Consider the following 114355-nt stretch of genomic DNA (forward strand, 5'->3'; position numbering starts at 1 on the left):
GACGTCCAGCAGGTCGGTCGCCGGATCGCGGACGAGCACCCCACCGAGGTTCGCGATCTCGCGCTCCGTGCCAGCCACCACCTCGGGATGCAGGCGACGCAGGAACTTGTTGACCTCGAGGAACTGGTAGTCGCGGTCAGGCTTGAAGCCAACAGCTTGGTAGGCCCTGATGAGGCTGCCGAAACGATGGATGTACGCCGCCGCGGACGGCATGCCTTCCGTCTCGTCGATGACCAGGCCAGACAGGAAGCCGCGGCGCTCGTACAGCCCGCGTAACTTCTCGATCAGTTCCGCATCGCTGAAACGGCGGGCTCGTGCCCGGATGATTCCTTGCGCCGTGTAGAAGGCCTCCTGCGAAACAACCGCCTCGAAGGCGCTGTCCTTGCGGATCCACATGTCGGGCCCGTTGATGACGCGCAGTTTCTTGAGCTTGAAGGAGATGCGGTTGTAGACGTTATTGCCGATGTACTTCTCGTTGGTCAGGATCTCGCGCACCGTGGCACGGGTCCAGTTGCGCCCTAAGTCAGTAAGCACTCCCTGATCGTTGAGGCGCCTAGCGATCTCGACCTCGTGCTGCCCCTCGTCGGTGAACCAACGGTAGATGTCTCGCACGATGCGGATCTCCCGATCCGGCCCGGGTGTGAGGATCACGCGGTCGGTCTGCAGGCTCTTGTGCTCGCCACGCGAGAGCTCGCTCTTCACGTTGCCGGCCTGGTCGACCAGCACGCGACGCAGGCCGAAGCCCGCCGGCCCCCCTTGCCGGAACCCCATCTCGATGAGCCGGCACTGGCCGGCAAACACCTTGGCCGACAACTCGCGGCTGTACTCGCCGGCCATGGCGCGCTTGACGCCTTTCACAATGGTCGACACCGGCGAACCGTCGTTCTCGAACTGCTCGGCGCAGTAGCAGACCTGGATGCCAGCGCGCCTGCAGACGTACTCGTAGTACGCGCTCTCATCGGCGTCCTGGAAGCGCCCCCAACGGCTGACGTCGTAGACGAGGATGACGTTGAAGTCCGCGTTGCCGGACTCAACGTCCCGAAGCAGGGCCTGCAGCGCTTCACGGCCATCGATTCTCAGACCGCTCTTTCCCTCGTCGGCATAGGTGCGGATGATCCGGATGCCGCGCCGCTCGGCGTATTCGCGGATCTTGTCCGCTTGGTTCTGGGTCGAGTACTGCTGGTGCTCCGTCGACATGCGGACGTACTCGGCAGCGCGGAAAGCGCTGGCTTGTTCTTCGCCGGGTTGTAGGTCTTCTGGCTGCATGTCCTTCTCCGCTCCTTGAGCGATGGGGAGGCACGCCACTCCGAACCATGAGAGACAGATCTGGCGTCCCGCCGAACGCTCACCGGGATCTCGAAGCCGTGCTACGAGACATTAGTCAGCGATCACGTTGTCATCCACGAGTCCTCTCTTTGCACGCGTCCTTCTTTGCAATCTCGCGGGCGCGTCAACACCATCTCGACCCGCCAGGCTGTGGGTTGGCCGCTTCTTTCATAGGAGAGAACGTCGACCCAGCAGCGACCGTTAGCCTGGTCCACCCCGAAAAATGACGCGTCACTTGTTGCAGGTCTTGTTTGTGACGCCCTGAGCGGGGCCGTCGGCTGCTTCCGCTCGCGGTAGGTTTGCCAGTAGCCTGGGTTTCGGGCGTGCCAGGCTCGCTGGGCCGCCGCCTGGTTCGCCCGGTAGTCCGGGTCCGCATCGAGCTTGTTTCGGTTCCAACGTCTGCGCCGCTCGCGCTGGCATTCGGGCGCCGAGCAGAAGGTCTGATGGGGCGATTGCGGACGAACCGTGAACTCTCGGCCGCAGGATGCACATGCCAACTGAGCCATGTTCATTCCTATCGAGATCGCAGGCCTGATAGCTGTTGCTCTTGGCCGCTTGGGGGGCGCCTGGGAAGGCTGAACTCCCTGGTCTGGTCCTGAACTTTGCGCTTCACGTCAGACCGGCTCAAGCGCGCCTTCACCGGTCCAACCTTGTCAAAGACCGTGCTCAAAGAAGCGCCCACGACACGTGTGCAAGAACTGTGGCGCACTCGAAGGTCAGTCGCACTAAGTCGTGCTGCGCCTGGTTGAAGACTGTGACGCGGGACCCGCCAAGTGCTTGATCCACCGTGCGCGCCAGAGCAACTACTTTGGCGCCCTACGGCTGACTGCGGTAGCAGCCAGCACTTCACTTCGCCGCGAGCTATCAGTCTTCTAGAAGGGCTGGAGACTTTTGCGGCGGGCAAAGGGAGGAAAACATGGGAACACGGCGCAAGCAAGGCGCAGCCGAAGACATCATGGAGCTTGTGGCCAAGCTGCCTTGGTGGGCCGGTGTCGGCCTTGCCGTCGGCTCCTACCTGATCCTTCACCCAATCGCTGAGCGCCCGGCCCCTGTAGCAACACAGTTGGATCAGCTGGGTTCGATGGCCGCTCAGGTGATCTGGCGAACGATGGCGTTTTACGGGCAGTACCTGCTGCCGGTCTTTTGCCTTGTTGGTGCTGTTGTATCGGCCCTGAAGCGTCGCAGCCGCAAACAGTTGATCGAGCACAGCACGGCGAATCCAGCTGGAGATGCGTTCAACAGCATGAGCTGGCAGCAGTTTGAGCAGTTGGTAGGTGAGGGCTTTCGCCGGCTTGGCTACCAGATTAAGGAGACTGGGCGAGCAGGGCCAGATGGTGGGGTTGATCTTGAGTTGCGCCGCGGCGGCGAGTTGCACCTCGTGCAGTGCAAGCAATGGCGCGCGCAGCGTGTTGGCGTCGATGTCGTGCGCGAGTTGTACGGCGTCATGGCTGCTCAGGGGGCCGCAGGAGGATTCGTTGTCACATCGGGTCGGTTCACCGCAGAGGCTGAGAACTTCGCGGTGGGCCGCAACGTCCAGCTCATCGACGGTGAGCAGTTGAAGAGTTTGCTGGAGCCCAACGCACATCACAGGCAGCCCGTGTCGGCCACAACGCAAGGGGATGACACCGGTGTGAAGTGCCCTTTGTGCGACAACAAGATGGTCTTGCGTGTCGCCAAGCGCGGGTCTCAATCAGGCAACCGCTTCTGGGGTTGTTCTGACTTCCCCTCTTGCCGTGGCACGAGGGACGTTTCGTTGCAGGGTAAGTAGTCATGCCGCCGCGACTCTCTGAATTGACGAGCGTCGCAGCCGTTCAGGCCGCACTCGATGAATACGAGCAACTCGGGAAAGAGGCATTCCTGCGGAAGTACGGCTTTCGCGAGGCTGCCAGCTACCTCGTCAGGAATCCGCGAACACAAGGATTGGCGGATTCCAAGGCGATAGCGGGCGCAGCTTTGGGCTACCAGTACCCGGAACGTGGTGGTCTCGGCCCGAAGGACTTCTCTGGTGGCGCTGCCACCGTGCGGCCAGTGCTGGAGCGGCTGGGCTTCGAGGTCGTCCACGAAGGGACCCCTTCAAGTGCGGCGAGCACCCATTGGTCGTCGGAGGAGGTCGCAGCCATCGTGGCGGACTACCTGGCTATGCTGCTGGCGGAGTTGAGCGGTCAAGCTGTCAACAAGAGTGCCCATCGCCGCGCGTTGCTCCGTAGATTGAACGGCCGTAGTGAAGCGGCCATTGAGTTCAAGCACGGCAACATCAGTGCGGCAATGCTCGAGCTCGGATTACCGTACATCCAGGGCTACCAGCCCAGGGCCAACTTTCAGCGCGACGTCTTGCTGCGAGAGATCGAGCTGCAGGTGGTTGGTCATCAGCGCTTGGACGCTGTCGTCATGGATGCTGCTCGCCGCGAAGTCGTCGAGCTTGAGCGAGACGACTTCAAGGCAGTCAAGGAGCCACCGCCAGAGGCCAATCTTGAATTGCGGGAGCCTCTGCCTTGGCGGCCGCGGCGGGCCTTTCGGCGCGACTATCTTGAGCAGGAAGCCGCGAACCGCTCACTCGGGCGTGCCGGCGAGGATTTCGTTGTGCGCTTCGAGCGCTGGCGCTTGCTGCAGCTTGGACTCGGGCAACTGGCGGAGCGCGTCGAGCACGTCGCCAAGACACGGGGTGATGGACTCGGCTATGACGTGCTGTCGTTCGAAGCCGATGGGATCGAGCGGTTCATCGAAGTGAAGACCACATCGTTCGGCAAACGAACCCCGTTCTTCGTGTCGTCAAACGAGGTGGAGTTTGCAAGGGCGACGCCAGATCGCTTCACGCTTTACCGAGTCTTCGATTTCAGAGCCGAACCGCATCTGTTCGAGCTACCAGGCAGGATCGAGTCGCATTGCTTGCTCGATCCCCACACTTTCAGGGCCAGCTTCGTCTGATGTTGACGCGTGCCAGCCACGCTATCGGCTTGTTGGTATCGCGTACCGCATCAAACGCCTTACCTGGTCAAGCAGTGGCTGAATTGATCTCTCAGCCCGGCCCCAACGGCGCCGCATCCAAATCCAGATCCACCCGCTGCCTCACCAGCTCAAACCCGCTGGCCAGCTCCCGCACGTCGTAGAGCTTGCCGCGCGCGTTCTTGAACGGGCGGTGCACCACGAGCATCCAGCGGTCGTCCAGTGTGCGGAACAGCATGCCGTGGCCGCTGCCCTTGGCCAGCCACACGGGGCCGTGTTCCCAGGGGCCGAACAGCTCGCCCGAGGGGGAGCGCGACACGGTCTGGAAGTAGCCGTCGTCGCCCCAGCTGGACCACAGCATGTGCAGGCTGCCGTCGGCCGTGCGGTAGAGCTGAGGGCCGTCGGTGACGATGATGCCCTGGCCCTGCTGCGGCTTGGCGGCGGGCGAGGCGTTGCCGCGGAAGAGCTCGCGCGGCGGGCCCACGGCGCGCAGTTCGTCGTCCAGCGGCACGGCGGCGAAGGCGCCCACGCGCAGCTGCAGCCATTCGTGGGCGTAGACCATCCAGGGCTTGCCGGCGCGGTCCAGGTGGAGCGTGCCGTCCAGCGTCATCAGCTCCTTTGACACCACGGGCTCGCCGCCGCGCACCAGCGTGAAGGGGCCGCCCAGCGTGTCGGCCACGGCCAGCACGGTGCTGCGGCGGTAGGTCTTCTGGCCGGGCACCGGGCTGGGCTCGGCCAGCGGAAGGCGCTCGTTGTGCACGGTGACGAACAAGTACCACTTGCCGCGCCAGCGGTGCACCTCGGGCGCCCAGCAGCCCTCATTGGCCCAGGTGTCGGCGGGCAGCTGGAACACCAGCTCGGGCTTGCTCCAGTGCTTGAGGTCGCGGCTGCGGTAGGCCATCACGCCAAGGGCCGCTTGGCCGGTGAAGTCGCCGTGGTTCTTCGTGAACAGCCAGTAGGTCTGGCTGGCGGTGTCAGTGACGATGAAGGGGTCGTGCAGGTCCATGCCGGGCAGCGTTAGCGTGCCGGCAGGTTGGGCCCAGGCGGGCAGTGCGCCGGCCAGCGCCGCGCTCGTCAGCAGGTGGCGGCGTTTCATCGCGGAGTGTCCTTGTTCAGCAGGCCGCGCTGGCGCAGCCAGTCTTCGGCGCGGCGGGGCCAGGCGGAGGCGTTGCCCAGGCCGTCGCGCATGCCGATGCCGTGGCCGCCCTGCTCGAAGACGTAGAGCTCGGCCGGCACGCCAGCGCGTGTGAGGGCCTGGTAGTGCAGCAGGCTGTTGTCCACCGGCACGGTCTTGTCGAACTGGGTGTGCAGCAGCAGCGTGGGTGGCGTGGCGGGTGTGACCTGCTGGTCCACGGACAGCAGCGTCAGCAGCGCCGGCTCGGGCTGCTCGCCGAGCAGCGCCTTGCGCGAGCCGGGGTGGGCAGCGGGCGGCATCAGCGTGATGACGGGGTAGACGAGCACGGCGAAGTCGGGCCGCGCGCTGACGGCATCGAGCGCGGCGCCGGTGCGGCCGTCGGCGTGGTCGAACAGCGTGCTGGCGCTGGCCGCAAGGTGGCCGCCGGCCGAGCTGCCCATGACGCCGATGCGGTCGGGCCGCACGCCGAACTCGGCCGCGCGCGAGCGCACCAGGCGCAGCGCGCGCAGCACGTCCTGCAGCGGCGCGGGGTGGCCCCAGTCCTGCAGCCGGCTTTTGAGGATGAAGGTGGTGATGCCCAGCGTGCTGAGCCAGGCGGCGTACTGCAGGCCCTCGCGCTGGAAGGACAGCACGCTGTAGCCGCCGCCCGGGCACAGGATGACGGCGGTGCCGTTGGGGCGGTCCACGGCAGGCGGCACGACGGTCAGCGTGGGCAGCGAGACATGGGCGATGCGGCCCTGCTCGTCGGTGCGCTCAGGGGCGGCCTCGCCGCGTGCGGCGGGCGCGTCGGCGCGGCGGGCGGGCGGCACGCCCTCGGGCCAAAGGGGCAGCACGGTGGGCAGCACGGTGGGCACCAGGGGAGCAGCGAGGGTCAGCATGGGCAGCAGGGCGGTCGACAGCAGCAGGCGGCGCTTCATGCCGGCGCAGTGTGCCAGCGGGCTGCCGGGCGACGCCCGCGCCGCCAGCAACGCTCAGCGGGATGACGAATGCGCGGCCGGCGGTGTGGGCGGCAGCCAGCTGCCCAGCTGCTGCATGGCGGCCGGCGTGCGCGCCAGGCTGCGGTGGTTGGTGCCAGCGAGCTGGTGCAGGGTGACGGTCGAGCCGGCGCGGCGCAGCGCATCGACGAGGTGGTGCGAATGCGCGTGCGGCACCTGGCGGTCGGTCTCGGCCAGCAGCACGAGCACCTCACAGCGCAGCGCCCGTGCGGCGGCTAGGCTGTCCAGCGGCGAGCGCAGCCAGGGCGTCAGCGGGGCGATGAGCGGGTTGCGGCGCAGCACGGCGTGCAGGCTCTTCAGCGGCGTGATGAGGGCGATGCGGGCCACCGGCGTGCCGGCGGCGGCCCGTCGCGCGGCCAGCTGCATGGCCACGCCCGTGCCCAGGCTGCGGCCGGCCAGGTGCAGCGCGCCGGGCGGCAGCGCGAGCCGCGCCAGGCCCCAGTCCGCAGCGGCTTGCGCGTCGGCCACGCAGGCGGCCTCGCCCGGCCAGCCGTTGCTGGCGCCGAGGCCGCGGTAGTTGAAGGCGAGCAGCGCGCAGTCGTCGGGCAGCCAGCCGGCGAGGTCGGGCGTCCAGGCCACATGCTCGTTGCGCCCGCCAAACCACAGCAGCAGGCGGCGTGCTGGGGCGTCGGCCGGCACGGTCAGCCAGCCCTGCAGCTGCACGCCGCCGGGCCGCGCCAGCCACACGGCTTCGCTGCGGCGCCGCGCGGCGGCCGGGCCGGGGGCGGCGCGGCGGATGCGCCAGGTGCGGCCGAACAGCAGCCGCCCTTGCAGCGCCACAACGGCGGCCGCCAGCGCGGGCACGCCGATCAGCGGCCAGGCCCAGGGGGAGAGGTGCAGCAGCGACAGCATGGCGGGGTATGAACCCGGCCAGCGTAGGCCGCTTGCATGACAGCCCGATGGGGTGGGCCCGCGGCCGGGCCGCCCGCCTTACAGCTGCCGCTCGAAGAAGCGCACGACGCGGGCGCGCGACTGGTAGGCCTGCGCCGCATCGGGCGTGAACTTCACTGCCGGCGGCACGCCGGTGCTGAAGAAGCTGCCCTGGATGGCGAACGGGTCGTTGACGGTCATGGGCACCATCAGGCGATCCCAGCCATGCGTGGCGTCGGGGTAGGCCACCACGCGCACGAGGCTGGTGCTGCCGTTGCTGGCGTTCGCGGCAGCGGCGAGGTCCTGGCAGGGCTTGGCGCTGTTGTCGTAGTCGTCCTTGGTGCCGACCTGGATCAGCACCGGCGCGCCGGTCAGGGCCAGCCACTGCACGCCGTACTGGGCCGGCGTGCTGCGCACGGCGGCCAGCAGCGGCGCGTTGTTCCAGGCGTAGCACACGGGGTAGTGCGCCACATGGGCCTTGAAGGTCCGGCCGCCGCCGAACTGGCCGGCATACAGCCGCTCGGCCGTGCCCATGCTGACCAGCCCGCCCCACGAGAAGCCCAGCACGCCAACGCGCGCGCCGTCGATGCCCGGCTGCTGGGCCAGGAACTGCAGCGCCGAGAAGGCGTCGGGGTAGGTCAGGATGGGCGCGGTGGGCCGCTGGCCGGGCGCGGTGTAGCCGCGCGCCTGCCACATGTCGATCTGCAGCGTGGCGATGCCGGCATCGTTCAGCGCGGCCTCGTAGAAGTCGCCACGCGCGTCGATGCCGGCCGAGCCGTGCAGGATGACGACGGCCGGCAGCTTGCGCTGACTGTGCCAGCCGCGCTGGCGCGGCACGCTGAGCTTGCCCTGCACCGTCAGCGGCGTGCCGGGCGCGGTGAGGTTGGGCGACGAGAACTGCACGAACGACACCGCCGGCCCGGCCGCGGCGCTGCCGTGTTCATGCTCGCCGTGCGCCTGCGCAGGCCCTGCCGTCCAGCTTGTGAGTGCTGCCAGCGCGGTCAGCGCCGCGCCCTTCCATCCTTGCCATGCCATGCTGTCCTCCGTTCAAGACCAAGTGCGGTCGTGCAACGTAACAGCGCTGCTTGCAGGGCGCTGCCTGGGACTTGCCTGTCGCGGTTTCAGGGGAGGGTGTGCGGTGTGGGCATGAAAAAGCCCGGCACGGTGGCCGGGCTTCATGGTTTGGTGGCAGGGGCAGTTGCCCCGCGCGCTCAGCGGTTGCGGTTGCGCAGACGCATCACGACGAACAGCAGGCCGGCGGCGAACAGCGCGTAGGTCTCGGGCTCCGGCACGGGGGTCAGCACTTCGGCGCCGATCAGCGTCTCGGTGGTGCTGGTGACCTTGGAGAGCTCGACCTCGTAGCGGTCGTAGTAATCCGTGCCCAGCCACACCGTCAGGCCGCTCAGGTCGACGCCGTTGCCGGCCAGCACGGCCACCTCGAAGAAGGTCGACGAGCCCGCGGCCAGGCCCAGCGACTGCAGCGCATTGCTGGTGAACACGTTGCCACCTGCCGGCGCAGCGCTGCTGTAGGTGGTCAGTGCCGTCCAGGCGCCGGTGCCGCCCTCGCGGTAGAAGAACGACGGCAGGGCCGGTGCTGCCGAGCCGAACGGCGTGGTTTCCGGCGTGTAGCTGCCCGATGCCGAGATATCGAGCACGGCGCCCAGCTTCTGGGCCGCAGTCAGCGTGCCGCTGAAGGTCACGATTTCATTGCCGCTGCTGTTGCCGGTAAACGTCTGGCTCCAGCTGAAGCTGTCGTAGTAGGCGTTGATCTGCGTCGTGGTCGTCGTGGCCTCGGTGACCGAGTACACATAGGCTAGGCCGGCCGTGGTGGCCGTCGGGGCGGTCTGCACGCGCTTGACGGTGCTGGTGTTCTCCACCGTCGACGAATAGGCGCCCAGGCCGGTGAGGTTGCGCGTCGAGGGCGACAGGGCGGCCTCATCCGCAGGCGTCACGTTGGTGTACGACACCGTGCCGGGCGTCAGCACCACGGCGGGCGATGCGATGGCAATGGCGGCAGCCGGCGACGCGCTCAGCCACGCAGCCGTGGCCAGCAGGGCCGAGAAGACAGGCTTGAAGCTCATGGAAATCCCCTGAAGATTGGTTTGCATTGGTATGCCGCGAGGTTAAAGCGGGAGTCGTGCCAACTTGTTCACGCCGCCCCCTCTGAATACGGGGGAACCCTTGGTTGTTAGGGGGGCTTGCCGTGAAGCCAGCCTTCGTCGCCGTAGTGGCCGGCACCCGCGCTTGCGCCGCGCTGGTGCGGCCGGCACTGCGGTGGCACCGGCCAGCCCCGCCACAGTGCGGGCGAAAAAAAGCCCGTGGCGAGCGCCACGGGCCGGGTCTTGTGCGGGCCGGTTCAGGTCAGAACGGGATGTCGTCGTCCATGTCGTCGAAGCCGGTCGACGCCTTGGGCGCCGGGGCCGGGGCGCGCTGGGGCGCGGGGCGCGGGGCCGGGCGGGCAGCCGGGCGGCCGCCGCCGAAGTCGTCGCCGCCGGCATCGCCACCGCGGCTGTAGCCACCGCCGCCACCGGCGCCACGGCTGTAGCCGCCGCCACCTTCGTCGCCGCCGCCGCCGCTGTCACGGCCGCCCAGCAGCTGCATCTCGGTGGCAATGATCTCGGTGGTGTAGGTGTCGCGGCCTTCCTTGTCCTGCCACTTGCGGGTCTTCAGGCGGCCCTCGACGTACAGCGGGCGACCCTTCTTGACGTACTCGCCGACGATCTCGGCCAGGCGGTCGTTGAAGACGACGCGGTGCCACTCGGTTTCTTCCTGGCGCTCGCCGGTCTCGCGGTTCTTCCAGTTGCGCGTGGTGGCCAGGCTCAGCGTGACCCAGGCGGCGCCGCTGGGGTTGTAGCGGACCTCGGGGTCCTTGCCGACGTTGCCGATGAGGATGACTTTGTTGACGCTGGCCATGACGCTCGCCTGAATTTCGATGGGGAAGGGGGCGAATTATGCCGGTCGGGGTGCGGCGCACCGTCAGCAACACCCCGCAGACCGCATCCCGCACCCGGCGGCCCGCACTTCGTCTCCGCAGCCGCCGGCCGCGTGCCGGGGCTCCCTAAGATGAAGGCATGGACTCCCTCGGCCCCCGCCCTGCCCCGCCCCGCCCCAACCGGCGGCTGTGGCTGGCCTATGCCGGCTGCTGCGCGCTGGCCTGGTGCTTGTTCGTGCTGGCCGGCAGCGAGTTCGACCGTGGGCTGGACCCGTTCTGGCTGGCCGTCTACCAGGCCACCACCATGCTGTGGGCGCCCATGCTGCTGGGCGTGGCCGTGTGGCCGGTGGCGCGCCGGCTGCATGCCAGCGACGCGACCGGCTCGGCGAACGCGATGGCCCACATCCTGGCGGCCCTGGCCTTCGCGGTGCTGTGGCAGGCCGGCGAGTACGTGGTGAATGTGCTGCTTTTCGGCGGCGACCATGCCGGCGCCGTGCTGATGGCCGGGTTGCTGTGGCGCTCGGTGTGGGGGCTGGTGGTGTATGCGGCCATCGCCACCGCGTTCACGGCGGTGCTGCAGGCGCGGGCGGCGCGGGCGGCGGCGGTGGCGGCGGCGCAGGCCGAAAGCGCGCTGGCCAAGGCCGAGCTGTCGGCCATCAGCGGCAAGCTGAACCCGCATTTCCTGTTCAACACGCTGAACACGCTGATCGCGCTGACGCGCAAGGACGCCGCGCAGGCCGAGGCGGCGCTGCTGCAGTTCGCGTCCATGCTGCGCTATGTGCTGGACACCAAGCGCGGCGCCGAGGACCGCGTCATGCTGACCGACGAGGTGGACTTCCTGCGCGACTACCTCGCGCTGGAGGCGCTGCGCCTGGGCCAGCGCCTGCGCGTGGACTGGCAGCTGGAGGAGCGCGTGATGGCCGACGAGCTGCCGCCGCTGACGCTGCAGCCGCTGGTGGAGAACGCCATCCTGCACGCCGTGGCGCCGCGCCGCGCGGGCGGCACCGTCACCATCACCGCGCGCCGCAACGCGCTCAACCAGGGCCTGGAGCTGGCCGTGGCTGACGACGGCCCGGGTTGCGCGCCCGAGGCGCTGACGCCCCAGCCCGGCCAGCGCCGCGGTGTGGGCCTGGCGGCGCTGCAGAAGCGCTTCTCCCTGGACTACGGCGGCCAGGCCCGGCTGCGCATCCACACGGCTCCCGGCGCGGGCTTTCGCGTCGATCTTTTCATCCCACAACCATGAGCACCACCGTCCTGATCGCCGAAGACGAACCGCTGGCCGCCGAGGCGCTGGCCGACTGGGTGCGTGTCACGCCGGGCCTGCAGCTGGTGGCCGTCTGCGAGGACGGCGAGGAGGCGCTGGAGAAGATCCGCGCGCTGCGGCCCGCGCTGGTGCTGACCGACATCCAGATGCCCGGCCTGAACGGGCTGCAGGTGGTGCAGGCGCTGCAGGGCGACGCCAGCCAGCCGCGCATCATCTTCACCACCGCCTATGACCAGCATGCGCTGACCGCCTTCGAGCTGCACGCGGTGGACTACCTGCTCAAGCCCTTCTCGCGCGAGCGCTTCGACGAGGCCGTGGCCCATGCGCTGCGCGACGCGGCGCCGTTGACGCCCGAGGTGGCGCAGGCGCTGACGGCCCCGCCGGAGGCGCCGCTGACCCGCCTGCTGGTGCGCGACCAGGGCAAGATCTTCCCGCTGCAGGTGGCCGACATCGAGTGCCTGCGCTCCGACAACAAGTACACCGCCATCAGCAGCCGCGGCCGCAGCTTCCTCGTGCGCCTGCCGATTGCGGACTTCGAGACCCGGCTGGATGCAACCCGCTTCCTGCGCGTGCAGCGCGGCTGCATCGTCAACCTGGACTTCGTCGACAGCCTCACGCCTGACGAGAACTCGCAGCTCGTCGTGCAGCTGCGCGACGGCACGCGTATCACGGCCAACCGCGAGGTGTCCAAGATGCTGCGGGAGCAGTCGCTGTGAAGGCGCTGCTGCCCGCCCTGCTGCTGGCGGCCGGCGCCGCCCAGGCGCAGCCCCCAGCGCCGCCGTCCACCCAGCCCGCCCTGCCCGCGCCGGCCGCCCCGGCGGCGCTGCCTGCTACCCCGGCCCCACCGCTGCCGCCGGGGCCCGGCCGCGTCTACACGCCGGGCGAGTTCGACCGGCTGGATCTGGGCGGCGCGGCGCGCGTGGTGCTGGTGCTGGGCGAGCGTGACCAGGTCTTCGTGGCCGGCGATGACGAGGTGCAGAAGGGCGTGGACCTGCGCCTGCGCGGCCGGCGGCTGGAAATCCAGCCGGCCGGGGGCTGGAAGTTCTGGCATGCGGACAAGCCCTTCGTGCAGGTGGAGATGCGCCAGCTCAGCCAGCTGTCGGTCTCGGGCGCCAGCGACCTGCACGCGCCCGGGCTGCTGAAGCTGGACCAGCTCAAGCTCAGCATCAGCGGCGCCGGCAGCGTGCGGCTGGACCAGCTGCAGGTGCGCCAGCTGAGCTTCGGCATCAGCGGCGCCGGTGACGGCCAGCTCGGCGGGCGCGTGGACGAGCTGTCGCTGCAGATCTCGGGCAAGGGCAAGGTGGTGGCCGACCGGCTGCAGGCGCACAAGGCGCGGGTCAGCGTCAGCGGCATCGGCAACGTGCTGCTGTGGGTCACGGACGAGCTGTCCGCCAACATCTCCGGCGTGGGCTCGGTCGACTATTTCGGCAGCCCCGCGGTGCAGCGCTCGGTGTCCGGCATGGGCAGCATTTCGAGCAAGGGCGACAAGCGCTGAGCCTGCACCGGCAGCTATCCGGAACCCGCCCGCAGCCATATGAAATCGCGATAACACCGCGCCCGAGCGGCCTGCAGAATGGCGCCGCCCTGCGGGGCTGGGTGGTGGCGCGTGCCACCGGTGATGCGGCCTTGTGGGGTGGATGCGATGACGTGGATGAAGCGCCTGGGTGGGCTGCTCGTGGTGGCCGGCCTGGGGCTGGCGGGCTGTGCCGGCACAGCCCACGAGCGTGAGGGCGAGCGGCGCGCCGTGGTCGCCGCGATCGACAAGGCCAACACCCACTGGATGGCGCTCAAGCCCGCGCAGGAGAACGCCTTCTGGGACGTGGCGGCGTATCACACCGGCAACGTCGAGGCCTACCGCGTCACCGGCGACCGGCGCTATCTGGCCTACACCCAGGCCTGGGCCGAGCACAACCAGTGGGAGGGCGCCAAGGGCACCGACAAGGCACGCTGGAAGTACAGCTACGGCGAGACCGACGACTACGTGCTGTTCGGTGACTGGCAGACCTGCTTCCAGGTCTATGCAGACCTCTATCAGCTGGACCGCGACCCGAAGAAGATCGCCCGCGCCCGCGAGGTGATGGAGTACCAGATGGGCACGCCACAGCAGGACTACCTGTGGTGGGTGGACGGGCTGTACATGGTGATGCCGGTGATGACCAAGCTGCACCGCATCACCGGCAATCCGCAGTACCTGGACAAGCTGCACCAGTACTACCGCCATGCCAACGCCCTCATGTTCGATGCGGCCGAGGGCCTGTACTTCCGCGATGTGCGCTACGTGTACCCCAAGCACAAGAGCGTCAACGGCAAGAAGGACTTCTGGGCGCGCGGCAACGGCTGGGCGTTCGCGGCGCTGGCGCGCGTGCTGGCCGAGCTGCCGGCCGAGCACCGCCACCGCGCCGAGTACGAGGCGCAGTTCCGCCGCATGGCCGCCGCGCTGCTGCCGCTGCAGCAGGCTGACGGCACCTGGGCGCGCAGCCTGCTGGACCCGGCCCATGCGCCCGGCCCCGAGACCAGCGGCACCGCCTTCTTCACCTACGGCCTGCTGTGGGGCATCAACCAGGGCCTGCTGCCGCGTGACACCTACCTGCCGGCCGCGCAGCGCGGCTGGCGCTTTCTGAGCACCGTGGCCCTGCAGCCCGACGGCCGCCTCGGCTATGTGCAGCCCATCGGCGACCGCGCCATCCCGGGCCAGGTCGTCAACCAGCAGTCCACCGCGCACTTCGGCGTCGGCGCCTTCCTGCTGGCCGGCGCCGAGATGGTGCGCCTGCTCGACCGCTGAGGCCCGCCATGCAACGACGCCACCTCCTGCAGGCTGCCGCGCTGCTGCCCGGCCTGAGCCTCACCACGGGCCCGGCCGCCGCCAGCGCCGCGCCCGGCGCCGAGCGCGCCTTCCAGCTCGACCTGCTGCGGCAGATGGCCGAGCCCGTGCTGGGCCTGATGTCGCGCGGCGAGCTCCAGCAGAAGTTCCCGCTGGAGGTCAGCCCCAGCTGGGACGGCCGGCCCAAGGCCGTGGCCTACCTGGAGTGCTTCGGGCGGCTGATGGCCGGCATCGCGCCCTGGCTGGCGCTGCCGGTGGACGACAGCGCCGAGGGCCGGCTGCGCCAGCGGCTGCGTGAGCAGGCGCTGCAGAGCTATGCCCACGCGGTGGACCCCGCCAGCCCTGACTACCTGATGTGGCGCGGCCAGAGCCAGGCGCTGGTGGACTCGGCCTACTTCACCAACGCGCTGCTGCGCGCACCGCAGGCGCTGTGGGCGCCGCTGGACGCCGCCACCAAGGCGCGCATCGTCGCCGAGATCCAGGGCCTGCGCCGCTTCGAGGTGCCCAACATCAACTGGCTGCTGTTCGCGGCCATGAATGAAGCCTGGCTGCTGTCCATCGGTGAGCAGCACGACCCGATGCGGCTGAACGGCGCCATCCGCAAGCTCAACGAGTGGTACGCCGGGGACGGCTGGATCAAGGACGGCCAGAACTTCCACTTCGACTACTACGGCGCCTTCGTCATGCACCCCATGCTGGTGGAGGTGCTGGAGGTGCTGGTGGCCCGCAAGGCGCCGTTCTGGGGCGCGAAGCCGGCCGAGCTGCTGGCCCAGGCGCTCAAGCGCGCCCAGCGCTTTTGCGAACACCTGGAGCGCCTCATCGGCCCGCAGGGCAGCTACCCGCCCATCGGCCGCTCGCTGACCTACCGCACCGCCGCCTTCCAGCCGCTGGCGCTGCTGGCCTGGCGCAAGCAGCTGCCGGCCTCGCTGCCCGAGGGCCAGGTGCGCGCCGCGCTGCATGCGGCCCATGTCGCCATCTGGGGCGGGCCCAGCAACTTCACGCCCGACGGCTTCCTGAACATCGGCTTCCGCGGCCTGCAGCCCGAGCTGGGCGACCGCTACTCCAACAACGGCAGCATGTACATCGCCAGCGTCGGCCTGCTGGCCCTGGGCCTGCCTGCCAGCGACAGCTTCTGGACCACCCCGGCCCAGGACTGGACGCAGAAGAAAGCCTTCGCGAGCGCCCGCTTCCCGAAGGACTACGCGGTGGACTACTGATGCCCCCCACCTCCCGCCGCGGCGCGCTGGCCGCGGGCCTGGCGCTGGCCGTGGCCGGCAGCTCCGGCATGGCCAGCGCGGCCGAGCCCACCCCGCGTCTGCAGCTCACCGTGCACCACACGCTGGCCGCCGCGCGGCCTGCCGAGACCATCGCCGTGCCGTGGCGCGAGGTGGCGCGCCAGCTGCCCGGCGCGCGCCTGCACCAGCTCGCCGTGCGCGACGCAACCGGCCGGCTGCTGCCCTACCAGGTCACCAACGTCGACCCGCAGGCCAAGGACCCCCGCGGCGAGGGCACCGCCTACGGCGAGCTGCTGTTTCAGCATGACTTTGCGGCCGGCGAGCAGCAGGCACGCTTCACCATCGAGAAGGCCGAGGCCGTCGTGCCGCCCTTCCCGGCGCGGGCGTTCGCGCGGCCCGTGCCCGAGCGGCTGGACGACTTCGCCTGGGAGAACGACCGCATTGCCCACCGCACCTACGGCCCGGCGCTTGCCGCCCCGGCGCCGCCGGGCAGCGGCAAGGAGGTGCTGGTCAGCAGCGGCATCGACGTGTGGTTCAAGCGCCCGAGCTACCTGGTCATCGACCGCTGGTACACCAAGGGCCACGACCACTACCACCAGGAGCAGGGCGAGGGCCTGGACATGTACGGCGTGGGCCGCTCGCGCGGGCTGGGCGGCTCGGGGCTCTGGAACGGCCAGCGGCTCTTCACCAGCGGCAACTACGCGCGCTGGCGCATCCTCGCCAACGGCCCCATCCGCGTCGCCTTTGAGCTGGCCTACGACACCTGGGACGCCGACGGCCGGCCCGTCAGCGAGCTCAAACGCTTCACGCTGGACGCCGGCCAGCTGTTCACGGCCGTCGAGAGTCGCTTCACCGCCGCCGGCCCGCAGCCGCTGCGCGTCGCGCTGGGCCTCAACAAGGCCCCCGCCTACACGTCGCAGGGCCCCGTGATCAGCACGCACCGCGGTGCCGACACGCTGGTGCAGTGGGTGCGCCAGCGCAGCGCGGGCGATTTCGGCACCGCCCTCATCCTGCCCGGCGCCGACGGCCATGCGGACGACGCGCTCAACGAACTCATCCTCGCCACCGTGGCCCCTGGCCAGCCGCTGCGCTACCACCTCGGTGCGGCGGTCAGCTGGTCCGGCGAGTTCACCAGCACCGAGGCCTGGCAGGCCCACGTGGCGGCGTGGCGCGAGCGCGTCGCGGCGCCCGTGCAGGTGCGCATCACCCCGCCGGCCGGCGGCGTGGCGCCGTGAAGCGCCGCGCGCTGCTGCCGCTGATGGCCGCCGCCGGGCTGGCCGGCTGCGCGCTGGGGCCGGCGCCGCGCGAGGTGCGCCTGGTGGACGTGGGCCCGGGCTGGGCGCGCAACTCAGTGAACGCCGTCGTGTTCCGCAAGAACGCGCTGGTCAGCGATGGTGACTGGCAATACATCGCCTACTACGACGACGAGGCCCGCGTCGTGCTCGGCAAGCGCCGTCTGGACAGCACGCACTGGACGCTGCAAACCACGCCCTACCGCGGCAATGCGCGCGACGCGCACAACAGCATCAGCCTCATGGTGGACGGCGCCGGCTACCTGCATCTGGCCTGGGACCACCACAACAACCCGCTGCGCTACGCCCGCAGCCTGCAGCCCGGCAGCCTCACGCTGAGCGGGCCGCTGCCCATGATCGGCCAGCAGGAACGCTCGGTCACCTACCCCGAGTTCCACCGCCAGCCCGACGGCGGGCTGCTGTTTTTCTATCGTGACGGCGGCTCCGGCCGGGGCAACCTCGTCATCAACCGCTACGACCCCGCCACCCAGGCCTGGACGCGCCTGCACGCCAACCTGATCAGCGGCGAAGGCCGGCGCAACGCCTACTGGCAGTCCACGCTCGACGCGCACGGCACGCTGCACCTGTCCTGGGTGTGGCGCGAATCGCCCGATGTGGCCAGCAACCATGACCTCGCCTACGCCCGCTCCCGCGACGGCGGCGTGAGCTGGGAGACATCCGAGGGCCGCCCGTACACGCTGCCCATCACCGCGGCCAGCGCCGAGATCGCCGCGCCCATCCCGCAGCGCCGCGAGCTCATCAACCAGACCGGCATGGCGGCCGATGCCGACGGCAACCCCTACATCGCGAGCTACTGGCGGCCCGAGGGCAGCGCCGTGCCGCAGTACCAGGTCGTCTACCGCCGCGACGGCCAGTGGCGCCGCCTGCTGCTGGACTGGCGGCGCACGCCGTTCTCGCTCAGCGGCGCCGGCACCAAGGCCATCCCCATCGCGCGGCCGCAGCTCATGCTGCGCCAGCGCGGCGGACGGCCCGAGGCGCTGCTGGTGTTTCGCGACGAGGAGCGCGGCAGCAAGGTCTCGGTGGCCCACATCACCGACTTCGATGCCCGCCGCTGGACGCTGCACGACCTCACGCCAGGCAGCGTGGGCGCCTGGGAGCCCAGCTTCGACACCGAACTCTGGCGCCGCCGCGGTGAACTGCACCTCTTTGTGCAGGCCGTGCAGCAGGTGGACGGCGAAGGCCAGGCCCAGGTGCCGGCCAGCCCGGTGCGGGTGCTGGAGTGGCGGCCCTGATGCGCTGACCGCAGCGGGTGGTGGCCCCTTGTGGCTTTGAGGCTTTGTGTTCAGCGGCTGCCCGCCATGGGCTGAACGCGGCGCAATGGTGCGGCTGTCACCTGATTGGGTGACAGGAAATCAATGGGCTGACCAAGCTACGGCGCTCGCCAGAATCGCGCCGCCGCAAAAAGAGCATCAGCGGCATGCAAGGGAGTTGTCGTGAAGTTGTCGATGACCAGCCCAAAACGGCTGGTCCTTGGTTTGGGCGGCTTGCTGCTGATCGCAGCAAGCTGGGCCCAGGACCGCAAGGATGTGCTCGACGCCATTGAGCGTGAGCGACTGCAGCAGATCCGTGACGCGCAGCTGCGCGTGACGCCACAACTCGCGGGTGCGAGAGGTGGTGTCTGGCTGGACCCTGTCGAAGGCGAGGCGCCGTGTTTCCACGTTCAGCGCGTGCATTTCAGGGGCGCGCCGCCCGGGTTCGCCGATGAACACCAGGATTTGCGGAGCTATGCCGGCGCTTGTCTCGGTGCGCTCAGCATCGAGCGTCTTCGTCAGAACCTCCAGGCGCGGCTGGTGGATCTGGGCTATGTGACCAGTCACATCACCGTGCCGCCACAGAACCTTGCCGATGGCGTCCTGCAACTGGACGTGGAACTCGGGCGCGTGGGTCGCATCGAGCGCAGGGGTGGGGCCAGGGCGATCGGTCGCAATGCATTGGCGCTGCGGACAGGCAATGTTCTGAACCTGCGCGACATCGAGCAGTCTCTGGAGAACACCTCGCGCCTGCCAAGCCAAGCTGCGCAGGTTCAAATCGAAGCCGCCGACGTGTCTGGCGAAAGCGTACTGGTACTGGCTGCCACGGAGCGCCGCTCATGGCGCATGACCGTGGGGGCCGACAACGCTGGCGCCAGCGACTACGGCAGCCTTCAAGGCTCAGCGCAGCTGGTGTTGGATGGGCCGCTGGGCCTGTCTGATCAGTTGGTGGCTTATGTGGCTGGCGCTCCAAAGCGGGGTGCTCCTTTTCAGCGCAGCGGCATGCTCAGCTACAGCCTGCCTTTTGGCTATCACTTGCTGTCCGTGACGGGCACGCGCAGCGAACACAACCGTCTCATCCAAGGCTTGTCGACCGTCTTCAGCGAGAACGGGCATGACGCGTCCTGGCAGCTACGCTGGCAGTGGACGCCCTGGCGCAGTGCCAGTGGCCGCGTGGCCGTCTGGCTCGGAGCCAGCGATCGGAGGAGCCGCAACCACATCGACGACGTTGAGCTGGTGCTTCAGCGGCGCAACGTCCGAACGACCGACTGGGGATTCAGCGGTTGGTGGCGGCGTGAGGCGGGCGAATTCCAGCTGGACTACGAGCAAGCCGTCAGCACCCGGCGCACCCTAGGCGCCGACGTGGTTCTGGATCCGCCGCCGCTCGCCCGCACCGCGCGCGCGCAACTGGGCTGGCAACGCCCATTCGGCGATTGGCGTTATGACGCCCGTCTTGCCTGGAGCGGCGTCCACGATGCTGCCAGCGGCGCCGATCTGCACGTGCTGGGCTCACGCTGGACCGTGCGCGGCTTCGACGCGCGCAGCCTCCTCAGCGGCAAGGAGCAAATCAGTTTGAAGCAGGACCTGCGAGGCCCAGGCGTCGAATTGCCTGCAGGCGTTGCCTGGCAGCCCTATGCAGGGCTAGACGTTGGCCGCATTGCTGGCGCCTTCTCCGGCGGGCGCACGCTGGCCGGCGCAACGGTCGGCGTGCGGGTCCAGTTTGGCGGCTTGTTTGGCGATCTTGCTGCTGCAGCGCCATTGCACAAACCCCAAGGATTCGACGCGGCCTCGGCCGTGGTGTACGCCAGTCTCAACTACAGCTACTGATCAGGGAACGACACGATGAGAAGCCACCAAAGAACCAGCTCCCGAACCCGCATCGCGCAAGCCATCCTTCTGCTGGGAGGGCTGCATGCCATTGCACCCGATGCGCTGCTGGCGGCGCAGGCGCAGACCACGGCAGATGCCAACGCGCCCGCTGGCCGCAAGCCCAAGATCGACACGGCTGGCAACGGTGCAACGGTTGTCCACGTCGCCCCGGCCAATAGCTCAGGCGTGTCGCACAACCTGTTCACACAGTTCAACGTGAGCGCGGCAGGCCTGGTGCTCAACAACTCTTCGGCAGCGCCCGGCAGTTTTGCGCCCGCACCGCCCCCGCCTGCACCGGCTCCCGCGCCTGCCCCAGCGCCCGCCCCCGCCCCGGCGCCGCGCCCGCGGGACCCCAAGCCCTGTTCGCGATGCATGATCCAGAGCCTGCCAGCGAGCGTTGCTGCCATTGATCTGCCTGCAACGGGTCAGGCGGTGGTGAGCGCCGCACCCGCGCCCAACGCAGAGTCCAGCACGTCAGTCGGCTACTCACAGCTGGCCGGCGCCATCGGCGGCAACGTGCTGTTTGCCGGCAACCCGGCCGCACAGGCGCGCCTGATCGTCAACGAGGTCACCGGCACGTCGGCCAGCATCTTGGCCGGCGGCATCGAGGTGTTCGGCATGCCGGCCGATGTCGTCATCGCCAACGCCAACGGCATCACCTGCAATGGCTGCGGCTTCATCAACACCAACCGCGCCAGCCTGGTCAGCGGCCGGCCGCTGGTGGGCTCCACGCTGGACGGCTTCTCGGTCAGCGGCGGCACGGTCGCCATCGGCGCCGCGGGTCTGAACGGCAGCAGTCTCACGTCGCTGGATCTCATCGGTGGCGCGGTGCGGGTGGACGGCTCGGTCACCCTGCCGGCCAGCAACAGCGCCATTTATGCCGTGGCAGGCGCCAACCAGGTCAGCTACAGCACGCTCGCGGCCACGCCGCAAGGCCGCAGCGACGCCCAGCCGGCCGTGTCCATTGACATCGGCGCCGCCGCCGGCATGTTTGCGAACCAGATCTACCTGCTGGCCAACGAGGCCGGCCCGGGCGTCAACATTCGCGGCCGGCTAGAGGCAGGCGCTGGCGGCCTGACGCTGGATGCCGCCGGCAACCTGAGCTTTACCGGCGCGCTCAAGACCACGGGTGCTGGTGCCACCGTGTTGAGCGCCCAGGGCGTGAGCGCGGCGGGCGCCTCCGTCGACAGCACGGGCCTGGCGTTGGTGCAGTCCGGTGCTGCCGTCAACTGGACGGGTGGCACCGTCAATGGCAGCGACGTGATGCTGGCCTCCGCAGGTGCTATGGGTACCAATGCCCTGGCGCTGCAGGCCACAGGCGACATCCGCCTGAACAGCGGCGGCGAGCTGACCTACAAGGCTGGCAGCCTCAAAGCCGGTGGTGCCGTGGCCGTGACTGCAGCGGGTGACCTGACCCTGTCACCCACCTCCAGCACCAGCCGCGTCTACGAAGGCAGCACCACGCGCGACCTCACCCGCTACACCCGCACCACGGTCGACGCGGGCGGCTCGGTGGCCCTGCAGTCCACTGGCGGTATCGTCACGCTGGACGGTGCCCAGATGCAGGCCGGTGACAGCATCGCCATACAGGGCAACGGCGTGGCGCTGCTGGCCCGCAAGGACCTGACCAAGGAGACCACGGTCAACGGCAACACCACGCTGATGCCCACCACCGAGAACCTGGTGCAGGCCCGCCTTGTGGCTGGCGGTGACATCGCGCTGTTGGCGAGCGGCACCGGAGCGGAGCAGGGCAAGCTCTTCATCACCGGCGCGAAGATCGAGTCCAACAACGGCCACGTCTCTTTGCTGGCCGCCAAGGACCTGGACGTCGCCCACGACATCACCACTGACACCACCTACGAGCGCTTCTACGAGGTCAAGCGCAAGTGGTTCAACAAACGCGTCACCGACATCACCAAGACCAGCCTGGAGGAAACGGCCAACCCCAGCGACATCAGCGGCCGTTCGGTGTCCTTGGGTGCTGGCGGCAACCTCAACATCGTCGGCAGCCTCGTCATGGCCGATGGCGCCGTCGGCCTGCACGCCGACCAGGACCTCAACCTGCTGGCCACGCAGGAAGCCAGCTATGCCTACGAGTCGCGCACAGTCAAGAAGAGCGGCATCTTCGGCAACGGTGGTCTGTCCATCACCATCGGCTCCAAGAGCCGCACCGACATCACCAGTACCCAGGAAACCCGCCAGGCCAGCACCAGCGTGGGCAGCCTGGCCGGCGACGTGCTGGCCACGGCCGGCGGCAGCTACCTGCAACTGTCCAGTGACATCACCGCCCCCATGGGCGACATCCACATCGCCGCGCAGAACGTCACGCTGCAAAGCAACAACAACACCCGCAGCGTGCTCAACATCGTGCGGGAGCGGCAGAGCGGCATCACCTTGTCCGCGAGCAACCCGCTGGTCAGCGCCGTGCAAAGCGTGGGTGAGATGGCCAAGATCGCCAAGCGCACGGAGAACGGCCGCTATCAGGCGATGGCCCTGCTCACCAGCGGGCTGACGGTCTACAACAACTACACCAACTTCGAGAGCCTACTCAAGGCCGACAGCCTCTCGGGTGCTGCGACGACCGGCGGCTGGACCTTCAGCGCAAGCCTGGGCAGCAGCAGGAGCGACTACGAAAGTCTCATCGGGTCCAGCACCCCCATCGAGTCCGGCGTCAACGCCGGGCGCAACGCCAGCCTGACGGCGACCGGCACAGGAGACAACGGCGACATCAACCTCATCGGTAGCCGTGTCACCGCCAGCGAGGGCCTCACGCTGCGCGCCAACCGCGACATCACCCTGGCCGCAGCGATCGGCCGCGACACCGAGCGAACCAAACGCACCAGCAGCTCTGCAGCGATCGGCCTGGCCTTCACTGTCGGCGGCCAAAGCAACGGCTTGCACCTGACGCTGGCCGCCAGCCGCTCAAACGCCTGGAGCAACGGCTGGGGTACCACCTTCTACAACAGCGAGCTGACGGCCGGCAAGCTGCTCAGCGTGGATGCCGGGCGGGACTGGAGCCTGACCGGCGCCAAAGCCACCGGCGAGACCGTTGTGGCGCGCGTGGGCAGCGCGGGCGCCGGCAAGCTCAGCATCACCAGCCCGCTGGACGAAACCTTCTACCAAGCCAAGGAACAAAGCTTTGGCTTCAACGCAAGCATCCCCATCCCGCCGTCGGGCTCGGGAGGCAGCTTCAGCCTGAACGCCAGCCAGTTGAAGCTGCTGGCCGAAGGCGAGTCCATCAAGCAGCAAAGCGCCATCGTGGCCGGTACCGGAGGCTTCGATGTGCGGGTCAACGGCCACACCCACCTCGAAGGCGGCGCCGTAGCGAGCAAGGCTGCCAGCAACTACTTCGTCGGACCTGCAAAACGCCCACAACCCGCATGAACACTGGTGATGCGGGGTGAATGCCGATGGTCAGAACTCCCAGAATCAAATTCAATGGTCATTGATTTCTGGGAGTTCTGGAGGAATGGCGATGGCGACCGACGACTTCTTCCGCGCACGGCTGGATGGCATGGTGGATCCCCGCCACCCGCTCGCGGTTCTCGGTCGGCGCATGCCCTGGTCTCAGATTGAAGCGTCACTTGCTCCGCTGTTCGCCCGCAAGGCCCGCATGGGCAAGTCCCGCGAGGACGCCGATATGTTTGGCCCCACGCTGGTGGTAGCCGCCGGCGGCGTGAGCCGTGCGGGCCGGCCGCGTCTGCCGATCCGGCTGATGGTCTCGCTGCTGTACCTGAAGCACGCGTTCAACGAGAGCGACGAATCCGTGGTCGAGCGCTGGTCGGAGAACGTCGTGTGGCAGCTCTTCAGCGGCATGGAGTACTACCAGAGCAAGCTGCCCTGCGACGCCACACAGATCGGGCGTTTCCGTCGCGTGCTGGGCGAAGCCGGCGTGGAGCAATTGCTCAAGACCACCATCGAAGCGGCGGTCGCAATGAAGGCGGTCAAGCCCGTCGAGTTGGAGCGCGTGACGGTCGACACCACCGTGCAGGAGAAGGCCATTGCCCACCCGACAGATAGCCGGTTGCTGGAGGTTGCGCGGGCCAAGATCGTGCGCCTGGCCAAGCGAGCAGGCCTGAAGCTCAAGATGACGCACGAGCGCGAGGGCCAGAGCTTGCGGCGTCGTGCCGGTGGCTACGCCCATGCCAAGCAGTTCAAGCGACTGCGCCAGGTGGTGCGCCGCCAGCGCACGATCCTGGGCGTGCTGCTGCGCGAGGTGCAGCGCAAGATGACGACGCTGGCGCAGGCCGCACAGGATCAGCTCAAGCCCTGGCTGGAGCGTGCTGAGCGGATCCGCAGCCAGCGGACTCACGACAAGAACAAGCTCTACGCCCTGCACGCGCCCGAGGTCGAGTGCATCTCGAAAGGGAAAGCGCGCCGGCCCTACGAGTTCGGTGTGAAGGTCAGCCTGGCTGTCGCACACAAGAGCGGGCTCATCGTGGGCGCTCGCAGCTTCCCCGGCAACCCCTTCGATGGTCACACACTGGCGCAGCAGCTCGAGCAGACCAGCACCTTGCTGCAGGATCTCGGCGTCAAGCCCATGACCGCCGTCGTCGACGTGGGTTACCGCGGTGTCGACGCTGACATCGCTCCGGTGGAGTTGATCCATCGGGGCAAGTACAAGTCCTTGAATGCGCAGCAAAGGCGCTGGCTCACGCGCCGGCAGGCCATCGAGCCCACCATCGGTCACACCAAGCACGACCACCGGATGGACAAGTGCTGGCTCAAGGGCAGCGAGGGCGACGCGCTGCACGCGGTGCTGTGCGCTGCCGGCTTCAATATCCGCTGGTTGCTGCGGGCGCTGCGGCGTCAGCTGCAGGCTGGCGGCCTGAAGCACGTTTACTTGGCCTTGATCGCCGTATGGACGACCTCTCTGGCAGCGGCGATGGCGGGGCTCAGCAGCGTCTTGGGTGCCAATGCCGACCTATCGCGTCAGCCGCCGCTCCACGCGTCATGACCGCGCGCTGCTCGCCGGGGCCGTCCCGTCAGCGAGTTGCGTGGAAATGGATTTTGCAGGTCTGACTAAAGATTAAGAAGTGGTGAGGTTTACATGACTAGGCTGGGTGTCCATAAGCGCTGGAACAAAAAGTTTCTGTTGAAGGAGGTGGAATGTCGCGTCCCGGAACAGATCGACTGGACGCCGGATCGGCTTGCTGAATCTTTGGCAGGGCATGCTCGCAATGAAAACAAGATCGCCGCTTACGCTGCCGGGGATCCCGATTTTGAGCTGGGTGATGCGGTGTTCCCGCTTCAGTGGCATGCACAACTCCTCATGCGCCGAGTTGAGTTCGATATCTACAAGCGCGAGAGTGCTGACCGCATTGAATTTGCGCTTGCTGCGTGGCACAACGTAGTTCGGCATTTGATGCTATTTGGTCGCGGTGCAGCTTTACTCGGCACAGCTCCGTGCTGGGGCTCCTCCATCCGCGACCTAGCCGAATCCCTCGCCATGGCCTACGCACTAGGTTGGAACGCGGCGGCTGACAAGATCGCCCAGTGCGCTGTCCTAGTGATGCCCCAGGGCGCTCTGTGGTCAGCCGGTGACCTCGATCCCCGCAACGAAGCGCGCCGCGAGCCCTTTGCCCGCTTCACGCTCGCTCTGTACGCCGACTTTGCTGGCATCACGCTGCCAGAGCTGCCGCCCCATCCGTACGAATCGCCGGCCTATGACGCTTTGTTTGCCTGCTGGCGTGACCCCGACCCAGAGGTGCTCATCGAGCCGCTGCTTGCCACCTGCGACTGGCATACCCACGAATGCATGTACAGCCGTTCGGATCGCCCGAGTAAGGATGTGGATTTCATCAACGACACCTTGATGGGCTGGCCCGTCGAGGTGCACATGGTCTACCGGCTGCGGGAGCGGCTGGGCTTGCGGCTTCCCGCTGAGCTGGATCATCCGTTGATGAAGTCGCCCCTGGGGGCGTATTTGCCGCCGCAACCCGTGCCGCAGGACGAGCGTCTGAACAAGGTCATCCGGCGGGCGTGCGCCGAAGTGCCGGGGCTGGCCGACGTGTTGGCAGGCGTCATCTGATGTGAGCCTGACCGTCGCCAAAGCTACCGGCGAGACCGCGTTGTGGCGCGCGTGGGCAGCGCGGGCGCCATGGCCGGCTCCAGCGTTGGCCATGCACGCATCGACACCAACGAGACCTTCGCGACGAAGAGCAGCATCGCAGGCGGCGTGACGCTCACCCGGCCGGACCTGCAAGCCAGCTATGTCGCGGCCCTCAAGGCTGCACAGCGCGAACCGCTGCAGTCGCAACGCGACGAGAAGAGCGAGCAACTGCAGCAACTGTTGTGGAACGAGCCGCCGCCTTGCGACGGGTGCCACTACGCCTACAAAGCGCCTACGCTGCCAGGAGCTGAGGCCGTGAGCTTGGGCGCGGCAAGCCAGGGCAAGGCAGAAGGGGTGTCGGTGGCGGGCACGGCGCAGGCCGTCAGCGCGGTCAGCGCGGTCAGCTCCCGTGCGGTGCTGGGCAGCGCATCGACAGTGCTTGGCTATGGCAGCAACAGCCAGTGGAGTGACTGGAACGCGGCAGTGCAGGCGCTGCAAGCCGAGATTGCACAGCTGGACACGCGCATCGCGGCCATCGACGCCAAGGTCTACCAGGACCGCAGCAGCCTGAGCACCAGCCCCAGCGGCCTGCACCAGCCGCTGCTGCACACCTTCGACAAGACCAAGGCCACGCAGGAGCTGCGGGACGGGGTGGCGGTGACGGCGGCGTTTGGGAAGGCGGCGTTCCAGGCAGCTGGCACGTTTGCTGGCAAGCAGGCGGAGGCGGCGCAAACGGCTTGTGGCGGCCCGGGCCAGCCCTGCCCGGAGGCAGACAAATGGCGCGATGGAGGCAGCTACAAGGCGCTGCTGCATGCAGTGGTGGGGGGCGTCTCCAACGGCAGTGCCGGCGCGGTGGGGGCGCTCACCGCCGAGCTGGCGACGCCCTACATCCGCAAGGAACTCATCGCGGCCGGAGTGGCCGCGGAGACGGCAGCCTATGACGTGCTGATGTCGGGGGCCAAGTCCCTCATCGGGGCGGGTGTGGGAGGTGCAACCGGCGCGGCCTCCGCGTTCAACGCCGATGCCAACAACCGCCAACTCCACCCCGATGAGGTGGCCTACGCCAAGCGCAAAGTGTCTGCGTGGGCAAGCCGCCGGGGGATCTCTCTCGCGCAGGCCGAGCAGGAGCTGGCGCGCGGGGCTCTCTATGGCAACGACCTTAAGTGGCAGGTGGCTTACTCCAGCTACTCGGCTGAGCAGGTGGATGCCTATGCTCAGGCCGCCGAGTTCTTGCGTGTAGAGGCTCAGCGTGACGGCTTCCACTTCCAAAACCTGGAGGGAAAGCTGCAGGCGGGCTTCACGTCCACCCCAACCCAGTTTGAGAACACGCGCTATCTGATGCAGGTCGCGTTCGCAGACGCCGGGACTCGCAAGTTCTACAGCGACAACGCCGCGCTCGCGCTCGGCGACCTGGGCGCCAAGGGCCTGGTGCGCTTCTCCGCCGCTGGCGGCCTTGGCGTTGCGAAGGGCTTGCCGCAAGGCGTGGAGGAGGCGCTGCGAACTTACGCGTCGCTGATGGACGCCGCCACCTACCAGCGGTTTGCCAGCGCCGTGATGGCTGTGGCGGCCAATCCGAAAGCCACCTTCGAGCAGGTGTTGGCAACGGCCAAATCGCAAGGCCAGGAAGCCGTTTTCGGCACCTACCTGAGCTGGATGCAGAAGGATAGCGCTGCACTCGGCGAGTCGGCAGGCAAGGTCCTGGGGCAGTTCCTGGTGGACAGCGTCGCCATGGCTTCTGGGGTGGCGCTCTACAAGAACGGCGCCTACATTGCTGACGGCCTCACGACGGTGCAAGCGGCTCTGGCGCGGCGCATCAGCCTTGAAGTGGACCGGATCGCCGAGAATGCGCTGCTCAAGTCAGGCGGCGTCTTCAGACCCGACGGCACCCCGTGGCTGGACTTGAAGACGCTCAGCAATGATCAGAAGCGCATTGCCGGCGAGTTCTGGGGGGAAAGCATGGTGCGCGTTGCAGTGCCAGACGGCACGAAGCTGGGGCGCACGCAATCCATGGGCTCGACGGGTATCGACGATCTCTACAGGGTCAATCGACCTGGCGTTGACTTTGTTGTGATCGAGTACAAGTTCGACAACCAAGGCATGGCGCAAACGCTCGATGGCCGGCAGATGAGTGATTCGTGGCTGCTTGGGAGTGTGACGCGGACCGATCGAATCCTGGAAGCTGTCAGTGGCAATTCGGCGCTCGCCGATCAGGTCAAGGATGCGATGGCCCAGGGCCGCGTCGAGAAATGGAAGATCAACGTGAAGCCCGACGGCAGCACCGAAATCAGGGTTCTTGATGGGAAGGGTTACGTGAAGCCGATTACCCAAAACGGATCCAAGATCCTTTGTGGGAGGCCGGATGACAAGTGCTGACGCCTTGATTCGTGCCCCCCTTGGGAATCCTCAGTACTGGCGTCATTGGCATCAGTACCGCTTGGGAGCCATCGAAAAGGGGTGGCAGATCATCGCCCAATCCGGCGCAAATCCAAGCTACGAGCCCCAGTACTTGGCAGTGCAGGCACAGCGGCACTGGGAACTGATGGTCTTCCTCTACTCCGCTGGCGCCCCCATTCGAGACCTCGCGCCGTGGTTCGACGGCCTATTGCATGCCTGGGAACAATCTCAGGCGCTGGAGCCCAGCGTTTATTCACCGGAAGTGGTCCACAGCCGTCGCACTTGGTCCATCAACTTCGATCTCTACGGCGAATGCATGTGGTTGATCGGCCTGGCCCTGGCTTTGGAGATTCCCGACGCGCAGTGGCAGCGCCTGCTGGCGTTGATTGGCAATGAAGGCGAGGACGCCGTGCTCGATACCCTCATTGCCAGCCGTCAGATCGGGCGGCGCATTGGCGCCAAGCTGCTCTACCCCAAGCCCTACGCGCGCCTGCATGCTGCCATGACCGCGCCACCCCAGGCCCGGCCAGCGCTGCTCAAGGACTTCGTCGAGCACTGGTACGTCGAGTTGGACCGCAAGGCCACCAAGGGGCGGCCAGCGATCTACAACCGCCTGTACTGGTACAAGCTCGGTGACGAGAACTTCGAGGGCGGCGCGTACTTTGGGCGCTGGTGCATCGAAGCTGCGGCTGCGGCCAAGGCCTTCGGCATTGACGATGCGCTGTGCTGTGGCCTGGAACACTACCCGGGTGACCTGCTGCGGCCGGATGGGCCCAGCATCCATCCGCAGCGGCACTTTGCGGCATCTGCGCCGCCGCCGTGGTGGAAGCGGTGGTTGTCGTCCCGGTGAGCGACGTGGGTCTGCTTTCACGATCGTCATTCGCGGGTTCACTCCGATCGGTCCTTCACGAACAATGCAACGCCTTCTCGAATTGCTGATCATCATTGGCAACTCGACGATGCAGTCACCGGCAGTGCGAGGTACGGGCCGGGTGACCTGCCGTTGTGGAGCAGCCCAGTGCTGAACTGCGGAAGTCGATGAACCAATGCCGCCCTGGTGCGCTGCTTCGGCTTGCCGGCAGCAAGAGCCCTGATCGCAGGACAGTTCCTGCCACACACACCAGCGGCCAATTCCCTTCAATTTCACTTCAACCTTCAGCACTGATGCGCCTCGACTTACGCCTCCCCCTGTCCATCGTTGCGGCCGCGCTCATGGCCGCCTGTGCCGCACCGCCCTACCGTGGCGTCGGCGGCATGACGGCCTATGACATCAAGCCCGAGGTCTACGCCTACCACTACGAACATGGCTTCACCGGCGTGGATGCCATGGGCTGGGACCCGAACCTGCAGTTCGCCTGGTCACGGCTGGGCGCCGCCAAGACCTGTGGTGTGCCTTTCGATGAGCAGGCCATGCTGGCGCAGCTGATCTCGCGCTTTGGCCACGACCGGCTGGCGCACGGCATGAACGGCGTGGACTTCCATCACCTGCAAAGCCAGCGGGTGCCCGGGTTTTGCAGCGATGCGCGCCTGGCGGAGCTGCGCGCTGTGGTGCCTGCGATGGCTGCCGGACGGTTCGAGCAGCGGTCCGCCGCGCCGGCTCGGTCACCTGCCTCATCCAAACCGGTCTGACCTGTGTGGCGGACTGGCCATGCTTTCTTCCATGCCCCGAGCGCCTTGAAGTGGCGGTTCGCGGCGCATGTCCTTTCAAGCTTTGTTCCCAACTTCATGCACGCCAACTTTTGGTCTCAAACCGCGCCAGCCGCACCATCAAGCTGGCTTGCAGGCCATCGCATCTCGCGTCTGCTGAGCGTGCTGGCTGCGTCCTTCGCCATCAGCGCCTGTGGCGGCGGGGGTTCCGACACGCAGGTGACCGCGGTGAACGGGCAGATCGTGTCGCAAACGCCGTGTAGCGCCGCCGCGAACCTGACGTTGTCGGCCGTGTATGACATCGCTGGCGTGAGCCATGGCGCCGGCACGGTCATCACCCTGCCTGCCGGGCAGTCAGTCACCGCAAGCCCCAGGCTCGTCGGGCTGCCCGAGAGCTGCGCAAACTCGGTGCGCTGGACTTTCAGCGCGCTCAGCAGCGCGCAGGCTGGGCTGAATGCCAGCACCGATTCCGGCGTGGTCACTGGCACGCCGCGCAACGGCGAAGTGCTTGAGGTGAACGTGAACTGGTTGGTCGTGGGCGCGCCGCAGACGGGGGGCGGCACGTTCCGGTTCGTGGGCCGGAGCTGAGGCGCAGCCTGTAGCTTGGGTGACCACCGTGGACCCCAACATATCCCGAGGGCAAGCGCGTTGGGGTTCGCATGGCTCACCGCGCTGATCAAGGTGTTCAGCGTCTAGCCCTGGCGCGCGGCGCAATGCCCGGCGCCGCATCGGGTGTGCGCAGCAGCGCGCGGAAGGGCTCGAACAGCCAGGAGCGCATGCCCAGCACCAGCGTGTAGGCCGTCTTGTCGGCGGTCGGGCGGGCCTGGTCGGCCACGTGCTGGTGCACGAAGTCCTGCGCCAGACGCTGCAGGCGGTCGTGGAAGTCAGCGGCGCGGGCATGGGCGATCTGGCCGTGCACCAGGGCCAGCTGCTCGCCGGGGCCGTCGAAGCCGCCTGCGAAGTAGTCGGGCACGGCGTGGCGGCGGAAGAAGGCCATCACCGGGCCGTCGGGCCGCCAACGGAAGGTCTGGTCCACCTTCAGCCGGTAGCGGTTGTGGGCGCGCAGCTCGATGAAGCCCAGGCGGTCCAGCGCCGTCAGGGCCGCCACCAGCTGCGCATCGCTGAGGGCGTAGGTCTCCAGCATCTGCGCTGCCGTCCAGCGCGCCTGCACGCAGATGGCCACCAGCAGCAGGTGCGGGTCGGCCACCACGGCGGCCTCCTGTTCGGCGCTCAGCGCCTGGCGGGCCGGCGCCGCCAGCGCCACCTCACGAGCCAGGGCGGCGAAGTCCAGCTGCAGCACGGCCAGCACCTGGTCGATGCGGGCCAGCGTCAGCTCGCCGCGCGAGAAGATGCGCTTGACGCTGCTCTCGGCCAGGTTCAGGTGGACGGCCAGCTGCGCGTAGGTGATGCCGGCGCGGCGCAGCTCGGCCTTCAGCGCGGCGGTCAGGGCCTGGGTGGCGTTCATGGCCGCAAGTATCAATGGGCGATACCGGTGGGTTTGCCGGTCGTCACCAGCGAGGCAGCGCTGGCAGCGTTGCGGCCCGCGCCCCACCATCCGCACCCGTTGCCACTGCCCCTTCCATCGCCATGCGCTGTTCGATCCTCGCCCGTCGCCACCTCAGCTCTCGTCGTGCGTTGCGCGCCCCATTGCTGGCGCTGTGCGTTGCTGGCGTGGCCGCGGCTGCGACCGAGCCCGCCCGAGCGCAGGCAGCCGGTGACCATGCCGCGCTGTTCTCTCGCGTCGAGGCGGCTGCCGGCCGTGGCGACCACCCCGCGCTGAAGTACCACCTCGGCATGCTGTTGAACAACGGCGTCGGCACCGCGCGTGATCTGCCGCGCGCCTACGCCCTGTTCAGCGAGGCCGCCGCGGCCGGCGAGGTGCTGGCGGCCTACAAGGTGGGCTGCTACCTGGCAGGTCAGTTCCCTGGCGTGGTGCCGCTGGACGAGGCGCAGGCGCTGGCGTTCAAGCAGCGTGCCGCCGACGCCGGCTACGACCTCGCCCAGCACGATGTGGGGTTGATGCTGCTGAAGCGCGGCGACCGCACCGGCGCCGAGCGCTGGCTGGGCCTGGCCTCGCACCAGGGCCACGTGCCGTCGACCGCGCTGCTGGCCTGGTTGGCGGAGAAGGACGGCCAGGATCCCGTCCAGGCGCTGGGCCTCGCCCTGGTGGTGCAGGCCGGCATGAGGCAGGCGCCCGTGGGGCTGCCTGACCGGATCGCTGCCTTGAAGGCCGGGATGGATGAGGCCGGCCATCAGCGTGCCGCGGCGTTGGCGGCCGGCTGGGTGACGGGCCCGACCGCGCTGACCCAGCAGGCCCGCGCCGGCATGCGCGCCGTGGCGCCGTTGCTGGCGGCCGCCCCACCGGCCACGCAGCAGCCGTGAGCGGCTGAGCGTCGGCAGCCGCGCCGGCTCTGGCCCAATACGGGCATGGACACCCCTCTGCAGGCGCTGGAGCAGCGCATCACCGACCTCGAGATCAAGGCCAGCTTCGCCGAGGACACCGTCGAGCAGCTCAACGCCGTCGTCGTGCGCCAGCAGGCGCAGATCGACCGGCTGGTGCGCGAGCTTGTCGAGCTGCGCGACCGCGCGTCGGCGGCCGAACCGGGCGGCGTGCGCTCGCTGCGCGACGAGCTGCCGCCGCACTACTGATGTCTTTGCGGGACAGACCGCCCGAGCGCAGCGAGTAGCGCTGTCCCTGCCGGACGCGATCCAGGGCCGTGGCTGCCGGGTGCGACTTTGTGCACAGCACGCGGGCGCGGCGCTGTGCCGCAGCCCGGTTTGGCGGCCTACGCTTGAGCCGCGTGTCGGTCATCTCAAGCGGCGGCCACAGCCCCGTCCGGCACTCCACAGGGAGCCAAGTCTTGCGTGGAGTCGTGCGCCATGGACGTCCTGATGGAAGTTGCCGCCAGCCCCGATGGGGTGCGGCCAGAACCCGCCCCATTGCTTCAACGTGATGATCTGCAGTGGCAGCAACGCCGCTCGGGGTCGGAGTTGATGCGGGTGCGCGGGGCCTACCGCAACCCCTACGCGCGCGACCGTGCCCGCGTCATGCACAGCCAGAGTTACCGCCAGCTGCAAGGCAAGGCGCTGCTGGGCGGGGTGGACGACGGTGAGGTCTTTCGCACGCGCGCAACGCTGGCGCAGGAGGCGGCCCAGTTGGCGCGTGGCCTGCTTCGGTCGTTGCAGCACCTGCATTCGGCCAGCGCGCCGTGGACACGGCTATTGCCCGAGCCCAATCTGATCGAGGCGATCGCCTTCGGTCGGCAGATGGGCTGCCCGGCGTTCGGCGAGGCGGGCGAGGTGGCGTTGAACCACTGGCTGCAGGCAGACGGCGGTTTCTCGGCCACGGCCCAGACGCTGCGGCTGCTGGCGCGCCAGGAGCCGTATGCCGACCAGTTCGGGCTGGATCCGTCGCGCCGCGTGCTGCTTGGCTGCCTGTCACACCCCGCGCCGCGGCGGCTGGTGTTCAGCGCCAGCGGCGCGGCCGGGCGCCCGGACCGCCGCCGGCCGCCCGGCTGCTACTACGACGCCGACCAGGACGTTGTCGACTGGGCGCTGCTGCCCGCCAGCAGCAGCGACAGCCATGCCTTCATGCTGCCCTCGGCGTTGCCGCGCGACGGCCAGCATGGTGTGGCGGGCTGGGGCGGTTTTGATGCCAGCCTGATCGGCGTGGCCGAGGCCATTGCGGTGGGCGTGCATGTGCTGGAGGACGGCATCCGGCTGGGCCTGGTGACGGCCGAGCGTTGGCTGCGGCTCAAGCCTGATCCGGGCTGGGCGGCCGCGGTGGAGCTGGGCGCCCCGTCGCAGCTGGCGCAGGCGCTGTTCGGCAGCTCGGAGTCGGCGCGGCGGCGGGCCGTGGGCACCTTGATCAACGCCTTCATCGTGTCCGTCGAGGTTGATGAGCGGGACGATCTGGAGGAAGCGCTGCTGCGTTACCGCGTGTGCCTGCTGACCGAGGCCGAAGCCTTTCTCGCACAGCTCAGCCACCTGGTTCACGAGGTGGTGCTGGGCGCTCCGGGCGTGATGGCCTACCAGCGCCGGGGCGGCCGCTGCCTGCAGGCGGTGGCCGAGGCCTTCTGGGACGACCCGTCGCGCCTGTTGCCCGAGGCGCAGCGCCGGGTCCACGACATGGCGGGCAGCACCGGAGAGCAGCGCCGGCTGTTGGCAGACTGGCTGGCCAGCGCCTGCGACGCGCGCGTGTTGCGCTGGCACGCGCAACTGGTGGGCTGAGCCGGGGCGCGCTTGTGCCGCGGGCAGGAGCGCGCGCCCGCTCTGATGCAGCGAGCAGCGTGGGCGCCGGGCGACGGCCCGCGCGGTGCGGCGACAATCGCGGGCTTCCGCCATGCAGTCGCCCGCCCACGCCTCCCTCGCCCCTGACACGCCGCAAGCGGTGCTGTCCCAGGTTTTCGGCTACACCGCCTTCCGCGGCCAGCAGGCCGAGATCGTCGAGCAGGTGGCCGCGGGCGGCGACGCGCTGGTGCTCATGCCCACCGGCGGCGGCAAGAGCCTGTGCTACCAGGTGCCGGCCATCCTGCGCCACACGCGCGGCCAGGGCGTGGCCATCGTCGTCAGCCCGCTGATCGCGCTGATGCACGACCAGGTCGGCGCGCTGGAGGAGGCTGGCGTGCACGCCGCCTTCCTGAACAGCAGCCTCACCGGCGAGGAGGCCAGCCGCATCGAGCGCGAGATGATGAGCGGGCGCCTGACGCTGCTGTACGCCGCGCCCGAGCGGCTCACCACGCCGCGCTTCCTGGCGCAGCTGGAGAGCCTGCGCGAGCGCGGCCTGCTGAGCATGTTCGCCATCGACGAGGCGCACTGCGTCAGCCAGTGGGGGCATGACTTCCGTTCGGAGTACCTGCAGCTGAGCCTGCTGCACGAGCGCTTCCCCGAGGTGCCGCGCATTGCGCTGACGGCGACGGCCGACGACCTGACGCGGGCTGACATCATCGAGCGGCTGCAGCTGCAGGACGCGCGCGTCTTCATCAGCAGCTTCGACCGGCCCAACATCCGCTACCTCATCGTCGAGAAGAATGGCTCGCCGCGCGAGCAGCTGCTGCGCTTCATCAGCGACGAGCACGAGGGCGAGGCCGGTGTCGTCTACTGCCAGAGCCGCAAGAAGGTGGAAGAAACCGCCGAGTGGCTGCAGAGCGAGGGCATCAACGCGCTGCCGTACCACGCGGGCCTGGACGCCGACCTGCGCCGCCGCCACCAGGACCGCTTCCTGCGCGAGGACGGCCTGGTCATCGTGGCCACCATCGCCTTCGGCATGGGCATCGACAAGCCCGACGTGCGCTTCGTCGCCCACCTGGACCTGCCCAAGAACATCGAGGCCTACTACCAGGAGACCGGCCGCGCCGGCCGCGACGGCGCACCCGCCGAGGCCTGGATGACCTACGGCCTGGCCGACGTCGTCAACCAGCGCCGCATGATCGACGAGAGCCCGGCGGACGAGGTCTTCAAGCAGGGCCAGCGCGGCAAGCTCGATGCGCTGCTGGCGCTGTGCGAGGCGACGGACTGCCGGCGCGTGCGGCTGCTGAACTACTTCGGCGAGATGAGCAGCGCGTGCGGCAATTGCGACAACTGCCTGAACCCGCCCGCCACGTGGGACGCCACCGAGGCGGCCCGCAAGCTGTTGTCCTGCATCTACCGCTTCCACCAGCGCGGCCAGAGCTTCGGCGCTGGCCACTTGATCGATGTGCTGCGCGGCAAGGCGACGGACAAGACCCGCCAGCACGGCCATGACCAGCTGTCCACCTGGGGCTGTGGCGCCGACCTGTCCGAGCAGCAGTGGCGCGCCGTGCTGCGCCAGCTGATCGCACTGGGCCATGTGGCGGCCGAGGGCGAGTTCAACACGCTGGCGCTGCAGGACAGTGCGCGCGGTGTGCTCAAGGGCGAGGTGGAGATCCGGCTGCGCGAGGCCGAGGAGAAGAAGCCGCGCGGCAAGGGGGCCAAGTCTGGCCGGGTGGCGAAGCCGAAGGCCGACCCGGCGCTGGGGCTGGACGCCGAGGCCGCCGAGCGCTTCGAGGCGCTGAAGGCCTGGCGTTCCGAGGTGGCGCGAGAACACGGCCTGCCGGCCTATGTGATCTTCCAGAACACCACGCTGGCCGAGATGGCGAGGCAGATGCCGGGCGACCTGGCCGAGCTGGGCGAGATCAGCGGCGTGGGCGCCAAGAAGCTGGACGCCTACGGCCGCGAGATCCTGCGCGTGCTGGGCCGTTAGCCGCCGCGCCGCCGGCCTGTCCGGCCGCCGCGCAGTTCGTCCGATCCGGGCTGCAGCCCGTCGGCCGCCGGGCGACCCGCCAGCGATGGCTCCGAAGAATGCCGCGCGTCGCAACGGCATCACGGAGCTTCGCCATGGACACCTTCACCTCCGCCGGCCGGCCCAGCCGCCCGGTCGCGGCCGCCGCCGGCCTCTGGTACCTCGTCGCCGCCACGGGGCTGGCCATCTTTGCGCTGTACATCGGCGTCAGCTACGGGCGCGCTGCGCTGGGCGGGCCGCCGGGCGAGTCGCGCTGGGTGGCGGGCGACGGACTGGGCAACGCGATGCTGAGCCTGCACCTGGTCTTCGCGCTGTTGATGACCGGCATCGGCGTGCTGCAGCTGATCCCGCCGCTGCGCCGGCGCATGCCGGCCGTGCACCGCACGCTGGGCCGCGTGTTCCTCGCGGGCGCCCTGCTGGGCACGGTCAGCGGCTTCTACCTGATCTGGGTGCGCGGCACCGTGGGCGGCGTGACCATGCAGCTGGCCACCAGCCTGAACGGCGTGTTCATCGTCACCTTCGCGGCGCTGGCCTGGCGGCATGCGCGGGCGCGGCAGTTCGAGGCGCACCGGCGCTGGGCGCTGCGGCTGTTCATCGCGGCCAACGGCGTGTGGTTCTTCCGCGTCGGCTTCATGCTGTGGATGCTGATCTGGCAGGCACCCGTGGGCTTCGATCCCAAGACCTTCACCGGGCCCTTCGTGACGGCGATGAACTTCGCGCAGTTCCTGCTGCCGCTGGCGGTGCTGGAGCTCTACCTGCGCGCGCGCGGCCGGGGGCTGGTGCTGGCGCTCGCGCTGGTGCTGCTGAGCGTGGCCACGGCCGTTGGCATCTTCGGCGCGACGCTGGGCATGTGGTTGCCGCGGCTGGTCTAGCCGCGGCGCTCAGTTCAGTGCGCTGCCGGCGCTGGCCAGCTGGGCGCCGTCGGCCGTCGGGTCGCGGCGGCCGGTGACCACCACGCGCGGCAGCTGCTTCACCTCGGCCACCTGGGTGCCGGCGCGCCGGCCTTCGACAACCACGCGCTCCAGCTGCACCACCGGCACGTCGTCGGCCGGCACCGTCAGCGTCATCCACGCGGCGCCGGTCAGCGCCACGAGGGCGACGAGGGCGGCGGCGCTGGCCGCCTGCAGGCGGGTGGCGACGCGGTGGCTGGTGGTGCTGATGCGGTTCATGGTGCTCTCCCGGTTTGGTGAGCGTGACTGTGCCCGCCTAGGGTTTGCCCGTCCTAGGGTTTGCGATAGGCCGCCGGTTTCCGCGGATGAACTGCGGCTGGCGGCGACGAGGCTCGTCGTCACGCTTGTGGGCGACGCGTGGCCGGCCTGTCACGGCTAACACGGATACTGCGCGCGCTCATCCAAGGGAGACAGAACATGGCACGCGGCAACGACGTCCAACTGGGCGGCATCACCGACCTCAACCTGCTGGCCGACATCAAGCGCGGCTTCGTCGACGCACTGGAAGTCGTCACCTACGTGGACCGGCTGCGCAAGGTGTTGCGCACGCTCAACGGCCTGCGCCTGGGCTCGCGCGAGAGCAGCGCGCCGGCCTCGCCCTACACCGACATCGTCGCGCGCTGGCGCATCGTCCATTCCTTCCGCTGGAGCATCGTGGAGGGCAAGGACGGCGCGCCAGACCGGCTGCTGCTGTGCGTGAACTTCGACGGCGGCTGGGAGCCCTACATGCGGGTCATCTGGGACCAGCTCGGCTCCACGCTGGACCTGATGCTGTGCCACACCGAGGGCTACACGCTGTCGCGCGACTGCAGCTTCGAGACCTATGCGCGCTGGGTGCGCGAGCACGAGGTGTCGGCGGACTTCCTGTTCATCGAGTCGGGCCGCACCGTCAGCGACGCCGAGTACCTGGCCAAGCTGGAGGCTGCCCAGCGCGGCCGCGCCAGCGAGCTGGAGTTCAACCGCCTGCGCGCGCCGGCCTCCGGCGAGGTGCAGCCGCTGCCCACCGCCGACAAGGACCGCTTCGCGATGGCCGCGCGCGGCCTGGTGCCGCTGGCGGGGCTGTTCACGCTGCAGCGCTTCTTCGGCGCGCATGCGCCGGACCGCGCCTGTCTGCTGCGCGCCACGCACGACATCCTGTTCGAACTGCGCGAGCTGAACACCGCCCAGCAGTTCCCCAACGACGGCGGCAAGACGCCCGGCGGCGCGCTGCGCCAGCGGCACTACGAGATGCTGCAGTGGTTCGAGCAGCCGCTGCCCGAGCCGCAGGGCCAGGCGCGCGCGCTGTCGCTGAACCCCGGCGACCTGCAGGCCTGCATCCTGACCAAGCCGCCCGGCAACCGTGGCGGCCTGGTGCTGCTGCGCGTGGCCAACGCGGCGCAGGCCGTGGCCTGGCTGAGCACGGCGCCGGTCAACCGCGACAACGACAGCACCAGCCCCGACGGTGTGTGGCGCCAGGTGGCGCTGACGCTGGCCGGCCTGAAGGCGCTGGGCGTGCCCGCCGCGCGGCTGGAGCGTTTCCCGCAGGCCTTCAAGGAGGGCATGGCCGCGCGCGCCGGCCTGCTGGGCGACGTGCGCCACAACCACCCCACGCACTGGGCGCTGGCCCGCCATGTCAACGGCGTGGACCGCGTGGACCCGGCGAATGCGCACGTGCTGGTGCAGCTGCGCTTCCCGGCCGCCGAATCCGGCGACGCCTTCACGCCGGCCGACGAGCAGCGCCTGCGCGCGCTGGCGGACGCGCTGACCGTGGGCACCGGCCTGGCGCTGGTGGCGCTGGAGCCCATGCGCAGCAACGCGGCCGACAAGGAGCACTTCGGCTTCAAGGACGGCATCAGCCAGCCCCAGCTCGCCGGCGCCGGCACGCCCGGCACCGCCTGGGACGACACCGTCAAGACCGGCGAGATCCTGCAGGGCTTCCCCACCGAGCGCGACAAGGGCTACGCCGTGCCCGAGCAGCCCGACGCGCTGCTGGACCGCGGCAGCTTCCTCGTCGTGCGCAAGCTGCGCCAGTACACCGGCCGTTTCGCCAAGCGCACCTACGAGCAGGCGAAGAAGATCGGGCTGGACCACGACCTCGTGCTCGCCAAGCTGATGGGCCGCTGGCAGGACGGCCGCGCGCTGGCCGCGCCCGCCGTGACCGGCAACGACTTCAACTACGCCAAGGACGCGCAGGGCGCCGCCTGCCCCTTCCACGCCCACATCCGCCGCGCCAACCCGCGCGACCTGGCCGGCACCGCGTTCGCCAAGAGCCGCATGCCGCGCATCCTGCGCCGCGGCATGAGCTACGGCGCGCCGGTGCACGCCGATGCGCCGGACGACGCGGACCGCGGCCTGGTCTTCATGGCCTACAACGCCCACCTGGCCGAGCAGTTCGAGGTGGTGCAGCGCTGGATCGCCGGCGGCAACGCCAGCGGCGGCTACTCGGGCCAGCCCGATCCGCTGCTGGGCGTCGTGGACGGCAGCGCCGGCCCGCGCTTGTTCCCGTTCGAGCATGCCGGCAAGCCCTACGAGGTGGACCTGGGCCCCGAGCCCTTCGTCACGCTGCAGTGGGGCGCCTACTTCTTCGTGCCGTCCATCGCCGCACTGAAGGGCCTGCCGGGCCTGGTGGAGCTGGCCCTGCCGCTGCCGGCGCCCGTGCCGGTGCCCGAGCGCGTGCCCGACCTGCAGGACAAGGCCGCCATGCAGCTGTGGCTGGAAGACACCAACACCCGCGACCAGGCCTGGGCCTGGGTGCGCGCCCAGCCCGGCGGCGTGGTGGACACCGCCTACGGCGTGCTGGTGGGCGCGGCCGAGCGCGTCTGCGAAGTGTTGCGCAACCAGCCCGACCGCTACTCCAACAGCGGCTACGGCGAGCGCATGCACGACTCCATCGGCGTGGGCTTCCTGGGCCTGGACGACGACACCGGCCACCGCGAGCAGGCGCCGGCCGTCAATGCCGCCATCGAGGCCTACAGCGAGGCGCAGTGTTACGCCACGGCCTACAAGATCGCCAAGCTGGGCCTGGAGAAGCTGAAGGCCGAGGCTCGCGCGCTGCTGGACGCCTTCCCCGCCAGCCAGAAACCCAAGGACCTGCCCGCCGACACGCCGCTGGACTTCGAGCGCCTGAGCGAAGGCGTGCTGGCCGCGCTGTGCACCGCCTGGTTCGGCCAGCCCGACGGCAAGCGCATCTGGGGCACGGAGTTCCACGCCGAAGCCTATGCCGGCGCGCCGGGCGTCGGTGCCGTGGCGCCGCGCTGCCCGCGCGACCTGTTCAAGGTGTCGCGCCACGTGTTCGGCCCCTACCCGACCGACGCCGTGAAGGCCGAGGGCCGTGCGGCAGGCCAGCGCTTCCTGGCGGCCACCCAGGCCTGGCTGGACGAGCCCGGCACGCAGCTGCCACCGCTGGCTGCCAAGATCGTCGCCGCCGCCCAGGCCGTGCCCGGCGCCACGCCCGACCTGCCGGCGCGCACGCTGGCCGGCATCATGCTGGGCTTCCCGCCCACCACGCATGCCAACCTGCTGACCGTGCTGGCCGGCTGGGTGCAGACCCGCAAGCTGTGGGAGCTGCAGCCGCTGTGGACCGAGGTGAAGCCCGACGCGGCCACCGGCATGCGGCCGTATGCCGAGGCCGTCGCGCGGCTGCGGCCCACGATGGTCGCGACGCTGAACCAGCGGCCCACGCCGTTCCAGATCTGGCGCAAGGCGCGTGTGGCGCACAGGCTCGGGCAGGTGGATGTCCAGCCGGGCCGCGTGTTGGTGGTGGGCCTGGGCTCCGCCACGCAGCAGGACCCGCTGCGCCACCACGTCGCCTTTGGCGGCGACCGCGCCGACCCCAAGGGCGCGCCGCCGCACGCCTGCTCGGGCTACGGCATGGGCATGGGCGTGATGCTGGGCGTCATCGCGGCGGTGCTGGACGCAGGGGTGATGCGCTTCACGGGGGCGCCGACGGTGGTGGCGTTGGCGGTGTGACCCACGTCGGGCAGGTCGAGACCTGCCCGACGACCGAGGCCCGCAGCGTCAGCAGCTGATCTTCGCGAAGTTCGTCCCCGCGCCCGCTGCTGCCGGCAGCTTCTGCTTCACGCAGGACGCCGGCTGCAGCGTGTAGCTGTACGGGATGCCCAGCGGGAAGTTGGCGGTCGTCGTCCAGTCGGTCGCGTCGCGCGATGGCGACGAGCCGCTGGCGACCCAGGTGATGCCGTAGGTCGCGAAGTCGGCCGGCGAGCGCACGTTGTTGTCGCGCAGCTGCCAGTAGCCGATGGCCGAGCTGTCGCGCGAGGTGACCGGGTTCTGCGCGTTCTCGAACCAGTTGCCCTCGATCAGCGAATAGCCACCCATGCGGATGTTGGCGCCCGAGGTCTTCACGCCGCTATAGAGGTTGTTGTAGAGGTGGGTGTAGCCGCCGCGCTGCAGCGGCAGGCGGGCGCTGACGTTCTGGTAGTGGTTGTGGTGGAAGGTGATGAAGCGGTCGCTGGCGTCGCTGTCGCTGCTGCCGATCAGGCCGACCTTCTGGTGGTCGTGGATGTGGTTGTACGAGTAGGTGATGTGGTGCGCGCCGGCCTTGCTGTCGATGAGGCCGTCGAACTCCAGGTCGCCCGCGCCGCTGCAGTCCTTCAGGCTGCTGAACAGCGTGTTGTGGTCGATCCAGATGTAGCCCGGATAGCCGCCGCCCTGGCCTTCGATGCCGATGGCGTCGATGGAGCCGGGCAGCAGGCCGATGGTCATGTTGCGGATGATGACGTTCTGCGCATTGCCCTTGATGGCCAGGCCGAAGTTGGCGCCCGAGCCGTTGGCGCCCTCGATGGTGACGTTGCTCTTGTTCTTGACCTCGACGATGGCGCCGGCCGGCTTCTGCCATTGCGTGCAGCTGTCGGTGATGGATGCGAAGTCGAAGGTGCCGGTGTAGCGCAGCACCAGGCCGGAGCTGCCGTCGTAGGCGTTGATGGCCGCCTGCATCGCGGCGGCCGTGCTGACGGTGACGGGCGCCTTGCTGCCGCCGCCGGTCACGGTGCCGCCATAGCCGCCGCTGTGGCCGGCCGGCGCGGGCGCGGGCGTCGGCGCCGGGGTCGGTGCGGGCGTGGGCGCTGGGGTGGGTGCCGGCGTCGGTGCCGGGCCGGCCACCGGGCCGAGAGCGCATTTCTCCTTCAGGCCGGGGTTGGGGTCGCTGCCGAAGGTGGCCGTCGTGCAGGCGATGTTGCCGCTGAGGTTCTTGATGACCCACTTGTCCTTGACGCCGAAGGACACGGCGCGCGTGGCGGTGCCGACCTTGCAGGTGCCGCCTTCATCGGCGCACTTGGAGTAGCCCGAGGGCCAGTCGGCGGCGTGCGCGGCGGTGGCGGCCAGCAGCAGGCTCAGGGCAGTGCCGGCCGTGCGCACGGTGGGCAGCGGCGGCGGGGTCAGGGGCTTGGGCGAATGGGGCATGGAAGTCTCCGTGGTGGTGGGTGGGCCGCACGCCGGAGCCAGACCCGGTTCACGCGCGCAGCCACGCCCGCGTCGGCCGGCGCGCAGCAGCGCACGGCCAGGGCGAACGTTGTTTGTGGGCAGGGGGAGCCAGCGCAGACGTCAGGTCGCCGCCGGTCGATCTGCGCGCACCGCGCAGCGACGTCAGGTCGGCGCGGCGTCTTCACCGCGCATCGTGGCGGCGATCATGAAACGATGTTTCGATTTGGGCGATGCGGGCTTGCACGTAGCCTGCAGCGGGGGCGCTGCAGGTGTAAGCGACGTGACCGGATGCTGCGGCGCCGGCGGGCCCGTTCAGGGCTGCGGCAGCCGCTGCGCGCGCTGCAGGAAGCCGGTCATGCCCATGCGCTCGAACTCGGCGAGCGCCAACGCCAGCGCAGCCGGCCAGCCGCTGTCCAGCCGCAGCTCGGCCTCCAGCAGTGCGGTGACGGCCGATTCGTGGTCGGAGTTGCGCTGCTCACCGGCGCCCCGCGCCAGCGCCAGGTAGCGCCGTGCCTGCATGGTGTCGCCGGCCTGGGCGGCCAGCCGGGCGGCGGCGCGGTAGGCCATGGCGCCGCCGATCCAGTCGTGCTGGCGGCCGCGCTTGAGGGCCCGTGCGATGTGGTGGCGCGCGGCAACGTTGTCGGCCTGGGTGGACAGGATGTCGGCCAGCCAGCCGTGCTGGAAGCTGCTGTACAGGCCACCGCCGCGCGGTGCCAGCCAGGCCGTGGCGTCGAGGATGTGCTGACGGGCCAGCGGGTCACCAGCCTCCATCCAGGCGCCATAGGCCCCCGCGGCGTGGCCCATCGCGCAGGTGAACATGCTGCGCACCTGGGCGCCGACGCGGTGCGCCACGGCCGCGGCCTGGCGGGCGTCGGCCCAGCGGCCCTGCCACAGCAGCACCGCGGCGCGCCAGCCCTGGATGCTGGCTTCTACCGCGTGGCCGCTGCCGTCGAAGGGCTCCAGCGCCTCGGCGAACACCTCATGGGCGTCGCTGAAGCGGCCCTGGTCGCCCAGCACATAGGCGCGGCAGCACAGCGAGAACGACAGGCCGATGCGGTTGACGGCGTTCTTGCTGGCGCGCGGGCGCTGGCGCTGGATGGCCAGGTCCAGCATGGGCATGGCCTGGGCGTAGTCGGCCGCGGCGGCCTGCAGCTGGCCCACGGTGCCGGGCAGCTGGGCCAGCAGCGCGTGGTCGCCACACTGCTGGGCCTGCTCGACGGCGGCGCGCGCGTGGCGCAGGCTGTCGCGCGTCTCGCCGAGCGCGTAGCCCACATAGGCCAGCCAGTACTCGGTGCGGGCGATGACGCCGGCGTCGCCATCGGCCTGGGCCAGCTGGGCGGCATGGCGCAGCACGCGTAGGTCGTCCTGCGAGGCGTCGAACACGCAGGCCATGCCCAGCCGCTGCGCGACGCTGATCCAGCGGCGGCGGCGGCCACGCCCGGCGTCGTCGCCGTCGGGCAGGAACTCCAGCGCCGCCAGCGCGGCGCGGAACTGCTTCTTGGCGCGGTCCAGCGCCGACGCGGCCAGGGCCTGGTCGCCCGCGGCCTCGGCATGCAGGCCGGCGGCCGGCCAGTCGTTGGCGGCGGCGGCGTGGTAGGCGAGCTGCTCGTGCAGCTCGGCGCCGCCGCGGGCAGTCAACTCGGTGCTGATGCGCCGGTGCAGCGCCTGGCGCTCGTGCAGGCCGGTGGCCTCGTAGACGACATCGCGCGTGATGCCGTGCTTGAAGCGCAGCAGGCCGGGGCTCTGGTCCGGGAAGATGAAGTCCTGCGCGGCCAGCGCGCGCACGTCAGGGTGCTGCTCGCCGCAGCCGCTGAGGGCTTCGAGCAGCCACACCGGGATGACCGTGCCGATGACGGCGGCGAGGCGCACCAGGCGCGCCTGCTCGGGTGGCAGCCGGCCCATGCGCGACTCCACCAGCGCCGCCAGCCACGCGGCGCTGCTCTGCCCCGCCACCAGGCTGGCGCCCGCGTCGGCCGCGGCGTGGCACAGCTCTTCGATGAACAGCGGGTTGCCGCCGGCGTGGCGGCGCACCTCGGCGGCGATGAAGGGGTCGCCCTGGGGCAGCAGCTGCTGCACGGCGTGGGCGGACTCGCAGTCCGTCAGCGGCGGCAGCGTGATGAGCTGCTGGGCATGGTCGTCATGCGCGCCCAGGCCGCTGCCGCCAGGCTGCGGGCGGCTGGCGGTGAGCAGCAGCAGCGGCAGGCCCTGGCGCTCGGCGGTGGTGCGCAGCCGGTGCAGCAGGCGCAGTGAGGCGTCGTCGGCCCATTGCAGGTCGTCGATGAACACCAGCTGAGGCATGCGCCGGGCCAGCGCGAGCAGCAGGTGCAGCAGCGCATCGGCGCGTTGCGGCGCGGCGCTGGCCTGGGCTTCGGCCAGTTCGGGCGGCGCGTCGGGCATGCCGTCCATCGCGCGCAGCATCTGCAGGAAGGGCTGCAGCGGCTCGGCGCTGAGGTAGCTCTCGCAGTAGCCGCGGTGAATGTGGAAAGGCTGTTCGGCCTGGTCGACGACGTGGCGCAGGAACTCCTCGATGAGCCGGGTCTTGCCCACGCCGGCGCCGGCGCGCAGGCCCAGCCAGCGGGTCTGGCCGGACAGCGCGGCGGCTAGCCCGGCCGACAGCGCGGCCAGTTCGTCGCCGCGGCCCACGAAGGGCGCCAGCCCGCGCCGCATGCTGGCCTCGTAGCGGCGGCTCACATCGGCGCGGCCCAGCACGCGGTAGGCCGCCAGCGGCGTGGCGCGGCCGCGCAGCTGCAGCGAGAAGCGCGGCCCGGTCACGAAGAACTGCGCCTGCAGGCCCAGGCTCTCCTCGCTGGCGATGATCTCGTCGCGCTTGGCGGCTTCGCTCAGGCGGGCGGCGATGTTGGGCGCATTGCCCAGCAGCTCGAAGCGGCCGCGCATCTGGTCACCCTCGCCCACGAGCACGATGCCGGCGTGGATGCCGCTGTGCAGCGTCAGGCCGGGAAAGTCGGCGGGCAGCGGGCCGGGCGGGCGCAGGCCGCGCACGGCGGCGTGCAGCTCCAGCGCGGCCTCGGTCGCGCGGCGGCCGTCGTCCTCGCGCACCTCGGGGTGGCCGAACACGGCCAGCATGCCGTCGCCCTGGATGCGCGCGATGACGCCGCCGTGGTGCGGCACGATGCGCTCGTACAGGTCGCGCAGGGCCGCCAGCATGGCGGCGTAATGCTCGGCCTCCATCCACTCGGCCATCGCGGTGGAGCCGCTGAGGTCGACGAACAGCAGCGTCAGCAGGCGGCGCTGGCCTGCGGCCTGGGGGCCGGTGGCGGTGGAGGCAGGGGGCAGAGTCACAACGCCCGGGATGCTAGCGGCTGCCGCCCCCGCTTTCGCCGAGATCGGGCGCGAGTGGGGGCCGGGCTCTAGACATGACCGGCGCGCCGCTCAGGCGTGCAGCGGGTGCAGGTCGGGCTCGGCCACGGTGCGGGCCACGGTGGCCGGCAGGTCTTCCTCGCGCAGGCCCAGGTAGATGGGCTCGCCGTTGCGGCGGTGGATGTTGATCTTGGCGTTGTAGACGCGGTGGATCAGGCCATGTTTGTCGGCGATCTGGTACTCGCTGATGCCCCACAGCCCGGTGCTGTCACGCCGGCCGGTCAGGTAGCAGGCGATCTCGTCGACCTCGGAGCCGGCCAGCCGCAGGCCGTTGAGGCTGCGCAGCGGCGCGCGGGTGCGCTCGACGAAGTCCAGGCTGTCGATGCGCACGTCTTCGCCGGTGGTGGCGTCGTGCATCAGCGTGTTGAACTTGCCCACCAGGATCTGGCCGGGCTGGGCGTTGTCGATCATGCGCGCCAGCTCGATGGTCACCTGGCCCACCAAGTAGCTGAACGAGGTCGGGTTCAGGCCCTCGGATTGGTAGAACTCGTAGTGCGAGCCGACGTGGAAGCAGGCGCGCAGCCGCGGCACGGACTCGGGCCGCGTCGCGCGCTCCTGGGCCAGCGCGTTGTCGGCCAGGATGAACTGCATCAGCTGGTACAGCTCGACGTTGGCCTCCACGCCGCGCATGCGGTTCCAGATGTAGAAGCCGTCGCCCGTGGTGGTGCGGGCGAAGTTGATGTTGATCTCGCGGTCCAGCAGCTTGGCGTAGGCGGCGTTGACGGAGCAGGACAGGCTGTTGAGCTGCACCACCTGCTGCAGCGGCGTGAGCAGCGAGAAGCCGACGGCGTCGAACAGGATGACGGCGCGGTCTTCCACCAGGCGCACGCCGTAGCGCGCGGCGATGGCAGCGATCAGCGGCAGGCCCAGGCCGTCCTCGGGCGCGAACGGCAGCTCGATCAGGCGGGGCTGCACGTCCAGCGCGCTGGCGACGCGGTCAAACTCGGCGGCCTCGAGGTGTTCCTGATTGGACAGCAGCTTGTCCAGCAGCCGGGCGCGGCGCGTCAGCTCGGCGGGCGGCAGGCTGCCGTCGCCCAGCGCGAACTCGGTCAGCAGCGGGTGCGGCGCGACGATGACGCGCAGCCCGCGGGCCTCGGGCGTCCAGCCGAACAGCAGGTTGTCGCCGAGGTTCCACAGCGCGTAGAGCGCCTGGTCCAGCAGGATGATGTTGTCGCGAAGCTGGGTCTCGCCCAGGCCCGCCGGCGCGGGGTAGGCCATGAAGCCGTCCAGCCACGAACGGCGTTTGCGCAACTCTTCTTTCACAAGCGGGCTCCGATGACGAAGCCCGGATTGTCTTTCAGAGCTGTGACTTTTTACGCAAATTGACAAGCCGACTCGGCGGCGCAGCCCCGGCCACGGGCCTGCTGCGCCGGCGACTCGGCTCGTGGTGACGACATGCGACGGGTGCGCATGCAGCTCAGGCGCGGCGGGCCGTGACGGTCACGCGCGGCAGCTGGGCCACCTCGCGCTGCGCGTAGCCGGTCACGACGACGCGAGGCAGCTGCACCACGGTCTTGACGGCGGTGCCGGTGACGACGACGCGCGGCAGCTGGTGCACGGTCTGCGGGGCGGCGCTGGCGGCCAGGGCGGTGAAGGCAAAGGCGGCGATGGCAGCGGCCTGGATCAGAACGGTGGTCTTCATGGTGGTTTCTCCTGGTGTTCGCACGGCGGAATCGCGGTGTCGATGGCAGGCAGTGTGCGCAGCCGCGCCGGGCGCCGCGAGGCGCTTGCGATGAACCGCAGGCGGGGCATGGTGAGCTGCGGCAAGCCGGGATGAAGCGCCGCGCCTATCATGGCCGGTTCGCTTGCAGGCGCCGCCATGTCCCATCCGCAGTCCCCCGAATCCCGTTTCATCCGCGTGCGCGGCGCGCGCACGCACAACCTGAAGAACATCGACGTCGACCTGCCGCGGCACTCGCTGGTGGTCATCACCGGCCTGTCGGGCTCGGGCAAGTCGTCGCTGGCCTTCGACACGCTGTACGCCGAGGGCCAGCGGCGCTACGTGGAGAGCCTGTCCAGCTACGCGCGGCAGTTCCTGCAGCTGATGGACAAGCCCGATGTGGACGTCATCGAGGGCCTGTCGCCGGCCATCTCCATCGAGCAAAAAGCCACCAGCCACAACCCGCGCTCGACCGTGGGCACCGTCACCGAGATCCACGACTACCTGCGCCTGCTCTACGCCCGCGCCGGCACGCCCTTCTGCCCCGACCACGACCTGCCGCTGGAGGCGCAGAGCGTGAGCCAGATGGTGGACGCGGTGCTGGCCATGCCCGACGAGAGCAAGCTGATGCTGCTGGCGCCCGTGGTGCGCGACCGCAAGGGCGAGTTCGTCGAGCTGTTCCAGGACCTGCAGGCCCAGGGCTATGTGCGCTTTCGCGTGGATGGTGCCACCGTCGAGGTGCCTGACATTCCGGCGCTGAAGAAGGCGGAGAAGCACGACATCGACGTCGTCATCGACCGCATCAAGCTGCGCCATGACAGCGCCGACAGCCTGCGCCAGCGCCTGGCCGAGAGCTTCGAGGCCGCGCTGCGCCTGGCCGACGGCCGCGCGCTGGTGATGAACATGGACAACAGCGAGACCACGCTGTTCTCCAGCAAGTTCGCCTGCCCGGTGTGCTCGTACTCGCTGCCTGAGCTGGAGCCGCGCCTGTTCTCCTTCAATTCGCCGGTGGGCGCCTGCCCCAGCTGCGAGGGCCTGGGCCAGGTCACGGTGTTCGACGAGGACCGCGTGGTGGCCTTTCCCACGCTCAGCCTCGCCAGCGGCGCGGTGAAGGGCTGGGACCGCCGCAACCCCTACACCTTCTCCATGTTGGAGGCGGTGGCCGCGCACTACAGCTTCGACGTGGAAGCGCCGTGGGACAGCTTGCCCGCTGACGTCCAGCAGGTGCTGCTGCATGGCTCGGGCGAGACCGAGATCGCCTTCACCTACCAGGCCGAGACGGCCAGCGGCAAGAAGCGCTCGGTCAAGCGCAGTCATGCCTTTGAAGGCATCCTGCCGACGCTGTCGCGCCGCTACAAGGAGACCGACTCGACGGCCGTGCGCGAGGACCTGGCGCGCTACATGGCCGCCAAACCCTGCCCGCACTGCGAGGGCTCGCGCCTGCGCCGCGAGGCGCGCAACGTCGTGCTGCAGCCCGCCGACGCGCCCGCCGGCACGCGCGGCCGGCCCATCTACGAGGTGGAGCATTCGACGCTGCGTGAGTGCCTGCACTACTTCGAGGGCCTGAAGCTCAAGGGCAACAAGGCCGACATCGGCGACAAGGTGATTCGCGAGATCGCGTCGCGCCTGCGCTTCTTGAACGATGTGGGCCTGAACTACCTGAGCCTGGACCGCAGCGCCGACACGCTCTCCGGCGGCGAGGCGCAGCGCATCCGGCTGGCCAGCCAGATCGGTTCGGGCCTGACCGGCGTGATGTACGTGCTGGACGAACCCAGCATCGGCCTGCACCAGCGCGACAACGATCGGCTCATCGCCACGCTGCGCCGGCTGCGCGACCTGGGCAACTCGGTGCTGGTGGTGGAACACGACGAAGACGCGATCCGCGCCGCCGACTGGGTGCTGGACCTCGGCCCCGGCGCCGGCGTGCACGGCGGCCGCGTGATGGCCCAGGGCACGCCCGATGAGGTGGCCGCCAACCCGAACTCACCCACCGGCCGGTATCTCAGCGGCGCTGCGCGCATCGAGGTGCCGGCCACGCGCCACACCGCGCCCGAGGGGCAGACCCTGCGCATCGTCAACGCCCGGGGCAACAACCTCAAGGGTGTGACGGTGGACATCCCGGTCGGCGTGCTGACCTGCGTGACCGGCGTGTCCGGCTCGGGCAAGAGCACGCTGGTGAACGACACGCTGTACGCCGCCGTCGCCAAGAAGCTGTACCAAAGCCACGCCGACCCCGAGGCGCACGACGAGATTGAGGGCCTGGACGCGTTCGACAAGGTCATCAACGTCGACCAGTCGCCCATCGGGCGCACGCCGCGCTCCAACCCGGCCACGTACACGGGCCTGTTCACGCCCATCCGCGAGCTGTTCGCCGAGATGCCCACCGCCCGCGAGCGCGGCTACGGGCCGGGCCGCTTCAGCTTCAACGTGGCCGGCGGCCGCTGCGAGGCCTGCCAGGGTGACGGCGTGCTGAAGGTGGAGATGCACTTCCTGCCCGACGTCTACGTGCCCTGCGACGTGTGCCAGGGCCGGCGCTACAACCGCGAAACGCTGGAGGTGCTCTACAAGGGCAAGAACATCACCGACGTGCTGAACATGACGGTGGAAGACGCCTTCCAGCTCTTCAACGCCGTGCCCACGCTGGCGCGCAAGCTGCAGACCCTGCTGGACGTGGGCCTGGGCTACGTGAAGCTGGGCCAGAGCGCGACCACGCTGTCCGGCGGCGAGGCGCAGCGGGTGAAGCTGGCGCTGGAACTCTCCAAGCGCGACACCGGCCGCACGCTTTACATCCTGGACGAGCCCACCACCGGCCTGCACTTCGCCGACATTGCACTGCTCTTGAAGGTGCTGCACCAGCTGCGCGACGCCGGCAACACCATCGTCGTCATCGAGCACAACCTGGACGTCATCAAGACGGCCGACTGGCTCATCGACATGGGCCCGGAAGGCGGTGCGGGCGGCGGCACGCTGCTGGTGGCCGGCACGCCGGAAGACGTGGCGGCCTGCGAGGCCAGCCACACGGGGCGCTACCTGGCGCCGCTGCTGAAGCGGTGATCAGGCGCGGGGCGCAGCCCCGCGGCGGGCGCGCCAGCCCAGCAGCAGCAGGCCGAGTGCGGCCATGCCCCAGGTGCTGGGCTCCGGCACGGCCGGCGTGATGGGCGGCACTTCGGCGACGCGGATGGTGCCCGGCGGCAGCGTCGGCGTGCCCAGGTCCACCAACGATGGCAGGCCACCGCCCGCGGTGCGCGCGCCACCGCCAGCCGGGCCGCCGCCACCGATCAGGCTGCCGCCGCCGCTGTTGGCGCCGCTGCTGCTGGCCAGCGCCGGCACGCCCGATTGCTGGGCGAAGCTGTCCGGCGCGGCCGCCGCCATCGGGCCGGCACCCGGGGCCTCGAACTCCAGCGGCGTGTTGTTGTTGTCGGCTTCGCGCGTGGCCGAGGCCACGTTGCCAGCGCCCGACGGCGCCACGGCGGCCGGTTTCTCCAGGCGCTTGATGCGGCTGACGTTGCGGCAGACCGTGGGCACCAGGATGCACTGGCCGTCCTCGCAGTACACCAGGCCGCGTTCCTGGGTCTTGGCCGTCCACTTGGTGCGCGTCACCGTCTTGCAGACAGCGCCCGGCCCGAAGTGCATCTCGCTGATCTCGGGCGCGTATTCGGTGCGGCCCTGGCCCTTGATGGCGTCGCGCTCGATAACGGCAATGTCGTCATAGCTGCGCGCCTTCATGCGCGCCTTGAGCTTCTCGCGGGTGGCGGCCGGGATGTCCTGGTAGCGGTCCACGGCCGCCACCACGTCGCCCATGAAGGGGTTGGCGCCCGGGCGGTCCCAGTTGCACTGGGGCAGCGTGGTGCCGGCAGAGACGGCAAGAGCAAGCGTGGCAATCAAGGACATCAAGGGGCCCGAACAAGGAATTGACGCCCAGGGTCGGGCGCATGTCCTAAATGTTAGGGATAAGCAGGGTTTTTCCGCGTGGCAGACCCTCGAAGAGGGGGTGTGGCCGCGGTGCGAAATGTCACGCAAACCAGGGAAACGAGGCGCGCCGGCCGGCGGCGGCATTGCTGCTATCGTGCCGACCGCAGTAGCTACCCCCGTTCCGCCATGTCCGACCGCGCCTCGCCGCTGGTGCTTTATGTCGAAGACGACCGCATCCATCTGATCCTGATGGAAGAGGTCTTCCGGCTGATGCCGGAACTGGCGCTGCGCTGTGCGGACAGTGGCGAGGACGCGCTGGCGGCGCTGGCGCAATGCCGGCCCGATGTGCTGCTGGTGGACATGAACCTCAGCGACATGACGGGCATCGAGCTGCGCACCCGTGTGGCCGCTGATGCGGCGCTGTCGGCGGCACTGGCCGGCGCCCGCTGGGTGGCGTTGTCGGCTGACGATCCGCCGGACACCGTGCGCGCGGCCCGCGAGGCCGGCTTTGACGCCTACTGGCTCAAGCCTATCGACGTGTTGCAGCTGCAGGCCGGGTTGCGGGAATTGCTGGCCTCCCGGCCCGCCCAGCCGCGCTGAGCGCGACGGCTGCCACCAAAGAAAAAGCCCGGCAGTGCCGGGCTTTGCTCAAGGTGCCGCTCGCGCGGCGCCGCATCACTTCAGGTGGCTGTTGATCAGCTTGGTCATCTCGAACATGTCGGCCTTGGCCTTACCGAAGATTTCCTTCAGCTTGGCGTCGGCGTTGATGACGCGCTTCTGCAGTTCGTCCTGCAGCTTGTTCTTCTTGATGTATTCCCAGACCTTCTTGGTCACGTCGGTGCGCGGCAGCGGGGCTGCGCCGACGATGGCTGCCAGCGCAGCGCTGGGGGTCAGGGCCTTCATGAAGGCGGCGTTGGGCGTGCGCTTCTTGGCGGGCGCTGCGGCCTTCTTGGCCGGAGCTGCCTTCTTCGCGGGAGCGGCGGCCTTCTTGGCCGGGGCCGCTGCCTTCTTCGCGGGCGCAGCCGCCGTCTTCGCCGGGGCGGCCTTCTTCGCCGGTGCTGCCGCCTTCTTTGCGGGCGCGGCCTTCTTCGCAGTTGCCATGTCGATTCACTCCATCAAAAGTTGTTGATGTGCCGGGTCCGGGTGAAGGCCGCGTAAGCCTTCAATACTCTCTAGCACCCTGCGGCGGCGATGGTACTGCGCTCCATAGGGGAAGAGAAGGATTTCTCCCAGGAGAAAACGCGTACGAGCCCAGGAAACATCGGGGTTGTCGCGGGCCTGCATCACCACAGGCCCGTGGCCACCGGGTTCAGTACACGTCGCGGCGGTAGCGGCCCTGGCCGATCAGGTGGTCGACGGCGCTGTCGCCGAGGGTCTCGCGCAGCACCGCATCGACCGCGCCGGCCATGCCCTGCAGGCTGCCGCACACGTAGACGGCGGCGTCGCGGGCGACCCAGTCGCGCAGCAATGCGGCCTGCTCGGCCAGCAGGTGCTGCACGTAGCGGGGCTGCGGCGCGTCGCGCGAGTAGGCGCGGTCCAGGCGCGCGAGCAGGCCTTGCGCGGCCCAGGCCTGCAGCTCGGCGTCGTAATGGGCGTCGTGCGCGGCCTGGCGTTCGCCGTACAGCAGCCAGGCGGGCGGCGCGCCGGCGCCGGCGCGGGCCTTGAGGTGGGCGCGCAGCCCGGCCAGGCCGGTGCCGTTGCCGACGAGGATGAGCGGCCGCTGCGCGTTGTCGCCGATGCGGAAGCTCGCGTGGCTGCGCACGCGCAGCGCGATGGCATCGCCAGGCTGCGCATCGTGCGTGAGCCAGCCGGAGGCCAGGCCCGGGCGGCCGTCCTCGCGGCGGGTCTGGCGCACCATGAGGTGCAGGCGGCCGTCGGCGGGCAGCGAGGCGATGGTGTATTCGCGCGGCTGGCCGGGCTCGTCGGCGTGTTGCACCTGCGCGAGGTCGCCGGCCTGCCAGTCGGGCAGGGGCTGGCCCGGCGGGGGCGTGAGTTCGAGATGGAACACGCCGCCGCCGGCGCTGCCGGGGTTGAGGTGCTGGCGCGCGGCCAGCTGCCAGGGCTCGAAAGGCGCTTCCTCCCAGGCCGGCAGGTCGGCCGTGCCGGCGAGGTGGCTGAGCTGGTGGCGCCAGTGGTCCAGCGCGGCGGCGTCGCTGCGGTCCACGTCGATGCGCTCGAACAGCGGGTTGGCGCCGCTGCGCCGCAGCCAGTCGTCCAGCGCCTGGCCGAAGCCGCAGAACTGCTGGTAGCTGCGGTCGCCCAGCGCGAGCAGGCCGTAGCGCAGGCCGCTCAGGTCGGTGCTGCCGTCCAGCGCGGCGCGCCAGAAGGGCGTGGCGGCGTCGGGCGGGTCGCCCTCGCCGTAGGTGCTGGCGATGAGCAGCGCGTGGGTCGCGCCGCGCAGCTCGTCGGGGCGCAGGCTGCCCAGCGCGGCCAGGCGCACGGGCTGGCCGGCCAGGTGCAGCGCGCGTGCGGTCTGCAGTGCGAGCTCCTCGGCCTGGCCGGTCTGGCTGGCGTGCAGCACCAGCATCGGCGCGCTGCCGTCGGCCGCCGGCAGCAGCTGCGCGGCGGTGCGGGCCTGTGCCTGCAGCTGGCGGCGGTGCCGCCAGGCGACGGCGGCGCACAGCAGCAGGTACAGGGCGATCAGCGCGATCGCCAGCGGCAGGCGGCCGGCGATCACAGCGCGAGGTCCTGCAGCGCAGGCGTCCAGGCCTCGGCGAAGCGGCCATCGGCCTCGCGCCAGACGAGCAGGGCGGCCAGGCCTTGTGCCTGCGCCAGCGCAAGGCCGGCCTCGGGGCCGAGCACGGTCAGCGCGGTGGACCAGGCGTCGGCCCACATGGCGCTGTCGTGCACGACGCTGACCGAGGCCATGCCGTGCGTGATGGGCCGGCCGCTGCGCGGGTCCAGCGTGTGCGGCAGGCGCCGGCCGTCGGCCGTGGTGAAGTGCTTGCGGTAGTCGCCCGAGGTGGCGATGGCCAGGCCGTGCAGCGCCAGGCGCACGGGCGCCAGGCCGCAGTCGGGGGCGGGCGGTTCCAGGTCCACCCACCAGGGCTGGCCGTCGGGCTTGAGGCCGGCGCCGCGCAGCTCGCCGCCGATCTCGACGAGGTGGTCCGGCAGGCCGCATTCCGCCAGCGCGTCGGCCACGCGGTCTACCGCATGGCCCTTGGCGATGGCCGACAGGTCCAGCCGCACGCCGCCGGGCTGGGTCAGCCGGCGCTGCGGGCCGTCCCAGCGCAGTGCGCGCCAGTCACGCTGGGCGGCGGCGACTTCGGCGTCGGTGGGCAGCGTGAAGCCGGGGTCGTCGTGGCGCAGCCGCAGGCCGGCCGGGCCGAAGCCCCACAGCGCGACGAGTTCTCCGGCGCCGGGGTCGTAGGCGCCGTCGCTGGCGCTGGCCACGCGCAGCGCGGCGTCGATAACGGTGGCGAAGCCGGCGGGCAGAGCCTGCACATGGCCCGCAGGCGCCGCATTGAAGCGGCTCAGCGCGGAGCCGGGCTCCCAGTGGCTCATCTGCGCGATGACGTCGTCCAGCGCTGCGGTGATGACGGCCTCGATGGCCTCCAGCCGCAGCGAGGCCGGGCCCACGCAGCGCACCGACCAGGTCGTGCCCATGCTCTGCCCCTGCAGCGCATGGACGACTTGGCCCCAGGCCGGCGGCTCGCCACGGATGGCGAGCGGCACCAGCACGCGGGGCGCGAGGTCGGTGGCTGGCGTCATTTACTTGGGCAGCACTTCGAAGGTGGCGGCCAGGCTGGCGCGCTGCAGCGGCTTCTCGCGCGTGCCCTGCGGCTGGCCTGGCGCGGGGCGCTCGCCGTGGTTGGCGCCGATCAGGTAGCGGCCGGGCTCGGTCCAGGTGACGCTGAACTCGCCTTGGTCGTCGCTCTTGAGCGGCTGCTCGCCGAGCTTGTAGCGGTAGCGGTTGCCGTCGCGCAGCAGGCGCAGCGTGGCGCCGGCCAGCGGCTTGCCGTCCAGCAGCACGCGAAAGCGCGTGGTGTCGCCGTGGCTGAGGTCGGTGACGGGGCCCAGCGGCAGCAGCTCCAGGCCGTCGCCTTCGGGCGCGAACACGGTCTTGCCGGCCTGCTCGCGCGTCACGAAGGTCTGCTGGCGCGTGGTGGTGACGGCGAAGCTGGTGATCTCGGCATCGGCCGGTACGTCCTTGGCGAGGGTGGCCGGCGTGGTGCGGAAGCGCTTGGTCTCCGTGCCCTGCTTGTAGCTGCCCATGATGGCCTGGCTGACGTTGCTGATGCGGTAGGTGCCGTCCAGCGGCAGCTTGAGCTCGAAGCTCTCGCGGTGGCGCGAGGCGACGCGGTTCTCGGCCTCCAGCGGCTTGCCATCGGGGCCGGTGATGCGCAGCACGTCAAGCTTGATGGCGCGCTCGAAGATGAAGAGGTCTTCCGACACGGCGGCGTCGAAGGCCGCGACGGGGGCTTCGCGGCCGGCGTTGAACTGGGTCTGGTTGGGCAGCAGCCAGGTCTGGTGGGCCTGGGCAGCGCCTGCGAGCAGCGCGGCCGACAGTGCTAGGGCGAGCGGGGCGATACGGGCAGTGATGTTCATGCGGGTCTCCTCGGGGTCAGGGCTTGACGGTCAGTTGCACGGCGCCGAGCTCGTGCTCGCCCTGGGCCTTGGCCTCGGCGGCGGTCTTGACGGGCCAGGTGAAGGGGATGCGCTGCACCTCGCGGCCGCCGGCTTCACGGCTGGATTCGATGACCAGCTCGTACTGGCCGGCCGGCAGCTTGGCGAGGTTGGGGTGCTTGTCCAGCGACAGCACATGCTCGCCGGGCGCGCGCGTGGCGCCGCTGACGCCGTCCACCGGCATGCTCAGCTCGCGGCCGCCCTGGCGCCACCACTGGCGCATGTCCTTCAGCCACTTGGTGCCGCCGTTGTTGGGCTTCTTCAGGTCGTACCAGACGGCCAGCTGCGCGGCGGCGCCGGGCTCGCCGGCCTTCTCCAGCCACACGCCGATGTAGGGCTTGTGGTACTCGGCGACGTTCAGGCGCGGCACTTCGATCTTGAGCTGCACGGTGGCGGCCCAGGCGGAGCTGCCGACGCTCAGGGCGCCCAGCGCGCCGATGGCGGTGAGGGTGGGGGTGAGGCAACGACGTGTCATGACGGTTCTCGCTTGCAGAAAAGATTCAGTGGATGAGCAGCAGTGCCAGCAGCGCCGGCAGCACAAAGCCGATGCCCACCAGCGGCCAGGTGCTGGGGCGGTGGGTGGCGTGGTACTTCAGGATCAGCAGCCCGGTGATGCAGAACACCAGGCAGGCGATGGCGAAGAGGTCGAGAAACCAGCTCCAGGCCGTGCCGGCGTGGCGGCCCTTGTGCAGGTCGTTCAGGTAGGAGATCCAGCCGCGGTCGGTGGACTCGTACTCGGCGGCGCCGCTGCGGCGGTCGATGCGCAGCCAGGCGTCGCCGCCCGGGCGGGGCTGGGCGAGGTAGATCTCGTCGGCCGTCCATTCGGCGGCGAGCGTGGCGTCGAAGCTGCGTTCCAGCGTGCGGCCCATCCAGGCCTGCAGCGCGGCGGGCAGGGGTTTGTTCTCGTCGGCGGCGTCGCTGGTGGCGTGCACCAGCGGCAGCAGTTCGGCGGGCAGCTGCAGCTGGCGCTGCACGATCTGCGGCTTGGCCTCGATGCTGCTGGCGTGGTTGAGCGTGATGCCGGTGATGGCGAACAGCATCATGCCGACCAGGCACATGGCCGAGCTGATCCAGTGCCAGGTGTGCAGTTGCTTGAGCCAGCCGGCGCGGTGCTTGGCGGCGCTCACAGCTCGGCCCACTGCCGCAGCAGGTTGTGATAGTGGTGGGTCAGGGCCTGGGTGTCGGCGTCGTCGCCCAGGCGGGCGCGCAGGCGCTGGATGGCCTGGTCGAGTTCGAACAGCATGGTGCGGCGGCCGTCGTCGCGCACCATGCTTTGCGTCCAGAAGAAGGAGCACACGCGGGCGCCGCGCGTGACGGGCTCGACGCGGTGCAGGCTGCTGCTGGCGTAGACGACCATGTCGCCGGCCGCCAGCTTGACCTCGTGCTCGCCATAGGTGTCGACGACGATGAGCTCGCCGCCGTCGTACTCGTCGGGCTCGCTCAGGAAGACGGTGGTGGAGACGTCGCTGCGCAGGGGGTGATCGCTGCCGGCCTGGCGCATGATGGCGCCGTCCACGTGCAGGCCGTAGTGCTCGCCGCCTTCGTAGCGGTTGAACAGGGGGCTGAGCGTGCGCACGGGCAGCGCGGCCGAGATGAACAGCGGGTGGCGTGCCAGCACCTGGCGGATGTGATCGCCGATCTGCTGGCCCAGCGGGTGGCCCACGGGCAGCTGGCGGTTGCGCTTGACCTGGGCGCCCTGGGCGCCGACGGTCTCGCGGCCGTCGGTCCAGTCGGCGGCATCCAGGCCGCGGCGCATCTCGCGCACGTCGGCTTTGCTCAGGACAGCAGGAATGTGGAGAAGCATGGCTGAAGTGGCCAGGCCCGCGCCGACGCGGCGGTCGACGCGGGCTGGTGTTGGCTAGCGGGAGGCGGGCATCAGAACGAGAAGCGGCCGGTCAGCGTGACCGAGCGCGGCGTGCCCAGGAACAGGCGCGAGCCCCCGTTGTTCAGCGCGGCCATGTAGACCTTGTCGGTCAGGTTGGCGACGTTGAGCTGCAGGTTCACGTTCTTGGACAGGCGGTACGCGGCCATCACGTCCACCACCGAGTAGGCGGGGATGTTGGGCGTGTTGCCCGGCGTGGCGCCGGCCGCCAGCGCGGTGATGACGCGCTTTTGCTCGCCGGTGTGGCGCACGCCGCCGCCGACGGTCAGGTCATTCCACTGGTAGGACGTCCACAGCGTGGCCGAGAACTCGGGCGACCAGCGCACGCCTTCCGTCACCGTGGCGGTGGTGACGCCGTTGGTGGTGCTGAAGCTCTGCTGGTTGATCTGCTTGGTCTTCATGGTCTGCAGACCGGCGGTGACCTGCCAGAAGTTCGTGATCTGGCCGACGGCGGCCAGCTCGATGCCTTCCACGCGGGTCTTGCCGCCCTGCACGCTGGCCAGCGTGACCGGGTCCTGCGTGACCTGCTTGTCGTTCTCGCTGCGGTACAGCGCGGCGCTGAGGTTCAGGCGCTTGTCCAGCAGCTCCCACTTGGTGCCCAGCTCGTAGTTGGTGGCCTCCTGCGGCTCGGCGGTGCCGGCCTGCTGACCGGTGGCGGCCAGCGTGAAGTTGGTGCTGGCCGGCGGCGTCAGCGAGTTGGCGACCGAGCCGTACACCGTGGCGTTGGGGGCCAGCTTGTAGACGGCGCCCAGGTTCCAGCTGGTCAGCCAGTCGGAGGCGCTCAGGTTGGTCGGCACGATGGCGCCGACGCCATAGCCGCGCGACTGGTAGGTGGCCAGGTTGCCGCCCGTGCCACCGGTCACCAGCGTGCCGGTGTTGGTGGTGGTGGTGTAGTGCTCCACGCGCAGGCCGGCGTTGAGCTTCCACTGGTCGTTCAGCGTGATGGTGTCGAAGGCGTAGAGCGCCTGCGTGAAGGTCTTGCCCTCGGTGTCGGCGCCGGTGAGCAGCGGCGTGCCCAGGACGTCGGCGCTGTTGGGCGCGTAGAGGTTGGCGGCCGGATTGCTGATGGCGGCGATGGTCTGGCCGTTCAGCACCACGGTGGTCGTGGCGGTGCTGCCGGTGGTCGTGCCGCGCGACAGCTGGCGCTCGACCATCAGCTCCATGCCGGTGGCCAGGTCGTGCTTGATGCCGGCGGTTGTGAAGCTGGTGTTCAGGCTGGTCTGGTTGGCCAGGATCTCGTTGGTCTGGTCCACGCGCTGGCGCGAGCGGGCGATGGTCCATTGCGCCTGCGGCAGCAGCACGGCGGTGGCGCCGGTGCCGGTGGCGGCGGTGATGCCGTTCACGCCGGTCATCACGCGGTCCATGTGCGTGCGGCCGTAGCGGGAGATGTTGCGCACGGTGGTGCCGCTGCCCAGGTCCATCTCCAGCTTGGCCGTGACCATGTCGGCCTCGACCTTCTCGTAGTCGTTGGTGCTGCCGTAGTAGTTGCTCGTGTTGGCGCGCGGCGCGGCCAGCAGGGCCGACTGCACGGTGGCGTTGTTCGCGAAGACCTGGCCGAAGCCGGGGAAGCCGACGGTCGAGATGCCGCCGTCGGGCGTGTTGTCCTGGCGGGCGTGCTGCGAGTAGACGAAGAAGCGCGTCGGCGTGCCCAGGCCGAAGGCGATGGACGGCGCGATGGCCCAGCCCTTCTTGTCGATGGCGTCGCGGCCCGGCGTGCCGTAGTCCTGCGTCATCACGTTCAGGCGCACGGCCGTGCCTTCGCCGAGGCGGTAGTTGGTGTCCAGCGTGGCGCGCTTGCGGCTGGCGTCACCCAGCGTGAGGGTGGCGTCGGTGATGTTGTCGCGCTGCGGCAGCTTGCTGATCAGGTTGATGTAGCCGGCGCTGGCGCCGCGGCCCGTGTCCGAACCGGACGGGCCCTTCACGATCTCGATCTGCTCCAGGTTGAACACGTCGCGCGTGACGGCACCCAGGTCGCGGATGCCGTCCACGAAGGTGGACGTTTGCAGCGCGAAGCCACGCATCTGGAAGGTGTCGCCAGCCGAGGTGTTGCCGTTCTCGCCCAGCTGCATCGTGATGCCGGGGGTGTTCTGCAGCGCTTCCATCAGCGAGACGGCGCCCTGCTCCTGAAGGGTTTCCTTCTTCACGACCTGGATGGTCTTGGGCGTCTCCAGCAGCGGCTGGGTGATCTTGGACGACGCGCTGACGTCGGCCTTGAACGGCACGTCCTTGGCGGCCTGCACCTTGACGGTGGGCAGCGCGGCTTCGTCCTTCTTGGCGGCGTCGGCCTGCTGGGCGACCACGGGCAGGCTCAGGCTGGCGGCCAGCGCGGCCAGGGCGTGGGGAGCAAGCTTGTGCTTGCGGCTCTTGATCATGGACATGGGGAAGTCTCCGAGGGGATGGCGGGCCGACCCGCTCAGGCGGGCAGCGCATCGGCGTGCGGCGCCTGGGGCGGCGGTGGGACGGGGCGTCAGGATTGACGCGATATGCAAATGCTAATAATTCGCATTTACTAAGGCAAATGAACTTTGGCCTGTAGGGGCTTGGCGTCGCAGCGGCGCGACGCCGGCGGTTGGAGGTGTCAGCGCTCCGGTTCGCTGACGAAGCCGACCTTGCTCAAGCCGGCCTTGGAGGCATCGGCCAGCGTCTGGGCGACGGCCTTGTAGGCCACCTCCTGGTCGGCGCGCAGGTGGATCTCGGGCTGCACGGGCTTGCGGCCTTCGGCGAGGAAGCGCGCCTGGGCTTGTTCGCGCGTGACGGTCTCGCCGTTCCAGTAGCGCTGGCCGCTGGCGTCGATGGCGAACTCGATCTTGTCGGGCTTGATCTCGTTGGCCTTGGAGCTGACCTTGGGCAGGTCCAGCTTGACGGCGTGTGTCAGCAGCGGCGCCGTGACGATGAAGATCACCAGCAGCACCAGCATCACGTCGATGAGCGGCACCATGTTGATCTCGGCGACCGGCGCATTGCTGCGCTTGCTGTCGAAGGAGGCAAAGGCCATGGCGCGGGCCTCAGTGCGCGGCGGCCGGCTTGAGCGGGCGCACGGTCGTGGTCTGTGCGGCGGCGCCCGGCGCCTCGCCCAGCGTCAGGAAGCTGTGCAGCTCGTAGGCGAAGGCATCCAGCCGCGCCGACAGCACGCGGTTGCTGCGCGTGAAGGCGTTGTAGGCGATGACGGCCGGGATGGCCACGGCCAGGCCGATGCCGGTCATGATGAGCGCCTCGCCCACCGGGCCGGCCACCTTGTCCAGCGTGCCGGCACCGCTCATGCCGATGGCCAGCAGTGCGTGGTAGACGCCCCAGACCGTGCCGAACAGGCCCACGAAGGGCGCTGTGGCGCCCACGGTGGCCAGCGTCGTCAGGCCGGACTCCAGCCGCGTGGTTTCCTCGTCCAGCACCTTCTTGATGGTGCGGGTGATGAAGTCGGTGGCCGTGCCGGCCTCGCTCAGCTTGGCCGCGCCGTAGCGGGCGTGGTGGGCCTGGGCGTGCAGTGCGTGGGCGCTGAGGTGGGAGAAGGGGTCGTGTGCGCCGTGCGTGTTCAGCTCGGCCTGCACCGCGTCCAGGCTGCGCGCGTTCCAGAAGAAGTCCAGGAAGCTCGTCGAGCGCTTGTTGCGCAGGAACTGCGACACGCCCTTGGCGATGATCAGGCCCCAGGAGATGACCGACATCAGCACCAGCGCGCCCAGCAGGAACTTGCCCACGGCGTCGGACTGGGCGATGAAATGGCCGAACCCGGGGGCGGGTGCGGCGGCGGTGATGGCGGTGGCGTCCATGAGGGTCTCAGTCAGCGGTCAAAGTTCGTAGGCCAGCGGGGCCAGGGTCTGCCATTCGACGGGCTTGCCGTCTTCCAGATAGGGCGCGAAGCGGGCGCTGCGGATGTCGCTGAGCGCGGCCTGGTCGATGCTCGCGAAGCCCGATGAGCGCTGCACCGTGGCGGCCTTCAGCCGACCCTCGGCATCCACGGTGATGCGCAGCACCACGGTGCCCGACTCGCGGGCCCGCTTGGCCAGGGCCGGGAAGTTCAGCTCCGGCAGCTTCACGTAGCGCACGGCGCTGGGGGCAATCTGGCGCGGGCCGGCGGGCGCGGGCGGCGCGGGTGCGACGGCGGGCGGTGCCGGGGGCGCCGGGGCGACGTTGACCGGTGCCGGCGGCGCCAGCTCGGGCGGCGGCGCCACGAAGGCCACGGGTGCCGGCGTGGGGCTTGGCGCGGCGGCGATCACCGGCGCAGGTGTCGGTGCCACGCGCTGCGGCGGTGCCGGGGGCGGTGGTGGCGGCGGCTTGGCGGGCTCCGGCGGCGCAATCATGTCCACCATCAGCACCGGCACAGCCTGGGCCACGGCGCTGCGCACGGCGTCCACCTGCATCAGCGCCCAGGCGCCGACGAGGTGGGCCGCGAGCACGCCGCCCACCAGGGCACGCCGCCCCACGGCGCCGAGTTCATCGCCGCGCGCGGGCGGCGGCGGCAGCGCCACGGGCCGCAGGGGAGCGGGCGGCGCGGTGTCGGCAGGCAGGCTGGAGGCAGGCAGGCTGGAGGCAGGAATCACGCGGGCGGCAATGCAAGTGGGCGCTCAGCCAGCGATGCCCACCCCTGCGGGCGCGTCAGCAAACTGGCTTTACACGACAGGCATGGATAGTAACAGGAATGCGAATGATTCCTATTGAATGATTTGCGTGCCCAGCGCGGCTTGTATGCTCGGCAGCCATGAAGACACTCACCCGTTGGCTGTTGCTGGCTGGCGCGCTGCTGCTGGTGGCGCACCTCTACGCGGGCGTCGTCGTGACGAGCTTCACCTCGGCGCTCATCGCGGCGCTGGTGCTCGGGCTGCTGAACACCGTCGTGCGGCCCATCCTCGTGCTGCTGACGCTGCCCGTGACCGTGCTGACGCTGGGCCTGTTCCTCTTCGTCATCAACGCCCTCACCTTCTGGGCGGCGGCCTCGCTGCTGCCTGGGCTGGCTGTCAACGGCTTCTGGGCGGCGCTGATCGGCTCGCTGATCTACAGCCTGTGCGGCATGGTGATCGACGTGGTCGTCGAGCGGCTGTTCCCGGCCGACTGAGCGCGGGCGCTCAGTCCGGCAGCCGCGCGTCCGGCGGGATGTAGCGGCCCGGGTACATCGCGCCCATCAGCGCCTGGCGTTCGTAGGTGAGCGCGCGCAGCCGGGCCTCGATGACGGCGGCTTCCACCTGATCCGCATCCGGCCGGCGCGACTGGCGCAGGCCGGAGCTCATGCGGTCGATCGCGCCGTTGAGGTCGCCGGCAGCCGCCCGCGTTTCCGCCTGGGCGCGCACCGCGCGCAGCGGCTGGCCCAGCTTCTCCCACACAAGCGCCAGCTGCGCCCAGGCCAGTGCGTCCAGCGGCTCCAGGCTCACATGGGTCTGCAGCGCGTCTGCCGCGTCGCGCAGCATCGCGTCGCCGGGGGCGCCCGCCAGCGCCAGGCCCACGCGCTGCAGCAGCAGCGGGCGCGACTTCTCGCCCCGCAGCGTCTCCAGCGCGGCCACGCCTTCCATCGGCCGGCCACGGGCCTGGGCCAGCTCGGCGCGCAGATAGGTCAGCAGCCGTTTCGCCGCTGCCGTCTCGGCGGGGCTGGGGTTGATGAGCTGCAGCGTGACCTCGGCGCTGCGCAGCGTCGCCTCGGCGCGGTCGAAGTTGCGCAGCTTGATCGACGCCAGCGCGGCCGCGTAGCGCGCGCCCAGCTGCTCGTAGCCGCCGCTCTCCTTGATGTTGCGGGCGCCGGCGTCGTAGTTCTCCAGCACCTTCCAGGCGTCCACGCGCTGGTCCATCAGCACGCGTGCCCGCGCCGCGATCAGCGCATGCTCTGCCAGGCCGCGCGGCCGCACGAATGGCTCCAGCGCCAGGCGCGTGCGCGCATCCCCGATGCGCTCGCTGGTCAGCGGGTGGCTGCGCAGGTACGGGTAGGCGCCATCGTCCATCAGGTGGTAGGCCTGCTCCATGCGCTCGAACATGCTGACCATGCCGCTGCCCGCGAACCCGGCCTCCACCAGCACGTTGAAGCCCACGCGGTCGGCCTCGCGCTCCATGTCGCGCGAGAAGTTCAGCGACATCTGCGCCGCCGCCGCCTGCCCGCCGACGATGCCCGCATTGGCCATGTCGATGTTGCCGCGCGAGGCCGCCAGCACGCCGAGCAGCAGGCCGGCGATGGCCACCATGTTGTTCTTGGAGTCGCCCGCGATGCGCCGGGCGATGTGGCGCTGCGTGACGTGCGAGATCTCGTGGCCGATCACCGAGGCCAGCTCGTCGCGCGACACCGTCATCGCAATCAGCCCCAGGTGCGTGCCGACAAAGCCGCCCGGCATCGCGAACGCGTTGATGCTCTTGTCCTCGACGAGGAAGTGCTCCCAGGCCAGCCGCCCCTGCTCGTCGCTGATGTGGCCCAGCTTGCGCGCGGCTGCGATCAGCGGGTTCCAGATGCCGGCCATGTATTCCTGCAGCAGCGGGTCGTGCACGTAGGCCGGGTCCACCCGGATCATGCGCATGTAGCGCTCGCCCAGCTGCCGCTCGGTGTTGATGTCCAGGTCCTGCGAGACCGAGTCGCCGAGCGCCGGCAGGTTGACCTGCGCATGCAGCGGCGCGCCCGGCAGGGCCAGCATGGCGGCTGCGAGCAGCGTGAGCAGGGGGCGGGTGGCGAACGAGGTGGTCATCTGGCAGAGGCTCCGGCCGCCGACGGCGCAGGCCCGGGCGGCTGTCTATGATGCCTGCAAGCCAACGGCCCAATGTTTCGTGAAGATGAAGTCCCTCGCATGAGTTCCCCGCTGACCCACTTCGACGGCGACGGCCAGGCCCACATGGTCGACGTGTCCGCCAAGGCCGAGACGCACCGCGTGGCCGTCGCGGCCGGCGAGATCCGCATGCAGCCGGCCACCTTCGCGCTCATTGCCAGCGGCACGGCCAAGAAGGGGGATGTGCTGGGCGTGGCGCGCATCGCGGCCATCCAGGGTGCCAAGCGCTGCAGCGACCTCGTGCCGCTGTGCCACCCGCTGCCGATCACACGCGTGAAGGTCGACTTCGAGCTGGACGAGGCCCACAGCCGCGTGCTGTGCCGCGCCCAGGTGGAGACGCTGGGCCGCACGGGCGTGGAGATGGAGGCGCTGTGCGCCGTGCAGGTGGGCCTGCTGACCGTCTACGACATGTGCAAGGCCGCCGACCGCGGCATGGTCATCGCCAACGTGCGCGTGCTGGAGAAGCAGGGCGGCAAGTCGGGCGAGTGGCGGGCGCTCGATTCAGCGGAGTGATCGCCAGTCGATGATCGCCGACGCGGGCTGGCACTGCACCATGGGGGCCGATGCCGGCTCGGTGCAGCTGGCGAACCAGCCGTCCCCGGTAGGGTTGCGGAACTCCCGCAGACGGTCCGCCAGGTAGCGCGCGCCGTCGAGGTCGCCCGTCGCCTCCAGCGAGCGGGACCAGTGCATCAGCAGCCGGGCATCGATGAGGCTGAACGCCGTGCGCCGCGCCGCTGCCAGCGCGGCCGGGCCCGGCGGCTGGCTGGTGGCGGCTGCGTAGTCGGCCTGGTGCGCAAAGAACGGCGACGTCTGACAGACCGTGATGCGCTGCCCCAGCGGCAGGGCATCCTCGCCCGGCGCGTAGATGGCGACGATGCGCTGGTAGTCCCACACGGCAAACAGGCTGCCCGTGACCAGCAGCGCACCCGCCAGGCTCAGCGGCAGCGCTGACACCTTGCTGCGCACGCGCGCCTCGGCGGCCGGCAGCGCCAGCCCCATCGCAAAGCACGCCGGCAGCAGGAAGTAGGCGTACCACAGCGGGTACTCCAGCAGGCTGTGCAGGCCGATGGTCAGCACGATCATCAAGGCAGCACGGCGCAGCGGCGCATCCTCATCGGCCCGCGCAGCGCCCCGCCAGGCCTGCCACAGCGCCCAGCACAGCAGGGCCAGCACGGCCCCCGCCCAGGGCAACCCCAGCTCGACCGCCAGCTGCGACGGCAGGTTGTGCGTGTGGTCGAAGAAGGCAATCGGGCGGTTGGGGAACGGTGTCAGGCTCCACGCGAAATTGAAGCCGCCCCAGCCCACGCCGAGCAGCGGATGCGCCAGCGTCAGCGCCCAGGCATCGCGCAGGATGGCCAGCCGTGACGGCGAGCCCGCGCCCTCCGACAGCCGCGATGCGGCGCCGAAGGCATGGCCCTCGGCCGACCACTGCGTCATCAGCCACCAGCTCAGGCCCAGCATCAGCGGCGTGGCCAGCAGCGACAGGCGGGCCGTGCGCGACAGCTGGCGGTCCACCAAGCCCCAGATCGCCAGCATCGCGATGCCGATGAAGCCGGTGCGTGACGCGCTCAACACCACCGTGAACACGCTCGCGAACAGCAGCGGCGCCAGCAGCCAGCGCCAGCCACGCCGCTCAGTGATGAAGACGGCCGCCACGGCCATCCACATCATCAGGCTGGCCAGGTGGTTGGGTTGGCGCAGATTGCCCACCGCGCGGCCGACGATGCCGGAGCGGGCGATGACGCCGCCACTGGCCAGGTCCGGCGCGAACACCTGCACCAGGCTGATGGCCACGCTGAGCAGCCCCGTGACGAGCAGCCCCCAGCACAGCGCTTCGGCCGCGGTGCGCCGCACCGCGGGGGCCAGGCCTTGCGCCAGCAGCAGCACCGCCAGCCCTGCCCCAAGGATGGCCGCCGCCCCCAGCCCCAGCGACGAGGGCAGCCCGCGCCACAGCACGGAGGCGAGCGGCGCGATGACCAGCAGCGCCAATGCCAGTGCGGCAGGTGATGTGAGCCCCGCGCGCCAGTTCGGCAGCGCCCGCGCGCACAGCAGCAAGGCCAGACCCCAGCCGGCCAGCGCGAGCAGCTGGTTGTAGAGCGTGGCGGCGGGGGTCTGGTTGAAGGCCAGCAGAGGGGGCAGGGCGGCGGCGATGACGATGCCGAAGATGGCGGCGTCAGTGGCGGGGGCGGTCTGGGTTGACATGGGCGCGCATGATGTCATGGGCGTCGTCCGCCTCCCGGGCTTCGCTATGCTGCATGTCGTGCTGGTTACCGAATTGATTCCTATGAAGCGGCGCGTGGAGCTGGTGCTCGTCGGCGCCGCGTTCGCCTGTTCGGGCTTTGCGGCGCTGGTCTACCAGCTGGTCTGGCAACGGCTCTTGTTCGGTGCGATCGGCGTGGATGTCGAATCGGTCACCGTGGTGGTGTCGGTTTTCATGCTCGGCCTGGGCGTCGGGGCGTGGATGGGCGGCTGGTTGGCTGACCGCTATCCGCGTCGCATCGTTGCCGTCTTTGCCGGTTTCGAGCTGGGCATCGCTGCTTGCGGCTTGGTCAGCGTGGCCGTGCTGACGGGTCTGTCAGGAAGCCTGGCCCTGCTGCCGCGGCTTGGCGCGGGTTTGGTCTGCTTTGCTTTGCTGCTGTTACCCACGGTGCTGATGGGTGCCACCTTGCCCATGCTGGTCGCCCACGCTGCCCAAGGCCGCGAGGGCATCGGTCGGGCCACCGGCTGGCTGTACTTCGTCAACACGCTGGGCGCCGCCTTTGGTGCATGGAGCATGGCCTTCCTGCTGCCCTACTGGCTGGACCTCGCGCAGATCGTGCGCTTGGCGGCCGGCCTCAACCTGGCAGCCAGCTTCGCTGCGCTGCTGGCGGTGGGGCGCCGAGCATGACGATGCGTCGCCTTGCCGTTCTGCTCTCCTTCGGCATGGGCCTGCTGAGCCTGAGCCAGGAGATCGCCTGGGTGCGGCTCGTGTCGTTCGGGCACGAGGGCCGGCCGCATGCCTTCGCTATCGTGTTGGTGGCCTTTCTGCTGGGCATTGCGGCCGGTGCGCTGTGGGGGAGCCGGCGCTGCCAGGGCGGGCGTCCGTTGTTGCCGCTGGTGCTGCGCATTCTTGTGTTGGCAGCGGTACTGGACCTGAGCGTGCCGTGGCAGGCGCCCTGGCTGATGGCGCAGGACCCCGAGGCGCTGACGGCACTGATGCTGGTGGTGGGCATCTGTGCCATGGTCAAGGGCACGCTGTTTCCCATCATTCATCACCTGGGTGCTCAGGCCCAGGACGAAGGCATAGGCCGCGGGGTCTCACGCGTGTACGTGGCCAATGTGCTCGGCTCGGCGTTGGGGCCGGTGCTCACCGGCTTCGTGCTGCTGGACTTGCTGACCGTAGACCAGATCTTCTCGGTGGTGAGCCTGGGCACTGCAGCATTGGCCTGGGTCGTCTGGCGCCACGAGCGGCCCGCCAGCGGATGGTGGCTGCCCGCAGGGGCCACGCTGCTGGGCGTGGCGAGTCTCGCCTGGCCGGCTAGAAGCCTGGAGACCATCGCGCAGATGGGCGGCGGCACGCTGCGCCACATGGTGCAGAACAAGCATGGCGTGGTGCACGTGATGGCAGGGGCCACGGGGGGGGACATCACGTTCGGCGGCAACGTCTATGACGGTCGCATCAGCGTGGACATGCATGCCAACCTCAACCGGCTGGATCGCGCCTACCTGCTGGCCGCCCTGCATCCTCGGCCAGCACGCGTGCTGGTCATCGGTCTGAGCACGGGGGCCTGGACGCAGGCCCTGTTGGGCATGCCGGGCGTGGAACGCGTCGATGTGGTGGAGCTGAACCCCGCCTACCTCGATCTGGTGCGCCGCTACCCCGAGGTGGCGCATGTGCTGACCGATCCGCGTGTGCAAGTGCACATCGACGATGGGCGTCGTTGGTTGAAGCGGCATGCGTCGCAGCAATTCGACCTCGTCGTCATGAACACGACCTTCCACTGGCGCGCTTACGTGTCGCTGCTCCTGTCTCGCGAGTACATGGCGCTGGTGCGCGACCGGCTGACGCCGGGCGGCATCTTTGCGTTCAACACGACCAGCAGCCTGGACGCCATGCTGACAGCCAGCCAGGTGTTCCCGGACGTGGTGCGGCATGCGAACTTCGCCTATGCCAGCAACCGTCCCATGGCCAAGCTGCCAGATGCGCTCGAGCGACTGCAGGCCTGCCGTGTGCCCGGCGGTCCCGCGTTGGCGCCTGACCTGTTCGCGCCGGGTGCCCTCGGCGAGCAACTGGCCCACGCGCCGTTGGAGCGCGCTGCCGACTATGTGGCGCGCAGCATGCCACCCGGCGCGCCGCCGGCCGAGCTCATCACCGACCTGAACCTGCTGACCGAATACCGCCACGGCCGGCCGCCGCCTCTGGGGGCGCTGCGGGACTGGCTGCCGCCCACGCCGCTGCAGCGCTGAGGCTCAAGGCCGTGCAGGCCGCGCGGGCTTCGTGGTGTCGGCCGGCGCATCGCAGGCCAGCTTGCGGAAGGAGCCGTCATAGTCGCCAAAGTGGGTGACCACGCGTGGGAAGGGCGCCCAGTCGCGCGCGCCCAACGCCTTGGGCCCGTGCTCGAAGCCGGCTTCGAAACCGGCGAGATGGGTGAGCGTCGGGAACATGGCCAGCGTCGTGACCGGCGAGTGCTGCCGCGCCCGCAGCTGCTGCCACGTGTCGGGTTGCGCATCGCGCCAGGCGTGTGAGGCCCAGACGAACATCGGTATGTGGTAATTCGCGATGGCCGCAAAGCCATGGCCGGCCTGCTTGCATCGACCGTCGAACAGCGACTCGCCATGGTCGGCGGCGTAGGTGACGGTCGCCTGCACGCCGGCCTTTTCCACGAGGCGGATGACCTGCTCCAGCACGTGATCGGTGTAGAGCACGCTGTTGTCATAGGCGTTGAGGAGGCGTTCCTGCGGGCCGCCCCAGACATCGGGCTTGTCGCTGGCCTGCAGCGCGGGTTTGAAGCGTTCGAACTCGGCCGGGTAGCGGTGAGCGTAGTTCAGGTGGCTGCCCAGCGTGTGCAGCACGATGAATTTGCGGGGGGCCGGGTCTTGCATGGCGTTGGCCAGCAGCGGCAGCAGTTCGCCGTCCAAGGCCCCGCGGCCGCGGTAGTCCACCTGGTTGATGAAGTGCTGATGATCTGCCTCATGGGCCAGCACGGATACCGGGGTCTCATGGATGCCGGCCGTCCCCTGCGCACTGAGCCAATAGGTCTTGAAGCCGGCTTGCGAGAACGCTGTCAGCACGGAGGGCTCGCCCATGGGCTTCAGCGGCTCGAAGCCGTGCCGCCGCGTCAGCATCAGCGGCACGGACTCGCGTGTCGCTGACGAGGCGCTGGCGGTGTCGTGGAAGGTCGCAACTTCGGCTGCGCGGTCCCGGCGCACCAGTAACGGCGTGGTGTCGCGTCCGTAGCCGAAGAGGCTCCAGCGGTCCGCGCGTGCGGTTTCGCCGATGACCAGCACGTGGACCTGCGGTGTGGCCTGCGCAGGCCTGACCCATCGGACGTCAAAGCGGAAATCTTGGCTTCGCCCCAAGTGCAGTGCCAGCGCGTTGCGATGCTCGAAGTACCGTTGCGCCCGAATCGGCATGCCCCAAGGGAAGGTCGTCTCAAGTTCGGCCAGCAAGCCCGTATGAGCGCCGGTCATTCGGTGTTCGAGGTAGTGCTGGCTTTCTGTCGTGGTGTCGATGTCGCTTGCGCCAGTGGCGGCAAACACCAGGCGCTGGCCGAAGGCGACGAAAGCGCCCAGCAATCCTGCCGCCGTCAGCACCCACCAGCGTGAGCGATGCTGCCAGCGCAGGTCAGCCAACCAGACCGTTCGGCACGCCAACGCCACGAGTGCGAGAAAAAGCAGACTGACCACGCCTAGCGGGGCCAGCCATGCGCCCAGCAGCGCATGGGTCTCGTCCCAGGTGGTCTCCGCGATGACGCCGTAAACATGGGCGCCGGACGGCAGGCCGAAGCGGTTGAAGTAGAAGGCCTCAGCCGGCCCCAGCAGCGCGGCGAGCGCCAGCAGGGGCAAGCACCAACGCAGCCTACCGAACACCGCAGCCACGGTCAGCGCTGCACCGAGGTGCAGCGCCACTGCGTTCAGTGCCGCCAGCCGCTGCAGCTCGGTACCTTGCCAAGCCTGCAGCATCTGCCAGAGCAGGGGCGCCTGTGCTGCCAGTGCCAACAGGAGCAGAGACAGGTACAAGGCGAGTCGGTGGGTACTTGCTGGCATGCACGGAATGAAAAAAGGGGCCGAAGCCCCTTTTGGTGTCGTGCGACCGCTTAGCTAGCGCTGGCGCTGCTGACGTTGCCCTTGCTCAGATAGTCCTTGACTGCGTTCACCGTCACGTTGCTCACGTCGACAGTCCAAACCACGTTGGACTTGGTGTCGTTTTGCGAGTAGTTCGGCGTGACCGTGAAGGTGACAGCAGCATCTGCGCCGATGCCGGCAGCCAGCGTTGCGGTAATCACGCCATCGGTAACGGACGCAGCGGTAACTTCTTTGCTGGGTGTGTAAGCCGGGATACCAGACGAGCCCGTGTCGCAACTCGCCAGCGAACCATTCTCTTGCGCGCACAGGCCGATCGCGGTCTTCAGCGAGTTCAAGCTGCCCAGCGCTGCAGCAGCTTTGGACTTGGCCGTGTAGTCCTTGTACTGAGGAATGGCCACAGCCGCCAGGATGCCGATGATGGCCACAACGATCATCAGTTCGATCAGGGTGAAGCCCTTCTGGGCTTGGGTGCGAGCGTTCAGTTGCATGTCAGAACTCCAGTGGGAGGGGTTGGGGGTGAGGACAGTCCCCTTGAATGCAGGGGGCGTGCCAGCTTTTTGAGGGCTTGGGTGCGTGCAAAAGCGCACGTTTGCCGGGCCAATTGGCCCCGGGCTGACAAAAACCGTCACTTCGGGCTGCCGTGTTTTGTCAGGCGGCCGCGTTCGGGCAAGAAACGTCAGGCATGAAAAACGGCGCCCGAGGCGCCGTGGTTGTAAGCCGGCTTACGCCGCGTTACAGCGTCATCACCTGCCCAGCCTGCAGCGCGCTGATGCGGTGCGGGCTGTTCAGTGCCTGCACGCCCTGCATGACCGCCTCGACCTCTCCGGGCTTGATGTGCGTGATGCGCACGTCCACGCTGCCGTCCAGCTGGCTCAGCTCCTGGCCGAGGTCGGTGGGGCAGAGGTGCTGGCTGACATGGGCCAGCGCGATCTCGTCGTCGCTGAACGCGGTTTCGATGACGAGGTGCGAGAGCCGCAGCGCCGCCAGGCGGCGCCACAGGGCCGGGTTGGGGCCGGTGTCACCCGTGAACACCCAGTGTGCGTGGCCGCTCGCCGGGCCGCCATCCACGGCGAAGCCGACAGCGGGCACGGTGTGGACGGCCGACAGGACTTCCACGATGCGGCTGCCCAGCGCGAGCCGGTCGCCGACCTGGAAGGGGTGCAGGCTGAGCACGGGGGCCTCGCGGCTTGGCAGGCGGGTGAAGTCGGGCCAGATGGCGCCGTTGAAGACATGCTGCTGCAGCGCAGCGAGCGTCTCAGGCAGGGCGTGAACCTGGATGGGCGGGCGGCCTGCCGCGGCACGCAGACGCAGCACGGCGTCGGCCAGCAGCGGAATGCCCAGCACATGGTCCAGGTGGGAGTGCGTGAGCAGGATGTGGTCGATGGCGGCCAGCGCATCCAGCGGCAGGTCGCCCACGCCCGTGCCGGCGTCGATGAGGACATCGTCGTCCAGCAGGAAGGCAGTGGTCTTGCAGCCGGCGGCGATGGCGCCGGAGCAGCCCAGGACGCGGATGTTCATGCGGTGCGGTGGCTCGGAATCGGTGGCCTCGCGGTGCGCGAGGTGGAGCCAAGAATGTACGCACGCGCCCCCAGGGGCTGCCGGTCGGAATACCGGGTTGGGGCTGTCCCTGGCGTGAGGATGTCACGCAGCCGCTCAGGCGGGCTGTGCGCGCCCTCAGCCCTGCACGAATTGCATCTGCGTGCCGGCCAGCTCGATCAGGTCGCCGGTGCGCAATGCGATGGATTCGCCGGTCAGCGGGATGCCGTTGACGCTGGGGCGCTGGGCACCCTCGACGTGGGCGAAGACGTAGCCGGTGGGGCGCTTGGTGATGGAGGCTACCTGCACGCCGGGCTTGCCCAGCGTCGTGACGACCTTGGTCAGCGCGACTTCTCGGCCCGCCGCTGCGCCGGTCAGCACCTTGATGGCTGCCGGGCCGACGGTGCCGCCGCCACCGCCCAGGCCGCCGAAGGACGAGCCCGTGCCAGCGCTGCCGCCGAGGCCGGGCAAGGCCGCGCCGGGCTTGAGGATCATGGTCTTTTCGTAGTCGCCGCTGTCGTTGAGCAGGAACTTGATCTTGTACTTGCCGATCTCAACGGTGTCGTTGTCCGCCAGCAGCTGCTTCTTGATCGCCTTGCCGTTGATGTAGGTGCCGTTGGTGGAGTTGAGGTCTTCGATGAAGACGTCGTTGCCCACCATCTGCAGCACGGCGTGCTCACCCGAGACGGCCAGGTTGTCGATGACGATGTCGTTGTAAGGACGCCGACCCAGCGTGGTCTTGTCCTTCGTGATCTGCACCTCCTTGATCACGACGCCGTCGAGCGAAACCACCAGTTTGCCCATGAATGACCTCAAGTTCTGTTGTTCGTGCCGCGACTCTCAGGCGGGGATGTCAGTTGCCGCCACGCCGTCCGAAGGGCCACCAGCCTCGCCCTTCGGTGCGTTGACGGCCCTCCGCGCGGGCCAGGATGAGAGCGATGTTATCGCGGCCGCCATGGTCATTGGCCGCATTGATCAGTGCCTGCGCCGCCTCTGGCAGCGTGGCGTGCGCATTGAGCAACGCGGCGATGCCGTCGTCCGGCAGCATGTCGGACAGGCCGTCGGAGCAAAACAGGTAGGTGTCGCCGGGTTGCACCTCGTGCAAGTGCAGCTCCATCAACACGGTGTCTTCGACGCCCACCGCGCGCGTGACGAGGTTCTTGTTCGTGGAGTAAGCCGCTTCTTCGACGGTCAGCAGGCCGGCGTCGATCTGCTCCTGCAGCAGCGAGTGGTCGCGTGTGATCTGGGTGAGCTGGCCGGCGCGCAGGCGATAGCCGCGCGAGTCGCCCACGTGGCCCAGCAGCAGGCCTTCGGGCCGGAACACGCCCAGCACCAGCGTCGTGCCCATGCCGGCGTACTGCGGGTTGGTGTTGGCGGCGTTGAAGATGGCGCGGTTGGCGTTGTCGACGCAGATGTCCATCGCGCGCTTCACTTCGCTGGCGCGGGCTTCTCGACCGGCCTCCTTCAGCCAGCGCCCCAGTTCGGCGGCGATGAAGCCGGTCAGCATCTGGCTGGCGACCTCGCCGGCGTTGTAGCCGCCCATGCCGTCGGCCAGCACGGCCAGGCCGGCGGCTTCGTCCAGCGCGACCGAGTCTTCGTTGTTGTCGCGCGCGCGGCCCACGTCGGTGGCGCTGAAGAACTCCAGGATCATGAGGCTCGGGCGGGGTCTTGGGGCTCGTGGGGCTCGCCGGGGGGCGTGAAGGAGCGGCGATTCTGCCCTGCTTCCTCCGGCGTCAAGCGCAGTGTTTGTGCGAAGGCTTCATCCTGGGGGCGTGCGGCCCCGGGTTCGCTGGCAGCCGGCTCAGCCTGCAGGGCCATGATGAGCACGGCCTCCAGGTCGCGCGCCATCTGCTCGCCGCTGGCATAGCGCAGCTCCGGGCGCTTCTCGAGCGCCACGGTCAGCACCAGTGCCAGCGACTCCGGCAAGCCGGGGCGGTGAATCCTTACGTCGGGCGCTGGTTCGGTCGCGATCTGCTGCATCAGCCTCGCCATGGAGTCGCTTTGGTGCGGCAGCACGCCGGTCAACAACTGGTACAGCAGCACGCCAAGGGAATACAGGTCGCTGCGCCCATCAACCGTCAGGCCAGCCAATTGCTCCGGTGACATGAATGACGGCGTGCCCAGCACCAGGCCCGTTCGCGTGCGGCTGCCGTCGCCAACGCGGGCGATGCCGAAGTCCATCAGCTTCAGCCCGCCATTGACGCGGTCCAGCATCACGTTGGCGGGCTTGATGTCTCGGTGGACGACGCCGCGGCTGTGGGCGTAGTGCAGCGCGCGCGCCAGCCGCACGCCGATCTGCACCACTTCGCGCACGGGCAGCAGCTGGCCTGGCTTGGTGAAAAGGCTCAGGTCGCGGCCCAGCACGTACTCCAGCGCGATCCACGCGTCGCGGCCGTCCTGGCCGGCGTCGACCACTTGCAGGATGTCAGGGTGCTCCAGCTGCCGCGCAGCCTTGGCCTCGCGCATGAAGCGGTCGCGCACATCGACGAGGTCTTCGGCCGAGAACTCGCGGCTCAGCGCAAGCCGCTTCACGGCCACCTGGCGGCCCGTGGAGCGCTGTGTGGCCTTGTAGACGATGGCCATCGCGCCGCGGCCGATCTCGGCGCCGAGTTCGAAATCGTTCAGTTCGGGGGGGGCGGGCGCCGGTTTGACGGACGCGGCCGATGTACCCGGCGCCTGGGTTTGCTGAACGAGGGGCAACGTGGACAGTTCGCTGGGCACGGTGTCGTCGCCCGCACGCCCGATGAGGCGCTGCCAGAACCCAGGTTTGCCGCTAGCCATGGTGAACATCTTAGGGGGCTGGACAGGCCATGAAAAAAGCCGCCGGTTTCCCGGCGGCTTTCAAGCCTGAGCGTGAGGCGCGATTTACAGCAGGCCCTTGAGCAGGCGGCCCATCTCGGACGGATTGCGCGTGATCGTGAAGCCGCACTCTTCCATGATGGCGAGCTTGGCGTCGGCCGTGTCGGCGCCGCCGGAGATCAGCGCACCGGCGTGGCCCATGCGCTTGCCCGGAGGGGCGGTGACACCGGCGATGAAGCCGACGATGGGCTTCTTCATGTTGGCCTTGCACCAGCGGGCGGCTTCCGCCTCGTCCGGGCCGCCGATTTCGCCGATCATGATGACGGCGTCGGTGTCAGGGTCGTCGTTGAAGGCCTTCATCACGTCGATGTGCTTCAGGCCGTTGATCGGGTCGCCACCGATGCCGACGGCCGACGACTGGCCGATACCCAGCTCGGTCAGCTGCGCCACGGCTTCATACGTCAGGGTGCCCGAACGCGACACGACGCCGATGCGGCCCTTGCGGTGGATGTGGCCCGGCATGATGCCGATCTTGATTTCTTCCGGCGTGATCAGGCCCGGGCAGTTAGGGCCCAGCAGCAGCGTGCGCTTGCCGCCGGCGGCTTCCTTGGCCTTCATCTTGTTGCGCACTTCCAGCATGTCCCGAACCGGGATGCCTTCGGTGATGCAGATGGCCAGGTCCAGGTCGGCTTCAACGGCTTCCCAGATCGCGGCTGCGGCGCCTGCGGGCGGCACGTAGATGACCGACACGGTCGCGCCGGTCTGCGAGGCGGCTTCCTTGACGGTGGCGTAGATGGGAATGTCGGAGAACTTCTCGCCGGCCTTCTTGGGGTTCACGCCCGCGACGAACGCGTTCTTGCCGTTGGCATAGGCCTGGCAGCCCAGGGTGTGGAACTGACCGGTCTTGCCGGTGATGCCCTGGGTGATGACCTTGGTGTCTTTGTTGATGTAGATCGACATGGTGTGGAACTCCTGGGCTTTACTTGACGGCGGCGACGATCTTGGTCGCGGCTTCGGCCATGGTGTCGGCCGCAATGATGGGCAGGCCCGACTCGGCCAGCATCTTCTTGCCCAGTTCTTCGTTGGTGCCCTTCATGCGCACGACCAGCGGCACGGACAGGTTCACGGCCTTGCAGGCGGTGATCACGCCTTCGGCGATGGTGTCGCACTTCATGATGCCGCCGAAGATGTTGACCAGGATGCCCTTCACTTCCGGGTTCTTCAGCATGATCTTGAAAGCTTCGGTGACCTTCTCGGCCGTGGCGCCACCGCCGACGTCCAGGAAGTTGGCCGGCTCGCCGCCAAACAGCTTGATGGTGTCCATCGTGGCCATGGCCAGACCGGCGCCGTTCACCAGGCAGCCGATGTTGCCGTCCAGCGAGATGTAGGCGAGGTCAAACTTGGAGGCTTCGACTTCGGCCGGATCTTCTTCGTCCAGGTCGCGGTAGGCGACGATCTCGGGGTGACGGAACAGCGCGTTGGCGTCGAAGTTGAACTTCGCGTCCAGGGCCATCAGGTTGCCCTTGGAGTCACGGTTCAGCGGGTTGATTTCCACCAGCGACGCGTCCGTGTCCATGTAGCACTTGTAGAGCTTGGCGAACAGGTCGACGGCCTGGTCGACCGTGTGGCCTTCCATGCCAATGGCGGCAGCAATCTTCTTGGACTGCTCGGTGGTGATGCCGGTCAGCGGATCGATCACTTCGGTGACGATCTTCTCGGGCGTGCTGTGGGCCACTTCTTCGATGTCCATGCCACCTTCGCTGGAGGCGATGAACGCAACCTTCTGCGTGGCGCGGTCGGTGACCAGCGAGACGTAGAACTCCTTGCCGATGTCAGCGCCGTCTTCGATGTACAGGCGACGCACCTTCTGGCCTTCCGGGCCGGTCTGGTGGGTCTTGAGCTGCATGCCCAGGATGGCTTCGGACTTTTCCTTGACGTCGTCAATGGTCTTGGCGACCTTGACGCCACCGCCCTTGCCGCGGCCGCCGGCGTGGATCTGGGCCTTCACGACCCAAACCGGGCCACCCAGCTTCTGGGCGGCCTCGACGGCCTCCTGCACGGTGAAGGCCGGGATGCCGCGCGGCACCGGCACGCCGAACTGGCGCAGGATTTCTTTGCCCTGGTATTCGTGGATTTTCATGGCTGGGTCTTTCGGGTCGGGGAAGTCAGGAAGCGGTCGAAGCTGGCGCTGCGGACAGATGCCAGCGGGGATAGAACTGAGCGACGGTGGCGCTGTCGCGGCGCAGGGCGTGACAGCGGTCGAGCTGGTAGGGCGGGTTGCCGGCGGCGTCGCCCTCGCGGGTGTCGATGACCGACCCCGCCAGCGCCTGGATGACGGCGGTCGGCAGGATCTGGCAGAGCTCGGTGATGTGGGTGCAACCCTGCGTGCCGCCCAGGCGTTCAACAACGGCCTGGCGGAAACCCTTCATCAGGTTCAGCCCGACGAGGCGCGTATAGGCATCGCCGTGCTCGCTGCAGGCGGGGGCGTAGGGCATCCAGCGCGTGTCGGAGGTGGCCGCCGTGATGGTCAGCTGGGCGTCCACGGTCAGCTGCAGGTGCATTTCGTGGATGGGGTCGCCGACCTTGCGGGTGCCGCCGGCCAGCGGCACATCGTGCGACTTGGTGTCGCTGAGGCTGGCTTCGACGTCGAACAGGCCGTCATCGCGCGCGAACACCTGCACATCGAGGGCGCGGCGATGCAGAGGGCGGCGCGTGATGGACGGGTGGGCGGGGAGCATGCAGCAGGGCGGGAGAAACAACCCGGCCAGTGCCGGGGTACGGCGGTGGGACCGGCTCTCAGGGCCACTTTGCCAAGGAGCTGGGAGGTATGTAACCGGGTGAACCGCCGTTTTGGCGGCAACCAGCAATGTAGCACGCTGGGAAAAATGCCGATCTGCGCCCGGTCAAGCCGGGCTCAACCCTTGAGCAAGCGGCGCACCAAATCAGGGGCAAACCCGCGTGTCAGCAGGAAGCGCGTCTGCCGCGCCAGCTCCGGTGCCTCGCGAGAAGGCGCGTCGCCGAAGCGCTTGTGCCAGACCTCGCGGGCGCGTTCCAACTCGGTTTCCCGAAGGGCGACCTGCTGCTCGGCATCCAGCTTCAGCCCGTGGCGGGCCAATTCCTGCTGGATGCGTTGTGCACCGAAGCGGCGGGCACGCACATGCAATCGCGATTCGACGAAACGGCTTTCGTCGAGATAACCCTCGGCTGCCAGCTGGTCGAGCAGCGGGTCGACGACAGCGGTGGCGTCGACGTCCGGCGTTGCGTCGTCCTCGGTATCGGGGGGGGTGCTGTCATCTTGGCAAGCGGCAGCGTCGTGCAACGCCGCGCGCCGGGCCAACTGCTGCTGGATGCGCAGCAGCTTGCGCCGCAATTCAGACCGGCTGTGTTCCCGCTGGGCCAGCAGCCCGATGGCGCGCGCCTTCAGTGACAGGGGCGCGCGCGTTGCCATGGCGCCAGCCAGACCGAGCGCGCTTGTTTACTCGTCGCCGGTTGCCGACGCAGCCTGGGGCGCAACGCCCACGGCCTCGCGGATGCGGTTCTCGATCTCGTGGGCGATGTCGGGGTTCTCGCGCAGGAACTCGCGGGCGTTGTCCTTGCCCTGGCCGATCTTCTCGCCCTTGTAGGCATACCAGGCGCCCGACTTGTCGACGATCTTGTGCAGCACGCCCATGTCGACGATCTCGCCTTCGCGGCTGATGCCTTCGCCGTACAGGATGTCGAACTCGGCCGTCTTGAACGGCGGGCTGACCTTGTTCTTGACGACCTTGACCTTGGTCTCGGAGCCGATGACTTCCTCACCCTTCTTGATGGAGCCGATGCGGCGGATGTCCAGGCGCACGGAGGCGTAGAACTTCAGCGCATTGCCGCCGGTCGTGGTTTCGGGCGAGCCGAACATGACGCCAATCTTCATGCGGATCTGGTTGATGAAGATGACCGTGCAGTTGGTCTTCTTGATCGTGGCGGTCAGCTTGCGCAGGGCCTGGCTCATCAGGCGGGCTTGCAGGCCGGGGAGTTGGTCGCCCATCTCGCCCTCGATTTCTGCGCGCGGGGTCAGTGCCGCGACCGAGTCGACAACGATGAGGTCCACCGAGCCGGAGCGCACCAGCGCGTCCACGATCTCCAGGGCTTGTTCGCCGGTGTCAGGCTGGCTGATGAGCAGATCGGTCAGGTTCACGCCCAGCTTTTGCGCGTACTGGATGTCCAGCGCGTGCTCGGCGTCGATGAAGGCGCAGGTGCCGGCGAGCTTCTGCATCTCGGCGATGACCTGCAGCGTCAGCGTCGTTTTGCCGGAGGACTCGGGGCCGTAGATCTCGATGACGCGGCCGCGCGGCAGGCCGCCGACGCCCAGCGCGATGTCCAGCCCCAGCGAGCCGGTGGAGACGATCTGGATGTCTTCCAGCGCCTCGCCCTCGCCCAGTCGCATGATGGAGCCCTTGCCGAACTGCTTTTCGATCTGCGCGAGGGCAGCTTGCAGGGCCTTGGCTTTTTCGGTGTTCAGGGCTTTGACGGGGGCGTCCATGTGGTTCTCCAGAGAATGGAATGAATTATGGGGCAATCTGTATGTTTGTACAGTGGTTTGTCCCCAGGCTTGATGAATCATCGGCGATGGGTGGCTCATGGCGTGAGCCATAAGCGCACCACATAACATCGGGCGAGGAGACAAGACCATGCGCATCCTGATTGCGGAAGACGACCAAGTGCTGGCCGATGGCCTGCTGCGTGCGCTGCGGGCCTCGGGCTACGCGGTGGACCGGGTGATGTCAGGCACGGAGGCCGACACGGCCCTGGCGACCCATGAGTTCGATCTGGTCATCCTCGACCTGGGCCTGCCGCGCCTGCATGGGTTGGAAGTGCTGCGCAAGCTGCGCGCGCGCGGCTCGACGATGCCGGTGCTGATCCTGACCGCGGCCGACAGTGTCGAGCAGCGCGTCAAGGGCCTGGACCTGGGCGCCGACGACTACATGGCCAAGCCCTTCTCGCTGCAGGAACTGGAAGCCCGCGTGCGGGCGCTGACGCGCCGCGGCCTGGGCACGGCCAGCAGTGTCATCAAGCACGGGCCACTGAGCTTCGACGCCACTGGCCGCGTGGCCTACATCAACGACCAGATGCTGGAGCTGTCGGCGCGCGAGCTGTCGCTGCTGGAGGTGCTGCTGCAGCGCGCCGGGCGGCTGGTCAGCAAGGATCAGCTCGTCGAGCGCCTGTGCGAATGGGGTGAGGAGGTCTCGAACAACGCGATCGAGGTCTACATCCACCGGTTGCGCAAGAAGATCGAGCAGGGGCCGATCCGCATCGCGACGGTGCGCGGCCTGGGCTACTGCCTAGAGAAGATCGCGTCCTGATCGATGCCGGCGAAAGACGGCGCCAGCCCCCAGCAGGGCTCGCTGTTCGGCGAGATCCTGGACTGGATGCTCGCGCCGCTGCTGCTGATCTGGCCGATCAGCGTGGCGCTGACCTGGCTGGTGGCGCAGGGCATCGCCAGCCGGCCCTACGACCGCGAGCTGGGCGAGATGGCGCGCAGCCTGGGTCAGCAGGTGGCGTCGGTGGAGGCACCCAGTCGCGGGCGGGACCGCTACGCGCTGGCCCCGGAGGCCGCAGCGCTGCTGCGCGTGGATGCGTCGGACACGGTCTTCTACCAGGTGCTGGGCTTGCGGGGCGAGTTGCTCAGTGGTGATGCGACCTTGCCCGTGCCCACGCCGGACGGGCCGATTGCGCCCTGGGAGCTGCATTTCCGCGATGACGAGGTGGGCACGGACGGCGTGCGCGTGGCCTACCTGTGGGTGGCGCCCGAGGGCGAGGTGGTGCCTGGCCGGCTGATGCTGGTGCAGGTGGCCGAGACGCTGGGCAAGCGTTCGCGGCTGACCAACGAGATCATCAAGGGCGTGATCCTGCCGCAGTTCGTGATCCTGCCGCTGGCGGTGCTGCTGGTGTGGCTGGCGCTGGCGCGCGGCATCTCGCCGTTGAACGAATTGCAGCGGCGCATCCGCTCGCGAGAGAGCTCCGACCTGTCGCCCATCGACGAGCAGCGCGTGCCCGACGAGGTGGCGCCGCTGGTGCGCGCCATCAACGACCTGCTGGCGCGGCTGGATTCGTCCATGAGCCGGCAGAAGCACTTCCTGGCCGACGCGGCGCACCAGTTGAAGACGCCGCTGGCAGGCCTGCGCACGCAGGCGGAGTTGGTGCAGCGCGAGATCGACGCGGGCCGCTCCAGCCCGGGCGAGCTCAAGCGCTCGCTGGCGCAGATTGCCAAGGCCAGCGAGCGCGCGGCGCACATGGTCAACCAGCTGCTGGCCATGGCGCGCGCGGAGGATGTGGAGCAGGCGCTGCGCCGCGAGCCGGTCAACCTGGCCGAGATCGCCATCGACACCGTGCGCGACTTCGTGCCGCGCGCGCTGGAGCGGCGCATCGACCTGGGCTACGACGGCGTCGTGCCGGACGACAGCCGCCTGTGCGTGCAGGGCCAGCCGGTGCTGATCGGCGAGCTGATCCGCAACCTGGTCGACAACGCGCTGCTGTACACGCCGGCCGGCGGCGTGGTGACGGTGCGTGTGGTGGAAGACCCCTTCGGCCAGGTCGTCGTGCTGCAGGTGGAGGACACCGGCCCTGGCATCGCGCCGGCCGAGCGGGAGAAGGTGTTTCAGCCCTTCTATCGGGCGCTGGGCAGCGGCGTGGAGGGCTCCGGGCTGGGGCTGGCCATCGTCAAGGAGATCGTGCAGCAGCATGACGCCGAGCTGATGCTGGACGACACCCGCGTGCGCCGGGCGGCGGGCGGCGAGTCGCCCGACGGCCAGGGGCCGGGGGCGCGCTTCACGGTGCGCTTCAAGGCTCAGGCGCGCGCGCTGGAGGCGCCCTGAGCTGGTCTGAGCGGCGGGTTGCCGCGCAGTGTCAGGTCTTGACGAGCTTCTTGACCCGCGCGATGGACATCAGCATGCCCAGCGACAGCCCCAGCGTCACCATGGCCGTGCCGCCGTAGCTGATGAAGGGCAGCGGCACGCCGACGACGGGGAGGATGCCGCTGACCATGCCCATGTTGACGAACACGTAGGTGAAGAAGGACAGCGTCACCGCGCCGGCCATCAGGCGGCCGAACAGCGTGGGCGCGTCGGACGCGATCATCAGCCCGCGCAGGATCAGCGCCGTGAAGCCGGCCAGCAGCGCCATCGCACCGAGGAAGCCGAACTCCTCGCCGAAGGCCGCGAAGATGAAGTCGGTGGTGCGCTCGGGGATGAACTCCAGGTGCGTCTGCGTGCCCTGCATGAAACCCTTGCCCGTCATGCCGCCGGAGCCGATGGCGATCTCGCCCTGGATGATGTGGAAGCCCTTGCCCAGCGGGTCTTTGGACGGGTCCAGCAGCGTGCAGACGCGGTGCTTCTGGTATTCCTTCAGCAGTACCCATTTCACGTCGGGCTCGCAGATGCGCTCCTCGCTGAGCACCAGCGTCGTGATGCCGGCGGCGGCCAGCACGAAGGCCGGGGCGATGAGCTTCCACGGCAGGCCGGCAAAGAAGATCACGTACAGGCCGGCGGCCAGCACGAGGATGCCGGTGCCCAGGTCAGGTTGCTTGGCCACCAGCAGGAAGGGCAGCAGCAGCAGCGCGAACGCGGCCATGAAGTCCGGCCAGCGCAGGATGCCCTCGCGCTTCTGGAACCACCAGGCCAGCATCAGCGGCGTGGCCAGCTTGAGCAGCTCGGACGGCTGGATCTGCGTGATGCCGATGTTGAGCCAGCGCGTCGCGCCCTTCTTGGAGATGCCGAACAGCGCCGTCGCGATCAGCAGCGCGATGCCCAGCGTGTAGACGGGCACGGCCAGCGCCATCAGCCGCTGCGGCGGCACCTGCGCCACGATCAGCATCAGCCCCAGGGCCAGTGCCATGTTGCGGGCGTGGTCGACGAAGCGGGTGCCGTGGTCGTAACCGGCCGAGTACATGCACAGCAGGCCCCAGCCGCACAGCCACAGGATGACCAGCAGCAGCGGGACGTCGAAGCCGCTGAGCCAGGGCTTGAGCCGGCTCAGCAGCGGCGGGCGTTCGATGACGGTCATCGCGAGGCTCCCCGGGCGGGTGTGGACGCGGCAGCAGCAGTCGAGGCGGCTGACGCGGCGGATGCGGCGGAGGCGGGCGTGGCCGGCGCTGACGCGGCCTGACCCGGCAGCGGCACGTCGGCCGCGCGGCGCGGCGTGCCGATGGGGGCGAAGGTCTGGCCCAGCTGGGTCTTGGCGATGTCTTCCTCGCTGGGGTAGGTGCCGGTCAGCAGGTAGTCGAACACGCGGCGTGCGATGGGCGCGGCCGCAGCCGAGCCCCAGCCGGCGTTCTCGACGATGACGGCCAGCGCCACGGTGGGCTGCTCCAGCGGCGCGAAGGCGACGTAGAGCGAGTGGTCGCGTTTGCGCTCGTCGGCCTTGATGGCGCTGTAGCGCTCACCGGCGCGCAGGCCCACGGCCTGGGCCGTGCCGGTCTTGCCGCCGCTCTGGTAGGTCGCGCCCATGAAGACCTGGCGCGATGTGCCTTCCAGCGTCACGCCGTTCATCGCGTTGAGGATCACGCCGACATCGGCGGCCTTCAGCGGCAGCGGCTCGCGCGCGTCGCTGGCGATGCGGCGCTGCTCGTGGCGGGCCACATCCTCGATCTCGCGCACCAGCCGGGGCTTGAAGCGCTGGCCGCCGCTGGCCACCGTGGCATAGGCATTGGCCAGCTGCAGCATGGTGAAGTTGTTGTAGCCCTGGCCGATGCCCAGCGAGATGGTCTCGCCGGCGTACCACTTCTGGTTGAAGCGGCGCCGCTTCCACTCGGTGGACGGCAGCACGCCGGTCACCTCGCCCTGCAGGTCGATGTCGGTGCGGCTGCCGAGGCCGAACGGCGACAGCTCCTGATGGATCAGGTCCACGCCCATCAGGTTGGCGAGGTCGTAGAAGTAGACGTTGCTGGACGACACGATGGCCGCGCGCATGTCCTTCGGGCCCGGTCGGTCGGCCTCGGGGCTGCCGAAGCTGCGGCCGCCGAAGCTGTAAACCAGGTTGTCCTGGATGACGACATGCGGCCCGCGCTTGCCGCTGGTCAGTGCAGCCATGGCCATCAGCGGCTTGAAGGTGGAGCCCGGCGGGTAGGTGCCGCGCAGCGCGCGGTTCAGTAGCGGCTTGTCGATGTCCTCGTTGAGCTCGCGCCAGCTGTCGGCGTCGATGCCGTCGACGAAGAGGTTGGGGTCGAAGGTGGGCTTGGAGACGAAGGCCAGCACCTCGCCGTTGCGCGGGTCGATGGCCACCAGCGCGCCGCGCCGCTCACCGAACAGCTGCTCGACGAGCGCCTGCAGCTTGATGTCGATGGACAGGTTCAGCGTGTTGCCGGGCGTGGGCGGGCGGTGGTCCAGCCGGCGCACCGCGCGGCCGCCGGCGCTGGTCTCGACCTGCTCGAAGCCGGTGATGCCGTGCAGCTCGCGCTCGTAGGCCTGCTCCAGCCCCAGCTTGCCGATGTACTCGGTGCCGCGGTAGTTGGCGAGGTCTTCTTCCTCCCAGTCGTCCATGGCCTTCTTCTCGGCCTGGTTGATGCGGCCGATGTAGCCGATCAGGTGCGAGCCGATGTCGCCCAGCGGGTAGGAGCGGAACAGCCGCGCCTTGATCTCCACGCCGGGGAAGCGGAAGCGTTGCGCCGTGAAGCGCGCGACCTCCTCATCGGTCAGCTTGGTGCGGATGGGCAGGGAGTCGGTGTGCTTGGCCTCTTCCAGCAGGCGCTTGAAGCGGCGCTTGTCGCGCGGCTGGATGTCGATGAACTGACCGAGCTGCTCGATGGTCGCGTCCATGTCGATCACCTTGGCCGGGTTGATCTCCAGCGTGTAGGCCGAGTAGTTGCTGGCCAGCACGACGCCATGGCGGTCCTTGATGAGGCCGCGGTTGGGCACGATGGGCACGACGGCGATGCGGTTGGACTCGGCCCGCTCGGCCAGGTTGTCGTGCTGCACGATCTGCAGCCACACCAGCCGCGCCACCAGCAGCCCGAAGCAGAACAGCACGAAGGCGCCCGCCGCCAACACCCGCACGCGAAAGCGCGCCAACTCCTGGTGCAGGTTCTTCAGGACGACCACGGGATGCGCTCAGAGAGGGCGGTGCGCGTCGCGGTCCGGCGCGCGGCGTTGCGGCGCCAGCAGCAGCGCGCTCGCGACCGGCCACAGCGCGGCCTCCAGGAAGGGCGCCAGCAGCACCGGCCAGCCCGGCCACATGCCGCCGACGAGCATGCGCACCACCAGCGTCAGCACATGCGCGGCCACGAACAGCGGCAGGATCTGCACCGCCTGGCCGACAAGGCTGAACCAGGCCATTCGCCGGTGCAGCGAGATTGCGCCGAAGCTCAGCGCGCTGTAGGCCAGCGCGTGCTGGCCCAGTACCGCGCCGTCATGCACGTCGATCAGCAGCCCGAACGCGAACGCCCACAGCACGCCCACGCGGCGCGGCTGGTGCACACCCCAGAACGCCAGCACGATGGCCAGCATGTCCGGCATCCAGGCCAGCCGGCCCAGCGGGATCATGTCGATCAGCAGGGCGACCAGCAGCGAGAAGCCGATGAACCAGGGGTTGGCGGGCAGCAGCAGCTTCTCGGCTGCGCGCGGCATGATCATGGTGTCGCTCCCGAGGCCTTGGCGGCGGCCTTTTCGGCGGCCTTTTCGGCGCGTTCGGCCTTCTTGGCGGCCCGCGCCTGGGCCTTGGCCTCAGCGGCCGACGCGGCCTGCGCGGCGGCGGCGGCCTCGGCTTCCTGCTTGGCGGCCAGGTGGCGGCCCACGGGCAGCAGCACCAGCACGTGGCGCGCGCTGTCGGGCTGCGCAACCGGGGCGAGCTGCACCTGCGCGAAGCTGGAGTCGCCGCGCCGCTCCACCGCCGTGACGCGCGCGACTGGCAGGCCTGGCGGGTAGATGCCGTCCAGCCCCGACGTGATCATGGCGTCACCCACCTTGATGTCCGCGTTGGCGGCCAGAAAGCGCAGCTCCATGCCGCTGCCGTCGGCACGGCCGGCGGCCGCATTGCGCATCTGCGTGCGCGCGTTCAGCAGCGGGATGGCAGCGTCCTTGTCGGTCAGCAGCGTGACCTCGGCGGATAGCGGGTACACGCGCGTCACCTGGCCCAGCACGCCGGCCTCGTTGATGACCGGCGAGCCGGCCAGCACGCCCTGCGTGGCGCCGCGGTCGATGACGACGCGGCGCGAGAACGGGTCCGGCGCCTCGAACAGCACCTCGGCGGCCAGCGACGGCACCGCCAGCGCGGGTTGCAGCGCGAGCAGCTTGCGCAGGCTGTCGTTCTCGGCCTGCAGCGCGGCCACGCGCGCCAGGCGCTCGGCCTGCTGCGCCAGCTGGCGCTTGGCCAGGTCCTCGGCAGCCATCGCGCGCTGGGTGCCGCGCAGGTAGTCGCCGGCCTTCTCCCAGGCGTCCACCGGCGTCAGCAGCAGGCGCTGCACGGGCTGCAGCACCAGCGCCAGCGCGCTGCGGGCCGGGTGCATGAGCTTGAAGCGCGCGTCCGCCACCATCAGCAGCAGCGCCAGCGCCGAACACAGCGCGAGCTTGGTAAGCGCCGACGGCCCCTGGCGGAACAGCGGCGGCGGGTTGCGGTCGAGGGTGCCGAGGGGCATCGCAGAAAGAAGGGGGTGATGCGCGCGGCTGTCAGCGGAGAGCCGGGCCGCCCCAAGGCGGCTGACGACCTTCTCGGAGGGTGGGCTCGGTACTCCGAGACCGGGTGCTCACATCAGTCGGAGGTGAAGATGCTGCCCAGGCGCTCCATGCGCTCCAGGGCCATGCCGCAGCCGCGCACCACGCAGGTAAGCGGGTCTTCGGCCACCAGCACCGGCAGGCCGGTTTCCTCGGACAGCAGGCGGTCCAGGTCGCGCAGCAGCGCGCCGCCACCGGTCAGCATCATGCCGCGCTCGGCGATGTCGGCACCCAGCTCGGGCGGCGTCTGCTCCAGCGCGTTCTTCACGGCGGAGACGATCTGGTTCAGCGGGTCGGTCAGGGCTTCCAGGATCTCGTTGGACGAGATCGTGAAGCTGCGCGGCACGCCCTCGGCGAGGTTGCGGCCCTTGACCTCCATCTCCTTGACCTCGGAGCCCGGGAAGGCGCTGCCGATGTTCTTCTTGATGGCCTCGGCGGTCTGCTCGCCGATCAGCATGCCGTAGTTGCGGCGGATGTAGTTGATGATGGATTCGTCGAACTTGTCACCGCCGACGCGCACCGAGCCCTTGTAGACCATGCCGCCCAGCGAGATGACGCCGACTTCCGTCGTGCCGCCGCCGATGTCCACCACCATGGAGCCCGAGGCCTCGGCCACCGGCAGGCCGGCGCCGATGGCCGCGGCCATGGGTTCCTCGATCAGGTAGACCTCGCTGGCGCCGGCGCCCAGGGCCGCGTCACGGATGGCGCGCTTCTCGACCTGCGTGGAGCCGCAGGGCACACAGATGATGATGCGCGGGCTGGGCTTGAAGGTCTTGCTGTCGTGGACCATCTTGATGAACTGCTTGATCATCTGTTCGGTCACGACGAAATCGGCGATCACGCCGTCCTTCATCGGGCGGATCGCCTCGATGTTGCCGGGCACCTTGCCCAGCATGGCCTTGGCCTCGCGGCCGACGGCCTGGATGGTCTTCTTGCCGTTGGGGCCGCCTTCGTGGCGGATGGACACGACGGACGGCTCATCCAGCACGATGCCCTTGCCGCGCACGTAGATCAGGGTGTTGGCGGTGCCGAGGTCGATGGCCAGGTCGGTGGAGAAGTAGCGGCGCAGGGAGGCGAACATGGTGTGGCGCGGGGAGCCTCGCCGGCAGGGCGCGGCTTGAAAACGGGGGGCTGAATAAGCAGCGAGGCCGCCCGGGCCGCGACGGAATGCATCGCGAAGCGGGCAGCCTCGAAGGCTTGCAAGATGGGCGGCGATAATAACCGATCACCCCTGTTTTGAGCCCGCCGCCACGCGCTTTTCGGCTCAATCCTTACACCTGAAAACGCCCTCCATGAGCCTCACCCACGACGACGTGAGCCGCATTGCCAACCTGGCCCGGTTGGAGCTGCAGCCGGCCGAATCCGCCAGCCTGCTCGGCAACCTGAACGACTTCTTCAAGATCGTCGGCCAGATGAGCGCCGTCGACACGGCCGGCGTCGAGCCGCTGTACACGCCGCTGTCGGCCATCCAGCAGGTGCAGCTGCGCCTGCGCGAGGACGCCGTCACCGAGAGCAACCAGCGCGAGCTCAACCAGCGCAGCGCCCCGGCCGTCGAGGACGGCCTCTTCCTCGTTCCCAAGGTCATCGAATGAAGCCCGTTCACGACATGGGCGTGGCCGAGCTGGCCGCCGCCCTGAAATCCCGCGCGCTGTCCAGCCGCGAGGCCACGCAGGCGCTGCTGGCCCGCATCGCCGCGCATGACCACGCGCTCGGCGCCTTCCTGCACGTCGACGCCGACGGCGCGCTGGCCCGCGCGGCCGCGGCAGACGCGCTGCTGGCCGCCGGCCAGGGCGGCGCGCTGACCGGCGTGCCGACCGCGCACAAGGACATCTACGTCACGGCCGACATGCCCACCACCGCCGGCTCCAAGATGCTGGCCGGCTACCGCAGCCCGTTCGACGCCACCGTCGTCGCCCGCCTGAACGCGGCCGGCACCGTCTCCCTGGGCAAGCTCAACTGCGACGAGTTCGCGATGGGCTCAGCCAACGAGAACAGCGCCTTCTTCCCGGCCAACAACCCCTGGGACCTGGGCCGCGTGCCCGGCGGTTCGTCCGGTGGCTCGGCCGTGGCCGTGGCGGCGCGCCTGGTGCCTGGCGTGACCGGCACCGACACCGGCGGCTCCATCCGCCAGCCGGCCAGCTTCACCGGCATCACCGGCATCAAGCCCACCTACGGCGTGTGCAGCCGCTACGGCATGATCGCCTTCGCCTCCAGCCTGGACCAGGCCGGCCCCATGGCCCGCTCGGCCGAGGACTGCGCGCTGCTGCTGTCGGCCATGAGCGGCTTCGACGAGCGCGATGCGACAAGCGTCAACCAGCCGCCGCAGGACTTCCATGCGCAGATGCTGGCCGCGCGTGATGGCGCCACCGCCGCGCAGCCGCTCAAGGGCCTGCGCATCGGCCTGCCGCGCGAGTTCTTCCCTGCCGGGCTGTCGGCCGACGTGAACGCCGCCGTGCGCGCCGGCCTGGCGGAGCTGGAGAAGCTCGGCGCCACGCTGGTAGACGTGAGCCTGCCGCGCACCGAGCTGGCCATTCCGGTGTACTACATCATTGCGCCGGCCGAGGCGAGCTCGAATCTGTCGCGCTTTGACGGCGTCAAGTTCGGCCATCGCGCCGCGCAGTACGACGACCTGCTGGACATGTACAAGAAGACCCGCGCCGAAGGCTTCGGCGCCGAGGTCAAGCGCCGCATCATGATCGGCACCTATGTGCTGAGCCACGGCTACTACGACGCCTACTACCTGCAGGCCCAGAAGCTGCGCCGCATGATCGCGGACGACTTCCAGCAGTGCTTCACGCAGTGCGACCTCATAGCCGGCCCGGTGGCGCCCACCGTCGCCTGGAAGCATGGCGAGGGCAAGGACGACCCGACGCAGGCCTACCTGGCCGACATCTTCACGCTGCCCGGCTCGCTGGCCGGCCTGCCCGGCATGAGCGTGCCGGTGGGCACCGGCGCCGGCGGCATGCCCGTCGGCCTGCAGCTGATCGGCAACTACTTCAAGGAAGGGCAGCTACTGCACACCGCGCACGCCCTCCAACTGGCGACCGACTGGCACCAGCGCGCCCCGGCCGGAATCTGAACATGCCCACGACGCCCCAACTCATCCGCGGCTACGAAGTCGTCATCGGCCTCGAAAACCACGTCCAGCTCTCCACGCAGAGCAAGATCTTCAGCGGCAGCTCCACCGCCTTCGGTGCGGCGCCCAACACGCAGGCCTCGCCGGTGGACCTGGCGCTGCCCGGCACGCTGCCGGTGCTGAACCGCGCCGCCGTCGAGCGCGCCATCCGCTTCGGCCTGGCGGTGGGCGCCAAGGTGGCGCCGCTGTCCATCTTCGCGCGCAAGAACTACTTCTACCCCGACCTGCCCAAGGGCTACCAGATCTCCCAGTTCGAGATCCCGGTGGTGCAGGGCGGCAAGGTGGAGTTCTTCGTCGGCGACAAGAAGCATGTGGTCAACCTGACCCGCGCCCACCTGGAGGAAGACGCGGGCAAGAGCCTGCACGAGGACTACCACGGCCAGTCTGGCATCGACCTGAACCGTGCCGGCACGCCGCTGCTGGAGATCGTGTCCGAGCCCGACATGCGCTCGGCGCAGGAGGCGGCCGAGTACGCCAAGACGCTGCACGCGTTGGTGATGTGGCTGGGCATCTGCGACGGCAACATGCAGGAAGGCAGCTTCCGCTGCGACGTGAACGTGTCGGTGCGCAAGCCCGGCGAGCCCTTCGGCACGCGCCGCGAGATCAAGAACCTCAACAGCTTCCGCTTCCTGGTGGACGCGGTGAACTACGAGGTCAACTGGCAGATCGACGAGATCGAGGACGGCCGCAAGATCCAGCAGGCCACGGTGCTCTACAACCCGGACACCGGCGAGACCCGCGCGATGCGCAGCAAGGAAGACTCGGCCGACTACCGCTACTTCCCCGACCCCGACCTGCCGCCGCTGGTGATCGCGCCGGAATGGGTGGAGCGTGTGAAGGGCGAGATGCCCGAGCTGCCGGCCGTGATGGCCGCGCGCTTCATCGAGGTCGACGGCCTGCCCGAGTACGACGCGACGATGATGACGCAGAGCCTGGCGACGGCCCGCTACTACGAAGCCGCCAAGGCCGCGGGTGCGACGCCGAAGCTGGTGGCGAACTGGGTGATGGGCGAGATCAGCAAGCGCTTGAATGCGAGCGGTGGCGAGATCGCTGCGGCACCGGTCGGCCCCGAGCTGCTGGCCAAGCTGATCACGCGCATCTCGGACGGCACGATCTCCAACAACGCTGCCAAGCAGGTGTTCGAGTCGCTGTGGACGGGTGAAGCCACGGACGTGGACGCCGTCATCGAGGCCAAGGGTCTGAAGCAGGTCAGCGACACCGGCGCCATCGAGGCCATCCTCGACGAGGTGTTGGCCGCGAACCAGAAGTCCGTCGACGAGTACCGCTCGGGCAAGGACAAGGCCTTCAACGCGCTGGTCGGCCAGGCCATGAAGGCCACCAAGGGCAAGGCCAATCCGGCGCTGGTCAACGAACTGCTGAAGAAGAAGCTCGGGTGATGGCAAGCCCGGCGCCGCGTGCGCCGGGAGGGCCTCAGCGTTGGGGTGCGGAGGACGTGGTCGGCGGCGCCAGCTTGGGCGCCTCGCCCAGCGGCGGCAGGGAGCCGGGCGCCGCGCCGGCCCACAGCTTCTTCAAGCGCGCCAGTTCGGCGTCGTAGCGTGCGTTGATGCGCACGATCTCGGCCTTCTGGTTCTCGATGAGCTGCTGCTGGGCCTCGACGGCGGCGTCGTTGGCGTCCAGCGACTGCTTGAGCTTGCCCGGCAGCGGCCGACCCTTGTAGAACTCGGCTTCGTCCAGCAGCGGCTTGCGCTCGGTGCCGAGGTCTTTGATGCGGCGCTCGGAGATGCGCATGGCCTTGTTGGCATCGTCCAGCGCGGCGTTGCGGGCGCGCTGGTGCGCGGCTTCGTTGGGGTAGCGCTGCACCAGCGTGCGGTCGCGGCGGATGGCGTCCTGCTGGGCGATGCGCTCGGCAGCGGCGCGGCGGTCGGCGGCCTCCTTGGCGGCGCGCTCTTCCGGGCTGAGGAAGGGCGGCAGCGTCGTGCGCTGCGAGCCGTCGGCGTTCAGCACGCGCTGTTCGCGCGCGGTGCATTCGGCGATGGGGCGGTCGCTCGTCAGCCGCCGGCCATCCGCCGTCGTGCAGGTGTAGATGCCCTTGCCCGGCGCACCGTCCTGGGCCCAGGCGGTGGCGGTGAGCAGCAGACTGGTGACGAGCAGCAGGCGCATCAGACCCCGTAACGCTCTCGGTAGGCCAGCACGGCCGGCCGATGCGCGGCCAGCTCGGGCGCGCCGTCCAGGTAGGCCAGCAGGTCGGCCAGGCCGGCGATGGCGACAACGGGCAGCCCGTAGCGTTCCTGCACCTGCTGCACGGCCGATTGCGCGCTGTCCACGCCGCCCTCGGCCGCTTTCTCCTGGCGGTCCAGCGCGATGGACACACCGCAGGGCGTCGCGCCGGCGGCCTCGATCATCTGGATGGACTCGCGCACCGAGGTGCCGGCGGAGATGACGTCGTCGATGATGAGCACGCGGCCCTTGACCGGCGCGCCGACGAGCGTGCCGCCTTCGCCGTGGTCCTTGGCTTCCTTGCGGTTGTAGGCAAAGGGCACGTTGCGGCCGCGGCGGGCCAGCTCCATGGACACGGCGGCGGCCAGCGTGATGCCCTTGTAGGCCGGGCCGAAGATCATGTCGAAGGCAAGACCTGACGCGATCAGGCGCTCCGCGTAGAAGCCGGCCAGCTGGCCCAGCTTGGCGCCGTCATCGAACAGGCCGGCGTTGAAGAAGTAGGGGCTGAGCCGCCCGGCCTTGGTCTTGAACTCGCCGAAGCGCAACACGCCTGCCTCGACGGCAAAGGCAACAAAGGACTGGGCGAGTGGGTCGGCAACGGGATACATGTTGCAAAGATTCTAGGGGCCAAAAAAAACGGCCCGACCCCTAGGAAGGGTCGGGCCGTCGGGTGGTTTTCACCAAGGGGCCCGGGGCCCCTGCGGTCGTTGCCTCAGAACGAGGCCTTGAACTGCACGCCGTAGCTGCGCGGCTCGTTGACGATGCCGGTCATGTTGTTGAAGTCGATGGCGGCCACGATCTGGCGATGGTTGGTGATGTTGCGGCCATAGGCGGCCACTTCGTACTTGCCATCGGCCCAGGCGTAGCCCACGCGCAGGCCGCCTTCCAGCGCCGACTTGGCGCGGTACTCCACGGCCTCGTACAGGAACATGTTGTACTTGTCCTTGTAGGCCCAGTCGGTCAGCACGGTCAGCTCGCCGCCAGCCAGCTCGGTGCTGTACTTCAGCGTCCAGTTCCACACCAGCTTGGGTGCGCGCGGCAGGTCGTTGCCGTTGATGCTGACCGTGCCGGCGAACGGGCCCGCCGGGTCACGCACCGTGCAGCCCGAGCCGCAGGGCGACACGAACAGGCCGGCGTCCTTGATCTGCGTGTCGTTGTACGAGAAGCCCAGCGTCGTGCGCCAGTCGCGCGCGATGATGGCCTGCGCATCGACCTCGAAGCCCTGGCCTTCGGCCTTGGCAGCGTTGACCAGGCGGTTCTGGTTGACGCTGCCGCTGCCGGCGGTCAGCTGCAGGTCCTTCACGCGGTACTTGAACACCGTGCCGGTGATGCGGGCGGTGTTGTCCAGCAGGTCAGCCTTGAAGCCGGCTTCGATGGACAGCATCTTCTCGGAGTTGGCCACCGAGATGGTGTCGCCGAACAGCACGCGGCCCTGGATGGATGGGGCGCGGTAGCCGGTGGCCACGCGCGTGAACAGGCTGGTGGTCTTGCTCAGCGCGTAGTTGGCGCCCAGGTCCCAGCTCCAGTTCGTCGACGCGGGGTTGGCCGTCAGCGGGCCGACGTTCTTGCCGCCGAACGGCGTCTGCGTGCGCGCGGCGTCGAAGTCCTTCTTGTCGTCCGTGTAGCGCAGGCCGGCCGTGAGCTTGAGCTCCGGCGTCACCGTGTACTTCACGTTGCCGAAGGCGGCCCAGGACTTGGCGTTCTGGTGCTGTACGGCATAGCCGTTCTGCGTGTCGCCGGCGTTGAAGCTGTCGAAGTTGAAGCTGTCCACCTGCAGCTTCTCGTTGAAGTAGTACAGGCCCAGGATCCACTGCATCGCGTCGCTGGTGGTGGACTGCAGGCGGAACTCCTGCGTCGTCTGGCGCAGGTAGGGGATGCCGTCAGCGGTCTGCGCGTCGAACGGGATGTTGGCGTTCTGGCTGCCGTAGTTGGGGCCCGACGGCGGCGCGTAGGGGGCGCCGAAGCCGCCGTCCACGTCACCGCGGCTGTAGAACTCGGCGCGGGCGTGCGACGTGATCGAGTACAGCGACACGCCGGTGAAGTCCCAGCGCAGGCGGGCGCTGACCTCGTTGGACTTCAGCGTCTGCGAGTTGTAGCCGTCGGTGGGGTAGTAGGCGTCGTTGTAGCCGTCGACGAAGTCGTTCGTGCCCTTCTTGATGATGTTGGCGCGGAAGGTCGTGGCCGTGCCCTTGTAGTCACGCGCCTGCACCTTGAACAGGCCTTCGAAGCCGGTGGTCTTGTACAGGGCCTGCAGGCGCAGGGCCTTGTCGTTGTAGCCCTCGAGGTCAGACGTGGCGCCTGCGATGGGGTTGTGCACGCGGTCGTCCTGGCGCTGCACCAGGCCGGCCACGCGGACCTGCAGGTCATCGCTGACCGGCACGTTGACGGCCGCTTCCAGGTTGGTGGCGTTCCAGCGGCCGAAGCCGATGTTGGCGTAGCCCTCCAGGCGCTTGGTCGGCTTGGCGGAGTCGAACTTCATGACACCGGCCGGCGAGTTGCGGCCGAACAGCGTGCCCTGCGGGCCGCGCAGCAGTTCCACCTGCGCCATGTCGAACACCGGGAAGCCCTTCAGCGCGATGCTTTCCTGCACCACGTCGTCATACACCAGGCCCACGGGCTGCGAGGCGTTCATGTCGAAGTCGGTATTGCCCAGGCCGCGCACGTAGAAGCGCGGGAAGGTGCGGCCGAAGTCGGACTCGATGTTCAGGCTGGGCACCTTGCCCGACAGCGCGCGGATGTCCTGGCCGCTGGCGTTGTAGGTGTCCAGCTCCTCCGACTTGATGGCCGAGATCGACAGCGGCACGTCCTTGAGGTTCTCGGCGCGGCGGCTGCCGGTCACGATGACGGCCTCCAGCTGGCTGACGTCCTTCTTGGCTTCCGGCGCGGCGGCGGCTTGCGCCACGGCGGCCTGCATCGGGAAGGCGGCGCCCAGCGCGAGCGCGAGCAGGGTCGGAGTGAGACGATGGTTCGGCATGAAAAATCCTCGGGTTGACGGGGGTTGGGCTGCGCGGAACAAAAAAATGGGCGCTGTAACGCCTCTGTTTCCTACGGGATCGTAAAGATCAGATGACGCTTTCGTGATGAAAGCGGGTCGGGGTGTTGTGCGTTTGCTGCACTGCGATACTGCGCGCCGCCTCATCTCCTCGCAAACCCGATGCGCTTCATCACCGCCAATCTCAACGGCGTGCGTTCCGCCGCCAGCAAGGGCTTCTTCGACTGGCTGGCCCAGCAGAAGGCCGACGCCGTGGGGGTGCAGGAGCTCAAGGCGCAGGCCGACGTCGTCGAAGCGCAGTTCCGCACCTGCGACCGCCTGGCGGGCCACTTCCACTACGCCGAGAAGAAGGGCTACTCGGGCGTGGGCCTGTACACGGCGCAGGAGCCCAGCGAGGTGCTGATCGGCTTCGACGGCGGCGAGTTCGACGGCGAGGGCCGCTGGGTGGAGACTCGCTACGACAAGCCCGGTCGCAAGCTCAGCCTCATCAGCTGCTACTTTCCCAGCGGCTCCTCGGGCGAGGACCGCCAGCAAGCCAAGTACCGCTTCCTGGACGCGATGTACCCGCACCTGCAGGCGCTGAAGGCCGAGCGCGAGTTCATCCTGGTGGCCGACGTGAACATCGCGCACCAGCAAGCCGACCTGAAGAACTGGCGCAGCAACCAGAAGAACAGCGGCTTCCTGCCCGAGGAGCGGGCCTGGATGACGCGCCTGCTGAGCGAGGGCGGCCTGGTGGACGTCTACCGCCGGCTGCAGCCCGACACGACCGACACCTGCTACACGTGGTGGAGCAACCGGGGCCAGGCCTATGCCAACAACGTGGGCTGGCGGCTGGACTACCACCTGGCCACACCGGCGCTGGCCGCGCTGGCCCGCAGCGAGGCCATCTACAAGGACCAGAAGTTCAGCGACCACGCGCCGCTGAGCATCGACTACGACTTCCAGCTCTGAGCTGGCAAGGCCGTCGCTGAGCCGGCCCGCGCAGGCCGGGCCTTCAGGGGAATCCCGAGGTTTCGCGGCGCAGAAACCGCGCGCTGGGGCCGGACAATCGCGCTCCTGTCTGCGGGCCACCGCCCGCGCCGCCGCCCTATCGGGTCCCTCCTGGAACGACTGACGTGACTACCCCCACCTCCGTGGCCCATCCGGCCACGCCGCCTGCAGGCGCCACCATTCTTGGCCAGCCCAACCAGCTGTTCGTCCTCTTCTTCACGGAGATGTGGGAGCGCTTCTCCTACTACGGCATGCGGGCGCTGCTCGTGCTGTTCCTCATCGCCGAGGCCAGCAAAGGCGGCTGGGGTTGGACGCGCGAGCAGGCGCTGGACCTGTACGGCTGGTACACGCTGTTCGTCTACCTGACGCCCATCCTCGGCGGCTATGTGGCCGACCGCATCCTGGGCACGCGCCGCTCGGTGCTGCTGGGCGGCTTCATCATCGCCGCCGGCCACATCGCGCTGTTCCTGGAGACGGTGCCCAGCTTCTACGCGGGCCTGGCCCTCATCGTGCTCGGCACCGGTCTGTTCAAGCCCAACATCTCGGCCATCGTGGGCCAGCTCTATGGCAAGGACAACGAGGGCGCCCGTGACGGCGGCTACACGCTGTTCTACATGGGCGTGAACGCGGGCGCCTTCTTCGGCATCTCGCTGTGCGGCTACATCGGCGAGAAGATCTCCTGGAACCTGGGCTTCGGTCTGGCCGGCATCTTCATGATCCTGGGCGCGCTGCAGTTCTGGCTCAGCCAGGGGCTGTTCGGCAAGATCGGTGACAAGGTGGACGCCGAGTCTGCCGCGCGCCTGGCCGCCGCCGAGGCCCAGGACGACACGCCCAAGCACGTGGTGGCCGACCGCCTGAAGGCCATCTTCGTGTTCTCGTTCTTCACGATCTTCTTCTGGTTCGCGTTCGAGCAGGCCGGCGGCTCCATGACCATCTTCGCGGCCGACTACACCGACCGCACGCTCAGCGGCAGCGCCGGCCTGATCTTCAAGGTCATCAACACCGCGATGACGCTGGTGCCGGCCGCCATCCTGACCTGGCTGCTGTTCAAGCTCTACCGCGCCACGGGCGGCAAGTACGCGCTGGCCAATGCCTCGCTGGCGCTGGCCTTCGCCATCATCTGGGGCCTGTGCCTGTGGATGCTGGGCCGCGAGTTCGCGATGGACCAGAGCGAGGTGCCCGCCACCTGGTTCGGCGTGTTGAACAGCTTCTTCATCGTCGTGCTGGCGCCGATGTTCTCCAAGATGTGGGAGGACAAGTGGAACCCGTCCGGCCCGGTCAAGTTCGGCACCGGCCTGGTGCTGCTGGGCCTGGGCTTCGCCGTGCTGTCCTACGGCTCGGCCGGCATCCCGCAAGGCGCCAAGACCGCGCAGGTCAGCATGATGTTCCTGACGCTGGCTTACCTGTTCCACACCATGGGCGAGCTGTGCCTGTCGCCGGTGGGCCTGAGCTACATCTCCAAGCTGGCCCCGGCGCGCCTGCTGGGCCTGATGTTCGGCGTCTGGTTCCTGAACTCCGCCATCGCCAACAAGATCGCCGGCTCCACCGGCGCCTACATCGACCACATCTCGTCCACGTACTCGATGTCGGCCTTCTTCCTCATCTTCACCATCATCCCCATCGGCGCCGGTGTCGTGCTGATGGCCATGACGCCGCTGATGAAGAAGTGGATGCACGGCGTGCACTGAGCCTGCACTCCGCTGCTGCTAAGCCGCCAGCGCCCGCCGGGCCTGGCGGCTTTTTCATAGCCCGCCGAGGCGGGCCTCAGTAGCCCAGCGTCAGCTTGGCGAACAGCTCGTGGCTGCGTGCCAGGCCGGGGCGTGCGCTGGCGCGGTTCAGGCCCAGGCTGGCCAGGCGCGACAGCCCCACGCGGTGCTGGAACATCAGCGCCAGCTGGCGGTGGCGCTCGGCGGCGGCCGCGAGGCCGAGGGCGGCGTCGTCGCGGCGCGTGGTGTGCGTTTGCTGGTGGATCAGGCGCAGCGTGTCGCGTGCGCTGAGGTGCAGCACCACCAGGCTCTGCGCGCTGCGGTCGGTGAAGGCGCGCCGGCCATCGGGCGCGTCCACGGTGCCCAGGCCCAGGCGCTGCTCGAACTCCAGCCACCAGCCACCCGGCAGCGGCGTGCGCAGCTTGGCCTCCAGCTGGGCCTGCAGGCCCGTGCCCACGCGGTCGGCCTCCACGTCCAGCCGGCGGCCCCACTCGACCTCGGCCATCACAAAGCTCAGCCACTCGCCCGGGTTGGACTCCACGCCCAGCAGCAGCGTGCGCGTGTCGTGCCGCCGACCGCCGCTCCTCGCGCGATAGCTGTCCAGCCCCACATGCCCCCAGACGCCGGTGTTGCGCGCGGCGGCAAACCAGAAGCCGGGCTGGAACAGCCGGTCCACCACCTGGCCCGCCGCCACGCCCAGCAGCGGGTCGGCCAGCGTGCGCGTCTCCTGCAGCTTGAGCGTGAGCTCGCTCTCATGCATGTCCACACCCAGCAGCGTGCGCTCGCCCAGGCGCCGGTAGCCAAACAGCGACGCGCGGCGGATGCCGCTCTGGCTGACGAAGCCGTTGTCGTTGGCGAAGCGCGGGCTGACCTCCTCGACGTTGACGTTGGCGAACCAGTCCGCATCGAGGTGGCGCCAGCCCAGCCACGCGCGGTGGCCGCGCTGGCGCGCCACACGCCCGACCCCGCCGTCCTCGGTCACGCCCAGCGTGGTGGCCGACAGCAGCAGGTGGCCGCGCCACTGGTCGTTGTCGCCCGCACGCCAGGTGCCGTCGCTGCCGGCCACCTGCGTCGTGAGCCCGGGCCCGAAGTCGCGGTGCGACACCAGCCCGGCCAGGCCGAGCGCACCCCATTGCAGGCGCCCGCGCGCGAAGCTGGCCTCCGAGTCGCGCGGCTGCACACCCGTGCGCGTGGCAAACGCGCCGGCCCGCAGCACCGGGCCGCCGCCGCCATCGCGCAGGTGCAGCGCCGTGGCCTCGGCGCCCGCGCCGCGCCAGGTGGCGCGCAGGCCCCAGGCCGGGTCGGTGATGGCGCGCGTGTAGAAGGCCGCGAGGCTGCGGTTCTCGCCGGACTCGTCGGCCTGCGTGGGCCCCACGACGTCGGCGCTCTCCAGGAAGAACGGCCGCTTCTCCGGCACGCTGAGTGCGAAGCGCGTGTTGCCGGCGAGCTGGGGCTCGTCCAGCTCCACCTGGGAGAAGTCGGGGTTCAGCGTCGCGTCCAACACCCAGTCGGCGCGTGGCCGCCACTTGAACTCCGCGCCCAGCGAGGCCTGGCGGGTGCGCCGCGTCGGGCCGGCGTCGTCACGCGTGGTGGTGGCGCGCAGCGTCAGCTCGGGCCGCAAGGTGATGAAGCTGCGCTCGCGCACCTGCGCCACCAGATCGCCCAGGCCCTCCAGCGGCTGCAGCTCGGCGATGAAGTTCAGCGCGTTCTTGGTCATGGCCGGCGCGCTGACATCCAGCGTGCGCTGCTCGCGCGGGATGTTGCGCGCAACCATCACGCGCCACGGCGCGCCGTCGGTGTGCGGGAAGCGCAGCGCCGCCAGCGGCCAGCGCAGCTCGACGCTGTAGCCGTCCGGCAGGCGCTGTGCGGCGGCCTGCAGGTCGAAGTCGGGCGCGCTGTCCTCGGCGTCGTCCTCGGCGGTGAAGAGGCCATCCTCCAGCACGCCGGCCGGGCTGACGCGCGCGTACTGCGCCGTGCGGCGGTGGCCCACGGGGTCGATGAAGACGGTGATGAAATCCTGGTCGGACTTGACCTGGTCGCGACGCGCCAGCGGCGCCACCAGGCGGCCGGGCTCGGGGTCCCAGGCGCGGATGCCGAAGACGAGGGCGTCGTGCGTGACCAGCACCTGCATGGTCGTGCGCCAGCGCGCGGGTTGCCGGTCGGTGGGCAGGAACTGCACGAAGCGGTCGTGCACGGGCACGCGCCGCCAGGCGTCGTCGTCGAGCCGGCCGTCGATGTGCGGTGCGGTGTCGGCGGGGCCCAGGCGCAGGGCCAGGGGCGGTTGGGCCCAGGCGGGCAGGGCCAGGGCGAGCAGGCCCAGGCCGAGGAGGCGGAAGGTCATGGTGTCAACAACCGATGGCGCCGCGGGCCCGGGTCGGGCGGCGGCGGAATGCAAGGCGCCCGGTGGGGCGGCGGGTGCGGGCGCGCTGGAATGAGCGTCAGCGCGCGAGCCTTAGCAGGGGTGAAGAACCTTCAACATCGTGCCCTCCTTGGCCGCCTCGGTGCAGCGGCAATCGGTGCGAGGCGCGCAGTGTAGCCACGCGTGCCTTGCCGCGCTCACTCGGTCGCGCGCTTCTTGCGTGGCCGGCGCGCCAGCAGGCGGTCGTACAGGCTGTTGGGCAGCAGCCGCAGGACCTTGGCCAGCACGCCCATCTGCCATGGGATGACGCGGTAGCTGACCTGCGCGCGGATGGCCCGCACCGCCTGCGCGGCGAAGTCCTCCACCGGCATCAGGAAGGGCATGCTGTAGCGGTTGCCGCGCGTCAGCGGCGTGTCGATGTAGCCCGGCAGCAGCGTGACGACGCGCACGCCGAAGGGCCGGCACTCGCCCCGCAGGCTCTCGCAGTAGGCCACCACCGCCGACTTGCTGGCGCAGTAGGCGCCGTGCCCCGGCAGGCCGCGGATGGCGGCCACGCTGGCCACGCCCACCAGCGTGCCGCTGCCGCGCCGGCACATGGCGTCCACGAAGGGGTGGAAGGTGGCGGCCAGGCCCACGTTGTTGGTGGCGAAGGTGCGGCGCATGACGTCCAGGTCGTCGAACTGCGCGGTGTCCATGCCGACGCTGATGCCGGCGTTGGCGATGACGACGTCGGGCAGGCCTTGGCGCGCGATGCAGTCGCGGCCGGCGCGGGCGATGGCCTCGCTGTCAGCCACGTCGGCGCCGTAGATGGCGAAGCGGGCGGCGTCCAGCTGCTGCTCGGCGGCCCAGCGCGCAACCTCGTCCGTGCGGCGTGCCACGAGCGCGAGGCGGGCGCCATCGCGGTAGTAGCGCAGCGCCAGCGCCTGGCCGATGCCGCTGGACGCGCCGGTGATGAAGACCAGCTCGCTCATCGGCCGGTGTTGATCTGCCCCTGCGCCTTGCCCGCAAAGCGCAGCTGGCCGGTCAGGTGGCGGTACTCGAAGTTGCCGACGTTCAGCGTCACGCCACCCTGGCGCACGGTGGTCGGCAGGTGGGAGCGCAGCACCTCGCTGTTGGACAGCGCCTGCATGAACTCGCTGCGCACCTCCATCAGCGCGGGCGCGTTGTCGGCAGCGCCGGCCGGCAGGCGGCGCAGCCGCACGTCCCCGCTGAGCTGCAGGTCGCTGCCGTCCGCGTTGCTGAGCGCGCGCTTCGCGTCGGCGATGGCCAGCGTGCCGTCCGGCGCGATGGCGCGCACGCGCACGTTGTCGATCTCGATGGTGTCGGTGTCGGGGTAGTGGCGCAGCTCGGCGCCGGCGATCTGCACGCTCAGCCGGCCGTCCGCGCCGATGCGCTGGATCTCGAAGTTGGCCATGCGGTAGTCGGGCACATGGCGCGGCGGCGCCAGCTCACCGGCCTCGCCCAGCAGCGGCGTGTTCTTCACCAGCCACCAGGTGCCGCCGGCCAGGAAGGCCATCAGCAGCAGCGGCAGGTAGTTGGACAGCAGGCTTTGCACCCGCCACAGCCAGGGCTGGGGCGGGCGGCGGCGCGGCGTCGGGGCCGGCAGCGTCGTCGCGCTCAAGTGCGGCCTCCGTCCAGCGTCTCGTGGTGGGCGTGCAGCAGCCGCTCGTAGTGGCCGGCCGCCATCAGCAGCAGGTCGCAGCACTCGCGCGCCGCACCGAAGCCGGCCGGCGCACGCGTGACGTGGTGGGCCACCGCCAGCACTTCCGCATGCGCCCCGGGCGGCGCGCAGGCAAAGCCGGCGCGGCTGAGCAGCGGCAGGTCGGGCCAGTCGTCGCCCATGGCGGCCACCTCGCCCCAGTCCACGCCCAGCTGCTGCAGCAGCGGGCGCGCGGCAGCCAGCTTGTCGCTGATGCCGTACAGCGCATGCGGCAGGCCGAGGTCGCCCACGCGGCGGCGCACGGCGGGGCTGTCGCGGCCGGTGATGATGACCGGCGTGATGCCCACCTGCAGCAGCGACTTCAGGCCGTGGCCGTCCAGCGTGCTGAAGGCCTTGAACTCCTCGCCGCGCTCGCCGATGTAGATGCGGCCGTCGGTCAGCACGCCGTCCACGTCGAACAGCGCCACCTTGATGGCCAGGCCCGTGCCCTGGGCGCGCACAAGCAGCTCGGGCGGGAAGCGAAGCGCGGCCATCAGATCACCTTCGCGCGCATGAGGTCGTTGATGCTGATGGCGCCCAGCAGGCGGCGCTCGGCGTCCACGACGAGCACCACGGTGATGCGGGCGGCCTCCATCAGGTCAGCGGCGTCCACGGCCAGCGCCTCGGCGGGCACGGTGCGCGGCTTGGGGTGGGCCACCTCGGCGGCGGTCAGCGCGCGCAGGTCGCGGCCCTGCTCGATGAGGCGGCGCAGGTCGCCGTCGGTGAAGATGCCCTGCACGCGGTCCTCGGCATCGACGACGACCGCCATGCCCAGCGCCTTGGCGCTCATCTCGCGCATCAGCTCGCTGAAGCCGGTGTCGGCGGCCACGCGCGGCAGCGCGTCGCCGTGGCGCATCAGGTCGCGAACGTGGGTGAGCAGCTTGCGGCCCAGCGCGCCGCCGGGGTGAGAGCGGGCGAAGTCCTCGGCCTTGAAGCCGCGCGCGTCCAGCAGCGCCACGGCCAGCGCGTCGCCCAGCGCCATCTGCGCCGTGGTGCTGGCGGTGGGCGCCAGCTGCAGCGGGCAGGCCTCTTCGGCGACGGCGCTGTCCAGCACGATGTCGGCATGCGCAGCCAGGCTGGACTGCGCCCGGCCGGTGACGGCGATGACGGGCACGCCCAGTCGCTTGAGCACCGGCAGGATGGCGTTGAGCTCGTCGCTCTCGCCGGAGTTGGACAGCGCCAGCACGATGTCGCCGCCGGTCACCATGCCCAGGTCGCCATGGGCGGCCTCGGCGGGGTGGACGAACAGCGCCGGCGTGCCAGTGGAGGCCAGCGTGGCGCTGATCTTGCGGCCCACGTGACCGCTCTTGCCCATGCCCATCACGGCCACACGGCCGCGGCAGCTCAGGATGGTCTGCACCGCGCGCGCGAACGGCTCGGCCAGGCGCGGCGCCAGTTCGGTCAGCGCACGGGCCTCGACGGCCAGCGCCTGGCGGCCGATCTCGATGGCGCGCTGGGCGTCAAAAACGGGGGAACTCATGCGGCCAGTGTAGACAAGGCCCGCCCGGCGCTGCGTTGGCCAGCGGGCCGCCCGCCACCGTGCGCGGTGCTCGGCGCACAGTGCTTTGCACGGCACAACACTCGGCAACAGAGCACAGACACGTCGGCAAAGCGCCGTGCCCAGACTGGCCGGCGATGCCTGCCACCCCGCCGCTCCACCCCGTTCCGTCGTCGCGCCGTGCCTGGCTGGTGCTGCTGGTGTTCACGTTGTGGGCGGTGGTGGGCGTCAGCTGGTTCATGCGCCACTACTTCGGGCTGGTCACGCCAGACCAGGTGCTGTTCCACCTGCAGCATGGCGGCCTGGGCGAGGCCGACGGCCGGCTGCAGTGGCGCGCGCTGCGCTGCCTGGCCGGCGTCGTCGCGCTGACGGCGCTGAGCCTGCTGCTGCTCGGGCGGCTGCGGCGCTGGCCCCGATGGCCCTTGCTGGGCTTGCTGGGCGCCGGGGCGGTGGTGTCGGTGCAGGCGACGGTGGCCGACCCCTGCGAGCCCGAGCCCGACGGCAGCGACTACCTTGCCCGCCATTACGTGGCGCCAGACCGCGTGCGCTGGGCTGCGCCGGCCGTGCGGCCGGATGTGCTGCTGGTGTTCGTCGAGTCGCTGGACCAGGCCTACACCCGCCCGCGCGACCCGGCCGCGGCGCTGCTGCCGGCCCTGGCCCGCTGGCAGGGCGAGACGCAGACCCTGGGCCAGTTGCGCAACCTCAGCGGGGCCAGCTGGACGATGGGCGGGCTGTTCAGCGCGCTGTGCGGCCTGCCGCTGCAGCCGGTGGGCGTCATGAGCCGCAACGCCTTTGAATACGCGAGCCACTTCTTTGCCGGCGGCAGCTGCCTGACCGATGTGCTCGCGGCGCAGGGCTGGCAGCTCAGCTTCTACGGAGGGGCCTCGCTGCGCTTTGCCGGCAAGGGCCAGTTCCTGCGCGACCACGGCGTGGCCCGGCGCTTCGGCGCCGAGCAATGGCGGCAGGCCGGCGTGCCGGTGCCGTCGCAGGGCTGGGGCCTGCTGGACAGCGCGCTGGTGGACCAGGTGCTCGCCGACCTGCAGCGCCCGGCGGCCGGCAGCGCGCCGCAGCTGCGCCTGGTGCTGACGGTCAACACCCACGGCCCGGCTGGCGCACGCGAGCCGGGCTGCGACGCGGGACCTGCCCGAGCGGCCGACGAGGACGACGACGAACAGCCCGCCGAGCTGATGCGCGGCGCGCTGCGCTGCGCCGACCGGGCCGTGGCGCGGCTGGTGCAGGGCTTTGTCGCGCAGCGCGATGGCCGGCCCAAGGTGGTGTGGGTGATGGGGGATCACCTCAACCCCGCGCCGCTGCTCGACGACGAGCTGCAGCCGCCGGCCGCCGGCGGTCGCGCCGTGTTCCATGCGCTGGCCCGTTACGACGCCGCTGGCCGGTTGCTGCCCGCGGCCGACCGGCAGCGCGAGTTCACGCACGTGGATGTGCTGCCCACGCTGGCCGAGGCGGTGGGCCTGCGCTGGTCGCCGCAGCCGCATCGGCTGGGCCTCGGGGTGTCACTGCTGGCCGAGGCCCAGCCCGCGACGCTCGTGGAGCGCGACGGCCTGGCGCGCATGGACGGCCGCCTGTCCTGCCGCTCGCCGTTCTTCCAGCGGCTGTGGCTGGCGGCGCGCTGAACGGCGGCTGGGGGCTGTCGCACCGGCGCCCCGGATGGCGTCTGTCCCAGTACGACGCCCTCATTGCTGCTGCCATGAACGCTCTGCCTCAACGCCTGCTGAATGCCCTGATGCCGCCGCCGGGCCTGCCGTACCGCGCGGTTGAGCCGCGCCTCGGACTGGACGGCCCGGCCGTGCCGGTGGACCGCCGCACGGTGGAGCAGCTGCTGGCCGAAGGCAGCCGGCGCATCTACACCCCGCGCCAGGAGGCCGAGGTGCTGGACACGCGGCGGTGCCGCTGAGCGATCAGGCCTGCACGACGTTGCGGCCCTGGCCCTTGGCGCGGTACATGGCCGCGTCGGCGCGGGCCAGCACGGTGCCGCCATCGGCGTCGCCGCGCTCGGCCTCGGTGATGCCGAAGCTGGCGCTCAGTGGCCAGTCCTGCTCCAGCCAGCGCAGCGGCGTGGCCTCCACCAGCGCACGCATGCGCTCGGCCACCAGGGCGGCACCGGCGATGTCGGTGTCGGGCAGCAGCACGCAGAACTCCTCGCCGCCGAGGCGGCCGAAGCGGTCCACCTCGCGCAGGCAAGGCTGCAGCTCGCGCACCATCTGGCGCAGCGCGGCGTCGCCGGCCGCGTGGCCCAAGGTGTCGTTGAGCTGCTTGAAGCGGTCCATGTCGATCATCACGAGCGCATAGCCCCGGCCGCGCTTGAGCCAGGCGTGCGCGTCGGCCAGCGCACGGTCGAAGGCGCGGCGGTTCAGCGTGTCGGTCAGCGCGTCGCGTTCCAGCAGCCGCTCGATGCGCTGGATCAGGCGCATCAGCACCAGGAAGGCCAGCGTCGAGTTCTGCACCAGGGTCAGCACCAGCGCCGCCCACAGGAAGGCCAGGTTGAACGGCGTGGGCAGGCGCATGTCGGGGGTGCGCCCGGGGTTGATGAAGGTCTCCAGGCCGCGCGCCGCCATCAGGGCGCCGATCAGCAGCAGCGGCATGGCCAGCCGGGCGGGCGTGCGGCGGACATCGATGGCGCGCAGCTGCCGCCACACGGCGATGCCGGCGGCCAGGCACAGCGCGGCGCAGCCCGCATTGACGACGCGGGCCGGCCAGCGCAGGTCGCCCTCGTAGGGCAGCAGGGTCAGCAGCAGGCCGGTGCAGGCGGCCGTGAGGGCGGTGGCCCGCCAGGGCGGGTGGCGGTGGTAGACGGCCTGGGCTGCCGTGCCGAGCAGCGCGAACGCCAGCACGGCCAGCAGGTCGCTGAGCCGGTAGGTCAGCAGGTCCGGCAGCACGCCGCGCAAGGCGTGCAGCGCCAAGGACGCCGCCGAGGCCAGGTTGGCGCCGGCCATCAGCAGCGATGCGCGCGGTGTGATGCGCGCGGCCCACGCCAGCGCCATCCACACCAGCGAGGCGATGGCGCCGACCATGATGATGGCGGCCAGCAGCGTCAGCGTCTGCGCGGGCGAAATCATGGCGTGCCGCCCAGCGGTGTCGCCACGCAGACGCGGTTGCGCCCCTCGGTCTTGGCGCGATAGAGCTCGGCATCGGCCCGCACCAGGCCGATCTCGCCCTGGGCATCGCCCACCACCGGCAGCGCCACGCCGAAGCTGGCGGACAGCGGCATCGTCAGGCCCCGCCAGCGCAGCGGCTGCGCCGCCAGGCCGGTGCGCAGGCGCTCGGCCACGGCGGCGGCGCTGCTGAGATCGCTGCCGGGCGCCAGCGGCAGCAGAGCGCAGAACTCCTCGCCGCCCAGGCGGCCGAGGCGGTCAACCTCGCGCAGGTTGGCCTGCCAGATGCGCACGCAGTGCTGCAGCGCGGCGTCGCCGGCCTGGTGGCCGTGCTGGTCGTTGATGCGCTTGAAGTGGTCGATGTCGATCATGGCCAGCGCAAAGCCGTGGCCGCGCTGCAACTGGGCCTGGGCGCTTTCCAGCGCCTGCTCGAACGCGCGGCGGTTCAGCGCGCCGGTGAGCGGGTCGCGGTAGGTGAGGTGCTGGATGCGGGTGACGACGCGCCAGATCATCAGCGCGATCAGGCTCAGCGTGGTGCTGACGGTGATCAGCAGCCACAGCGAGGCGCGGGCCGCCGATGGCGAGGTGCTGGCCATGCTGCGTGCCGCCCAGCCCGGGTCGGTCAGCAGCTCGGCGCCATGCGCCAGACCCATGAGCACCATCGCGATGAAGGGCAGCGTGGTCAGCGCACCCACCGTGCGCGACAACTCGCTGCCGGCGCAGCGCACGACCTCGCGCGTGGCCAGCGCCGCCAGCACGGTGGCCGCTGCGGTGCTGCTCAGTGCTGCGATCACGGTCGCCGGCTGGCTCAGCCCGACGGCGATGCCCAGCGCTCCCAGGCCGCTGACCCAGGCCACATCGTGGGCACGCTGGCGGCTGCGCAGCATGCGGCGCACGGCCAGCAGCAGCAGCGCCAGACAGCCCAGAAGCCCGAACTCCGTCAGGCTGTCGCGCAGCAGCGCCGGCCAGCCGGCCATGCATTCGGTGCAGCCCTGCGTCAGCAACCGCGTCAGGTGCACGGCCGCCATCAGCCGGCTGGCGCGGGGCGCGATGCGAAAGCTTTGGGCGAGCACCAGCCAGGCCAGTGCTGCCATCAGGTTGAACAGCGCGCTGACCTGCAGAATCGTCGAAACGTCGAGGAAATCCATGCAGAAAGAGAGAACAGCCCTCATGCCAGGCCAGAGGGCCTGGGTCTTGATCACCGGCGCTTCGCGGGGCATCGGCGCGGCCACCGCACTGCGTTGTGCCGAGGCCGGCTGGGACGTGGCCATCAACTACATGCAGGATAGCGCCGCCGCCGAGCGGCTGGCCAGTCAGGTGCAAGGCTTCGGACAGCGTGCGCTGACCCTGCAGGCCGACGTGGCGGACGAGGCCCAGGTGGCCGCGATGTTCGCGCGGCTGGATGCGGCCGGCGGCCGCCTCGGCGGCCTTGTGAACAACGCCGGCATCGTCGCCCCGCAGGCGCGGCTGCAAGACATGACCCCCGCGCGCTGGCGGCGGCTGTTCGATGTCAACGTCATCGGCACGCTGCTGTGCTGCCAGCAGGCCGCGCGGCGCATGAGCACGGCCCGCGGCGGGGCCGGCGGCTCAGTCGTCAACCTCAGCTCGCGGGCGGCCGAGTACGGCTCGGCGGGCATCTATGTGGACTACGCCGCCACCAAGGGCGCCGTGGACACGCTCACCAAGGGCCTGGCCCGTGAGCTGATCAGCGAGGGCATCCGCGTCAACGGCGTGCGGCCCGGCATCATCGAGACCGACATCCACGGCCGCAGCGGCATGGACGCACAGGGTGCCGCCGCCACGCTGCCCATCCAGCGCCTGGGCCGCCCCGAGGAGATCGCCGAGGCCGTGGTCTGGCTGCTCAGCGACGCGGCCAGCTACACGGTGGGTGCGCTGCTGGACGTGGCAGGCGGGCGCTGAGACGGCCCGCGCCGTCAGCGCTTCTCGATGAGGCTGCTGTCCAGCCCGCGCTCGCTACGCAGGCGCTCGGCCAGCGTGCGCGCCTCGTCCACGGTCGGGAAGGGGCCGGCGCGCAGCCGGTGCAGGCCGGCCTCGCGCACGATGGTCAGCAGCGGCAGCAGGCTGAGGTCAGCCTCGGCGACCTTCTGGCGCAGCGCCTCGGCGCCGTCCAGCCGGCTGAACGCACCGAACTGCAGCCACACACCGGCGCCGATGGACGCGCCGGGCGTGCCCTCGCGCTGCGGGGCGCCGGGGGCGCCGTCGGGCACGAACAGCGGCGCCGGCTCGGCAGGCGGCTGCCATCGGCCCGCGCGGATCTCGGCGTAGGTGATGCGTCGCACCTCCACCGGCGCCACGCCGCGCAGCAGGTCCAGCTTCAGCGCGGCGGTGTAGCTGAGGTCGATGATGCGGCCCTTGTGGAAGGGGCCGCGGTCGTTCACGCGCACGATGACCTCGCGCCCGTTGGCCGGGTTGCGCACCCGCGCGTAGCTGGGGATGGGCAGCGTCGGGTGTGCGGCCGTCATCGCGTACATGTTGTAGACCTCGCCGCTGGCCGTGGGGCGGCCGTGGAACTTCTTGCCGTACCAGGAGGCCAGGCCGCGGTCGGTGTAGGGCGCGTCCACGGTGATGGGCTCGTAGCGCTCGCCCAGCACCTCGTAGGGCTTGTTGGGGCCGCCCACGCGGATGGCCTCCAGGCGCGGCACGGCGTCGGGCACCTGGTTGAGGTTGGCGGGCGGGCTGGCCTCCGGGCCGTCACGGCCGCTGGCCGGCGGGCGGCTGGCGCAGCCGCTGAGCAGTGCCGCCAGCGCGAGCGCCAGGGCCGGCCCAGTATGCTGCGCGGTCTGTGTCCATTGGCGATGCCAATCCATGAGCAACTTCGTCTTTCCTCCGGCCGAGATTCCCAGTGCCGCGGTGCGCGGCACGGACGCGCGTTACGCGGTGCGCCGCATCTTCTGCGTCGGCCGCAACTATGCCGATCATGCCCGCGAGATGGGCGCCGACCCGACGCGCGAGGCGCCGTTCTACTTCACCAAGCCGGCCACCGCGCTGACGCCCTCGGGCGCCACCGTGCCCTACCCGACCGAGACCAAGAACTACCACTACGAGATGGAGCTGGTGATCGCCATCGGCGCGCCGGTGTTCAAGGTCACGCCCGAGGCGGCCACGGCCGCCATCTGGGGCTACGCGCCGGGCCTGGACATGACGCGCCGCGACCTGCAGGCCGCCGCCAAGGCCGCCGGCAAGCCCTGGGACACGGCCAAGGGCTTCGACCAGTCCGCCATCCTGGGCGAGATCGTGCGCGTGGCCGACGTGGGCTTGCTGGAACGCGGCGCCATCACGTTGGCCGTCAACGGCGCGGAGAAGCAGCGCGGCGACCTGGCCGACATGATCTGGCGCCAGGCCGAGATCGTGTCCAACCTGTCCCACCTGTACCGCCTGCACCCGGGCGACCTCATCTATACCGGCACGCCGGCCGGCGTGGGCGCGGTGCTGCCGGGCGACGTGATCACGGGCCGCATCGAGGGCCTGGGCGACATTGCACTGACGATCGGGCCGGCCGAATGATGTTTGAAGAAGAGACCCTGGCGCAGGCCCGCGCCCGCAACATCCACGACGCGCTGGCCGAGGACATCGGCCGCTGCGACTGGACGGCCCAGCTCGTGCCCGCCGGCCGGCGCGTGGCGGCGCAGGTGCGCGTGCGCGAGCAGGCCGTGCTGTGCGGCCGCGAGTGGTTCGACGGCGTGTTCGCGACGCTGGACCCGAGCGCCCGCATCACCTGGCTGTACGACGAGGGCGCGCTGATGGCGGCCGACAGCATCGTCTGCCGCATCGAGGCTGATGGCCGGCTGCTGCTGAGCGCCGAGCGCCCGGCGCTGAACTTCCTGCAGCTGCTGTCCGCCACCGCCACCAGCACGCGTGCCCATGTGGACGCGGTGGTCGGCGCCAGCACCAACCCGCGCGGCTGCGCCATCCTGGACACGCGCAAGACGCTGCCCGGCCTGCGCCTGGCGCAGAAGTACGCGGTGCGCGTGGGCGGCGGGCAGAACCAGCGGCTGGCGCTGTATGCCGGCATCCTGATCAAGGAAAACCACATCGCGGCCGCTGGCGGCGTGGCGCTGGCGCTGCGCGCCGCGCAGGCGCTGCAGTCCGGCGTGGACATCCAGGTCGAGGTGGAGACCATCGCCCAGCTGCACGAGGCGCTGGAGGCGGGTGCGGTCAGCGTGCTGCTGGACAACTTCAGCGAGGCGCAGATGCGCGAGGCCGTGGCCGTCAACGCGGGCCGGGCGCTGCTGGAGGTGTCGGGCGGCGTGGCGCTGGAGCAGCTGCGCTGGATCGCGGCCACTGGCGTGGACCGCATCTCCATCGGCCGCCTGACCAAGGACGTGCGCGCGACCGACTACTCGATGCGGGTGCTGGGGCCAGTCTGAGTCAGCCCAGCAGGTGCGCCCGCACGCGGGCCGCGGTGTCCTCGGGGTGCTCTTGCATGAAGCAATGCCCGCCGGCCGTGACCTGCACATGCACGTGCGGCGCGTTGTGCGCGTGGGCTCGCGCGCAGCCCGTCTTCACGAAGGGCATGGTGGTGTCGCCGTGCAGCAGCAGCGTGGGCACGGCGATGCGGCGCAGCCGGCTCCACAGCCGCTCGGGCATGGTGCTGAAGATGGTGGACTCCAGCGCGGGTGAGCACTTCAGCTGAACCTGGCCGGTCGGGCCGTCGGGGCTGTCGCGCAGCGCGTGGGCGACGAAGGCATCCAGCGCCGGCTCGGTCCAGCCGCGGTAGGTGCCGCGCCCGCGCAGGGCCTGGCGGGCGTGCTCGCGGCTGGGCCAGCTGGGGCGGCGGCGCTTGGTGGCGCGGGCCAGCGGGTTCACCAGGCCGGTGCCGGTGCGGCCCATCAGCCGCGCGGCCAGCAGCATGGGCGGCGGGAACAGCACCGGGTCCAGCAGCGCTGCGCGGCTGAAGGGCTGGCCGGCCGTGCCCAGCAGCAGCGCCGTCTGCACGCCGCCAAAGCTGTGGCCCACCGCCATCACCGGCACGTCGCCATAGGCTGCGCGGCCGGCCTGCAAGGCTTCCAGCGCGGCCTCGGCGCAGCGGTTCCAGCCCAGGAAGCGGGGCGTGGCTTCGCTGTCGCCGTGGCCGGGCGCGTCGCACAGCCAGAGGTCGAAGTCGCGCGCCAGCAGCTGCAGTAGCGGCTCGTAGACGCGGCCGCAGAAGCCGTTGCCGTGCAGGAAGTGCAGCAGCGGCCGGCCCGTGGGCGCGGAGCGCCAGCCGTGCAAGGTGGTGCCCGTCACGGGCGAGGCGTGGGTCCAGGGCTGCAGCGTCAGCGGCGGGGCCGTGCCGGCGCTCATGTCGAGAACCACGGCTCGTTGGGCAGCTCGTCGAAGACCTTGCGCAGGCCGGCGCTCCAGCCGCTGCGCAGCGACAGGAAGTAGGGGTCGTCGCGCTCGATGCGGTGCGGCGGCTGCATGGCCTGCTCGAAGCGGTTGGCGCGCAGCATCAGCATGTCGATGGGCAGGCCCACGGACAGGTTGGACTGGATGGTGGAGTCAAAGCTCACCAGCGTGCACTTGGCCGCCTCTTCCAGCGCCGTGGTCTCGTAGCGGATGACGCGGTCGATGATGGGCTTGCCGTACTTGCTCTCGCCGATCTGGAAGTAGGGCGTGTCTTCCGTGGCCTCGATGAAATTGCCCTGCGGATAGACGTGGAACAGCCGCGGGCCTTCGCCCTGGATCTGGCCGCCGATCAGGAAATTGGCGCCGAAGTCCACGCCCTGGCCCTGCGCGCCGCCCGGCGTGTCGCGCGACACCACCTCCTTGAGCGTGCGGCCCAGCAGCACGGCGGCGTCGTACAGGCTGGGCACGTTCAGCAGGTGCTCACCCTCGCCCTGCAGGCGCTGGTTCAGCAGCGACATGACGGACTGCGTGGTGGCCAGGTTGCCGGCGGTCAGGATGACGATCTCGCGCTGGTGCGGGATCTGGAACTGGTACATCTTGCGGAAGCTGGCGATGTGGTCCACGCCCGCATTCGTGCGGGTGTCGGACGCAAACAGCAGGCCTGCGCGCAGGCGCATCGCGACGCAGTAAGTCATGGCGGGGGTCCTTGCGGAGGTGATCTGCCGCGCATGTTACGGGCCGAGGTCCAGTTCGACGCCGAAGCCCGGGCCGCCAGCCAGCAGCCGCAGGCGGCCGCCGTGGGCGCGCGCCACGATGTCGGCCAGCATCAGGCCCAGGCCCATGTGGCCGTCGTACTGCTCGGCCTGCAGCGCGGCCTGCAGCTCCGCAACGCGCTCGGGCGTGCAGCCGCTGCCGTCGTCCCGCAGCTGCAGCCGGTTGTGCCCGACCGGCGCCACCTGCAGCCGCCGGGCGCCATGGCGCAGCGAGTTGTCCACCAGGTTGATCAGTGCCGCGGCCAGCAGGTCGGCATCGGCCTGCACGGTGGCGGCGGCTGGCGCGTCGATGTGCAGGCCGTCCAGCGGCAGCCGCTCCAACAGGCCGGCCACGTCCACCGGCTGGCGCTGCAGGTCCACGCCGCTGCGGAACAGCGTCAGCAGCGCCGTCACGACGCGGCTGAGCCGGCCGGCCGCCTGGCGCATGCGGGCCAGCCGCAGGTGCAGCGGTGGCGGCGCCTCGCGCAGCGCGACGGCCAGCTGCGCGTCCAGCCCGGCCAGCGGCGTGCGCAGCGCGTGGGCGGCGTGCGCCGTGAACGCGCGCTCGTTGGCCAGCCGGCGTTGCAGCCGCTGGCCCAGTTCGGCCAGCGCGTCGTGCATGGGGGCGATCTCGGCCCGCGTCGCGGCGGGCAGGGTGGCGGCCGGGGCCAGCGGGTCGTGGCCGCGCAGCGCGGTGGAGAAGTCGTGCAGCGGCCGCAGCTCGCGCCGCAGCCGCGCGCGCAGCAGCGCCAGCGCCAGCAGGCCCACGCCCAGCGCCGTGCCCGCGCTGGCCAGGCCCACGGCGGTCAGCGCCTCGCGGCGCTCCTGCGTCGTCTGCGCCACGTAGAGCGTGGCTGCGCCCAGGGGCCGGCCGTAGGTTTGCCAGCGGTCCTGGGCCTCCGCAAAGCCGTGCTGCGGCACGGCATGGAAGGGCTGGGCCGGTGCGCGCGCCGAGCGGGCCTGCAACCGCCCGTCGCCGCCCACCAGCTGCCACGAGAAATGGCTGTCCGGCGCCGCGCCGCTCACCACCACCGCGGCAGCCCCGCTGGGCGGTGGCGCCACCTGCAGCGCCTGGGCCATTGCGTCGGCGGCGTCCTGCAGCGTCTCGTCCATCAGCTCGTCCACCTCGGCGCGCACGGCCAGCCACACCAGGCCCGCGCCCGCGAGCGCCCACAGCAGCGTCAGCCCCAGCACGAAGCGGGACAGCCGGCCCTGGATGGACGGCAGCGCCGTCATGGCGCCGGCACCAGGCGGTAGCCCAGGCCGCGCCGGGTCTCGATGAGTTCGCGCCCGAGCTTGCGGCGCAGGCTGGACACATGCACCTCCAGCGCGTTGCTGGCGACCTCGGCGTCGCCGCCCAGCACGATGAGCTCCAGCTCGCGCTTGTCGACGATGCGGCCGCTGCGCTGCACCAGTGCTTCCAGCAGCG

At 69.8% G+C, this 114355-nt stretch carries 99 protein-coding genes (1 of these 99 cut by a window edge); 41 read left to right on the plus strand and 58 right to left on the minus strand.

The window, feature by feature from the left end; all coding sequences use genetic code 11:
• Positions 1-1266: recombinase family protein (locus NYO99_RS07240; RefSeq protein ID WP_268166481.1), on the minus strand; the 1266-nt coding region annotated here is incomplete at its 3' end.
• A 976-nt stretch (positions 1267-2242) separates the two neighbouring features.
• On the opposite strand from NYO99_RS07240, the gene NYO99_RS07245 reads away from it, so the two are divergent.
• Both NYO99_RS07245 and NYO99_RS07250 read left to right on the plus strand, forming a co-directional pair.
• Positions 2243-3094 carry a restriction endonuclease gene (locus tag NYO99_RS07245; RefSeq protein WP_268166482.1) on the plus strand — a complete coding sequence of 284 codons (852 nt, stop codon included), beginning with the start codon at positions 2243-2245 and terminating at the stop codon, positions 3092-3094.
• A 2-nt stretch (positions 3095-3096) separates the two neighbouring features.
• A complete protein-coding gene (locus tag NYO99_RS07250) occupies positions 3097-4251 on the plus strand; it encodes a protein NO VEIN domain-containing protein (RefSeq protein WP_268166483.1) in 1155 nt (384 codons plus the stop codon).
• A 91-nt stretch (positions 4252-4342) separates the two neighbouring features.
• Here NYO99_RS07250 and NYO99_RS07255 read toward each other — a convergent pair whose 3' ends face one another.
• The 6 genes from NYO99_RS07255 to ssb form a co-directional block, all read right to left on the minus strand.
• Positions 4343-5365, minus strand: a complete 1023-nt coding sequence (locus NYO99_RS07255) for a glycoside hydrolase family 43 protein (RefSeq protein WP_268166484.1) — start codon at positions 5363-5365, stop codon at positions 4343-4345.
• Complete coding sequence (locus NYO99_RS07260; protein ID WP_268166485.1) at positions 5362-6321, minus strand: alpha/beta hydrolase; 960 nt, start codon at positions 6319-6321, stop codon at positions 5362-5364. The genes NYO99_RS07255 and NYO99_RS07260 overlap by 4 nt, the downstream gene beginning before the upstream one ends.
• Before the next feature lie 54 nt (positions 6322-6375).
• A complete protein-coding gene (locus NYO99_RS07265) occupies positions 6376-7251 on the minus strand; it encodes an alpha/beta hydrolase family protein (protein ID WP_268166486.1) in 876 nt (291 codons plus the stop codon).
• Positions 7252-7329: 78 nt separating this feature from the next.
• Positions 7330-8304 carry a dienelactone hydrolase family protein gene (locus NYO99_RS07270; protein ID WP_268166487.1) on the minus strand — a complete coding sequence of 325 codons (975 nt, stop codon included), beginning with the start codon at positions 8302-8304 and terminating at the stop codon, positions 7330-7332.
• 176 nt (positions 8305-8480) lie between these two features.
• Entirely contained in the window at positions 8481-9350 is an 870-nt protein-coding gene (locus NYO99_RS07275) for a PEP-CTERM sorting domain-containing protein (protein ID WP_268166488.1), read from the minus strand.
• Between the two features lie 280 nt (positions 9351-9630).
• Positions 9631-10182: a single-stranded DNA-binding protein gene (gene ssb / locus NYO99_RS07280; protein WP_268166489.1), complete on the minus strand. Its 552-nt coding sequence runs from the start codon at positions 10180-10182 to the stop codon at positions 9631-9633.
• A 158-nt stretch (positions 10183-10340) separates the two neighbouring features.
• Here ssb and NYO99_RS07285 point away from each other — a divergent pair, with 158 nt between their 5' ends.
• The 15 genes from NYO99_RS07285 (at position 10341) to NYO99_RS07355 (ending at position 30634) form a co-directional block, all read left to right on the plus strand.
• On the plus strand, positions 10341-11444 hold the full coding sequence (locus tag NYO99_RS07285; RefSeq protein WP_268166490.1) for a sensor histidine kinase: 1104 nt from the start codon (positions 10341-10343) through the stop codon (positions 11442-11444).
• Complete coding sequence (locus NYO99_RS07290; protein ID WP_268166491.1) at positions 11441-12181, plus strand: LytR/AlgR family response regulator transcription factor; 741 nt, start codon at positions 11441-11443, stop codon at positions 12179-12181. Before NYO99_RS07285 ends, NYO99_RS07290 begins: the two co-directional genes overlap by 4 nt.
• Positions 12178-12960 (plus strand): head GIN domain-containing protein, encoded by a 783-nt coding sequence (locus NYO99_RS07295; RefSeq protein ID WP_268166492.1) that lies wholly within the window; start codon positions 12178-12180, stop codon positions 12958-12960. The genes NYO99_RS07290 and NYO99_RS07295 overlap by 4 nt, the downstream gene beginning before the upstream one ends.
• A gap of 156 nt (positions 12961-13116) precedes the next feature.
• Complete coding sequence (locus NYO99_RS07300) at positions 13117-14247, plus strand: glycoside hydrolase family 88/105 protein (protein WP_268166493.1); 1131 nt, start codon at positions 13117-13119, stop codon at positions 14245-14247.
• An 8-nt stretch (positions 14248-14255) separates the two neighbouring features.
• On the plus strand, positions 14256-15503 hold the full coding sequence (locus NYO99_RS07305; protein ID WP_268166494.1) for a DUF2264 domain-containing protein: 1248 nt from the start codon (positions 14256-14258) through the stop codon (positions 15501-15503).
• Positions 15503-16756, plus strand: a complete 1254-nt coding sequence (locus NYO99_RS07310; protein WP_268166495.1) for a DUF4861 family protein — start codon at positions 15503-15505, stop codon at positions 16754-16756. Before NYO99_RS07305 ends, NYO99_RS07310 begins: the two co-directional genes overlap by 1 nt.
• Entirely contained in the window at positions 16753-18066 is a 1314-nt protein-coding gene (locus NYO99_RS07315; protein WP_268166496.1) for a BNR repeat-containing protein, read from the plus strand. Before NYO99_RS07310 ends, NYO99_RS07315 begins: the two co-directional genes overlap by 4 nt.
• Positions 18067-18267: 201 nt before the next feature.
• Positions 18268-19911: a ShlB/FhaC/HecB family hemolysin secretion/activation protein gene (locus NYO99_RS07320; RefSeq protein WP_268166497.1), complete on the plus strand. Its 1644-nt coding sequence runs from the start codon at positions 18268-18270 to the stop codon at positions 19909-19911.
• Between the two features lie 15 nt (positions 19912-19926).
• Complete coding sequence (locus NYO99_RS07325) at positions 19927-23337, plus strand: two-partner secretion domain-containing protein (RefSeq protein ID WP_268166498.1); 3411 nt, start codon at positions 19927-19929, stop codon at positions 23335-23337.
• 85 nt (positions 23338-23422) lie between these two features.
• Complete coding sequence (locus tag NYO99_RS07330; protein WP_268167358.1) at positions 23423-24910, plus strand: IS5 family transposase; 1488 nt, start codon at positions 23423-23425, stop codon at positions 24908-24910.
• Between the two features lie 93 nt (positions 24911-25003).
• The gene (locus NYO99_RS07335; protein ID WP_268166499.1) at positions 25004-25984 is read left to right on the plus strand and encodes a hypothetical protein; all 981 of its coding nucleotides are present in this window, start codon (positions 25004-25006) and stop codon (positions 25982-25984) included.
• Between the two features lie 69 nt (positions 25985-26053).
• Complete coding sequence (locus NYO99_RS07340; protein ID WP_268166500.1) at positions 26054-28378, plus strand: hypothetical protein; 2325 nt, start codon at positions 26054-26056, stop codon at positions 28376-28378.
• Complete coding sequence (locus NYO99_RS07345; protein WP_268166501.1) at positions 28365-29249, plus strand: PoNe immunity protein domain-containing protein; 885 nt, start codon at positions 28365-28367, stop codon at positions 29247-29249. Before NYO99_RS07340 ends, NYO99_RS07345 begins: the two co-directional genes overlap by 14 nt.
• Positions 29250-29563: 314 nt before the next feature.
• A complete protein-coding gene (locus NYO99_RS07350) occupies positions 29564-30028 on the plus strand; it encodes a hypothetical protein (RefSeq protein WP_268166503.1) in 465 nt (154 codons plus the stop codon).
• A gap of 45 nt (positions 30029-30073) precedes the next feature.
• Entirely contained in the window at positions 30074-30634 is a 561-nt protein-coding gene (locus NYO99_RS07355; RefSeq protein ID WP_268166504.1) for a hypothetical protein, read from the plus strand.
• A 97-nt stretch (positions 30635-30731) separates the two neighbouring features.
• Here NYO99_RS07355 and NYO99_RS07360 read toward each other — a convergent pair whose 3' ends face one another.
• Positions 30732-31511: a helix-turn-helix domain-containing protein gene (locus tag NYO99_RS07360; RefSeq protein ID WP_268166505.1), complete on the minus strand. Its 780-nt coding sequence runs from the start codon at positions 31509-31511 to the stop codon at positions 30732-30734.
• A gap of 122 nt (positions 31512-31633) precedes the next feature.
• Between NYO99_RS07360 and NYO99_RS07365 the strand changes: the two genes are divergently transcribed.
• From NYO99_RS07365 to NYO99_RS07385, 5 genes are all read left to right on the plus strand, one after another.
• On the plus strand, positions 31634-32428 hold the full coding sequence (locus tag NYO99_RS07365) for a tetratricopeptide repeat protein (RefSeq protein WP_268166506.1): 795 nt from the start codon (positions 31634-31636) through the stop codon (positions 32426-32428).
• Between the two features lie 45 nt (positions 32429-32473).
• Complete coding sequence (locus tag NYO99_RS07370) at positions 32474-32695, plus strand: SlyX family protein (protein ID WP_268166507.1); 222 nt, start codon at positions 32474-32476, stop codon at positions 32693-32695.
• Positions 32696-32926: 231 nt separating this feature from the next.
• A complete protein-coding gene (dgt, locus tag NYO99_RS07375; protein WP_268166508.1) occupies positions 32927-34276 on the plus strand; it encodes a dGTP triphosphohydrolase in 1350 nt (449 codons plus the stop codon).
• 112 nt (positions 34277-34388) lie between these two features.
• Positions 34389-36266, plus strand: coding sequence for a DNA helicase RecQ (gene recQ / locus NYO99_RS07380; RefSeq protein WP_268166509.1), 1878 nt, complete (start codon positions 34389-34391; stop codon positions 36264-36266).
• 134 nt (positions 36267-36400) lie between these two features.
• On the plus strand, positions 36401-37177 hold the full coding sequence (locus tag NYO99_RS07385) for a DUF2306 domain-containing protein (protein WP_268166510.1): 777 nt from the start codon (positions 36401-36403) through the stop codon (positions 37175-37177).
• Positions 37178-37186: 9 nt separating this feature from the next.
• On the opposite strand, the gene NYO99_RS07390 is transcribed toward NYO99_RS07385, so the two are convergent.
• Positions 37187-37474, minus strand: a complete 288-nt coding sequence (locus tag NYO99_RS07390) for a hypothetical protein (protein ID WP_268166511.1) — start codon at positions 37472-37474, stop codon at positions 37187-37189.
• A 198-nt stretch (positions 37475-37672) separates the two neighbouring features.
• On the opposite strand from NYO99_RS07390, the gene NYO99_RS07395 reads away from it, so the two are divergent.
• Positions 37673-41203: a Dyp-type peroxidase gene (locus tag NYO99_RS07395; RefSeq protein ID WP_268166512.1), complete on the plus strand. Its 3531-nt coding sequence runs from the start codon at positions 37673-37675 to the stop codon at positions 41201-41203.
• A 48-nt stretch (positions 41204-41251) separates the two neighbouring features.
• Here NYO99_RS07395 and NYO99_RS07400 read toward each other — a convergent pair whose 3' ends face one another.
• From NYO99_RS07400 to NYO99_RS07415, 4 genes are all read right to left on the minus strand, one after another.
• Positions 41252-42652 (minus strand): pectate lyase family protein, encoded by a 1401-nt coding sequence (locus NYO99_RS07400; RefSeq protein ID WP_268166513.1) that lies wholly within the window; start codon positions 42650-42652, stop codon positions 41252-41254.
• Positions 42653-42985: 333 nt separating this feature from the next.
• A complete protein-coding gene (locus NYO99_RS07405; RefSeq protein WP_268166514.1) occupies positions 42986-45973 on the minus strand; it encodes an adenylate/guanylate cyclase domain-containing protein in 2988 nt (995 codons plus the stop codon).
• A gap of 90 nt (positions 45974-46063) precedes the next feature.
• The gene (locus tag NYO99_RS07410; RefSeq protein WP_268166515.1) at positions 46064-47314 is read right to left on the minus strand and encodes a hypothetical protein; all 1251 of its coding nucleotides are present in this window, start codon (positions 47312-47314) and stop codon (positions 46064-46066) included.
• A 154-nt stretch (positions 47315-47468) separates the two neighbouring features.
• Positions 47469-47693, minus strand: a complete 225-nt coding sequence (locus NYO99_RS07415) for a hypothetical protein (RefSeq protein ID WP_268166517.1) — start codon at positions 47691-47693, stop codon at positions 47469-47471.
• Positions 47694-47870: 177 nt separating this feature from the next.
• On the opposite strand from NYO99_RS07415, the gene uvrA reads away from it, so the two are divergent.
• The gene (uvrA, locus tag NYO99_RS07420) at positions 47871-50765 is read left to right on the plus strand and encodes an excinuclease ABC subunit UvrA (RefSeq protein WP_268166518.1); all 2895 of its coding nucleotides are present in this window, start codon (positions 47871-47873) and stop codon (positions 50763-50765) included.
• Here the strand turns inward: uvrA and NYO99_RS07425 are convergent, their stop codons facing one another.
• Positions 50766-51602 carry an MHFG family PEP-CTERM protein gene (locus NYO99_RS07425; RefSeq protein WP_268166519.1) on the minus strand — a complete coding sequence of 279 codons (837 nt, stop codon included), beginning with the start codon at positions 51600-51602 and terminating at the stop codon, positions 50766-50768.
• A 207-nt stretch (positions 51603-51809) separates the two neighbouring features.
• Between NYO99_RS07425 and NYO99_RS07430 the strand changes: the two genes are divergently transcribed.
• Positions 51810-52223: a response regulator gene (locus tag NYO99_RS07430; RefSeq protein ID WP_268166520.1), complete on the plus strand. Its 414-nt coding sequence runs from the start codon at positions 51810-51812 to the stop codon at positions 52221-52223.
• A gap of 75 nt (positions 52224-52298) precedes the next feature.
• Here NYO99_RS07430 and NYO99_RS07435 read toward each other — a convergent pair whose 3' ends face one another.
• The 11 genes from NYO99_RS07435 to NYO99_RS07485 all read right to left on the minus strand — a co-directional run bounded on the left by NYO99_RS07435 (position 52299) and on the right by NYO99_RS07485 (position 62666).
• Positions 52299-52724 carry an SWIB/MDM2 domain-containing protein gene (locus NYO99_RS07435; RefSeq protein WP_268166521.1) on the minus strand — a complete coding sequence of 142 codons (426 nt, stop codon included), beginning with the start codon at positions 52722-52724 and terminating at the stop codon, positions 52299-52301.
• A 208-nt stretch (positions 52725-52932) separates the two neighbouring features.
• Positions 52933-54300, minus strand: a complete 1368-nt coding sequence (locus NYO99_RS07440; RefSeq protein ID WP_268166522.1) for a sulfite reductase subunit alpha — start codon at positions 54298-54300, stop codon at positions 52933-52935.
• Positions 54297-55334: an FAD:protein FMN transferase gene (locus tag NYO99_RS07445; protein ID WP_268166523.1), complete on the minus strand. Its 1038-nt coding sequence runs from the start codon at positions 55332-55334 to the stop codon at positions 54297-54299. The genes NYO99_RS07440 and NYO99_RS07445 overlap by 4 nt, the downstream gene beginning before the upstream one ends.
• On the minus strand, positions 55335-56171 hold the full coding sequence (locus NYO99_RS07450; protein WP_268166524.1) for a DUF4198 domain-containing protein: 837 nt from the start codon (positions 56169-56171) through the stop codon (positions 55335-55337). It lies immediately after the preceding gene.
• Between the two features lie 16 nt (positions 56172-56187).
• The gene (locus NYO99_RS07455) at positions 56188-56724 is read right to left on the minus strand and encodes a DUF2271 domain-containing protein (RefSeq protein WP_268166525.1); all 537 of its coding nucleotides are present in this window, start codon (positions 56722-56724) and stop codon (positions 56188-56190) included.
• Between the two features lie 25 nt (positions 56725-56749).
• Complete coding sequence (locus NYO99_RS07460) at positions 56750-57388, minus strand: PepSY-associated TM helix domain-containing protein (RefSeq protein ID WP_422395480.1); 639 nt, start codon at positions 57386-57388, stop codon at positions 56750-56752.
• The gene (locus NYO99_RS07465) at positions 57373-58053 is read right to left on the minus strand and encodes a Fe2+-dependent dioxygenase (protein WP_268166527.1); all 681 of its coding nucleotides are present in this window, start codon (positions 58051-58053) and stop codon (positions 57373-57375) included. The genes NYO99_RS07460 and NYO99_RS07465 overlap by 16 nt, the downstream gene beginning before the upstream one ends.
• A 71-nt stretch (positions 58054-58124) precedes the next feature.
• On the minus strand, positions 58125-60509 hold the full coding sequence (locus NYO99_RS07470; protein ID WP_268166528.1) for a catecholate siderophore receptor Fiu: 2385 nt from the start codon (positions 60507-60509) through the stop codon (positions 58125-58127).
• Positions 60510-60709: 200 nt separating this feature from the next.
• A complete protein-coding gene (locus tag NYO99_RS07475; protein ID WP_268166529.1) occupies positions 60710-61126 on the minus strand; it encodes an ExbD/TolR family protein in 417 nt (138 codons plus the stop codon).
• A 10-nt stretch (positions 61127-61136) separates the two neighbouring features.
• Positions 61137-61895 carry a MotA/TolQ/ExbB proton channel family protein gene (locus NYO99_RS07480; RefSeq protein WP_268166530.1) on the minus strand — a complete coding sequence of 253 codons (759 nt, stop codon included), beginning with the start codon at positions 61893-61895 and terminating at the stop codon, positions 61137-61139.
• 18 nt (positions 61896-61913) lie between these two features.
• The gene (locus NYO99_RS07485; protein WP_268166531.1) at positions 61914-62666 is read right to left on the minus strand and encodes an energy transducer TonB; all 753 of its coding nucleotides are present in this window, start codon (positions 62664-62666) and stop codon (positions 61914-61916) included.
• Between the two features lie 158 nt (positions 62667-62824).
• Between NYO99_RS07485 and NYO99_RS07490 the strand changes: the two genes are divergently transcribed.
• The gene (locus tag NYO99_RS07490; protein ID WP_268166533.1) at positions 62825-63178 is read left to right on the plus strand and encodes a phage holin family protein; all 354 of its coding nucleotides are present in this window, start codon (positions 62825-62827) and stop codon (positions 63176-63178) included.
• 10 nt (positions 63179-63188) lie between these two features.
• Here the strand turns inward: NYO99_RS07490 and NYO99_RS07495 are convergent, their stop codons facing one another.
• Entirely contained in the window at positions 63189-64781 is a 1593-nt protein-coding gene (locus NYO99_RS07495; protein ID WP_268166534.1) for a M48 family metalloprotease, read from the minus strand.
• 99 nt (positions 64782-64880) lie between these two features.
• Between NYO99_RS07495 and moaC the strand changes: the two genes are divergently transcribed.
• Positions 64881-65372 carry a cyclic pyranopterin monophosphate synthase MoaC gene (moaC, locus tag NYO99_RS07500; protein WP_268166535.1) on the plus strand — a complete coding sequence of 164 codons (492 nt, stop codon included), beginning with the start codon at positions 64881-64883 and terminating at the stop codon, positions 65370-65372.
• On the opposite strand, the gene NYO99_RS07505 is transcribed toward moaC, so the two are convergent.
• The gene (locus NYO99_RS07505) at positions 65361-67061 is read right to left on the minus strand and encodes a PglL family O-oligosaccharyltransferase (RefSeq protein WP_268166536.1); all 1701 of its coding nucleotides are present in this window, start codon (positions 67059-67061) and stop codon (positions 65361-65363) included. The genes moaC and NYO99_RS07505 overlap by 12 nt on opposite strands.
• Positions 67062-67077: 16 nt before the next feature.
• Here NYO99_RS07505 and NYO99_RS07510 point away from each other — a divergent pair, with 16 nt between their 5' ends.
• Positions 67078-67746 (plus strand): fused MFS/spermidine synthase, encoded by a 669-nt coding sequence (locus tag NYO99_RS07510; protein ID WP_268166537.1) that lies wholly within the window; start codon positions 67078-67080, stop codon positions 67744-67746.
• A 2-nt stretch (positions 67747-67748) separates the two neighbouring features.
• On the plus strand, positions 67749-69305 hold the full coding sequence (locus tag NYO99_RS07515; RefSeq protein ID WP_268166538.1) for a spermidine synthase: 1557 nt from the start codon (positions 67749-67751) through the stop codon (positions 69303-69305).
• Between the two features lie 3 nt (positions 69306-69308).
• Here the strand turns inward: NYO99_RS07515 and NYO99_RS07520 are convergent, their stop codons facing one another.
• The 11 genes from NYO99_RS07520 to recA all read right to left on the minus strand — a co-directional run bounded on the left by NYO99_RS07520 (position 69309) and on the right by recA (position 79998).
• A complete protein-coding gene (locus NYO99_RS07520; protein ID WP_268166539.1) occupies positions 69309-71078 on the minus strand; it encodes a phosphoethanolamine transferase in 1770 nt (589 codons plus the stop codon).
• Between the two features lie 77 nt (positions 71079-71155).
• Positions 71156-71632 (minus strand): pilin, encoded by a 477-nt coding sequence (locus tag NYO99_RS07525; protein ID WP_268166540.1) that lies wholly within the window; start codon positions 71630-71632, stop codon positions 71156-71158.
• Between the two features lie 244 nt (positions 71633-71876).
• Positions 71877-72662 (minus strand): MBL fold metallo-hydrolase, encoded by a 786-nt coding sequence (locus NYO99_RS07530; protein ID WP_268166541.1) that lies wholly within the window; start codon positions 72660-72662, stop codon positions 71877-71879.
• A 156-nt stretch (positions 72663-72818) separates the two neighbouring features.
• Positions 72819-73484, minus strand: a complete 666-nt coding sequence (locus NYO99_RS07535) for an FHA domain-containing protein (protein ID WP_268166543.1) — start codon at positions 73482-73484, stop codon at positions 72819-72821.
• A 49-nt stretch (positions 73485-73533) separates the two neighbouring features.
• Positions 73534-74331, minus strand: coding sequence for a Stp1/IreP family PP2C-type Ser/Thr phosphatase (locus tag NYO99_RS07540; protein ID WP_268166544.1), 798 nt, complete (start codon positions 74329-74331; stop codon positions 73534-73536).
• Positions 74328-75461, minus strand: coding sequence for a serine/threonine-protein kinase (locus tag NYO99_RS07545; RefSeq protein WP_268166545.1), 1134 nt, complete (start codon positions 75459-75461; stop codon positions 74328-74330). Before NYO99_RS07545 ends, NYO99_RS07540 begins: the two co-directional genes overlap by 4 nt.
• 84 nt (positions 75462-75545) lie before the next feature.
• Positions 75546-76439 carry a succinate--CoA ligase subunit alpha gene (gene sucD, locus NYO99_RS07550; RefSeq protein ID WP_268166546.1) on the minus strand — a complete coding sequence of 298 codons (894 nt, stop codon included), beginning with the start codon at positions 76437-76439 and terminating at the stop codon, positions 75546-75548.
• Positions 76440-76458: 19 nt separating this feature from the next.
• Positions 76459-77619: an ADP-forming succinate--CoA ligase subunit beta gene (gene sucC, locus NYO99_RS07555; protein WP_268166547.1), complete on the minus strand. Its 1161-nt coding sequence runs from the start codon at positions 77617-77619 to the stop codon at positions 76459-76461.
• Between the two features lie 25 nt (positions 77620-77644).
• Positions 77645-78217, minus strand: coding sequence for a DUF2889 domain-containing protein (locus NYO99_RS07560; protein WP_268166548.1), 573 nt, complete (start codon positions 78215-78217; stop codon positions 77645-77647).
• Positions 78218-78393: 176 nt separating this feature from the next.
• Complete coding sequence (locus NYO99_RS07565) at positions 78394-78927, minus strand: regulatory protein RecX (protein ID WP_268166549.1); 534 nt, start codon at positions 78925-78927, stop codon at positions 78394-78396.
• A 27-nt stretch (positions 78928-78954) separates the two neighbouring features.
• A complete protein-coding gene (gene recA / locus NYO99_RS07570) occupies positions 78955-79998 on the minus strand; it encodes a recombinase RecA (protein WP_268166550.1) in 1044 nt (347 codons plus the stop codon).
• 148 nt (positions 79999-80146) lie between these two features.
• Here recA and NYO99_RS07575 point away from each other — a divergent pair, with 148 nt between their 5' ends.
• Complete coding sequence (locus tag NYO99_RS07575; RefSeq protein WP_268166551.1) at positions 80147-80818, plus strand: response regulator; 672 nt, start codon at positions 80147-80149, stop codon at positions 80816-80818.
• Between the two features lie 3 nt (positions 80819-80821).
• Complete coding sequence (locus NYO99_RS07580) at positions 80822-82330, plus strand: sensor histidine kinase (protein WP_268166552.1); 1509 nt, start codon at positions 80822-80824, stop codon at positions 82328-82330.
• A gap of 31 nt (positions 82331-82361) precedes the next feature.
• Here NYO99_RS07580 and rodA read toward each other — a convergent pair whose 3' ends face one another.
• The 5 genes from rodA to NYO99_RS07605 form a co-directional block, all read right to left on the minus strand.
• Positions 82362-83516: a rod shape-determining protein RodA gene (gene rodA, locus NYO99_RS07585; RefSeq protein ID WP_268166553.1), complete on the minus strand. Its 1155-nt coding sequence runs from the start codon at positions 83514-83516 to the stop codon at positions 82362-82364.
• On the minus strand, positions 83513-85549 hold the full coding sequence (mrdA, locus tag NYO99_RS07590) for a penicillin-binding protein 2 (protein ID WP_268166554.1): 2037 nt from the start codon (positions 85547-85549) through the stop codon (positions 83513-83515). The genes rodA and mrdA overlap by 4 nt, the downstream gene beginning before the upstream one ends.
• Before the next feature lie 9 nt (positions 85550-85558).
• Positions 85559-86080: a rod shape-determining protein MreD gene (mreD, locus tag NYO99_RS07595; RefSeq protein WP_268166555.1), complete on the minus strand. Its 522-nt coding sequence runs from the start codon at positions 86078-86080 to the stop codon at positions 85559-85561.
• Positions 86077-87081, minus strand: coding sequence for a rod shape-determining protein MreC (gene mreC, locus NYO99_RS07600; RefSeq protein ID WP_268166556.1), 1005 nt, complete (start codon positions 87079-87081; stop codon positions 86077-86079). Before mreC ends, mreD begins: the two co-directional genes overlap by 4 nt.
• A gap of 113 nt (positions 87082-87194) precedes the next feature.
• Positions 87195-88238, minus strand: a complete 1044-nt coding sequence (locus tag NYO99_RS07605) for a rod shape-determining protein (protein WP_268166557.1) — start codon at positions 88236-88238, stop codon at positions 87195-87197.
• A gap of 211 nt (positions 88239-88449) precedes the next feature.
• Between NYO99_RS07605 and gatC the strand changes: the two genes are divergently transcribed.
• The 3 genes from gatC to gatB are packed head-to-tail and all read left to right on the plus strand — an operon-like array spanning position 88450 to position 91690.
• Positions 88450-88749, plus strand: coding sequence for an Asp-tRNA(Asn)/Glu-tRNA(Gln) amidotransferase subunit GatC (gene gatC, locus NYO99_RS07610; RefSeq protein WP_268166559.1), 300 nt, complete (start codon positions 88450-88452; stop codon positions 88747-88749).
• Positions 88746-90236: an Asp-tRNA(Asn)/Glu-tRNA(Gln) amidotransferase subunit GatA gene (gene gatA / locus NYO99_RS07615; protein WP_268166560.1), complete on the plus strand. Its 1491-nt coding sequence runs from the start codon at positions 88746-88748 to the stop codon at positions 90234-90236. Before gatC ends, gatA begins: the two co-directional genes overlap by 4 nt.
• A gap of 2 nt (positions 90237-90238) precedes the next feature.
• Positions 90239-91690 carry an Asp-tRNA(Asn)/Glu-tRNA(Gln) amidotransferase subunit GatB gene (gatB, locus tag NYO99_RS07620; RefSeq protein ID WP_268166561.1) on the plus strand — a complete coding sequence of 484 codons (1452 nt, stop codon included), beginning with the start codon at positions 90239-90241 and terminating at the stop codon, positions 91688-91690.
• 34 nt (positions 91691-91724) lie between these two features.
• Here the strand turns inward: gatB and NYO99_RS07625 are convergent, their stop codons facing one another.
• The 3 genes from NYO99_RS07625 to NYO99_RS07635 all read right to left on the minus strand — a co-directional run bounded on the left by NYO99_RS07625 (position 91725) and on the right by NYO99_RS07635 (position 95445).
• Positions 91725-92414, minus strand: coding sequence for a hypothetical protein (locus NYO99_RS07625; RefSeq protein WP_268166562.1), 690 nt, complete (start codon positions 92412-92414; stop codon positions 91725-91727).
• A complete protein-coding gene (gene pyrE, locus NYO99_RS07630; protein ID WP_268166563.1) occupies positions 92414-93079 on the minus strand; it encodes an orotate phosphoribosyltransferase in 666 nt (221 codons plus the stop codon). The genes NYO99_RS07625 and pyrE overlap by 1 nt, the downstream gene beginning before the upstream one ends.
• Positions 93080-93183: 104 nt before the next feature.
• Positions 93184-95445 (minus strand): TonB-dependent receptor, encoded by a 2262-nt coding sequence (locus NYO99_RS07635; protein WP_268166564.1) that lies wholly within the window; start codon positions 95443-95445, stop codon positions 93184-93186.
• A 180-nt stretch (positions 95446-95625) separates the two neighbouring features.
• Here NYO99_RS07635 and NYO99_RS07640 point away from each other — a divergent pair, with 180 nt between their 5' ends.
• Both NYO99_RS07640 and NYO99_RS07645 read left to right on the plus strand, forming a co-directional pair.
• Entirely contained in the window at positions 95626-96414 is a 789-nt protein-coding gene (locus NYO99_RS07640; protein WP_268166565.1) for an exodeoxyribonuclease III, read from the plus strand.
• Between the two features lie 164 nt (positions 96415-96578).
• The gene (locus NYO99_RS07645; protein WP_268166566.1) at positions 96579-98141 is read left to right on the plus strand and encodes a peptide MFS transporter; all 1563 of its coding nucleotides are present in this window, start codon (positions 96579-96581) and stop codon (positions 98139-98141) included.
• A 76-nt stretch (positions 98142-98217) separates the two neighbouring features.
• Here NYO99_RS07645 and NYO99_RS07650 read toward each other — a convergent pair whose 3' ends face one another.
• The 5 genes from NYO99_RS07650 to NYO99_RS07670 form a co-directional block, all read right to left on the minus strand.
• Entirely contained in the window at positions 98218-100500 is a 2283-nt protein-coding gene (locus NYO99_RS07650) for a DUF5916 domain-containing protein (protein ID WP_268166567.1), read from the minus strand.
• 215 nt (positions 100501-100715) lie between these two features.
• Positions 100716-101489 carry an SDR family oxidoreductase gene (locus NYO99_RS07655; RefSeq protein WP_268166568.1) on the minus strand — a complete coding sequence of 258 codons (774 nt, stop codon included), beginning with the start codon at positions 101487-101489 and terminating at the stop codon, positions 100716-100718.
• On the minus strand, positions 101486-102139 hold the full coding sequence (gene lptC, locus NYO99_RS07660) for an LPS export ABC transporter periplasmic protein LptC (RefSeq protein WP_268166569.1): 654 nt from the start codon (positions 102137-102139) through the stop codon (positions 101486-101488). Before lptC ends, NYO99_RS07655 begins: the two co-directional genes overlap by 4 nt.
• Entirely contained in the window at positions 102136-102711 is a 576-nt protein-coding gene (locus NYO99_RS07665) for a KdsC family phosphatase (RefSeq protein ID WP_268166570.1), read from the minus strand. Before NYO99_RS07665 ends, lptC begins: the two co-directional genes overlap by 4 nt.
• Positions 102711-103697, minus strand: coding sequence for a KpsF/GutQ family sugar-phosphate isomerase (locus NYO99_RS07670; protein WP_268166571.1), 987 nt, complete (start codon positions 103695-103697; stop codon positions 102711-102713). The genes NYO99_RS07665 and NYO99_RS07670 overlap by 1 nt, the downstream gene beginning before the upstream one ends.
• 155 nt (positions 103698-103852) lie before the next feature.
• On the opposite strand from NYO99_RS07670, the gene NYO99_RS07675 reads away from it, so the two are divergent.
• Together NYO99_RS07675 and NYO99_RS07680 are read left to right on the plus strand one after the other, a co-directional pair.
• Complete coding sequence (locus NYO99_RS07675) at positions 103853-105346, plus strand: sulfatase-like hydrolase/transferase (RefSeq protein WP_268166572.1); 1494 nt, start codon at positions 103853-103855, stop codon at positions 105344-105346.
• Between the two features lie 74 nt (positions 105347-105420).
• The gene (locus NYO99_RS07680) at positions 105421-105627 is read left to right on the plus strand and encodes a hypothetical protein (RefSeq protein WP_268166573.1); all 207 of its coding nucleotides are present in this window, start codon (positions 105421-105423) and stop codon (positions 105625-105627) included.
• Between the two features lie 4 nt (positions 105628-105631).
• Here NYO99_RS07680 and NYO99_RS07685 read toward each other — a convergent pair whose 3' ends face one another.
• Both NYO99_RS07685 and NYO99_RS07690 read right to left on the minus strand, forming a co-directional pair.
• On the minus strand, positions 105632-106789 hold the full coding sequence (locus tag NYO99_RS07685) for a GGDEF domain-containing protein (protein WP_268166574.1): 1158 nt from the start codon (positions 106787-106789) through the stop codon (positions 105632-105634).
• Entirely contained in the window at positions 106786-107973 is a 1188-nt protein-coding gene (locus tag NYO99_RS07690; protein ID WP_268166575.1) for a GGDEF domain-containing protein, read from the minus strand. Before NYO99_RS07690 ends, NYO99_RS07685 begins: the two co-directional genes overlap by 4 nt.
• 22 nt (positions 107974-107995) lie before the next feature.
• Here NYO99_RS07690 and NYO99_RS07695 point away from each other — a divergent pair, with 22 nt between their 5' ends.
• The gene (locus tag NYO99_RS07695) at positions 107996-108745 is read left to right on the plus strand and encodes an SDR family oxidoreductase (protein WP_268166576.1); all 750 of its coding nucleotides are present in this window, start codon (positions 107996-107998) and stop codon (positions 108743-108745) included.
• 14 nt (positions 108746-108759) lie between these two features.
• Here NYO99_RS07695 and NYO99_RS07700 read toward each other — a convergent pair whose 3' ends face one another.
• A complete protein-coding gene (locus NYO99_RS07700; protein ID WP_268166577.1) occupies positions 108760-109653 on the minus strand; it encodes a septal ring lytic transglycosylase RlpA family protein in 894 nt (297 codons plus the stop codon).
• Here NYO99_RS07700 and NYO99_RS07705 point away from each other — a divergent pair.
• Together NYO99_RS07705 and nadC are read left to right on the plus strand one after the other, a co-directional pair.
• Positions 109652-110350, plus strand: coding sequence for a fumarylacetoacetate hydrolase family protein (locus NYO99_RS07705; RefSeq protein WP_268166578.1), 699 nt, complete (start codon positions 109652-109654; stop codon positions 110348-110350). The genes NYO99_RS07700 and NYO99_RS07705 overlap by 2 nt on opposite strands.
• Positions 110350-111213 carry a carboxylating nicotinate-nucleotide diphosphorylase gene (nadC, locus tag NYO99_RS07710; RefSeq protein WP_268167359.1) on the plus strand — a complete coding sequence of 288 codons (864 nt, stop codon included), beginning with the start codon at positions 110350-110352 and terminating at the stop codon, positions 111211-111213. The genes NYO99_RS07705 and nadC overlap by 1 nt, the downstream gene beginning before the upstream one ends.
• Before the next feature lies 1 nt (position 111214).
• On the opposite strand, the gene NYO99_RS07715 is transcribed toward nadC, so the two are convergent.
• The 4 genes in view from NYO99_RS07715 to NYO99_RS07730 are tightly spaced (at most 36 nt apart) and all read right to left on the minus strand, a layout consistent with a single transcriptional unit that may run on beyond the window.
• The gene (locus NYO99_RS07715) at positions 111215-112129 is read right to left on the minus strand and encodes an alpha/beta fold hydrolase (RefSeq protein WP_268166579.1); all 915 of its coding nucleotides are present in this window, start codon (positions 112127-112129) and stop codon (positions 111215-111217) included.
• Positions 112126-112869: a proteasome-type protease gene (locus NYO99_RS07720; RefSeq protein WP_268166580.1), complete on the minus strand. Its 744-nt coding sequence runs from the start codon at positions 112867-112869 to the stop codon at positions 112126-112128. The genes NYO99_RS07715 and NYO99_RS07720 overlap by 4 nt, the downstream gene beginning before the upstream one ends.
• Positions 112870-112905: 36 nt before the next feature.
• Positions 112906-114162 carry a sensor histidine kinase gene (locus NYO99_RS07725; RefSeq protein ID WP_268166581.1) on the minus strand — a complete coding sequence of 419 codons (1257 nt, stop codon included), beginning with the start codon at positions 114160-114162 and terminating at the stop codon, positions 112906-112908.
• A protein-coding gene (locus NYO99_RS07730; RefSeq protein WP_268167360.1) for a response regulator transcription factor crosses the window boundary here: on the minus strand, positions 114159-114355 show its 3' portion. 463 nt of this gene lie beyond the right edge of the window; only the last 197 of its 660 coding nucleotides appear in the window; the start codon falls outside the window, past its right edge — the gene reads right to left on this strand; it ends in the stop codon at positions 114159-114161. The genes NYO99_RS07725 and NYO99_RS07730 overlap by 4 nt, the downstream gene beginning before the upstream one ends.

Source organism: Roseateles hydrophilus, assembly GCF_026712245.1.
Lineage (GTDB): Bacteria > Pseudomonadota > Gammaproteobacteria > Burkholderiales > Burkholderiaceae_C > Pelomonas > Pelomonas hydrophilus.

Coding starts and splice junctions, on each gene's coding strand:
- NYO99_RS07245 (WP_268166482.1), top strand. CDS start 2,243: ATGGGAACACGGCGCAAGCAAGGCGCAGCCGAAGACATCATGGAGCTT.
- NYO99_RS07250 (WP_268166483.1), top strand. CDS start 3,097: ATGCCGCCGCGACTCTCTGAATTGACGAGCGTCGCAGCCGTTCAGGCC.
- NYO99_RS07255 (WP_268166484.1), bottom strand. CDS start 5,365: ATGAAACGCCGCCACCTGCTGACGAGCGCGGCGCTGGCCGGCGCACTG.
- NYO99_RS07260 (WP_268166485.1), bottom strand. CDS start 6,321: ATGAAGCGCCGCCTGCTGCTGTCGACCGCCCTGCTGCCCATGCTGACC.
- NYO99_RS07265 (WP_268166486.1), bottom strand. CDS start 7,251: ATGCTGTCGCTGCTGCACCTCTCCCCCTGGGCCTGGCCGCTGATCGGC.
- NYO99_RS07270 (WP_268166487.1), bottom strand. CDS start 8,304: ATGGCATGGCAAGGATGGAAGGGCGCGGCGCTGACCGCGCTGGCAGCA.
- NYO99_RS07275 (WP_268166488.1), bottom strand. CDS start 9,350: ATGAGCTTCAAGCCTGTCTTCTCGGCCCTGCTGGCCACGGCTGCGTGG.
- ssb (WP_268166489.1), bottom strand. CDS start 10,182: ATGGCCAGCGTCAACAAAGTCATCCTCATCGGCAACGTCGGCAAGGAC.
- NYO99_RS07285 (WP_268166490.1), top strand. CDS start 10,341: ATGGACTCCCTCGGCCCCCGCCCTGCCCCGCCCCGCCCCAACCGGCGG.
- NYO99_RS07290 (WP_268166491.1), top strand. CDS start 11,441: ATGAGCACCACCGTCCTGATCGCCGAAGACGAACCGCTGGCCGCCGAG.
- NYO99_RS07300 (WP_268166493.1), top strand. CDS start 13,117: ATGAAGCGCCTGGGTGGGCTGCTCGTGGTGGCCGGCCTGGGGCTGGCG.
- NYO99_RS07305 (WP_268166494.1), top strand. CDS start 14,256: ATGCAACGACGCCACCTCCTGCAGGCTGCCGCGCTGCTGCCCGGCCTG.
- NYO99_RS07310 (WP_268166495.1), top strand. CDS start 15,503: ATGCCCCCCACCTCCCGCCGCGGCGCGCTGGCCGCGGGCCTGGCGCTG.
- NYO99_RS07325 (WP_268166498.1), top strand. CDS start 19,927: ATGAGAAGCCACCAAAGAACCAGCTCCCGAACCCGCATCGCGCAAGCC.
- NYO99_RS07330 (WP_268167358.1), top strand. CDS start 23,423: ATGGCGATGGCGACCGACGACTTCTTCCGCGCACGGCTGGATGGCATG.
- NYO99_RS07335 (WP_268166499.1), top strand. CDS start 25,004: ATGACTAGGCTGGGTGTCCATAAGCGCTGGAACAAAAAGTTTCTGTTG.
- NYO99_RS07340 (WP_268166500.1), top strand. CDS start 26,054: ATGGCCGGCTCCAGCGTTGGCCATGCACGCATCGACACCAACGAGACC.
- NYO99_RS07345 (WP_268166501.1), top strand. CDS start 28,365: ATGACAAGTGCTGACGCCTTGATTCGTGCCCCCCTTGGGAATCCTCAG.
- NYO99_RS07350 (WP_268166503.1), top strand. CDS start 29,564: ATGCGCCTCGACTTACGCCTCCCCCTGTCCATCGTTGCGGCCGCGCTC.
- NYO99_RS07360 (WP_268166505.1), bottom strand. CDS start 31,511: ATGAACGCCACCCAGGCCCTGACCGCCGCGCTGAAGGCCGAGCTGCGC.
- NYO99_RS07365 (WP_268166506.1), top strand. CDS start 31,634: ATGCGCTGTTCGATCCTCGCCCGTCGCCACCTCAGCTCTCGTCGTGCG.
- NYO99_RS07370 (WP_268166507.1), top strand. CDS start 32,474: ATGGACACCCCTCTGCAGGCGCTGGAGCAGCGCATCACCGACCTCGAG.
- dgt (WP_268166508.1), top strand. CDS start 32,927: ATGGACGTCCTGATGGAAGTTGCCGCCAGCCCCGATGGGGTGCGGCCA.
- recQ (WP_268166509.1), top strand. CDS start 34,389: ATGCAGTCGCCCGCCCACGCCTCCCTCGCCCCTGACACGCCGCAAGCG.
- NYO99_RS07385 (WP_268166510.1), top strand. CDS start 36,401: ATGGACACCTTCACCTCCGCCGGCCGGCCCAGCCGCCCGGTCGCGGCC.
- NYO99_RS07390 (WP_268166511.1), bottom strand. CDS start 37,474: ATGAACCGCATCAGCACCACCAGCCACCGCGTCGCCACCCGCCTGCAG.
- NYO99_RS07395 (WP_268166512.1), top strand. CDS start 37,673: ATGGCACGCGGCAACGACGTCCAACTGGGCGGCATCACCGACCTCAAC.
- NYO99_RS07400 (WP_268166513.1), bottom strand. CDS start 42,652: ATGCCCCATTCGCCCAAGCCCCTGACCCCGCCGCCGCTGCCCACCGTG.
- NYO99_RS07415 (WP_268166517.1), bottom strand. CDS start 47,693: ATGAAGACCACCGTTCTGATCCAGGCCGCTGCCATCGCCGCCTTTGCC.
- uvrA (WP_268166518.1), top strand. CDS start 47,871: ATGTCCCATCCGCAGTCCCCCGAATCCCGTTTCATCCGCGTGCGCGGC.
- NYO99_RS07425 (WP_268166519.1), bottom strand. CDS start 51,602: ATGTCCTTGATTGCCACGCTTGCTCTTGCCGTCTCTGCCGGCACCACG.
- NYO99_RS07430 (WP_268166520.1), top strand. CDS start 51,810: ATGTCCGACCGCGCCTCGCCGCTGGTGCTTTATGTCGAAGACGACCGC.
- NYO99_RS07435 (WP_268166521.1), bottom strand. CDS start 52,724: ATGGCAACTGCGAAGAAGGCCGCGCCCGCAAAGAAGGCGGCAGCACCG.
- NYO99_RS07445 (WP_268166523.1), bottom strand. CDS start 55,334: ATGACGCCAGCCACCGACCTCGCGCCCCGCGTGCTGGTGCCGCTCGCC.
- NYO99_RS07450 (WP_268166524.1), bottom strand. CDS start 56,171: ATGAACATCACTGCCCGTATCGCCCCGCTCGCCCTAGCACTGTCGGCC.
- NYO99_RS07455 (WP_268166525.1), bottom strand. CDS start 56,724: ATGACACGTCGTTGCCTCACCCCCACCCTCACCGCCATCGGCGCGCTG.
- NYO99_RS07465 (WP_268166527.1), bottom strand. CDS start 58,053: ATGCTTCTCCACATTCCTGCTGTCCTGAGCAAAGCCGACGTGCGCGAG.
- NYO99_RS07470 (WP_268166528.1), bottom strand. CDS start 60,509: ATGTCCATGATCAAGAGCCGCAAGCACAAGCTTGCTCCCCACGCCCTG.
- NYO99_RS07475 (WP_268166529.1), bottom strand. CDS start 61,126: ATGGCCTTTGCCTCCTTCGACAGCAAGCGCAGCAATGCGCCGGTCGCC.
- NYO99_RS07480 (WP_268166530.1), bottom strand. CDS start 61,895: ATGGACGCCACCGCCATCACCGCCGCCGCACCCGCCCCCGGGTTCGGC.
- NYO99_RS07490 (WP_268166533.1), top strand. CDS start 62,825: ATGAAGACACTCACCCGTTGGCTGTTGCTGGCTGGCGCGCTGCTGCTG.
- NYO99_RS07495 (WP_268166534.1), bottom strand. CDS start 64,781: ATGACCACCTCGTTCGCCACCCGCCCCCTGCTCACGCTGCTCGCAGCC.
- moaC (WP_268166535.1), top strand. CDS start 64,881: ATGAGTTCCCCGCTGACCCACTTCGACGGCGACGGCCAGGCCCACATG.
- NYO99_RS07505 (WP_268166536.1), bottom strand. CDS start 67,061: ATGTCAACCCAGACCGCCCCCGCCACTGACGCCGCCATCTTCGGCATC.
- NYO99_RS07510 (WP_268166537.1), top strand. CDS start 67,078: ATGGGCGTCGTCCGCCTCCCGGGCTTCGCTATGCTGCATGTCGTGCTG.
- NYO99_RS07515 (WP_268166538.1), top strand. CDS start 67,749: ATGCGTCGCCTTGCCGTTCTGCTCTCCTTCGGCATGGGCCTGCTGAGC.
- NYO99_RS07525 (WP_268166540.1), bottom strand. CDS start 71,632: ATGCAACTGAACGCTCGCACCCAAGCCCAGAAGGGCTTCACCCTGATC.
- NYO99_RS07530 (WP_268166541.1), bottom strand. CDS start 72,662: ATGAACATCCGCGTCCTGGGCTGCTCCGGCGCCATCGCCGCCGGCTGC.
- NYO99_RS07535 (WP_268166543.1), bottom strand. CDS start 73,484: ATGGGCAAACTGGTGGTTTCGCTCGACGGCGTCGTGATCAAGGAGGTG.
- NYO99_RS07540 (WP_268166544.1), bottom strand. CDS start 74,331: ATGATCCTGGAGTTCTTCAGCGCCACCGACGTGGGCCGCGCGCGCGAC.
- NYO99_RS07545 (WP_268166545.1), bottom strand. CDS start 75,461: ATGGCTAGCGGCAAACCTGGGTTCTGGCAGCGCCTCATCGGGCGTGCG.
- sucD (WP_268166546.1), bottom strand. CDS start 76,439: ATGTCGATCTACATCAACAAAGACACCAAGGTCATCACCCAGGGCATC.
- sucC (WP_268166547.1), bottom strand. CDS start 77,619: ATGAAAATCCACGAATACCAGGGCAAAGAAATCCTGCGCCAGTTCGGC.
- NYO99_RS07560 (WP_268166548.1), bottom strand. CDS start 78,217: ATGCTCCCCGCCCACCCGTCCATCACGCGCCGCCCTCTGCATCGCCGC.
- NYO99_RS07565 (WP_268166549.1), bottom strand. CDS start 78,927: ATGGCAACGCGCGCGCCCCTGTCACTGAAGGCGCGCGCCATCGGGCTG.
- recA (WP_268166550.1), bottom strand. CDS start 79,998: ATGGACGCCCCCGTCAAAGCCCTGAACACCGAAAAAGCCAAGGCCCTG.
- NYO99_RS07575 (WP_268166551.1), top strand. CDS start 80,147: ATGCGCATCCTGATTGCGGAAGACGACCAAGTGCTGGCCGATGGCCTG.
- NYO99_RS07580 (WP_268166552.1), top strand. CDS start 80,822: ATGCCGGCGAAAGACGGCGCCAGCCCCCAGCAGGGCTCGCTGTTCGGC.
- rodA (WP_268166553.1), bottom strand. CDS start 83,516: ATGACCGTCATCGAACGCCCGCCGCTGCTGAGCCGGCTCAAGCCCTGG.
- mreD (WP_268166555.1), bottom strand. CDS start 86,080: ATGATCATGCCGCGCGCAGCCGAGAAGCTGCTGCTGCCCGCCAACCCC.
- mreC (WP_268166556.1), bottom strand. CDS start 87,081: ATGCCCCTCGGCACCCTCGACCGCAACCCGCCGCCGCTGTTCCGCCAG.
- NYO99_RS07605 (WP_268166557.1), bottom strand. CDS start 88,238: ATGTTCGCCTCCCTGCGCCGCTACTTCTCCACCGACCTGGCCATCGAC.
- gatC (WP_268166559.1), top strand. CDS start 88,450: ATGAGCCTCACCCACGACGACGTGAGCCGCATTGCCAACCTGGCCCGG.
- gatA (WP_268166560.1), top strand. CDS start 88,746: ATGAAGCCCGTTCACGACATGGGCGTGGCCGAGCTGGCCGCCGCCCTG.
- gatB (WP_268166561.1), top strand. CDS start 90,239: ATGCCCACGACGCCCCAACTCATCCGCGGCTACGAAGTCGTCATCGGC.
- NYO99_RS07625 (WP_268166562.1), bottom strand. CDS start 92,414: ATGCGCCTGCTGCTCGTCACCAGTCTGCTGCTCACCGCCACCGCCTGG.
- pyrE (WP_268166563.1), bottom strand. CDS start 93,079: ATGTATCCCGTTGCCGACCCACTCGCCCAGTCCTTTGTTGCCTTTGCC.
- NYO99_RS07635 (WP_268166564.1), bottom strand. CDS start 95,445: ATGCCGAACCATCGTCTCACTCCGACCCTGCTCGCGCTCGCGCTGGGC.
- NYO99_RS07640 (WP_268166565.1), top strand. CDS start 95,626: ATGCGCTTCATCACCGCCAATCTCAACGGCGTGCGTTCCGCCGCCAGC.
- NYO99_RS07650 (WP_268166567.1), bottom strand. CDS start 100,500: ATGACCTTCCGCCTCCTCGGCCTGGGCCTGCTCGCCCTGGCCCTGCCC.
- NYO99_RS07655 (WP_268166568.1), bottom strand. CDS start 101,489: ATGAGCGAGCTGGTCTTCATCACCGGCGCGTCCAGCGGCATCGGCCAG.
- NYO99_RS07665 (WP_268166570.1), bottom strand. CDS start 102,711: ATGGCCGCGCTTCGCTTCCCGCCCGAGCTGCTTGTGCGCGCCCAGGGC.
- NYO99_RS07670 (WP_268166571.1), bottom strand. CDS start 103,697: ATGAGTTCCCCCGTTTTTGACGCCCAGCGCGCCATCGAGATCGGCCGC.
- NYO99_RS07675 (WP_268166572.1), top strand. CDS start 103,853: ATGCCTGCCACCCCGCCGCTCCACCCCGTTCCGTCGTCGCGCCGTGCC.
- NYO99_RS07680 (WP_268166573.1), top strand. CDS start 105,421: ATGAACGCTCTGCCTCAACGCCTGCTGAATGCCCTGATGCCGCCGCCG.
- NYO99_RS07685 (WP_268166574.1), bottom strand. CDS start 106,789: ATGATTTCGCCCGCGCAGACGCTGACGCTGCTGGCCGCCATCATCATG.
- NYO99_RS07690 (WP_268166575.1), bottom strand. CDS start 107,973: ATGGATTTCCTCGACGTTTCGACGATTCTGCAGGTCAGCGCGCTGTTC.
- NYO99_RS07695 (WP_268166576.1), top strand. CDS start 107,996: ATGCCAGGCCAGAGGGCCTGGGTCTTGATCACCGGCGCTTCGCGGGGC.
- NYO99_RS07705 (WP_268166578.1), top strand. CDS start 109,652: ATGAGCAACTTCGTCTTTCCTCCGGCCGAGATTCCCAGTGCCGCGGTG.
- NYO99_RS07700 (WP_268166577.1), bottom strand. CDS start 109,653: ATGGATTGGCATCGCCAATGGACACAGACCGCGCAGCATACTGGGCCG.
- nadC (WP_268167359.1), top strand. CDS start 110,350: ATGTTTGAAGAAGAGACCCTGGCGCAGGCCCGCGCCCGCAACATCCAC.
- NYO99_RS07715 (WP_268166579.1), bottom strand. CDS start 112,129: ATGAGCGCCGGCACGGCCCCGCCGCTGACGCTGCAGCCCTGGACCCAC.
- NYO99_RS07720 (WP_268166580.1), bottom strand. CDS start 112,869: ATGACTTACTGCGTCGCGATGCGCCTGCGCGCAGGCCTGCTGTTTGCG.
- NYO99_RS07725 (WP_268166581.1), bottom strand. CDS start 114,162: ATGACGGCGCTGCCGTCCATCCAGGGCCGGCTGTCCCGCTTCGTGCTG.